This is a genomic window from Pseudobdellovibrionaceae bacterium (assembly GCA_020635075.1).
Lineage (GTDB): Bacteria > Bdellovibrionota > Bdellovibrionia > Bdellovibrionales > UBA1609 > JADZEO01.
Genome location: JACKAM010000003.1, coordinates 57,672 through 173,014, shown reverse-complemented (window position 1 = coordinate 173,014; position 115,343 = coordinate 57,672). Strand labels below are relative to the sequence as shown.

Here is a 115,343-nt window from a genome sequence, read left to right as displayed (position 1 = left end):
CATACTGGTGGGCAGTGGCGATAAAGGAGAAGAAGTCTTTGTGAAGAGTGGGCTCGCCACCAACCATCGCTAGGATCGTCGGTCTCGGCAGTCTTTTACATAGCTCGGTAAACTGACTAATTTCCAAATCGGGCGGAAGCGTTGCGGCCGATCCGCCCGAGTCTGAGTAGCACATGAGGCAATTCATATTGCAACGGAAGGTGAGGTCAATAAAGAGCTCGGGAAAGGGGTTTTCCTCGATCATCCACTGGCGAAAAGGCAGGCTGTCAATTTTTTGTATTTCTACTGCCATTGGGTACTCACACTCTCAGTCACGTCCAAGTGCAACTTGCTGGGAAAAGTAGTTCATATTCTCGAAAAAGGGTTGGACGGTAAAATCTCTCATCAGCTTGCCCCGCCTCCAGCACATCGAAGCCCTTTGAGATCCAAATTCAATGAGCCCAATCTGGAGATGCCCATCCAACCAGAATTCATAGCAACAGGAGCGACAGACTCTTTCCGGAAAGCCCTCTTCGTGACGAGGAAGGGGACTCCCATGGCCATCTGTGGCCTGACTGCCGTCGCGGATCAAACGCTGGGGTTTAAGAACTGGTTGCTCGCCAATATAGGAAGTGAGTAGATTTTTGAGTTCAGGGGCTGTGTAGGGTAAGCCATACTTTTTATTCCAGCGGCCCAGTGGCGCTGCTGTACGAAAATGAAGATAGCGAACGACCCCCTTGTATTCTCGACACAGGGAAATCAAATCGGGAATTACGTCCTCGTTGAGGTTGCGGACAATAATAGCCGAAAGGCAAAGTCGTTTGAATCCGACTTGAGCGAGGTTTTCCAGAGCAGCCAATTTGAATTTGCCACAGGCTTCGTTGTTGATTTCCTGATACCAATCTTCACGGTGACGGCCGCCGTCCAAGCTCATCCCTATCACCATGGGAATCTTCTGATCACGGAGCTTCTGGGCGAAACTTGGGCGGCTCAGGGTTTTGCCATTAGTCACAATACTGACAAGGTGACGGTGCTCCCGAGCGATTTGCAGAAACTCAAAAAAACGGGGGTGGAGAGTGGGCTCTCCTCCTAACAGGCGAATCAGAGTTGTTCGTGGCAATTGTTCGACGACCTGACGAAAATACTCGACGTCCAGATCGGGCAGTGTGCGCACTGGATTGTAACAGTATTGGCAAGTCATGTTGCATTTGTAGGTTAGATCCACGTAAAGAGTTTCAAAGGGGTTGTGTTTAACGGAGTACACAGCTGGCCCTTGCTCAGGATAGGAAGAGGACTTAAGTAGTTCCATCGGTGTTTTACTCACTTCACTGTCAATAGCATCGGGCCCTTGGCAAAGGGCTCTTCGTGGAGCTCGACTCATTATTCTCGCAATATTGGTAGAGGGTTTTCAACTTAGCACTTCGTTTAAGAATAAGGCGAAACAATATGGGATAAAAGGATGGATTGCTTGACGCCTCATAATTTGCCAAGATCCCGCCCCCGGGTGAGAGTATAGATTAGGTCCAGTTTTCGATTTAGCATAGGGAGAAAGGAATTAATTCGCAGTGAAGATGATTGACGGGAAACCTATTCTACAGGGTGATGGAGGATTCTCCGAGCCAACTCGCTTTCAGGTGATTGATTTGATTCGTCACCCAAGCGGAGAGTGGGAGAAACAATTCAATGTCTTTCTCCGCCAGGCTCTTGAAAGTGATCAGCATCCGTTGATGCGCAACTATGTGAACATGGGGGAAGACTATAAGAAGTTTCTGTCTTTCTGCCTGTTGGTGGATCGACAACAACAAAATCGCATCGTGATGTTTACTGGACTTCATTGCCCCCCTCATTATCCGCAAACAACTGCTCGAGCATTTACCCGGCATTACTTGGATCCTGCATATCGTATGAGTCGTGGTGGAGTTTGGCTTTTGGGTAGTCGTTGGATTTTGCCCTACATGGTGGAGGTAGCGCGCGAGGCAAAACTCGAATCCGTATTTTGGTCGATGGAAAACCCAACCAGACGAAAGAAGTTGGCTCAGTTGATCAAAGCTCAAAATCGAATTGGTCAGGGGTTGTGGACCTTTGAGCTTCTGGAAGACCTCTATAACACTTGTCCTCCGATCAAGGGCAGCGGCCTGGTGAATAGCTCTGCCTGCTGTTGGCAGAGCATCGCCTTTTGCCCCCTGGCTTTTGGTGCCAGGCTGGAGCTACCCACCCTATCTGTTTCCCAGTGGTTTGACCAATTTAGTTAAAATCCCCATATTTCCCGAATTTGCTGTCTTCTCCAGTTCCCCTTTGGTAGGTATAGGGACTATGCATTAAGGAGGCCTGGGGATGAATACTGAAGTCGCTGGCGGAACAGTAAAAGAGAGATTGGCCGGTCACCCATCTGATCGATTATTTTCATATAATTACGAACAACTCATTGCTTGTGGCGAAGGCCGTATGCACGGGCCCCATTTTCCGCCCCTGCCTGTACCTCCCATGCTGATGTTTGATGAAATCACCAAAATTGACCCCGTCGGCGGGGCCCACGAAAAAGGCTATCTTGAAGCTCGGCTGACAGTACGCCCTGACCTGTGGTTTTTTGGTTGTCACTTTAAATTTGATCCGGTGATGCCTGGCTGCCTTGGTTTAGATGCCCTTTGGCAGTTGTTGGGATTTTATCTGGGATGGCGTGGTGCTCAAGGACGTGGACGTGCCCTCGGAGCGAAAGAGGTCAAGTTCACCGGTCAGATCCTTCCTGAAAATAAGGAAGTCATCTACAAGGTGGAGATGCAGCGGGTGAAGACCGCGCCCCTCTATATGGGAATCGGTGACGGTGAAGTCATTGCTGATGGCAAGAAGCTTTATGATGTCAAAGGTCTCAAGGTTGGCGTCATGCCGGTCGAAAGCTAGTTCTACACTAAGATTTTCGCAGATAATCCAAAGTCAGATCAAAAGTGCGGGTGAGATAGGATCTCACCCATGGTGCTACATCGTCTTTTTTGAGTTGATCCAACACCATGGCCAACATTTCCTCTTCCCTTTTGGCATCATAGAGTGAAAGGCCCTGTTGTTTTTTGATCTCGCCAATCTTTCCCGCCAAATTCAGACGAGAAACAAACAACTCAGCCATCTGCAGATTGATCCGATCCATTTTTTGCCGCAGACGTTGAAGTTCGGGATTTGTCGAAGATTCGCTCACTCAGGACTCCTATTGGGGACTGTCAATGTTCACACTTAGAATGGAACAATCCCTAGGAGCCTGGTCAACCGGAATATGGAAAACGCCAATACCGGGGTTCGCCTTGCTCACTTCTTGACCTTTAGCCGTGCGAATGGCGGTCACATCAAACCATTCTGATGAACCGTCAGTATGAATCAATTCACAGCGATCACCAATGGAAACAGGTCCTTTTATCTCAACTGGCATCCAGCCCTCGTAGGTCTGCTCGTCCGGTCGAACCAGGCCTCCAAATCGCTGTCGGGAACTCCGACTGGCGCCCAAAGTGTAATTGTGGTCTTGGGTCTCCGGGTCGCCCATCATAAAGCCTTTGTGGTAGCCTCGATTAGCGATCTTTTCCAACTCTTCGACCCACTTACTGTCAAAGGCCCGTCCGGCGGCAATATCGTTGAGTGCTTGTCGATAGGCTCTGACAACCATGGAAACATAATAGACCGATTTGGTGCGCCCTTCGATCTTAAGGGAGCAGACACCTGCTTCCATGATTTCTTTTAAGTGTTCGATGAGGCGCAGATCTTTGGCATTCATAATAAAGGTGCCGTTTTCGTCTTCGTCCAGGCGGTAAAACTCACCTTTATTGCGTAGATCTTCAACAAAGAAGTTCTCTTCTGACTTTTCAGTTTTATAGACGTGAAACTTCTCGCGGCAGGAGTTGTCGCAAACACCCTGGTTGGCATCTCGATAGCTCATGTAGGAAGAAAGCAGGCAGCGTCCTGAATAGGCAATGCAGATCGCTCCATGGACAAAGGCTTCCAACTCGACTTCAGGAACTTTCTCTTTAATGGTGCGAATTTCACCTAGGCTTAGCTCGCGGCTAAGGATGATTCTCTCAACACCTTGTTGGTGCCAAAAACGCACAGCCTGCCAGTTCATGCAGTTGGCCTGAACCGAAAGGTGAATGGGGATTTCCGGATAGCGTTCGCGAACAATCAGCATCAGTCCGGGATCACTCATGATCAAAGCGTCGGGCTTCAGCTCCGCCCACTGATCTAAGTGAGAGTAAAATGATTGGATCTTTCTGTTGCGGCTAAAAATGTTGGCCGTGAGATAAAGCTTTTTTCCCAAGCTTCGGGCGAGATCCAGGCCTTTGCTCAGCTCCTCCAAAGAGAACTCATTTTCTCGGGCTCTTAGTGAGAAAAAAGGGATGCCCGCATATGCGGCATCGGCGCCAAAGGCATAGGCATAGCGCAGTTTTTCAAAGGATCCAGCTGGGGCCAAGAGTTCAGGCATTTGAGGTATTTGCATGGCCCTATCTACCCCGAGGGGATGGCAGGGGACAAGTGCTTCTGACAGACCGGGTAAAAGCCACCAGAGGTGACCAGATTTCTGACAGGCAGGTCCTGAAACGGGCCACTGGTAAGGAAAATCGCCATAGACGCATGGCAGTATGCCGCCATTAATTTGAAAAGCTCCGCAGAGAGCGACTATTGTGCCCCCATGCTTTTAGATCAAGAAACCCTTAAGTACATTTTCGGAATGAAGATGCGCGGACTGCGCTTGGACAAGGGGCTGTCGTTAAAGGCCCTTTCGGAAAAGACGGGGATGTCGCCCTCTTATCTGAACGAAATTGAAAAGGGTAAGAAGTACCCGAAGAGCGACAAGATCATGATTTTGGCCAAGGCTCTGGGTGAATCCTATGAGGACATGATTTCCGTCAAGCTTAAGCGCGAGCTAAGTCTGGTGAGTCAGCTTTTGGAAAAGAACATTCTCACCGGTGTTCCCTTTGATCTGTTTGGCATTCCAGCACAGGTAGTCTATGAGCTGCTTTCCGAGCGACCCCGAAAGATGGGGGCTCTGATCGGAACTCTTTTGGAGTTGGCCCGAGCCCACAATATATCCATCGATGAGTTTTACTACGCCACTTTGCGCGCCTACTTGGATCTGCACCAGAACTTCTTTCCCTCATTAGAGGAGAAAGTTGAAGTTTGCCGGAGGGACAAAGGACTGGATGTGACCCGTGGCCCGGCGGAAGTGGCGGTTCAGCTCAGGGCAATTCTCAAGAAGGATTACAATATTGAAGTGGTGAGATCTGACTTCACCCAAGTCAGCACCAGCCTGGAGAACTTGTTTTATTACCTCAAGAGCAATGGCAAAGACTCCACTCTTTACCTTCATCAGGGACTGGGGTCTCGTGAAGAGGCTCTGATTTTGGCTCGGGAATTGGGCTATGTTTACCTGAAGCTCAATGAAAGGCCCATGAGCAGCATCATCCAGTCATTGGATTCCTTTCAGCAGTTGCTCAATCACTTTTCGGCCTCCTATTTTGCCAGTGGACTTCTAATTCCTGAACGGGAGTTTGTGACAGGCCTAAAGAAGTTGTTTAAGGCCAAGGCCTTCGATGGCCCAGCGATGAAGGAGTGGGCACTTTCCTATGCTAGCCCGGTGGAGAGTGTTTTTCATCGCATGACTCAGCTCTTACCCAGGGAGTTGGGCATTGATCACCTGTTCTTTTTGCGGCTCGACTATGAGGCCATGGAGAACCGCTTTCAGGTGGTGCGTGAGCTACACCTGGCGGAAAGACACAATCCTCACAAGATTTCAGGTAACGAGCACTATTGCCGCCGTTGGCTGACCACTCGACTTCTGGAGAAGATGCAGGCGGGTGGTGGCGACGATTTTTCTCTCGGCTGCCAAAAATCTCACTTTCGCGGCTCTGATACCGACTATTTGGCCTGGTCCATGGCCTTCAAAAAAGATGTGCCCAACGGGGATTTGGCGGCAATCACCGTAGGTGTTTTGATCAACAAAAAGGTGGAAGAAACCATTTCCTATCTGAGTGATCCAAACATTCCGGCCAAGGAGACAGCCGAAAGCTGTGAGCGCTGTGAACTCACCGACTGCGCTGAGCGGGCCGCCCCCTTTAACCCAAAAATGGACCCCCTCCGACCCGAAAAAATCCGCCAAGCCCTCAGTCAAATCTGAACCCGGCCTTTCCTTAATCTTGCCTAAAATAGGCGAAGCATCAGCGCCTTGAGTGGGTGAAGCCCTTAATCGAAGCGGTTACCGAATTTTGAGTTGAGAAGACGGACTCCGGAGGATCAATATGGTTAAAACCGAGTTCGGCTTGGTGCTGCGCTCTGAGCGAGAGCGCTGCTGCCGGACGTATGGTTGAGGTTTTAAGCCTATTGATCGCAGGAGGACGTATACCCAACTTGGAATTCGTACTGCGGAGATGAATCATCAAAGGGGCCAGAGACAATCATATCCCATTGAGTGGGTGGGCCATCATGTACACGTTGCTGACTGTGCCGTTTTGGAAGGCGCAATAATCGGCACCCGTGATCTCCCCATGCCCTTGGTAAGCGCCGACGTTGGGCGTGTAGACGCAACCTTCGTTGCTTTCACAGAGACCATCTTCATCGCCCACGAAGTCGCCAATAATCTCGACAGCATTGGTGAGATAGGTGTTGGGTGTGGGCTTCTGATCAGTGGTGGTCACCGAACCGCCCACTTCAACCGGGCAGGTGCCACCTTTGACGAAGGCACTGTTAATACCATTTAGGGCACCACTACGATTAAGCAGCCAAGTGTCTGAGCTGGTCAGTTGCCAATCCCAAATCCGGCAAGATCCCGAGTTACATCGGCCTTGGGCAGGGCCTGTCATGGCGGGCGAGTTTCTGCCCCAGCCGCGAAAGTTGTTGTCAAATCCCCACCAGTCGAGAGTGGTGGCGTAGTTGGCCGACCCTGATGAGTCCGAACCATTAGTAAAGTCATCGGTCAGCAGGTTGCCCACAAAGGAAGTGCTTAGGTTGAGGCCAGTCCAGAGAACAGCCGAGGAGTTGTTGCCCGTGTAAGTACTGGATCCATCGGTTCCCGTGGTCGTGCATGTGAGATCGATCACACCACCCGCAACAACTGCGCCGCCGGCAAGCTGACACAGCTGGGTGTTGTTGCCTAGGCCCACGTAGCCTTGCAGTCGATTGTCCGCTGAGCCAGCATTTTGTACGACATAGCCGGCGCCGGTCGTGTGGGTTGAGACGGTGTTGATAAGAAAATTGGTCGAGCCGGTGCTTATGGCAAATCCTTGTGCAGCGATATTGCCGACGAGAACATTATGGAGAGTATTGTTGTTGCCGTTAATATAGACGCCTTGATTGGACATGTTGCCAATGGTAACCAGGCCAATGGTGTTTTGATGGGCGGTACTGAGACTCAGGCCCTTGTTGGAGCCGCTGATGACTGCGGCGGTCAGGTAATTCTCGCCGGCAGAAACAAAGCTAACACCATCAGATCCATTGTTATGGATGCTCAGGTGCTGCATGACATTGCGGCTTGAAGTCACCAGTTGGATTCCAGATTGGGTTTCGTTAGAGGAGCGGAAATATTCAACATGATTGTCATTGGCGCTGTTGCTAAACTTCAGCCCCATAAATCCAGAGTTTGAAGTGGCCGAATGGCGTACCTGGTTATTCTGACTGTTGTAGAAGTACATTCCAGTATAGAACTGGTTAAAACTCGATTGTCTAATCGTATTGTGGTTGCTGTTTTTAAAGAGAAGGCCAGACGAGTTGGCCACAGGTGAGGGGTCATTGAAGTCCCCTTCGATCCAGGTGAAGTTTCGGGTATCTCCCTGGATGAGGCAGAAGTTACTGCCGGACCCAACGGTAATGGCTGCCGTATCACAGTTGCCCATTTGCACCAAGTTCATGCCGCCCTTTACAACCAGACCAATACGGTCCGCCCCAAAGATGTAGCCCTTGGAGGCCCGCGGTCCATCGGCAACATAAATGGTCCCAGATGTGCCGAGGGTTTGGGGCGCCGTCGCTGAATTGTCGATCAAGGACGTAACTGTGTTGGTCCACCAAGCTGCCGGCGGACTTTGATAAATGGCGGTCGGAGTATTGACTGTAATCCGATTGGGGATCCATCCTGATTCTGTGACCAGGTTGCGCAGCCCCCTCTCCGATTTCAATTGGGAATACAACTTCACATTGCCCGAACCATCAAGACATTCCCATTTGAAAGAGTCCAAGTCATCGTAAGCGGTGACACCAGCACAGCTGGCCACATCGGGAACATTGACGTAACGAAGGTCCCCGCCATGGATACAGCTGTAGTAGCCAGGACTGCCCACGGTACATACAGACCCAGAGGCATCCAGCCGACCGGTTCCATCAGCCATCACCCAATCATTCCAATTGGAGCCATTTGTGCCGTAGAGCGGGACGACAGCGAGATTCACAATAGTTGGGAGTGGCCCGCCAGGTTGAGTTGCGCAGTTAGTGGCTAAGTTGAGTTGGGATTTCACATCATTCCCGGCACCGGGATAGGACGCGGTGATTTCCACCACTTTGTCACCGCCCGAAAGTTCCAGGGGCTGGTCCGACTGACCAGCCAAGTAGACCTTGCTGTAGTCCATCGATTCGTTCCATGGGGGGCAAGGGGAGTTGTCGCCTGAGTCAGCCACGTAGGCGTAGAGTTCCACTTTACGATCCACCCCATTAGGGACGGGCAGCACGATATCCATTCCTGAATCAATAAAACCGTGCCATACACCCCGCTGCGGATGACAGCTGCTGGGTGGCGGGCCGTAAATCCCTGGTCCTTTGACGTTGACGCCGAAGCAGAGTTTTTGGTCGGCGGGAAATGTACTTTGTGCTCCCACCTGCTGCAGGGGACTGGTGTCGAGAATTAATTTGGTGTTGGGATCTTTGGAGCGGGTGCAGGAAGAGGTCAAGCCAAGCGTCAAACCAATAAGGAGTAAACTTCTCATACGGACCACGGAATTCCCCTTTTGTTGATACTCAATATTATCGGTCAAAAGGAGGGCTATGTTTCGGGGAATTCAGGATTAAGAGAGGATTCTCATGAATTTGATTCGTACTAGAAATGGGCTCATCTCATAGTGAGATCTAGGATGGATTCAGGTGTCTGGTCTACAAATGAAACGGGCTGGTGAGCCGCTCCCAATGTGAAAGCGGCTCGACAAAGCATTCTAAAACGCTGTCTGTAGACCTGCGGTGACTATGTATTTGGTGTCAACCTGAAGATTGACGATATTTTTGAGTCGTTGAAACACCGGGATGCCGGCGGCGTAGGAGAAGCTCGTGTTCCCCAGTGTCTTGATCGGAACACTGCCTTTGAGGGTAAAACCCAAATCCCAGTTATTTTGTGGCGCGTGGTAGTACTCGGTGTAGAGATTGCGCCCCAGAGACTGGTCAACGCCGGCCAATTTGCCAATGTGTTTGTAGTTCAACTTCACTCCTGGTGTGAAGTAGGAGCTCAATGTCCAGTCGGTCCACATGGCGGCCGAATACTCACTGCCGCGCCGGTAATCTTCCTCGTTGCGGCCTGTGCGCACCAAGGCAGAGGCCATGGCTCCGGAGCGCAGTGGCTGGTTCCATGACTTCATGTAAACCATGCTGCCGTAGACATCATAGGTCCCTGAACCGGTTTGCAGGTAGTAGGCCTGGTTCACATTCACTTTGCGTGGATTTTTGATTGTCACCGATCCCGTGGGCACTTGGACTCCCACCGTGCTAATCAATGTTTGTTGGGCATCAATGGGTTCTACGTAGGTCGAAGACAACATGGTGTCGCCCCAGCCTTCGGTTTGACTCTTAAATAACTTTCCACCTGCACGCAGTTCCGAGTAGTTCTGCAGATATTTTCCATTGGCTGCGAAGGACAACTGATTGGTTTGTTTGTAGGTCACGCCCACACTTTGGCTTTCAACTAGAATACGATCAAAACTGTAACTGTTACTGCGCGCGGCCTCGGTGCCGACAAAATCAAATCTACCGCTGGTGAGGTTCATGGCCCAGCGATTGGCTGGAGCCGGCTGCACCGCTTGACTGCTTTGGCGGAGTTCAGTCCCAGCCTTTTCCGTTTGATTATTGGCCTTGGCTACGGCTCCGGAAAAACCTAAGCCCAATGCGATAAACAAAGATCCCCATTTAGAAGCTAAACACATGATTTCCCCCAGTTTTTCAACACCCTCTCGTGCTGCGAATTTTCGCTGATCATTAGAAGTCCCACATCCGCGGATGGGATTCAAGAAATTGCGCTGCCTACTACAGCGCATGATGACTTTGGGGTGAAAGACCCAGGTATAGACAAATTTCAAGCCTGTCTAGATCGGGCAGCAAGGGGCGAAGTTTCCAGACTTTGAAGCAATTACTCGAGGAGTGCCGATAAAAAGCTCCTGGTCTTTCACTTTGGAATCTTCTACCTGGTATTGTAGTAAAGTTCATAAAATTTGCAAAAGACGAGTCATAACAAGTACTTATATCTTCACAAAAATCAAATGTTTTGTCCCTAATGGCCCCTCTTTGTTAGATTCGCCACGTTAATTAATCCATAGAAGATTTAGTCGGCCCGCTGTGGCGTGGTCCGGCAAAAAGTTCTCTGTTGGGTAAGTGGAGCAACAACCTTTTCCAGTGAGGGGAAGAACAATGGAATTCTTTTCTAAGATCAACGCCGCTTTCAGTCAGGGCGGAATTTTTATGTGGGCCATTCTTGTCCTGCAGGTTTTCTCAATTGCCATCATCGTCGAGCGCGGCTTTGAGCTGTTTATGCGCCGAAGGGTGGACCAAGAAGACATCGCCGACGGTTTTGAAGAAGTCATTCGTCGCGGTGAGATCGAAGCTGTGTATAAGCAGGGTAAAGATGGGGAAGAAAAGAATCCCGTTTCTCGCGCCATTGCTGCTGGAGCCAAAGCTGCCATGAACTTAGGCGGCCGTAATGAAATCCAAGGCAAGATGGATGAGGTTTTATACAAAGAATCTGGACGCTTGGAAAAGCGCGCTGGCTTTTTGGCAGTGATCGGAAACGTGGCCACACTGACCGGTCTGTTGGGAACAATCACAGGAATGATCAAGGCCTTCGCGGCCGTTGCTTATGCCAATCCGGCCGAGAAGGCGACATTGCTCTCCACTGGTATTGCCGAAGCGATGAACACGACAGCCTACGGACTGATTGTGGCAATTCCGGCTCTGCTTCTTCACGCGGCTATTCAAAATCGTGTCACCATTTTGATTGAAGACCTCAATCAGGGTGCCATGAAGGCCTTTCACTGGTTGTGCTACAGCTACAGCCCAGTGGCTCAGGCCAAGCGTGCCAGCCAGGAAATCAAAGAGTTCCAAGCAAAGAGTCAGCAAAACGCTCAGTAACCTATCTATATAGATATTTGGGGAGTTAGCCGTGAGTCGGTCACGAAGAGACAAAAACCTGGATTCAGAAATCGATCTGGTGGCTTTTATTTCGCTGCTGTCTGTTTGCATCTGCTTCCTGCTTTTAACCGTTGTTTGGGTTCAAGTGGGGTCTCTGCAGGTCAAGCAGGCCGTCGGTGGACAGGCTGCTGAAGATACCAAGAAAGAGCCTGCACTTTGGACTCTGATCAAGCCGGACGGAAATCTTGAGTTGAGACTTGAGAATGCGCCCAGCAAGGTGGCCAGAAAGTTTGGCAGCCAGGTGATTAAAAATCAGGACGGTAAACCCAACCTGGAATCACTGAAGGAGTCTGCCAGTCTTCTAAAATCAGAGCTGCCTGAGATCAATATGGCTTTGGTCCGTCCGGAAAGCAAAAGTGCTTACGGAGATGTGATCCAGCTGATGGATGCTCTTAAGGGTGTTGGCTATAACAACTTGGGAGTGGCTCCCCTATAAGGCGGAGTGACGAGGAGGGAATCATGATTTCGACACTTTCAAGCCTGGAAAACAACAACAGCTTCGTGAGTTCAGTGGACAGTTGCTCGTCTCTGAATCCTAAGGCTGGAAAGCGGCGCAATATGCAGGCGGCAGCACTGATGCTGACCTCTCTGGTCGACGCATTCTCCATTTTGGTGATTTATCTTCTCGTCAGTATGTCGAACTCCGGTGAGGTTCTCTATATCGATAAGGGAACCGAGTTGCCGACGGCTGTGAACACCCACCTGCTTGAGCGCAATACGGTGGTGAAGCTGAAGGACGATAAGTACTTCATCGAAGAAAAGGAAGTTGGTGCCAACGATCTGGTGGCTCGATTAGTGGAGCTGCGCAAGGAGTGGGCAGAGAAAAACCAAGACCCCAAGGCGGAAGCCGCTCTAACGGTTCAGGCGGACAAAGATACTTCTTATGAGCACATCAATCGAATTGTCGCCTCGGGCAATCACGCGGGATTTGGTGAGATTAATTTTGCGGTACTTCAGAACTGACGAAGGGTCAGGATGATGGTGAAAACAATGGGCAGATTCAAAAACACAATAAAAATAGGAGCAGCGGCGCTGGTTGTGCTGACCGCTCTACCTGCCTTTGCGGTGGATCTGACGGCTGAGACTGTTTTGATTAAGAAGCTGCGGAATGTTTTGGCTCGCCTGCCAGAAAATGATCCTTCACGCAAGGACATGGTTCTCCGTTTGGCTGATCTCCATGCCGAACGGGCCCGTTTGCTGTCCGTTAACGAGTTGGAAAAGGGATGCACTGAGTGCACTGCGGGTACCGAAGATCGGCAGCAGGCCATCGACCTCTACGAAAAAATCTTGGCGGGTAAGGATGGGGCCGACAAGGGTGCCATCTACACCCAGCTGGGCCATCTCTATGAGATGGTAGGCGAAAAGAAAAAGGCCATCGGTGCCTATGGACACATTTTGAAGAACAGTCAGGATCAGGCAGCGATTGGTGAAGCAAATCTCTCTATGGGCGAAATCTATTTTCGGCAAGGGGAATTTCGCAACGCGATTCCTCATTACGAAAATGTCATGGCCAACGACAAATCGGGTGGCAGAGGATTGGCTGCCTATCGTCGCGGTTGGAGCTTGTTCAACCTAGGTGATGACAGAAGAGCTTCCGAAGCCATGATCGAGATATTGCAGTCCCCGGTCTTGTTGACCCGTGGTCTGGAGCCCGGAGTGGTGAAACCAGATGCTGAATTTCAAGCTGAAGTTTCCCGTGATTTGGCCACCTTTTTTGGTCGTCAGTCCATTACTCTAGATCAGGCTAAGCAGCTCTTTGAGTTGAGTCCTAAAACTGCCGCTCGTGCCAATGCCGCATATCTGGCCAAAGAGTTGGAGAGAATGGGCAAGATTGGACCGGCGATTGAGGTTTGGCGGTTTGTTCTTTCCAAGGAGACCAGTCCGAAGGAAAGACTCACCGGTCTCACTCTGTTGGCTCAACTGGAAATGACCTCCAAGCTGCGTGAGCCGGCCATTGCTGACTTTCATGCAGCACTCAAGACTTGGCCACAAACTAATGACTGTAGGGACCAGAATGATCCCGTGTGTGCTGAAATTCGCACGCGTCTGAAAAACTTCCTGGTGAATTGGAATAAGGAAGAAAGACAGAAGCCCAGTCAGGAACTTCTTGAAGGCTACTTGGCCTTTTTGCCTCTTTTTCCAACGGATATGGATATGTCTCTTTACGCCGGTCTTGTGGCAAAGGAGCTTAAGCAGTATCCCAAGTCCTTTGAATTATTTGATTCGACAATTGGCCTTATGGCTCAGGATCTGGCTTCCAACCAGAAGCTCGACAAAAAAGCCCGTAAGGAATTGCAGGACAAGTTGGAAGGAACCCTTCTCAATCAAATTGAAGTGGCTGAGATGTCTAAGAACAAGGGTCTTCTCCAAAAGGCTTACGCCAACTTCCTGAGTAAGTCTGAAGACAGCGAGCACAAATTTAAGGTTCAGTACCAGCTTGCCTACATGGTCTACGAAAGTGGTGATTACTCAACGGCTGCTAATGAGCTCTATGCCCTGGCAATGATGCCGGGTAAGGGTGACCAAAAGATTAAGAAACAAGCGGCAGATTTGGCTCTTGATACCCTCGTGATCCTCAAAGACGACTTGCGCATCGAAAAGTGGGCGGGTGAATTTGCTCGCGTGTTCAAAGATGGTAGTCAGGACTTCCTAAAGGCCGCTCGCGCTTCGTTAATGAATCAGGCCGCCGCGGCGGTGAAAACCGGAGACCAGCTAGATCAGTTGGAGCAGTCCTGGGCTCTGTTGGCCAAGGTTTCTTTGGATGGAGCCTCTGAACCAGAAAAAATCAATTATTATCGAAACCGCACCATCTTGGCTGAAAAACTGAGCAAGTGGGATGAGCTGGAGTCCTCTGCGAAGACCCTCCTGACCATTGCGAGTTTGTCGGCTGAAGATAAAGAGTTTGCCATGGGCAAATTGGTTTGGGCGTCAGAGCTCAGGCTGAACTTTACCACGGCACTTCATTACTCTGAAAAGATGAAGTTGGCCTCTCTGTCTCCAGAGGACCGCCAATTGCGATTGGCCATGTTGGCCGATTTGGCGGAGAAGGACTCTGGACCTTACTTGCGTGAGTACCTAAAGGTCTCCAACAACAGCGAAAAAAATGTTGCCATAGCTACTCGATTGGTAAACGAGTCCAAACAGCCGGAAAAGGAACTGGGGTTCCACGAAAAGATCCTCTCCAAGAACTCAGAAGTTTTGGCTCGCTTGTACCTGGAGCAGTATGCTGAGAGTAGAAGCTCTAAGATTTTCAACAAAATGGTGAACGATAAGGAATTGGCAGCCACATCCAGTGGCAAGGTCTTCCAGCGCCAGGTGTTGCTGAACAAGATCGGCAAGGCCCAGAAAGAGTTGATGGGTCATCAGATCGACACTCGCAGCCAGAGTCGCCTCGGTCGCACTCTGAAGGCTCGCATTAGATTGCTTGAGAACTTTGAGAAAATGACGGCTGAGGCCCTTAATTCCAAAGATTGGATTGCTCAGGCAACCACTCTTCAGGTTTTGGCCAGTGAATCACAGCGCCTTTATGAGAACATCCTTGCTCTGCCCATGCCTCAGGGCCTGACTCCGGAGGAGCAGCAGCAATACCTGGGACTTCTCTCTGAACAGGCGAATCCGCATCTATTGAAGTCGCAGGAAGTAGGGCAAAAGGCTCAGGAGTTTTGGGGTAACCAACAGGCCACTACTCAGTTGAGTGGAATGGTTCAGGCGGAAAAAGGCAAAGTGCGTGAGTTGCTTAAGAGTCAGCTTGATGTCGCGGCAGCCGTCGCTCCTGAAAGTCTTAAAACCCAGTGGCAAACGGCTTTGGGTGAGGCGCCCTCCCAGGAGTTTTCAGGTAAGAGTGAGTTGACGCCTCAAGTGGCACAGGCACGAAGCGCTGTTCAGGCTGATCCGCTCAACCTGGAAAAGCTTCGATTTTTGATGGATCTGGAAAAGCAGCGCAACAATGCGGTGATGGTGACCTATCTAGAAGGCCGCCTGGCAAAGGGCATGGCGAACGCTGGATCTTCGCAAGAGGGGGGTAAGCAGTGATGAACCGTTTGATTTTGGTAACACTGTTAGTTGGATTAAGCAGCGGAGCCTTGGCCGCAGAAAAGAAAGCGAAGGCCTCGGGAACTGATTTGAGCTTTGAGGACCTATTGATCCAGGGACGCTACCACTTCTCCAACGAGTCCGTGGTGACAGTTGAAGAAGAAAAAGTGTTCAGCAAGCTTTTGAAGATTCGCAAAGACTTTGATGACCGGGTGGAAGACTCGGCGGACCAGAACTAGGAGAATGGCTGTGACAAAGCCCTTAGTGATCGAAAACAATTTTGGCGAAGTGGTTCGCACCATTCCTTGGGATGGCGGAGTTCAATTGTCGGTGATCAGGCATATCGAGTCCGGTCGTATCGAGGTGACTTCCAGTCCCGAGCAGTTCGGGGATGAGGGCACGGATTATCAATTCCTGGGACCCCTCAACAGTGAGACCCTCAAAGCCGGTGATTTTGAATTTGGCAATGGCAGTCGGGTGAAGTTGGCTCCGGATATTCAGAAGCTGGACCACAACGAGCCCGAACAGCATGAGTCCAACCGTGTTTTCTACTGGTGTTTGTCTATTGTTTTTATGCTGCAGATAGCATTTGTCATCGGTCTCAATTTTGTTCCTGAAATGAGCCCTGAATTAGAAGAGGAACTTAAAGAGCACGTATTAAAGGTGGTCAAGCGAGCTCCTCCGCCGCCTCAGACGGTTCGTATTCAGGCGGGCAGCTTTGATCTTCGCCGTGCTGAAACCAAGCCGACGAAGACAGCCTCGACAAAGAGAAGTGTGAGCCGCATGGGTGCTCTGGGTGTTCTTGGAAGTTTGAAGAACTCCAAGCAGCGTGGCGGTCTTGACTTAGGAGCGGCCCAAACCTCTGCCGGCGTTGGCCTCGGTGGCGGTACACAAGGGAGCGGTGGTGTTCAGACCAGCCTTTACGGAAAAGGTTTGGTTGCGGCCCCTCTCGGTGAGGGTGGCAATATTCGCGGTGGCGGTGGCTACGGAACCAAAGGTAAGGGTGGCGGTCGCGCCGGGTATGGAAAGTTGACCATGATTGGCTCGGCCGGCAACAACTCCATCCCACTGGGCACAGAAGCCATCATTGATGGTGGTTTGGACAGAGATGCCGTGGCTCGTGTGATGGAGGCCAACAAAGGCCAGGTTCTCTTCTGCTATGAACAAGGCCTACAGAGTGATCCGGGCCTGAATGGACGGATTGCCCTGCGCTTTTCCATCGGTTCCGATGGATTGGTGAGTCAGGCAGCGGTTGCCAGCTCGACCTTGAACTCGAAGATTGTCGAAAGTTGTGTCCTGCAAAGATTGAAAACGTGGCAATTTCCAATTCCTAAGGGCGGAATGGAAGTGAAGATTTCCTATCCCTACATGCTTAAGCGGAAGGGTCATGGGTGAGGAATATGAAGGAGTCAGTAATGGGCCGTCAGATGTTTGTCCTGCTAGCAATGATCACGGCACTGGTCGTGGGATGTGATTCGGGTTTTAAAAACCAAAATCCCATGGACGGTCAGCCGGACAATATTAAACGGGCGATTCCGCCAGAAAAGCTAACTGAGTCCCCAGCTGCCGATGTGTTGCCTGAGGATTCGCTGCAGATCGATACCGATTTATTCTATGAGTTTGTTGAGGGTGAAGAAAAGGAAGTGGTGATTTCCAGTCGCGCACTTCTTCCTGACACCGATTACACTTTGGAAATCGAAGGACTTGAGCGGCGGATGGATGCGGCAAAAGCTACGGCCTCTGCTGACAACCATCAGCAGACTATTCTGTGGACTCCCCCTCAGGGTTGGGTGGGCGACCAGGCCGTGCGCCGGACCCGCATCACCGTGGCGCTGAACGCAAAACGGGGAAAGACCCATTTGTCCCGTCGTAAGGACGTGGAGATTATTGTTTTCCGTGCAGACATGGGTCCCGAGATCATTCAGGTGGGTGAGATGCCGCCTAAGGGGATTCGTGAAGGCGATAGTTTTAACTTTGAAGTAAAAGTGCGCGATCCTGAGTCGGTTTCGACAACTTCTCCCTTGACTGGCAAACCTCCGGTCCTGCGTTTAGTGGAAACTCACGAAAGCAGCAGTCTGACGTCGATGATGTCCATCGACGATGATCCTAAGAGGGACGAAACTGACCCACAGGTGTGGACATTTAAGGTGTCTATTTCTCTGAGCGGGGAGCACAATTTGACTGACGACTCGGACACCCACTACTTTGGTCTCCAGGCCGTCAATCGTCACTTAGTACCTTCCGAGACCTCCAAGCAGACAGTGGTCATTCGCACCTCTCTGAAGGAGCCTGTGGTCACCTGGAACGAGAAAGACTCTGTGATCTTCTATGAAGGCAAAGAGAACTACTTCTCCTTTTCCATCATCGATCGGCGCGGCGAAGGTAAGACCTCAATTGAATGGGTCACAGACTGGAAGAAATTCCCAGGCCTGATGATTGCCTGTATGGACGGAGACAGCAGCAAAGATACGGACTGCCACGTGGCTTGGACACCCAAGTCCACTCCTGAGCTGGATTTGCCCAAAATTATTGAATTTGAATTTAAAGTATTCAGCAGAACAACGGTAACGGGCGACGACCTGGTAAAGGAAGTCACCGAAAAACGTCGGATATTGATGCAGAAGATTGGCCAGCCCCCAATCGAAAGTGAGTTGATGGAACTGTTGGGCGCCAGGTTGGATGAGGAGCGTATTAAGGCCGACAATGCTCCGGATTATAGTAACTACGGGCCGGGCGGGCACTAGGAGATGATGATGAAGAATCTAATATTTACCCTAATTGTAGGTCTCTTAGGATTGTCAGCTTCGGCTGGCGACATCATGGAGGGTTTTGACTCCCTTGGTGGCAACAAGGATCTTTACAACAAAGCCAAGGCTTTGCATCCTGAGACCGAAATAAAGATTGTTCAGGGTCGGACGGTGTCGAGGAAGTTCCGCCATGAGTTTTCCCCGCAGGTGGCCAGCTTTGTGGGTGGCGATGCCTACTTGTCGACGGACACCTTGGGATTGACCTATCACTTTCACATCAATCATCGCTGGTCGGTTGGTCTCAATTACTTCTATGCTTTTAACTCCCTGACCAGCGAAGCCAAGGCCTTGATCTCCAATGGGCTTCAACCCAAGTTGACCGAGCCTTTAGTTCCGGACCTGGATGAGCCCCGCCAGGGTTACTTGGCAACGGTGAATTGGTATCCTATCTACGGAAAAATGAGTCTCTATGATTTAGGAATCACCCAGTTTGATCTCTACCTGACTGCAGGTACTGGAGTGATGGAGCTCTCCTCAAAGGGAACAGGCACTTACACCTATGGTGGTGGATTGGGTGTGTGGTTCTCTCAGCATTTGACGGGCCGTATGGAATTGCGCCGTCAGGTCTATGATACGGAGAGATTTACGGGCAAACACACCATGAACCTGACCGTTCTTGGTTTGTCGTTGGGGTATATGCTTTAAGGAGTAATGGCCATGTTAAGGCAAGCCAGCAAAATTTTAATAGCTCTGGGTCTCAGCCTTTCCTTTACCTCTTATGGAGAGGATTTGGGTCAGATCCTTGGAGCGGCGAGTACGCAGGAGCTGGCGGCAATTCAGGAAGGCCGCCGAGCCATGTTGAGTTCCCTGACTGGAAAATCAACTGGCCCCTTTGTTGAAGCCTATGTGCAAGGCAAGTGGTCTGACGCCCTCAAACATTGGGGCGCCGAAGTGGCTGGTACTGGCTTTTCCAGCTCAGCCAACGGTAAGGCTCTTCTGGGCTTGATTCTGTTTGCTAACGGGTTGGAAACCACAGGCATTGAACAGCTTTTTCAGGTGAATCAACCTGCCAGCATTTCCCAGTCTTTGATGAACGAGTGGAAAAAGGCCGCTCCTGGATCGGCTCCTGTATGGAAGCAAGTTCAGATTAAATGGGACCCCGAGTGGACAAAAACCTTCGGTGTGGCGGCTCGGGTGAGAGCTACGGCTCAACAGTTGCGCAGTAAAGAGGATCTGAAGACCATTGAGCAGATGATCACTGAAACCGTTCCCGATACGGCTGAACGGGCTTGGCTCCAGTGGCAGTTAGTGACGGCTTTGGCCATCAAAGGCGAAGTCGGCGAGGCCGCCAAAATGTTGGGTCCTTTGATGAAGTATAAGGTCAACCCAGTATCTGATGGCCTGATGAACATCACCGCTGCCCGATTGCTTTACAAGCGCGGCTATCTGGACGTGGCAGCCAACTATTATAGTCAGGTTCCTAAGAGCTCTTACTACTGGTTTGAGGCTCAGGAAGAGATGGGTTGGATTTTCATTCGTCAGAACAAGCCTGAGGATGTGTTGGCTCAAACAAATACCTTTATGGTCACTGATTTTGGTTTCTTAGTGGGTCCTGAGACCTATTATCTGCGCGGATTGGCTCAGTTGAGTATCTGTGACTATCCCAACTCAGTGAAGACCCTGATGTACTTTAAGGACAAGTTCAAAGGACGGGCTCAGCAGTTGATCGAAGTGCAAAACAAAGGGCCAAAGTCGGTTGATCAGCTGATTCAGGCCATGAATCACCCAGATCTAAAAGTTGAGACCGCAGGTCGAGTGGTGAGCAATCTCCCTCGTCGCGTGTTGCGTGACGAGAAAATCCGCCAACTCTCCCAGGGTTTTGCTGCTCTGGAGAGAGAGGCCGCTGTTGTGAGCAAGAACTTTGCAACGCCTGGAGAGAAGTGGCTTGGTGAGATGATGGCCAGCAAGCAGGCCAATATTAAGTCGATGGTGGGTACGCGGGTTCAAGCTCTGGCCACCAAGGAGCTGAAGGAAATTGATGATACTCTGACCCGCATGCAGGTTCTGGAAGTGGAAGTGATCCAACAGGTGGACAGCGCGGCCAAGCGATTGGCAAAGGCTGGTCCAGGTGAGGATCTCAAGCCGACAAGCAAAAAGGGTCACACTGGCAGCCGCAATAAGGATTCTTTGACCTTTAAGACCAAAGCCGGTGAGGTTTGGTTTGATGAGTTGGCCAACTATCGTGTGAACGTGAAACAGTTTTGCGCCAACGGGGGGAGTGACAATGAAAAAGCCAACTAAATTCCCCATAGAGAGAGTGCTCAGTGGAGTTTTAAGTTTGTCCTTGGCCGCGGGAATTCTCGTTGGTTGCGGAGACAATGAGCCGACTCCCATGCTGCGCCCTCTGCCTGATCAGGGCCTGGAGCGCGTGATTCAGAAAAAGAAGGACGCCCAGGAGATTCGCCGTCCGATGGTGGAGATTCTCTTTGTCATTGATGATTCTGGAAGTATGCAGACTCATCAGGAGAACTTAAAGCGCAATGCGGTACTGTTTGTCTCCGCACTGAATCAGAGCGTAATTCTCGACTACCGTATTGGCGTAACCACGACCAGCGATAAAGACAAAGGCAATCTAAAGGGCCCCTTGGGCTCTTATGTGACCCCGCGAACGGTCAATGGTATGGATATTTTGGCCCAGTCTATGATTGTTGGCACTAACGGTGATGCCACAGAGAGAGTTTTGTCTCAGATCCTACCGGTTCTGCAGAATCCAGTGGCGAATTTTTCCCGGAAGGGTTCCTATTTAGCCGTAGTTTTTGTAACTGATGCCGAGGACCAGAGTAAATTGGATCCGACCAGTGTCTACAATGAGATGGTGAACTTTAAGGGTGGTGATCCTGAAAAAGTCCTGGTCTATGGTGCCTATGTTCCTCCGGGCGTGGACGGCTGTTCTCGTGACGGTGGTGAGCAACCCAAAAAGCTGGAGACCTTTTTGAGTTTGGCTAGTGCTGGAGCCAACGACAACTACTTTAATCTTTGTTCGCCCACATTTGGTAATGACCTAGCTCAGATTGCTGAGGACATTGTGGAGAAAGTGGGAAGCCGTATCACCCTGGACAAGGCTCCGGATCCGGCGACCATTGTTGTTAAGTATGGAAACATGACTATTCCCAATCATCCTCACAAGGGGTGGACCTACGACCCTGCAACCAAATCCATCTACTTGGGTCGTGAAATCGAGTGGCCGGAAGAGGATCAGGACAGGGAATTGACCATTGATTTCCGTCGAGCGATTTTTCCTGAGGAGAGAGAACATGCAAAAAAGTAAGCTACGGGCCTTAGCCGGCTTCATTCTGGGCATTTCTCTGATTACAGGAGTTTCCACTTCCCTGGCGAACACACCAGTTCCGCCAACAGGTGAGGACTTTTACTTTCCCATCGAAAATCTGGAGTTTGTTGGAATCTCTTTTGGACATGACGGATCGCCCTTGTATGTGGAGGATGAAGCCGATCCGCGCTTTGAGGCTCCTCGCTGTGGCTTTGGCATCAACAAGATGGAGGGTGGACTCACCGAGTGGATGTTCTCTCTCTATGAAGTCCGACGGCAAAGTAAGTTCAATGTTCGATTGGCCGCGCTGCCCAATATGTTTACCAAGGGAATCCTCAGTAATGCTGAAGAGCGCGAAGAGGGAAGCTTTGAGTACTTTGACAAGCGGCAGGAGCCCTACCGGCCGGTGCGCGTGACCTACGGTCCGATCAAAGAGAAGTTAACGGTTGATGAACTCAAGGCCATGGGTGCTTCAGCGCCAAATCCAACCAAGTTCATGGAAAAGGGTGCCGATTATTTCATCACTTTCAAACTTCCCCACCTGGAGAACAGCAACGGGATTCGTGATGTGGCTTTTGTGATCTATATCGCCAAGGGCAATATCGTCGGATATGAACACCGCCTGATCACCAAGAGCACGACCTCGGCCGACACTAAAAAGGTGCCCTTTATCCGAGTGGCCCTGCCGGAAAAACAGTCCGGACTGGAAAAATACTATACTTATGTCGTTTGCCGGTAATCCCTTACCGGCCTTCTCTCAAGCTAGTTCCTAAAAACTGGCTCTCATAATCGTTAAACCACAAAACTCTGGGCTGCCTTTGTCCGGGAGTAGGTCCGATTGCCGAGCCATTTCCGTGAATCCGAATCCTCACCGTCGCGCAGGGCGGGAGGCTGAGTGACCGAAGGGAATAGGCTCGGCCGAACGAGGCGCGGCAGGTAACTGACGCGACCCGAAGACGAGCCTGCGGCCGAAAAGGTGCGTGAGGATTTGCGGAGAATGGTCGGCAAAGGACCGACCTCACTGATAAAGGACTTTGTGGTTTAACGATTATGGGAGCCAGTTTTTAGTTTTTGAGCCTGTCTTTCACTTTGCCAATGATCCACGACAGGACGGGAACCTGCTCATATATAAACTCGCCCATATCAAAGTAGTCTCGGTGATAGCTAACAAGGTCCTGGTCGTTGAAATGGATGACGGAGTTTCCGTCTAGTGTAACGGTTTCCCCACCTTTGAGACCCTTGGCCTTCAGGTGCATCTTCCACACCAGCAAATGTTTGTTGCCAACGGAGAGATCGTCAATGAATTCAAAGTGGATCTCGGTGACGTTTTTATAGAGATTTGAGTAGTAAGCCTTCACCGATTCCCGGCCCTGGTGATCTCCTAGAGGATCAATAAATCGGGCGTCCGGATGATAAAACTGATCGAGAATCTCCATATTGTCGGCTCTCAAGCGATTAAACACATCTTTAATACGATCCATTTGGCTCATGGTTTCTCCAAAAGTGGGGATGGTGAGTAATAGGGCGGTAGCAATGGTAAGGGCCTTCATATCAAATCTCCTTGGGTGGCCAGGGAATGAGTTCGTTGGTGGTCTTCATATACTGTCGATAGGCTTCGCCTCGTGACTCCAATGACTGTTGACGAGAGGGCGGGACGCCCGTCACCTTCCAAATCAGGAGATGCATAACGATGGCAGGAAGAAAGCTCAGCAGGTTTCGACTGAGACCAAAATTATAGAGAGCAAATGTGTACCAAATAAGGATCTCAAAAAAATAATTGGGGTGCCGTGAGTACTTCCAGAGTCCAGAGCGACAGACCTTCTTTTGGCCAGAGTGGGTCTTTGCAAATCGATTTCTCTGCCAGTCAGCCAGGGATTCGCCCATAAGAAAGATCATAAATAGGATGGCGGCAAGTAAATTCCAGAAATCCAGTTCTATGTGTAAGGACTGACTGACGAGGTAGATGGGAATGAGGAGAAGGAGAACCAGGACCCCCTCAGCAATAAAGAGAAAGTAAAAGTAGAGGGAGGCTTTGTTGCCCCAATGATTGCGGAGTCTCACGTAGCGGGAGTCCTCACCCTTTCCATAAACACGAGCTAAAAGGAGCAGGCTCAGGCGGCAAGACCAGGCCAGGTACATAATGTGAAGGATCACCTGGGGCCATGTCCCTACGGAAAAAAAGCTGTGAATAACAAGCGGAACGAAACTCGAAACCCAGAATACATCAATCCAAGCAAACTTGTCCGTTTTGATAGATAGCCACCAGCCAAAGGAGAAATAGACAAGAACAAAGGCCAAGTGGGCCCAAAGGGTGTTATCCATGGGGCTTGCCCTTGCGCACAGCAATCGTCTGAGCCCGTTGGTTCCAGAGAGGAGCCGTGACAAACTGAAACCACAAGAAGAAGCCAATAAAGAGAAGAAAATAGTCCTGGCCCAGGCCCGGATATGGGGAGGAGCCAAAGGCCAGAGACTTAAGAATTAAAACCAAAAGACCATAGGACGAGAAGCAAATGGTCATCAGCCATACGCGAGGCTGAGAGATGGTGACCTCTGGTCTCGGTCGCAGTACCGTAAAGGGAAACCAGATAAAATCTTTGTCACTCAGTCTATTGTGGAAGTTAATTAGGGATTTGATCATTCTTAATCCTCTTGGCAGCGATTCGAGAAGCCTGTGAGTAGTCGTATTCAATCAGGACTTTTTGTTTGTCTCCTGTGTCCGTATAAATGTTGGAGTTGCCGTAATAGCTGATCAAATTCTGCGACTTCTGATCGTAGACCAATTCAAGGGTTGGCGCAAATAGCCGCAAGAATGGGTTCTGCAATTTGAGTTCAACCTTTGCCAGGCCATCCTCGCCCTTTTTGCCGATCAGGATCATATCGACTGTGGTTTGGCGGGCGGGTAGGATGAAGGTGGTAACAGGACGATCTCCCATCACAGCCTTTTCCAGGTTTGACACAATAAACTGATTGAGACCCTGACTGCCGCTCAGCTTTTTGTCGATGTCCATGGTGAGTTCCTCAATCTCGGCCTGGCGGTTGTCCCGGTACTGGATGTTTACTTTGTCACCCGTGACCACGACCTTTTCCCAGTTGCCGCTACGCAGATCTTCGAAGGTGAAATCAGGAAGGTAGGTGTTTTTACCGTAGTCACAACTGAGCACAGCAATGATATCACCCTGGGAGTTTCGGTAGGTGGTTTTGGATTTCACAATCCGGCCGGAAACCTCTGTCACCTCGTGCGTTTCGTTGTAGGCGATCGACTGCTTTTTTTTGGATTTATAGGCCGTGCCCGAAAACACGACTGTGTCCGTTGCCAAGGAGGGGGAGCAGAGGAGAAGGGCCGCGCCGGCGAGGAGGAACTTTCTCATTGTGCCAGCCTTTCGTTTCGTTGGTAGTGGACTTGCGCATGATGGAAGTCAGAGGGTTCAAAAAAGAACACGCGATGGGTGTCATCGTGACCGCGAGGGAGTGGCACATTGCTGAGTGGGGGAGCGAGGGCCGACTCCAGAAAAAACCGGGACATGGGCCGCACCAGCGGAGAGTGGATGGCCTCCTTCACTGGCCAAAAGCGTACATCCAAAAGCTCGGAAGTAAGAACTGAGATGGGGGTATTGAGTGTGAGTTCAACCTGAAATACCCAATAGATGTCAGTGGGGGCCTGCCGGTAGCGAATGCACAAGGGGGGGATGACTTTTCCGACCTGCCCGGTTTCCTCCCACAACTCTCTCAGGGCAGCGTCCTCTGGGGACTCATTGTCGTTGATGAAGCCCCCGGGGAACATCCACTGTCCTTTGGCGGGCCCATAGTTTGGCTGAACCAGCAGGACCTGGTCGCTTTCAATGACCAGGCATCCTGCTCCGACGGTTGAAAGCATTTTCATAATGTCTCCTTTTGAGGAGTGATGATCAGCTCTTGAGGGTCATAACCCTTAGGTGTAAGGCGAGAAATAATTCCTTCGTAGTCGTTTTTGTCCATTTGTGGTGTGCGACTGAGAATCCACAAATACTGACGATCAGGTTCTCCCACAACAGCCCATTGATAATTAGGATCGAGATCGATAATCCAGTAATTGCCAGCGAAGGGCCAAAAAAACTGCACCTTCAATTTAGCGTTAGTACTAGGATCGACAACCCAGGCCTTGCCCACGGCCTCATCGATGGGTCCATCGAAGGACCCTTCGTTGCAGCGATTGATCACCTTAATGTTGCCATCACCCCGAAGAGAATAGGTAGCTGTCGAAGCGAAACAGTCTCCTTGGAATGAATTGGGATAGCGGGCGATTTCGAACCAGGTGCCCAGATATCTATTGATGTCGACCGAGGGAACCACCTCCAGCTGAGATTGGTTGAGAGCCCCATGTGCGCAGGAAGTCCCCCAAAAAAATGCCATCAAAGTTGCTGCTAGATTTGTCATTGTTTCTCCCTCCTGAGTTTCTCTAATAGTAGCAAAATGGCCCCACTTTGTCTAGTTAAAGATAGTTTTAACTAGACAAAATATGAGACAGAGGCTTGTAAATTACTGAAAATGAGTATATTTTGAGGTTATGAAGCTTGATATCAATCATGTATCTCAGATAACCGGATTGACCGTCCACATCATTAGGGCCTGGGAAAAGCGCTATGGAGTGGTCAGTCCCGAGCGCCAGGGTAAAAACAGGGCTTTCACCTATGAGGACGTTGAGCGTCTAAAAGCGCTTAAAGCCTTGGTTGAGCTTGGTTACCCGATTCGCAAAGCAGCGAAAATGTCGGCTGCAGAAATTGAAGTTTTGCTTCCAGAGACCTATGGGCCATTGATTCAACACCGCCAGGAGCTCCTTCAACTGTTGAGCGACTACCAATTGGATCGGCTGCTGGAAGAGCTTCACCGCCACCGTGTTCGGCGTGGAGTGGAGGAGTTTCTCATCGACCTCGTCGTTCCGCTGATGGCAGAGGTGGGTCGAATGGTAGCCACTGGTGAGTTAAGTGTGTCTCAGGAGCACGCAGTCTCAGCTCTGGTTCGCGATCAAATCATTAAAACCAGATCGGCGGAAACTCAGGTAGATAAGCCACTGATAGCCTTTTGCACTCCAGAGGGGGACTATCATGAGTTGGGGATTCTTATAGCCAGCAAACTGGCCCAATCTAAAGGCTATCCAACCCTGAATTTTGGAGCCAACCTCCCGATCGAAGCCCTCGTGGACATTATCAAAGGGGTGAAGCCCAAGATTCTAGTTTTGAGCGCCGCACCGATTGAGAGTAACTTTGATGGCCTTCCTGACTATTTAAGTCAGCTGCGGAGTGAAACCAAAAAAGGACTCGATGTCTGGGTGTCTGGAGCCTTGGCCCGTCAGTTCGCCGAAGATTTTAGATCAGTGGCGACAATGAAAGAGTTCTTTCAGTTGCTTGATTAGGCGGCAACCAGCTGTGCCAGGTCCTCCGGCACGGTCGACCAAATGGCCTTATCCTGGTTAAGGGGAGTGTACTTCCCTGTTTTGACGGCGCAACCGCCGACCATGATCTTGACCGATGGGAATTTCTGGTGAACTTGATCTACAATCTTTAGAGTCTCTGTCGCCTGATTTTCCATGGAAATCGAGATCCCCAATGCCTTGGGTTTGGTTTTGGCGATAAGCTCGGTCACTTCCTCGGCAGGGAGGCCAGGGTAAATGGCCATGACACTTATGCCTCGATCCTCTAGCCACATTTCCAAGAATCGTACGGCAAGAGTGTGATGATTGTTTGGAGCATTGATTAATAGCACATCAGGTTGAGATTTATTGTTCCTAGGTGGCACATCTAGCTCAGAGCTGGTTTTTACTTGGTGATAGACCTGCTCAAAAAAACGTGTGATTCTATGTTCATCGGCAACACTCAGCTTCTTCTTTTCCCAGTGTAATCCGACTTTGTAGAGCAAGGGGGAAATCATGCCCAAGAGGAGATCGCTGTTGCGCACTCGAATGGCCTGGGCAATTCCAAGAAGCCTCTGGATTTCAGAATAATTGGCGCCCTTAGCAGCCTCCCAAAGCTGTCCTTGGAGTTCCGAGATCGCGCGTCCGGTATCGACCTGTTGATCTAGTCCCGTGGGTCCCAAGGCGGCACATTCGGAGCAAGCGCCATGGGAGACGGCGAGGTCTTCGTAAGGTGGAGCTTCAGAGAGGAATCTTTGACAATAAGAACACCAGCGAATCATAGCTATTTATCGCCAGGCAAGATCTGTCACTTAAGTCTGTTACTGATCTCTCCGCCAATTTGCCATCATATTGGGATATCTTTAACAAACCATAATGTTTGCGTCCTGCATCCAAAATGTACGATTGATTGGCGCTTTAGATGGGCATCTACTATTATGAGACACTATGAAGATACTGGTGACGGGAGCGACAGGATTTGTGGGGCGGGAGCTGTGCCGCGAGCTTCATCAGGCGGGGCACAGTTTGGTGATCTTTTCCCGCCAGGCGCCGCAAGCGGGTGCTCCCTTTGTTGTTCCCTGTGAATTGTTTCAATGGACCGACTACCGGTCCCAACCTCCCCTAGAGGCCTTTGAGGGTGTCGAGGCTGTGATCCATTTGATGGGAGAATCCATCGATGGTCGGAGGTGGAGCAAGAAACAAAAGGAAGTTTTGCGCGAGTCACGAATCCTTAGCGCCATGAATCTCATTGAAGGTGGCAAAAACGCCGGATGCCGCTTAAAGGTGTGGATTGGCGGATCGGCCATGGGGATTTACGGTGACAGAGGTGACGAGCACCTGACGGAGCAGTCGTCGTTGGGGAATGACTTTTTGGCCGAACTCTGTAAGGAGTGGGAAAACTCCGCTAAGATTGCTGAGGACCTTTTGGGCTGTCGTTCACTGCAGGTTCGTATCGGTCTGGTTCTGGGAGAAGGGGGCCTGCTCGCCAAATTAAGGCCTCTCTTCCGTTTAGGTTTGGGTGGCCGATTGGGAAATGGCAAGCAGTGGATGAGTTGGATTCATGTTGTCGATTTGGCCCGCCTCATCCGTTGGGCTCTGGAAAATCCAGGATTGACGGGACCCATCAACGGTGTGAGCTTGAACCCCGCTCGTAACAAGGATTTCACCAAGGCCTTGGCTGAGGCCATGAAGGTTCGTGTCGGTCCGCCAGTACCACGAATTGCGCTTAGGATCACTCAAGGGGAGATTGCTGACGCCATCTTGTCCAGTCAAAGAGTGGTGCCCGAGGTGGCCGTCAAAAACGGCTTTCGCTTCCAGTATCCATCGCTCGCCGGAGCTCTCCGCTAAACCTGAAAATTAGCTCCCTCAAACCTAGGCCACGGCTTTTTTCACTGTGGCAACAATACTCCGAACAGCACTGAGTTCATTACTCAAGACCTGCACCTGTTGCCGTAACTGCTGGTTCTCGTGGCGGAGTTTGGCCACTTCCATTCCCAGTTCCTGGTCGCTTCCCTTGACGGCAGCAAGTGGCTTACTGGGAGGCTGAATGGTAGGAGTTGCCGCGGCAGAATGGTGAGTGATTCCCGTAGTCGGACTCTTAGAGAGCCTATCCTCGATGTCCTCTTCGATAATGAGTCCCGGATCTACGCTTGGCAAATGGACGTAGCCTTGGTTGATCATGTCACGGACTTCGGCAATGATTTTCATATAGGATGAGGTGATCTCACCTGGTGTGGGATCTTTGGTTTTGGATAGGTCGTCAATACGTCGTTTTTGCCCGTGCGAAAGAGTCTTAGTCGCTTTCTCCCACAGGGTTTTGTCAATGCCATGAACGGCCACAGAAAGCGTGAGTTCCTGAAGGCGGGAGACAATTTCAGCCAAGGGCTGTTCGTCCCAGCCAAAGATTCGATCAATGGATAATATCTTTGCCCGAACCTCATTGGCCCAGGCCACACTTTCCTTCTCCACACTTCCAAGTAGCTGCGCCTGCTTTTGTGGGGCACAAGTTTCGATCAATTGAACCAACTGAAGAAAACCACCTGCTTTTTGGTAACGACGTAGTAAATCCATAGCACCTGTCCGTTTGCGTGGAATTGACTGATAATAATCTTTTATTTCATCGGTTTAAGGCAAAAATGGATTTAGTTTTTCTCAATAAAAGGCGGGTCAGATTGAAACAGATGGAATGAGACTAAAATGGCGGGGTTTCAAGGAGAGGACCGGTGGCCGGCAGTGGGCATCCTTTCCCGCGCCGGTCCCAATCCAGATAACAACAACTTGTCTAATCGTTAAAAAACATGGGTCAAAAGAAGCTGAAATCCTTCAGCCCAGAGTGCCCCTTTCATCAAGGTTGACCCAAGTGCCCCCATATAGCCGACCAAGAAAGATAAACAAGCTGCGACAAGCGCAGCACTGATGTTAAAGCGATTCGGCGAAGTCACATCCTTGTGATCTTCCATATGCAATAAATCGAGATCAATATGCAGACTAGGATTGTCGACCAGCAGATCCTCTGTCAGCCCCAGCTTGTACCAGAGCTTCGCCACATCCTTGTGGGGATCGACAAACTCAAGTCCCAGAACATACATGTTCATGCTAAATGGACATTCCTTTTTCCACCGTACCAAGCTAGGGATGGTGAGAAGCAACTTGCCTTTGAAGTTGACCTCGAGCGGGATCACTTCCCCCACCTCATAGCACTGGTACTTACGATAGCGGATTTGGATGCCGTGTGGACTCAAGTTGTGGATCCATTTGATGGGAATGCCTTTGCCAGTCAGCTTGAATTTCCAGACCCTTCGGTCTTTGAAGAAGTATCGACCTTCTGTCCGGCGATTGACTTCAGTTCCTAACCCGCTCATAGAGATAGCCCTTTCAACCTTAATGTATTACAAAGGTTGGGCCAGGTCAGACCGGGCTCATTTCATTGTGAGCTGGGCCGAATTGAGCAAAAGTTCGACATCATTTTTGAAATTTAGGTGTCAAATAACCGAAATGCCTTGCTAAATGCTCATAAGCTCAGGTTTTTTACAGCGTCGTGTGAGTACCACCCCCGTGGCTGCTGCGCTGTGACCGGCAAAGTGTTTCCGGAAGCCGAGGAACCTGTTAGATTTGGGGGAAATGGGGAGGATTGACTATGAGGGGATTCACGCACTGGTTGCTGGGGTCTACGGTCTTAATTGCCTTGGCTTTGACCGGATGCCAGAGTGGTTCATCCAAGCAGGATTCGGCGACCAGTTGGAAACGGGGTTACCCAAAGCACTGGTGGGCTGAGCAGAACGTTGATCCGGGAAAATCCTGGGAAATCCTTCCCCATCAGGCAGCGACAGGTGAAGTGATTCTGTCCAAGCGTCACGAGCTGGGGCTGTTATCGAATTTTGCTGCCACTCCATTTGCATTTAGAGGAAAGACCTACGCCAGTATGGAGGGCTTTTGGCAAGCCATGAAGTTTCCCGAAGGAGAAGAAGATCCAAGAAATAAGGATAAGCGGGTGACTTGGCCCTGGACCCGAGCCCAGGTTGAGCAAATGACAGCCTTTGAAGCCAAGAGGGCTGGAGACGTGGCCTCGAAAAATATGAAAACGATGGATATCAACTGGGTGAGTTTCGAGGGCAAGCGAATGACCTACCGAACTTCCGAAAAGGGCGACCACTACGCACTGATTCTTGAGGCCACCCGGGAAAAGCTCCGCCAGAATCCGCCAGTCAAAGATGCTCTTATGGCGACGGGCCATTTGCGTTTGCGGCCGGACCACCATCAAGGGCCAAATCCTCCGCCTGCTTGGCGCTATTATGAGATTTGGGAACAGTTGCGAAGTGAATTGCGCTTCAACGCCGAACAAACAGGGGAAATGTGAAAATGAAATCTTTGCTTCTTTGTGTTTCATCCGTGTTGTTGATTGGATTCTGTTTGCCTGGTCAGGCCTTTGCCCGAGGAGGGGCGGCCAACACCAATATTCCCATTGGCCCTGGTATCTCCCACCCCAGTTCCACCTCGGTTTTTTTTCGTGAAAATCCCGCCGGGCACTCCCTTTACAAGGGCTTCAATCTTCAGTTGATGGGGGCAGCAGCTGACGATGACAGTGACACCAAAACGGCGGGTGCTGCGATTTTATACGGCATGAGTGATTTTGGATTTTCACTGGGTGCCACGGCCTCTGATGACGGCGATTCGGCGACTGATGAGGATCCGGTTGCCTACTGGGGATTTGGCTTTCACTTAAGTTCCATTAAAACTTCGATTGGGTTTTCCGGCTATGTGACAAAAGATGCCAACGACGACACGGTCAATGGTGAAAACCTGGGGGTATTAATTAACCCTGGTGGGGGTTTTTCCTTGGGGCTTGTGGCCTATAATGCATTTGATGATGTTTCAGCCTGGGGAATAGGCTTTAACTTTGGCCTGAATAATGACTGGTCCCTGTCCATTGATGCCATCGATTACGATGGATCTGACCGCACCGAGATCTGGCCGGGAGTGAAGTACGCGAGCGCCAAGTTCGAATTTGCCGGTGGCCTGCAGATCAATGAAGGGGGCAGTGGAGACGATGAGGACTTTTTTATCAGCCTGGGCATTAAACCCTGGTCCTTGATGTCTCTTCAGCTCCACTACCAGTTAATTCAAAAGTACTACGCGGGCTTACAGATTAGCTTTTGAAAACCGGCCCCCTTAATTGTTGAGCCACAAAATACTTTATCAGTGAAGTCGGTCCTTTGCCGACCATCCTCCGCAAATCCTCACGCACCTTTTCGGCCGCAGGCTCGTCTTCGGGTCGCGTCAGGTATCCTGCCGCGCCTCGTTCGGCCGAGCCTATTCCCTTCGGTCACTCAGCCTCCCGCCCTGCGCGACGGTGAGGATTCGGATTTACGGGAATGGCTCGGCAATCGGACCTATTCCCGGACAAAGGCGGCACATAGTTTTGTGGCTCAACAATTAAGGGGGCAGGTTTTACGCTCTTAGCCTTTTAGCGGCGGTAGCAGTCGATGACGCAGCTTTTGAGTAGAGGGCCGGGCTGAAAGAGGGCCTGGCAAGCCTCCACACACTGTTTGACTTGATCATCTGGATCGTTGGTTGTGGTTAGAGGTTGCATGGAGCGTCTGGAAGTTAGGCCGCTGATTTGGCCAACACGGCAATCCAAGGGAACCGTCGCTCCGAAATGGTCCTCAATGGCAGTCATCACCAGGTAAGCTGCCACATTTTCTTTGCCTTTGACCAGCTCAAGCTTGGGAAAGATCAGATCGGTTTCGCCAAAGCTCATGCCGAAGTCAGAAAAGGGAATCTCCAACTTGATATGGTCTTTGTACTTGCGGGGTCGGTAGTGGGCCACTGGAGAAATTGCGTCCCCGCGGCCTGAGGCGAAAGCCCAGGTGTAGGGCGTGTTCACGCTGGAGTCCGTGTCCACTAAATGGTAATAGCCTTCCCAGTTCTTTAGCGTGTACTGGTCGTCCTTCAGATTCATCTGGCCCTTGATCAGGGTGTTGACCACCATCCACTCATAATCTGCGGCCCGGTATTGGTAGCGTCCGCATTCAAAATCAAAGGAAACCGCAGCAGAGCCGGAAGTGGCCCACAAAACAGACATTAGAACCAACAATTGCCTCATCCCCAAATCCTCCCCTTGGCCATCCATTTTGACCTCTCACCATCGCGGACGGGCGAGGTGATGTCTAGAACCAGGGTCTATAGGGAAAACTTTGTGTAGTCACGCTCTCGGGAGAAGCCCGAGGAATGACAAAAACACATAGACAATTGGCAAAAGAAGCGCCGTGCCAATTGGCGTCGAGCCGGGGACTGGCTCGAAGTGCTGGACCTACCTGGGTGCCTGGTTCACAATGATGAGCAATATGAATCAACGTGATCAAGCTTTGGAGTATAGAGGCGCATTCAAGCGGCTTTATAAGGTGGCCCTCATTGGGTCCGTTGTCGCCATCGCCATTATTATCCGCCTGCATATTGGTCGTTTTCCCGACGACACCAATCTGGTGATGGGCTTTCGCATCCTGGTGGCCTGCTCACTGCCCCTTTCGATCATCATTCGTCTGTGGTTCTTTGTGCGACCTCGTCTGTTTTCCAAGTATTGGCTGGAAGAGCATCGGCTTTTGATTGAGCAGGGAAGAAAGAAATTTGAGATGAAGTTCACTGAGATCAAGCGGATCGTGATTTCCCGGATTTCACCCCGCTTTCTTGGGGGCTTCCGCGTGGAAATGAATTCGGGAATGAAGATCCGTTTCCCATCAGCTCTTGCCGGCAATTACATGGTTCTTGAGGCCATAGCCAATGCCCGACCTGATATGGTCCCCGATAAGATCATGGACCGCTACCGTCAGATGTCCAGGCAGGTCGATGCATCCTGGAAACGCATGGGCCGAAAGCTGCGCAATTTACCAATGATGGCGGTGAAGTACTTTGTCTTTCCGGGATTGCTTATTATGGCCTGGTACAAGAAATATCCATCCCCATCCGGAGCACCAGTCTTTGATCGGGCCCTGCTGGTGGTCGGTGGTCATGTACTGGGTCTTTACATCCTGGCTTTTGTCATCAATCACCTGGAAGAAAGGATGTTTCATTTCCTCTATGAGTTGACCCTGCGCAAGCGGGATTCTTTTTTGCGCAATGTGAAGTGGGAAAAGTATTTGGAGTGGGGCGCCCAAGTGGTGTTTTACTTTCTTGCCGTGTTCTTTTATCGGCTAGTCTACTAAGTCGCGTCACCAAAAGGTTCCAGGTCCTCAACGTGGATGCACAATGGCAATTCCGCCTTCTTTAGGAAGGCGGAATTGCCATTGTGCATCCACGTTGAGGACCTGGAACCTTTTTGAGAAACGCCCCTTCCTGGCGGAAGGGGCACGGTAGGTATTTGGTGAGGATTTGAAAACGTTAGATGGGATGTTGTTGAACAATTTTAGTGTTTGCCCTCTTCTTTTTTGCCCATGATTTTAGAGAACAACCCTTCCTTGGATTGTTTGACTTCAATCTTCTGGGGGAGAACTTTTTCGCTTTTTGGAATGAGTACTTCCAATACACCATCTTCAAAACAAGCTTCAATTTTGTCGGCGTTGACACTGTCCGGGATGCGAAAGCTGCGGACAAACTTTCCGTAGCGCTTTTCGTATCTGCGGTAGTGTTGATCGCTGGATTTCTTTTCGTCCATTCGTTCACCGCTAATTGTCAGCACGCCTTCATTCACATCCAAGTGGATATTTTCATTCTTCATCCCTGGCAGGTCGGCACTGATCAGGTAGCTGTCTTCATGTTCCACGATATCGACAGCGGGATAGAAGGAAGTGCTCTCAGTTAGCTGACGGTCATTGAAGAATCCGTTGCCAAAAGCTTGATCCACCTCATTCATAAAATCCCAAAGTGAATTTCGGTTACGACGAGTTGTTAGTTGGCTTTTCATCTGACTTCCCCTTTCCTTTACAGGATTTTTTCTTTTACAAGCTCAATCTGTGGTGAAATCGAAAACTGTCAAGAAAGGGAAGTGGATTTTTTTTAGGTGAGTTCGGCCGGACAGCTGGCCATTTAACTAATATGTGTACGATATCGAATTTGTCAAAAAGGTTCCAGGTCCTAAACGTGGATGCACGATGCCAAGTCCACTTTCCAAAGAAGGTGGACTTGGCATCGTGCATCCACGTTTAGGACCTGGAACCTTTTTGAAGGTGGGAAACTAGTCCAGTTCGTCTTCAGGTGGAGGTTCTGGTTTTTTCTCGGCGGGCGCCCGATCGTCGGTGAGTTCAGTCGTCGCGGTATCAAAACTCTTGACGAGGTACTGAAGGATTCGTTGTTCCATTGGAGTAATGGCGTTGGCGGTTTTGAGCTTTTGAATGCGGTAAGCGGCCAAGTCTCCAGAACCCGCCGCTTGGCCCGTGCAGTTCATCCACCCTTGGGGTGATTCGAATTTCATAATTTCATCGAGAAAAAGTCCTCCTGGATTTTCCAGAGCCACAGCTTGTAAAAAGGTCTCCGGTTGACGGCAAATGAGGATGGTCGAAAGCCAGGGCTTAGGTCCATCAATTTCATCCACTTCTTTCCAGCACCTTTCATCAGCAACAATGATGAGAGCTCTTGCGACTTGTAGGTCCCCTTCCTTGAGTAGCTGCACAATTCTTTTGGACGTCATCTCGCCCAAGTCATTGATCGTCGGTTTTTCCGCCGAAGGATCGGATTTGTAGTAGCAGGCGTCTTTGAGTTCCTTGAGTCGATTGTCGTTGGGCTCAAACAGAAGGCGCCGGATTTGGAGGACTGGAGGTGCGGTTGCCCGCGCCAGTTGTGTGCGGTGAAACCACTGCTGAATTTTAATCTCGGCCTGGTCACTGACGGCCGCTTTGATCAACTTTTGGTACTTGGCCTCAAAGAAGGTAACGGGTTGACTGGGGCACTTGGGGCAAAGAGGTCGGAACTTTTCGTCTTCAAGGCCGAAGTTAGCCACACCGTAAAGGTATTCCTTTCTCTGTTTTTCATTCGCATCCTTGAATTCCTCAGCCATGGCTTTAAACAACAGCTCCGGATAGTTGTGCGGAATATGAACACCAAGAAGATAAGAGGCCGACTTGACAGTTCTGGCGTGGCGTCCGGCCTCAACATTCATGATTTCTGAGGATATGGATCGGGACTCGGCTGCCAGGCTCGGAGTGTCTAAATCAAAGGCCAGGTAGAAAAGAGAACGGACAGTGTAGACATCGCCCTTGTCGATGTTGGCCACAATCTTGGAAAAGTACTTGGAGGCAAACTTTCGTTGCGAGCGATAGCTCAAAAGGTATTTGTCACCGGCACCATCGGGGCCATTGATGTACTTTTTCACTTCGGACAGGCTGCCAGCTGATGGACGCTCCAGAAAGCGGGAGTAGACTTTGAGAAATTCGTGTTTGGATGGTTTAAAAACGGATTTGGGATCGCGCCTTGGAGCTGATGGTGGCAGTCCCACACATCCAACCACGACGGCAAGAAGTAGACCTGTCAGAGCAGACTTTTTTAAAAAAACGGGCTCCATATCATTAGAATATCACGTTCGGAGTGAATGGGCGGAGCCCGGAAATTTGACGTTTTCGATCTAGCCAAACAACCCGGTCATTTTTTCCCGGCTTCTGGCCCAGCTGTAATGAGCGGCTTCGTTGTCGGTTTGAAATTGAACTCGGCCGTATGTGGTGAGCTCTTAAATATCAACAGTGCGAAAAAGCTCAACATCAACAGGTGGGTTAGGGCAAATAGTATGACTTCTTGTTTCGAATAATGCATAGGGATTCCTCCGTCAATCTATCGGAATCCCTCCCCTTGGCGACTAAATGTTCCCTCTCACCAATAAAGATAGCGCGAACCCACCGACTTTTGCCACCGAAGCCGTTGACACTTTGACCAGTCTTTTGTCTACGGCGGGGGCGGTTTTGACAAAAGAGCCGGGTTTTTGTCAAATGGAGTGGGGGAACTATGGGGACTGAGGAGTCAGATCAAAACAGCAAGCCTTCCAAGGACGAAACCTTCTGGAAGGTTCTGAATGCGGCCATTGAGTTGGACTACAAAAAGGGCCATGGCAAATGGACCATTTCAGATCTGGCGCGCAAGAGTGAGATCACCCGCTCTCTCATCTATTATTATTTTGGGCGCTCCAAGGAAAACATCATCAATGAGGCCGTTAAAATCATTGGTGAGGAGATGATCGGCATGAGTCCCGAACGTCAAGCCCTGTGGCAGCGTGGAGAGCTGGTGGAGTCTATGCTCCAGGCGCGAAGGATCTACGAGAAGTGCCCGGCCCTTGCCCCCTTTGTGTTGGAACACTACCACCGTCCCACGGAGCTTGGAGAGACGATCCGCCATTTGGAGGGTGAGTTCTGTCAGAAGCTTCACAAGACTTTTCCCGAACTCGATCAGAGCCAGGTCCACTCCCTGTACAGTGTTTATTGGGGTCTCAGTTTCGCCCCCCGAGTTGATGGGACTGTCATTCATCATGTTCTCACAGCTGTTAAAGAATACCTGCAGATCATGAAGGATCACGAAGTCACATAGCCGGACGCTCTCATTAAGGTTGTGCCAGGAGCCTGATGAGTTGAGGGAGAATTTTGCCCGAGGGTCCGCGCAGGGATTCACTCATGTAGGGCGTGAGCTCAGTTTCGTCCGGATTAATCTCCACCACATAGGCACCGGATTGGATCGCAGCCAGGGGAAGACCAGCTGCAGGGAATACGACTCCCATGGTGCCAATGGAGAGAAAAAGCTGGCAGCGGCGGGCAGCCTGATCAGAGGCGTGGAGGATGTCGCCAGGAAGCATCTCTCCAAACCAAACCACATCAGGTCGCAACAAGTCCTGACATTGGGGGCACTTGGGGAGATCCTCTTTGGCGGGTGCGCCCCCTTCCTTCAATAATTCTAACTCGATTTCATCCACCACATGGTGGCAAGACACACAAAAGCTGCGGTTGATGTTGCCGTGGAGTTCGAGAACATTTTCACTGCCCGCGCGCTGGTGAAGTCCATCCACATTTTGCGTGAGCAGGGTAAAATCAGGCACCAGCCTTTGCCACTGGGCCAGGGCTTTATGACCTGGGTTGGGCTGAACTTCGCGAATGACTTTGAGACGATGTTGATACCATTCCCACACGCGAAGAGGGTTACCCATAAAGGCATCCATGCTGGCCAATTCTTCAGGTTTAAACTTGGCCCATAGACCATCTTTTTCGCGAAACGTGGGGACGCCACTTTCGGCCGAGACGCCGGCGCCGGTGAGAACACAAACCGAGGCTTTGTTGGCAATGAGGTCGCGAAGGGTTTTGCTAAAGGGCCAGTCCCGACTCATGAGCCCGAGCTCGTGCCCAAGGCTGGAGGTTTTTCTTCAGCCATTTTCTCGCCGTCTATTTGCTTGCTGCGGATTCGTTTTGTCAGGTCCAGCAGACTGCGCGAGAACTCGTTCACATAGGTGAGGTGAATAGGGCTGCATCTGCCCCAATCGTAGCGAGGGCCCTGATTGACCTTTAGCCACTGCTGCTCCGAGAGCATCGTGCCGCGTAGCTCTTTACCCAGAGAACTGGATTGGAAAAAGAAATTGTAATCGGCCAAAGGTAGGCCACAGTCCTGAAACTGAATCACATCCCTGGGGGCTAAATCCAATTGGGTGAGATCAAAGGTGGTGCGGCTGGATTGGACTTTGTAATCCAGTTGCACGACTTGGGCAGCAAAAGGTCTTTGTCCCTTGTCGCCAGGAGCGCCCATGACTCCCTGGAGCTTCAAATACCAGGAATGGAACAGGTCAGTGGTTTTAACCGGATCTCTGACCTTTTCCAGATTCATTTGGAAATCCACATTCAGCTTGTCTCCTTCGCCGGGAGTCCAGGAGCTGTTGAGATCAACCGGCCAGCGGATGATCTGGCGATTACGACCGAGGTAATAAAAAGCAAAGTCATCGCTAGCGGAGAGGGTGATCTTTAGTGGGCGGGCTTTGCCAAGGCCCTTGTCTGCATCTTCCACGCTCTGAAACTCAAAGTTGTAGTGCAGATCCCCTTCCGCCCCGCTGGTGTGTAGGTCTCTGGGATAGCAGCGCCAAGTGTAGGTCACAGCAATTGTCTTGTCCTGTTTGTGAGTGATTGGGCCCGTGACACAGTTTCGCGGGTTGAGTTTGTCAGGAGCCTTCATCATCTGTTGAGTGAAATCCTGGAGAGTCGAAAAGGAAGACAAGAGAACCACGCCATGAATTCCCGTCAGCTCCAGTGCCATTTGGTCGGGAGTGGGCTTTGACGGAGGGGGAGGAGTTTTTCCTCCCGGCGGACCAATTTTGGCGGGGCCACTGTCATTACACGCCACCAGGCCAAGGAGGAGACCACTGAGGAGAGTTGTCCTCAACACGCATTTTGCTTGGATTATCAGGCTCTTGGCCATGGCTTGTCCTTTGCCCTGGAAATTCAAGGGACTTGGCTAGCTCACTAAATCAGTGGTCATTTCAACATGTTACAAACTATGTGCCACTGCTGTGGATTATAGGCCAGAGGTGGCGAGGACAAAAGGCCAGTTTCATTGTGAGAATTGAAACTCATTTTCATTGTGCTCCCTGTTAGCCCTGAGGGGGGATGACAAAGCTGTGACAAAGCCGGGTCAAGTTTGCGATAAAAAGGAGTTAATCATGTTGTCTGGTCTACTTGTTTTTCATCAGAGGCGTCCGGCTCCGGACTGGGGATCTTTGCCCCAATCATGGGCGGTGTGGTCCACTTGCTTACGGCAGGTGGCCTTCTCTCATCGATCTCTTGCTGACGAAGGTCATCCTGAGCTTGAGGGGGCGGAAGTCTATCGCGAGGAAAAAGCCTATCAATTTCTTTTGGAAATCGTCAGCGGCCTGCAGTCGCCCTTAGTGGCTGAAACTGAGGTCTTTGGTCAGTTCAAAAAGTTTGTGGATGAGGCCCTTGCGACCCATGGCAAGGAATGGATCCTCCGGCCGGTGATGGAAAAACTGATCACGGACGGAAAGTCGATTCGGCAAAAGCATCTAATTGGTCTGGGCGGACAGAGCTACGGCAGTCTGGCCCGAAAACACTTGGCCGATTGTGGCCGGATGGGGATTGTGGGATCAGGACGGCTGACACGGGAGATTCTTCCCTGGTTTGCCAAAAAAGAATCCGGAGTGCGTGTCTATTGCCGCAACGTGGGGAAAGCAGCTCCTCTGAAAGAGGAGTTTCCCTTTGTGGAGTTGGTTTCTCTTGAGGCGATGGGACCCATGGAGGAAGAGGCTTTAATCGTTGCGGCACCAGTCACGGGAGAGTGGTTCGAAGGCTGGTCGGAGACAAGTATCGAAGGCCTAAAGACGGTCTTGGACTTGCGTGGGGAGTGTGATGAAGATCCCCTGACCGTGACAGCATCGGTGATGAACTTGAAGGAGTTCTTTGCCCAGATTGAGGAAAACCGTCAGCAGATCGAAGCGGCCGTTCAGGCCGCCCATGCAGAAATTCGTTCCATTCTCTCACAACATCAAAAATCCGTTCGCAATCGTCCCTTTGGTTGGGATGATTTATGCGCCTAAAAATAGCCTCGCGGCAGAGTGATCTGGCGAGGATTCAGTCTTACATGGTGGCACGGGCCCTCCGTGCGGTAGACCCCCAGTTGCAAATCGAGTTTGAGTTTCGCACCAGTTTTGGTGATCGCAACCTCGATATTGCTATGGACGGGGCTCAGGAAAAGGGTCTGTTCACTCAGGATTTTTATGAGGGGCTCAAGTCGGGCGAGTTCGACATGGTCGTTCACTCCTGGAAGGACCTTCCGGTTGAGGAAAGAGAAGGCACAAAAGTGGTGGCCACCTTGCCCCGTGCTGATGTGAGAGACCTTTTGTTAGTTAAAAAATCATCTATTGGTCGGAGCTCCTGGAAGGTTTTGTCCTCCTCTCCACGACGCAGCTACAATTTGCAGCGAACACTTTCCTCTTTGGTGCCAGGAAATCCCGGCATTGAGTTTACTCCCATTCGTGGCAATATTCCCACTCGCCTGCGAAAACTCATGGAAGGCGAAGAGGACGCTCTGATTTTGGCAAAAGCGGCTGTCGATCGACTTTTGGAGGCCCCGGAAGCAGAGCTTGCCGAGTGTCAGTCCTATGTCCGCCAGGTCCTCAATGAATGCAAATGGTCTTTGCTGCCATTGACTCTCAACCCAGCCGCTGCGGCTCAAGGCGCACTGGCCATTGAGATCGCCCAGGATCGTCCTGATTTGGAAAATCTGTTGGCACAAATCAATTGCCAGAACACCTTTGTCGAAGCGCAACGGGAGAGAAAAATCTTGGCCAGCTATGGCGGTGGATGCCACCAGAAAATTGGCGTCAGTTATCTCCATAGGGATTATGGCAAGATTCTCTTTTTGCGTGGCAAGACAGATGGTGGCGAAGAACTTCGTGTCATGAGTCTTGAGCGGGAAGAGATGGCCCCTGAGTGGTGTAGTCACAAAGAAAACATGTTTCCCGTTCCCCCTGGGACATCCAAGTGGTATGGACGGGACAGCCTTGATGTTGGGGGCTTTCCCGGTGGACGCAGCCTTTGGGTGGCAAGAGCTGAGGCCTTTCCCGAAGATTGGGAAAAAGCTGAGATCCCTCTTGTATGGACCAGCGGTTTAAAGTCCTGGCGAGGTCTGGCCGCTCGTGGAGTGTGGGTGAACGGTTGTGCCGAGTCTTTGGGTGAGCAGGAAGAAACCAGAGTGACGACCTTGCTTGGGCAAGAGCCCCAGTGGCTGAAGCTCACCCATGAAGGCGGTTACGACGAAGGAGCCATGGAAATCATGGCCACTTATCGACTGCAACCGGTGGAAGATGCTCCCAACCTCAATGGTAAAACACATTTTTATTGGATGAGTGGTTCCAGTTTTGCCCGTGCTCAGGAGTTGTTTCCTGAAATCATAGCTGGGGCCTTTCATGCTTGTGGTCCCGGCAATACCTACAAGCTTTTGCAGAAGGAACTATCTGACGACCGACTTAAGCTGTTTCTCAATTATGAAGACTGGTGTCGGACGTCGACCGAAGGAGACAAATAATGGCGGACTCCCTAACTTCCAAAAACCTTTTCGAACGCTCTTTAAAAGTGGCTCCAGGCGGAGTGCACAGTCCGGTTCGGGCGAGCAAAAGTGTGGGTGGCGAACCCATCTTTTTTAGATTCGCGGAAGGGGCCTACCTGGAGTCGGTTGAGGGCAAACGATATGTCGATTTCTGCCAGAGCTTTGGACCAAATGTTTTGGGACACCGAGACCCTGATGTCTCCCAAGAGGTGGAAAAAATCTTTCACCGCGCCTGGACCTTGGGGGCTTGTGAGCCCTACTCCCTGGAGTTGGCCGAATGGATGATCAACAAAATTCCCTTTGTGGAAAAATTGAGATTTGTTTGTTCCGGTACTGAAGCCGTCATGAGTGCCTTGCGTGTCGCTCGTGCGGCCACAGGCAGAGCCAAAATTCTCAAGTTTGATGGCTGTTACCATGGTCATGTGGACAGTATGTTGGTAAAGGCCGGAAGTGGCCTGGCAGGGGAGACAGCCAGCGACAGCGCTGGAGTTCCTGAGGAGATTGCGGGTACCACCTTGATTGCCCCTCTTGATGACGAAAATGCCGTTGAGGCAATCTTCAAGCGATCAGGAAAAGAAATCGCTGCTGTGATCATCGAACCTCTGCCGGCGAACTTTGGACTGCTCATTCAGAGACAAGAATTCATCAATAAAGTGGTCGAAGTCGCCCGTCACCACGGCGCCCTGGTGATTTTTGACGAAGTCATTTCCGGATTCCGCGTCGGCATGGCGGGAATGGCGGAGAGATTGGGCATTCGCCCTGACTTGGTGACCTATGGCAAGGTGATTGGTGGTGGTTTTCCAGTGGGGTGTTACGCTGGGCGTGCTGACCTTCTGGATCTAGTTGCTCCTAATGGGCCCGTCTACCAAGCCGGCACCTTGAGTGCCAACCCGGTGGGCATGGTGGCAGGTCTTGCGACTCTCAAAAAGATGGAACAAAACCAGGTTCTCGATAAAATGAGCGATCGTACTGCTCAGTTTTGCCATCGATTGAATCAGAGATTTGAAAGCATGGATCGTCCTTGGGCGGTGACTGACTATGCCTCTTTGTTTTGGTTTCATCCGCGCACCGACCAACCCATTCGCTCGGTGAAGGACTTTGTGCCGGGGCAGGCGGATCTTTATCGCAAATTCTATCATGCCTGTTTAAATCGCGGAGTCTATTTGGCTCCCAGCGCCTTTGAAGTGGCCTTCATGTCCTGGGCCCACCAGGGTGCGGCGTTGGATAAGGCCGAAGAGGTCTTTATCGAAGCTGTGCAGGAGATTTATGGCTAAGAAGGCTGGGCAGGGATTCAGTTGGAAGACCGCCGGAGCGATGATCTGGTTGGTGTTTACCCTGTCCATGGCCGGGTGGTGGCTGTATTTGGGCTTAGGTCTTTTAACCCGTCTTGAAAGCCAGCAGTCCGTTCTTCACGAAGAAATCCTCAGGCAAAAAAATATGCTCCTGTGGGAGGGCCTGGCCTGGATGGTCCTTCTGGTTGGAGGGGGGCTTACCCTCATCTACTTGATCAATCGTGAGAGAAAGTCAGCAAAGGCCTTGCGCGGATTTTTGGCCTCCTTCAGTCATGACATCAAAACTGCCCTCACCAGTTTACAGATGCAGACTGAGATCATTCGTGAAGAGGCCGGTGACCTCCCGGCCCTCCGTCGCTTGGAAGCGGATGTGGTGCGCCTGCAGCTACAGTTAGAAAACTCCTTGTTTTTGGCCAGCGAGGAAAACCTCCAGTTTTTTATTGAAAGTGTGTCGCTTAAGAAAACTATTGAGGGCATCAGGCATCGCTGGCCGAACTTGCAAATTATTTGCGAAGGTGAGGCCTTGCTTCGCGTGGACAAAAGAGCTTTCGAAAGCATTCTCTCAAATTTCATGCAAAACTCCCAGGTTCATGGCAAAGCCAAAACCGTGACCTTTATGACTAAACGTAAGGGAGCTCACCAGATTGAAATTCAAATTCAGGACGACGGCACGGGCTTCAAAGGATCTACCGCGGATTTGGGTCGGCTCTTTGAACGGCACAATCCCTCCAGCGGGAGCGGTGTGGGCTTGTACACGGTGGTGCAGCTGACACGGAGAATGGGTGGCCAGGTGACATTTGAATCTCCTGTTTCAGGTGGCTTTCAGGGCAACTTCCAACTTGAGGGGAGTACGCCATGAAGAAGCTGCTTCTTGTGGAGGACGACCAGAATTTAGGCCAGACTCTATCTGAAAGGCTTGAGAAGGAAGGCTACAAGGTGTGTTGGGCGACAAACCAGGCAGAGGCCCAACATGCCATCAACTCTCAAACCTTTGATTTGGTCATTTTGGATGTAGGGCTTCCTGACGGGTCAGGTTTCGACTTTGCGCAGGAGATTCGGAGTCAATATCCGATTCCCTTCATTTTTGTCACCGCCGAGTCCTCGGCGGAATCTCGCCTACAGGGATATGAACTTGGCGCTGAAGAGTACATTCCTAAGCCCTTTCATTTTAAAGAGCTTCTCATGCGGATCAGTCATGTTTTACGAGACCATAGCCCGCTCAAGAGCTTGGAGTTTGCAGGGGTGAGAATTGATTTCGATCAGATGTCAGTTTCCCTTCCTGATGGGCAGCAGGAGCGACTGGCCCATAAGGACTTTCAGGTGTTGCGCCTGCTGATTGAAAGATCTCCGGCGGTCGTGAGTCGGGATGAGATCATGGACAAGGTGTGGGGCGAGGAGAAATTCCCCAGCAATCGCACTGTGGATAACGTCATTTTGCGATTAAGACAAATTCTCGGAGACCAACACAGCCACTGGATTCAGTCGGTTCGTGGTGTGGGTTACCAGTGGAAAAGCAGCGAGGTGAAGAATGGCTAATGAGAGATTTTCCAATGCCCTAAGTGGAATTGCCCAAAAGGTTCCACCCATTTGGATGATGAGGCAGGCGGGTCGTTACCATAAGCACTACCAGGCCTTGAAAGAGAAATATAGCTTTATGGAATTGTGTAAGGAACCTGAGTTGGCTGCTGAAGTGGCCATGGGTCCCATTGATGATTTTGATTTTGACGTCGCCATCTTGTTCAGTGATTTGTTGTTCCCCCTCGAAGCCTTGGGTATGGGTTTGGAATATTCCCCCGGGCCTCAGCTGGGTTGGACATTGACCCCCGAGACGATCAATCAGTTGTTGCCGGTCGATGAGGCGATAGGCGATATGGAATTTCAAAGATTGGCTGTGCAGGCCACCCGCGGTCTTTTGCCCCAGCGCAAAAGTCTGATTGGCTTTGTCGGTGGCCCGTGGACATTGTTTGCCTATGCAGTGGAAGGCAGTCACAAAGGTGGGCTTAAAGAGGCCAAAGCCATGTGGTCACTGTTTCCGGCTTTTACAAACATCATTGAGCCATTTTTGCAAAAGAACATTGCTCTTCAATTAGAAGCGGGAGCAGAGGTGGTGATGGTCTTTGATACGGCTGCCGGTGAATTATCGCCACAGATGTATCGAGACCTTGTCGCCCCGACCGTTAAAAAAATTGCCAAAAGTTTTCCCGGCAAGATTGGCTATTACAGTCAGAACACTCAGCTGGCTCATTTGTTCCCCTTCTTTAATGAACCGAGTGAGTTGGCGGGAATGGGTTTTGATCACCGTTGGGAGCTTCCGACTTTGTTTGAGTTGGTTCCGGGCGGTTTTGTCCAGGGGAACTTTGATCAAACCCTGATGTTTACCGATGAAGCCGACTTTGCTCGTAAGCTCGAGTTTTATCTCCAGCCATTTCAAGAGTTGAGCCCGGAGGAACGTAAAGGCTGGGTGTGTGGTCTGGGCCATGGCGTACTACCGGCCACTCCGGAGGCAAATGTGCGCACTTTTGTAGATACTGTTAGGGAGACCTTTGCATGAAGTATTCTGATCTGTTGGAAAAATATGATGTCCCGGCTCCGCGCTATACGAGCTACCCAACTGTCCCTTATTGGTCGGACTCGCCCACCACAGACCAGTGGATCGAGGCTTTGCGGCAGGGATTTCAGCAAGGTGAGCAAGTTCCTTGGTCGCTGTATATTCACACGCCTTTTTGCGAGTCCTTGTGTACATTTTGTGGCTGCAACACCTCCATTACCAAGAACCATGACAAAGAAATGCCCTATGTGGCTCACATCCTCCGCGAGTTCGAACTGTATATGGAGAAGGTGCCTGAGTTTGCCAATCACCCTTTAAAGGAAATTCACCTTGGGGGTGGATCTCCCACTTGGTTTTCAGCGGAAAGCCTCAAACAGATGGTTGGGCCGATATTAAAGCGAGTGAAAATCAGTGCTGATGAGTTTGACGGGGCGATTGAGGTTGACCCCCGACGGGCCACACCTGAGCAGTTGCGAACTTTGTTTGACCTTGGCTTTCGCCGCATTAGCTTGGGCATTCAGGATTTCAACCCGGAAACTCAGCGACTGGTGAATCGCATTCAGCCCTACGAGTTGACCAAGTCGGTGAACGACATGGCTCGGGAGTTAGGCTACACCTCAGTTAATTTTGATTTGATCTATGGGCTTCCCATGCAGACGCCGGATTCGGTCAGAGATATGGCCAATAAAACGCTGGAGCTGCGTCCAGATCGTATTGCCCTTTATAGTTTTGCTAAAGTGCCTTGGATCAAACCAGCTCAGCGTCTGTTTAAGGATGAGGATTTGCCGGAAGGTCCAGCCAAGAGGGATCTCTATGAAACGGCACGCGAAGTTTTGATATCGGGTGGTTATATTGAAATTGGCATGGATCACTTTGCTCTAGAAACTGACGGCCTGGCCGTTGCCCAGGCGAAAGGGGAGTTGCACCGCAACTTTATGGGATACACCGACAAGCGGACGAAAATTCTGCTGGGTTTGGGTGTTAGTTCCATTTCTGAGGCCCCGACGTGCTTTCATCAAAATGAAAAAGTTCTTCCCGTTTACGAGCGCCAAGTGGATGGGGGAGAGATTCCCACCTTTCGTGGGCATCTGTTGAGCTCGGAGGATCAGAAACAGCGCGAGCAGATTCTTGAATTTATGACCAAGGGCAAAGTGCGCCTCCACGATGTGGACCAGGAGAAGGATGTGAGAGATTTCCTAGCTCCCCTGATCGAAGATCAGATCGTCGCAGTGACCAGTGGCATGATGGAGTTGACGCCTAAGGGTTTTCCCTTTTTGCGCAATGTCTGCATGGCTCTTGATTTGCGCCTCCGCCGTGAGAAGCCTGAGACCAAAGTTTTTTCCCAAGCGCTTTAGTGGGTGAGAATGAAGAAGCAAGTTGTCGTTGTTGGAGGCGGGATTTCTGGTTTGACCAGCGCCCTTTCTTTGGCGGAGGCTGGCTATCAAGTTGATCTCTATGAAAGTAAGGACCATTTGGGTGGGCTGATCAGCACTCATCAGGGCCCTTATGGCAAGTCCGAATCGGCGGCCAATGGAATTCTCAATTCTTTAGCCGTGGAAAATTTGTTTCGGCGTCTCAATGTGCCATTGACTGGTGTTCTGCCCACGGCTCGTGCCCGCTATGTGTTGGTCGACGGTCGGCCGCAAAGATGGCCGTTTAGTTTTGCTGAGTCTATGGTTCTTTTCTTTAGGCTTTCTGGCTACATGCTTCGCGGGAAGTCCTCGATGGCTCCCAGGCCGGGAGAGACGGTGGCCGTTTGGTTGGAGCGCACATTGGGCAAGAATGTGAATGACAAGTTTTTGGCTCCTGCCCTCTTGGGCATCTACGCTTCCCGGAGCAGTGAACTCAGCGCCTCTTTGGTGATGGCTCCATTTTTTGCGAAAAGTAAAAAGAAATCCAAACCTGAAATTCGCGGTACAGTCGCGCCGGTCGGTGGCATGGGAGCACTCGTCGATGCCCTAGTCAAATCTTGTGCTGAGCTGGGGGTACACGTTCATCTGAATGAGCAATACAATTGGGATAGATGGGATGGTGGAAAGACTCCTCATGTTTTTGCTGGGGCGGCCCACCAGGCAGCCGAGGCACTTCGCCAGCTAGCTCCGGAGGCAGCTGTGCTATTGGGCAAGGTCCGTATGCTTCCCGTGGTGTCGGCCACACTTTTTTACCCCAAAGAGAGTTCCTTTTTGACCGGCTTTGGTTGTTTGTTTTCAGAAGAGGAAAAAATGAATGGCTTGGGCGTTTTGTTTCCCGGCTGTATATTTCCCGAGCGCACCACTGTCCATGCAGAGACCTGGATAATGGGGGGAGCTGTTCACCCCGAGATGGCTCAGTGGTCACCTGAACAAGTCGTGGATGGAATCAGCTCGGATCGCCGTCGCTTGGCCGGCCAGGATGTAGAGCCCTTGGATCGGCAGTTGTTTCGTTGGCCTAAGGCCTTGCCCTACTACGATCTTTATCTTGAGAAAGCCCTCGATGAATTGAAGTTACCAAAAGGACTCTATCTTAACGGAAATTTTCTCGGTAAGATTGGATTGGCCGGCCTCATTGAGCGCGGTCTTGAACTTCCGGATCAAATCCAAGCAGCAGGTGTATGAGAAGAGGGGTTTTGTTCATTAACTTGGGTACGACGGCGGCGCCTACGGCCCAAGCCACAGGCGAGTATTTGCGGGAGTTCCTCACCGATCCCTACGTTATTGACGTCCCCAATCCCATGCGCTGGATGCTGGTCAATCTTTTGATTGTGCCAAGGCGTCAGCATCAGAGTGCAGAAGCCTATAACTCCATTTGGACCAAACAAGGCTCGCCGCTGTTAGTTTACAGCCTTCAGTTTATGGAGGAGATGAGGCGCTTGGTGTCTTCCGAATGGGAAGTGGCTTTGGGTATGAGGTATGGGGAGCCCTCCATTCGCTCAGGACTTGAGCAGCTTCGCAAGGCCGACGTAGACGAGTTGTTGCTCTTTCCCCTTTATCCCCAGTTTGCCGACTCATCGACGACAACGGCCCTCCTCAAGGCGGTCAACGAACTCAAAGACATGAGCTGGCGGCCAGAGAGCACTCAGTACCTGGGTTACTTTTTCCGTCATCCCGCTTTCATTAGATCTTTGGCGCAAAGAGTGAGAACGGCTATGAATCAGTTTTCGGCCGATCATTTACTTCTCAGTTATCACGGATTACCGGAACGTCATTTGAGCAAAAGGTCTGATCTTCATGAAAGTTGTCATTTTGATCAGAAGTGTTGTACGGCTTGGAGCAAGCGCAACGAACTCTGTTACCGAGCCCAGTGTTTTGCCACCAGTCGCGCTCTTTTGGAGGAACTCAATTGGCCCTCTACCAAGGCATCCACGGCTTTTCAGTCACGGCTGGGAAGGGCTAAATGGATTGGTCCCTCGCTTAAGGAGGAAATCACCCGGTTGGCTGAGTCAGGGGTCAAACGCCTTTTGGTCAGTTGTCCTTCATTTGTGACCGACTGTCTGGAGACGTTGGAAGAGGTGGGAATGAGAGCCCGCTACACCTTTCGCGAGCTGGGCGGCGAAGAATTGCACCTGGTCCAAGGTCTCAACGCCCATTCAGATTGGGTGGGGGCGGCTGCTTCAATACTGGAGTCGGAAAGCTGGAAGCCCGTTCATTTTGATACTGGGCCAAGGTCTGAAGCTCTGAGTGCAAGTCCTGAATCTGCCTCTTAATTTCCTGGTCAGAGGGGATCACCTTCGCTAACATCAAATTGATGGCTCATCATGTCAAATAACTTTTATTGAGCATGGGGGACGGGTTGAGCTTTGATCGCGAAAGCTTTATGAGTCTCATTGAGGGCGACAAGGAGTTGTTCTTGAGTCTACTGACTCTATTTGAAGACGACTGGCCCCAACTGGTGGAAAAGATCCGTTCGGCTCTGCAAAAGGGTGACAAGCAGACCGTTGAAGCCATGTCCCACCGGCTAAAAGGAAATTTGCGAAATTTCTATGCGAATCAGGCGGCTGGATTGGCCCAGATTCTTGAAGATGCGGGAAAGCAGGGCGAGTTAGATGGCAAGGAGCCGGTTCTTGATGATCTGGTCACTCAGCTGAATCAGGTCCAGGCCGACCTGCGTTTATTCCTCAAAGAAATGAACTGACAATCTGGCACAGCCAAGTAGAGTGCACACATGTCCTATCCCCACTACACAAACAAGTGGCAGCTTCCTGGTTGGGTAAATCCTGAAAAGATGATCTCTTATATGAAAGAGCGGGGGCACTTGCTTTACGAAGCGCCCGAATCCGTGATTCTTCTTTATTCACCGGCACTGGCAAAAAAAATTCAGGAACAAGAAGAGGTGGATCTTCGCCCCTTTATGGGGGGGCGCCTGGGTTTTCTCGAAGGGCACAACCGTCGCTTGGCCTTTTTGAGTGGTTTCGGTATTGGTGGCCCGGCCGTGGCGGCGAAAATTGAAGAGCTGGTGGCCTTCGGAGTGAAGCGCATTCTTTCGGTCGGAACTTGCGGAGGGTTGGCCCAAGGATTACAGGTGGGTTCACTTATACTCTGTGATGAGGCCGTTCGTGATGAAGGGACATCCTATCACTACATGGACCCAGCAGAGCCAGCCTGTGCGGACCCCTTGTTGTTGCGCCGGTTGGAGAGTGAGTTAAAGAAACAAGGCCTCAACGTCGCCAAAGGAAAGTCCTGGACCATCGATTCTCCCTACCGGGAAACCAAAGAAGAGGTGGAGTATTTTCGTCAGCAAGGAATATCAGCTGTGGACATGGAAGCGGCAGCGGTGTTTGCGGCTGCTCGCTTTCGCCAGATTCCTGCCGCCAGTTTGCTGGTTGTGAGTGATCTGCTAAACACCGAAGAATGGGAGCCCCGTTTTCATGTCGGGCCAGTTAAAGTCGGTCTTGAACTGGCCTGGCAAGTGGCCATTGATACTCTAAAATAAAAAGTCGGTGGCACAACAAACCACCGACTCAGTTCTATCAGAAAACAGACAAGGATTCCTTAGAACTTAAATTCAAAATCCAACTGGCCCACATCATAGCCAGAGTCTGTGCTGGTGCTGGCGTTCTGCTTAGTGGTCAAGTAAGACAGTCTGACCTTGGAGTTTTCAGCCAGCATGTAGTTGAAGGTCACGCGGGTGGCTTCAACATCATTGTGGTTGATGTCTCCATCGGCAATGGACTTAATATTGGCATTGGGCTCAAGCTTAGTCATGAAGACATCAGCGTCCCAGCTGCCGGCTTCCTTGGCCTTATTGACTTTGACGCCTACAAGATAACCGGACTTGTCGTCATCCGCTTCACTATTTGTGACATAATCAGCGTAAATTTTAATCGGCATTTCTCCCGCTTCCAAATTGACTTCAAGAAAAGCGTTGGTCAGCTTGTAGCCTTCGGTCGAAGGAAGAGTGCCGAGAGCGGTGGTGTTGTCGAGGTTGTTGTAGTCATACTTAGAAGCTCCAATGGTCCATTTGACACCGCCCATATTGGCATTAACTCCGGCCTGGAAGCCGCCTAAGGTTGCGTCGGCATAAGCTTCTGATCCAGGCGTTGTGGAGTGGACTTCATCCACCCACTGGCCGCTGGCGGTGGCCCACCAGTTAAAGTCGTCACTGCATTTGCAGGTATAGTGTAGGTTTACACCTTCAGGAGTGAGGTCGTTGTCAAAGAGAAGCTCACTCTTTCCAGCTTTGAAAAAGGGCTGGTCAAATTTTCCACCAGTCACTGTCAGGTTTTCGTTGGCTGCCCAGGCGAAGTAGAACTTGTCGACCCAAACGGTGTGTTCCTTAAAACCGGCACTGTCGCTTCCCCCTAAATCTGTATTAGTGGACGTAGCTTTATTGCCCTGACTGGTCGCCAGGCGGGCACCGATTTTGACCTTTTCATTGGCCTGTCCCTCAATTGCAATGCGGCCGCGCAATCTTTGGTGAAAACGGTCCTTTTGATCTTCCACCTTCACCAACTGATTACGCAGGCGCACATCAGTTTTTAAAACGGCGGAATCGCCAATTTCTAAGGCGACGGCCTGACCAACTGTCAGGAGATTGCTTACCAGCAGGCTGCTCAATAGGTATTTGTTCATTCTATTCTCCTTAATTCTTAGGAATTGTTGTTTATTCACCCTTGATATACTCCCATTGTGGCTTCCAGATTGTTGGATTTGTGTTAGAAAAAGGGTGATCTGTGTCGAGACTTTGTTAGGATCAGTTCAGGCAGTCAACTTCAAGGCTTTTTTATTTTAGGCGTCAAGATGGGGGTGGGATGAAGCCACAAATCATAATTCCACAATTGTTACTTTCCTTTCTATTTGCCGCGTTAACTTCTGGGCTGGCTGGCATTGGCACAAGCGCCCTGGCAGATGATCCACCCCCTCCGCCATCCGCGCAGGATAAGACTGTCCAAGATCTCAAAGACTCCCTGGATAAGGGATTCCAGCAGGTCGAAGAGATGAAGAAAAAGTTAGAAGAGATGGCTAAGCCGATTCAGAACATCCTTAAAGGCGTGGCCGATCAGGATGTTCTCCAGGCCATCAATGACTTGTTTCATAAGTCCAATTGGCCCCTGTTTTGGTGGTCTCAATTGGGTGCTTTTCTACTGGTGATTCTCTTGCGGTCTTGGCTACAGAGTCGAACCACTAAATACTTCCGTCGACTCTGGGCGGATTTGTGGACCACGGGTCTGTATTTGTTTCTTCTTTTTGTAGCAGTACCCATGGTGACAATTGGTGAACCTTACCGAAAGATTGCCAAGGCGGCCTGGGACATCTATCGAGCCATGTAGCGGCGTGGCGCTGGGAAAATGGTGCGGACATACTTGTGAAGCTTAGTGTGTCGATTTGGGGTTTAATGGCCAACACAATTGACGAGGTTGGAAAGACCGATGATCTCTGAATTTCTCTCTGTACTTGTGGATTATGCCTGGGGCCTTCCTCTGGTGGTTCTTTTGATGGGAGGAGGATTTGTTCTTCTCGCCTATTCGCGATTTTTACCGTTAACAGGAATGAAGCGCGCATTTGCCTTGGTGGGTGGGCAGTTTCACCATGAAGGCGAAAAGAGAGCTGAGGGTCAAATTTCTCACTTTCAAGCCTTGATGAATGCACTGGCTGCGACAATTGGTTTGGGAAATATCGCCGGAGTGGCGGTGGCCATTAGCCAGGGTGGACCCGGCGCCGTTTTTTGGATGTGGGTGGCGGCTCTGATCGGTATGAACACCAAGTTTTTTGAGTGCACACTTTCTGTGATGTATCGGGGCAAGGACTACGCAGGAGAAGTCCAAGGTGGGCCCATGTATGTCATTGAAAAGGCTCTGCCCAAGAAGGTGGGGTTTCTAGCCATCTTTTTCGCCGTCTGCGGATTGATCGGAACCCAAGCCTTGTTTCAGGTCAATCAGCTATCGGCTTATATGAAGGACCAATACGAAGTGAGCACTTTAGTCGTGGGCATAGCAAGTGCCGCCTTTGTCTATGTGGTCATTAGTGGCGGGGTTCGCCGACTGGCCATGGTTTCCGCCTCTCTCGTTCCCTTTATGTGCTTCTTTTACGTGGTGATTTCCATGTACGTCCTCCTGTCCAATAGCCCAAAGATTTTGCCACTGTTGGGCTCGATTTTTTATGAAGCCTTTAGTGGGCAGGCGGTGGCCGGTGGGGTGATGGGGGCGGGGATTATTCACGTACTCAAGATTGGGGTCAAACGGGCCGCATTTTCCAATGAAGCTGGAGTTGGAACCGCTCCTATGGCTCATGGAAATGTCAAAACCAATGAGCCGGTCAGCGAAGGCCTTGTGGCCATGCTTGGTCCCTTCTTTGACACCATTGTTGTTTGCACAATGACGGCCTTGGTGCTGTTGATTTCAATGCCCGAGGGCGGTTGGGGAGATGCTTCAGGGATTGTCCTCACGACTCAAGCATTTGAATCCTTATTGCCTGGTTTTGGCACTCACTTTTTGGGATTGGCTGTGTTGTTGTTCTCCGTGACCACCATGATTGGTATGGCGAACTACAATCAAAAGTGTTGGGACTTTTTATTTCGTGGTCGCTGGGGAATGGGCAAGCGGGCATTTAGTATTGTGTTTTGCTCTTGTTTGGTGATGGGGGCGGTGAGTGAAATGAATGACGTGGTCAATCTTCTGGACATTGGTTACGCTTTTATGGCTATCCCCAATATGATTGCCACCATTTGGCTGGCGCCGAAAGTGGTTCCCGCCCTCCGCGACTACTTCAAACGATATCCCTAACCGAAGAATCCCTCCTCGCTCCTTCTCACCTTATTACGGATTCATAAAACTCTGTCGGCCTTTTTTGAGATGATGGTCCGTTGGGAGAGCATTCCCGGAAATCCGAATCCTCTGCCGTCGCGCATGGGCGTATCCGAAGGGCGGCAGCTAGCTGACGCGCTCCGTTCGGCTGAGCCTATTCCCTTCGGTCACTCAGCCTCCTGCGCCTGCGGCCGAAAGGCGCGTGAGGATTTGCGGAGAATGGTCGACGACGGACCAGCATCTCGAAAAAGGATTTTATGGATCAACAATTAGAAAAAAATAACAAAGGGCTGTTTCCGTACCTCCGTGCCCGGTCCCTTCAGCCCCTTTGCGTCCACGTCCCAAATCCATGGGGCGTTTTGTTCAGACATTGACCTTGAAGTGTGCGTGTATGTAAGCCGGTTTAACCGTGTACTCTTTGCCTCCTCTCACAATTCCTGTCCGTGAAGACAAGTCCTTCCTTAGGCAATTCTAAGAAAGAGTTGGGGTACGGTTCCAGCCCCCATTGGCTGGCGCCGTGGAGTTCACGTTCAGAGAACTCTTTCCTCACTGTCAAAAGCCAACCCTGGCCTTTGTGTTTCGCTATTCATTAGAGCAAGCCTTGTGCCGCAAAACGTTGTGTAACCGTTTTGGGGATCAAGCTGAGAATTCATTGTCAGCCAGAAGATTTAGAGATAGATCGCGACATCCATGACCAATAGACTTTTTGTTAAATCCGTTGTGCGACATGGTCGTGACTAGTCCTTAAATAGTTTCCAGGCAATCACCGCTTCGCGTGCGCGTTAGTGAGTTTAATTGAATTTGAGTGCGCCATTCTGGGACGTCACGACTGGATGTCTGTCCAAGTATTTTGAAGTGACGAGGGTGACTACAAATTCTCGAACTTTGTACCCCTTAGTTTGCAAAAGAGCATTTCGGTTAACAAGGGTTTGGCTTGTTTCACTATGATTCGAAATAACTTTGATATCTGGCGATAAATTAGACAGGGAATAAAACCTGATCGCTGAAAATCAATTTATCACCATGCCGGGTGGCACCTGGGCTGCACTAACCTACCATGGGGTACGGATTCGGCTTAATGTTTCTGCGTTGCGTCCGATCTATATATACAGCCCTTTGGCTAGGGTAGACGGCGTATCAAATTAAAACGTTAGGTAATCCGAAAACAGAATCTGATGCGATTGAGATGGTAGGCATTTGCCGGGGAAGAACACCATCGGGGGGCAGTCGTGGTGAAGAAGAAGTGGGCAAAGCGTTTAAAAATCAAGCTGGCAAGAATGCGCAAGCGTCCTGCCAACTGGAAGCGGTCAGCGATTATTGGCTCTACCGCCTTTATGCTGGCGTTTTTCCAGAACTGCGGTCCTGTCGGTGATAGTAACTCTGCTTCATCTAATGGTGACTTGAATGGTAGTGTCGGTGGCGTTGGCGGAACCGGTGGCGTCGGTGGTGGTGGCACAACACCCCCTCCAGGTGGCGGCGGTACCACACCACCTCCTCCTGGCGGTGGTGGGGGAACAACGCCCCCTCCGGTGACCAACAGTCCACCAGCTCCGAATCCTACAAATTTGGCATCGCCTGCAAATGGCAACAACAACATCACATTAACATGGGTCTCTGGTGGAGGTTCCACCACGGCCTATCGCGTAGTTTGGCAAGAGGGAGCCAGCGCTCCAGCCAATTGTAGTGGCGGCGGAGCCATGACGGTTGCCTCAACCACGGCATCCGTTACGGGCCTCACGCGCGGACGTCAATATTCCTTTCGCGTATGTGCTTTGAATGGCAACACAGTTCCCGATGCTTCAAGTGGTGCGACCTATACATGGGGAACACGCTGTTATCAAAATCAAGCACCTAACATTGTGACGAGCACATTTAACAACTTCGGGTTTCCAATGGGAATGGGGCCCTTGTCAGGTACTGCCGGCAATATCGCTAACGTGGCGGTTCAGGGCTCCAACGCCGGTGGCCCCTACGACACCAACCAAACCTACTCTCTTCGCTGTTCAACCAGTCCGGCCAATATCGTCGACATGAACTGTGATGGTAACAACGGAACTGACTTCAATAATAATAATGTCAATATGACCTTCCAGCAGGGCGATACTGAGTGTCCTACAAGTGGACCAGTGACGGTCACCATCCGTGCCCGGGACGAGTGTGGAAGTGAGTCTGCGGCTAGAACCTTTACTATCAATGTGACTAACGAGTGCCTTGCTGAGTCTAAAGTATCAGCTGCTGCAAAAGAGCAAAATGACCAATTTGGCAGCCAGGTGGCCATCGATGGCAACTACGCCGTGGTGATTGAAACCGGGGACAATGAAGGTGGCTCCAACGCTGGTGCCGCCAGTGTTTACTTCTATAATGGCAGCAGCTGGTCCCTTCAGCAAAAACTCATCCCGACCGAGGCCGTTGCTCAAGACAATATGAAGAGTGTGTCCATCAGTGGTAACCGCATTGCCGTCGGAAGTCCTTATCATCCGACTGCTGGCGTGGGGGCGGTCTTTATCTTTGAAAGATCTGGATCAACTTGGAGCCAAACCGCAAGGATCACTCCTTCTGAGGCAAATGTTCAAGATGTGGGTGACCTGTTTGGCTACTCGGTTTCGCTGAGTGGTAGCACGCTGGTCGTAGGTGCGCCTTGGGACAACAACTTTGAAACTACTGGCTCTAAGTTGGCCTATGCTGGTGCTGTTTATGTCTACCAACTAAGCGGCTCCAACTGGGTACAAGATGGGGCCAAAGTGGTGGTCAACGGCAATACCGGGCGCAATGAGTTCGGTGCTAGCGTAGCTTACGGTGGTACCTTTATTGCCGTAGGAGCACCTCATAATGAAACCTTCCGCAGCAACGGTCCTGGCCGTGTCTATATATTGACCAAATCCGGTTCCAACTGGGTAGCGGGATCAGCCATTGAGAGCTCTAACAAAAAGAACGGCGATATGTTCGGTGCCTGGGTAGCAACAGATGGAACCCGCGTGGCCGTTGGTGCTCCATTCGCCGCTGGTCGTAATGGACAAAACAGTGCGGGCTCAGCCTACATCCTGGAAAACAGCAGCGGTTGGTCTGAGGCCCGGCGGGTTTTCGCCAGCGACGGAGCTAATGGTGACCGCTTTGGAGCCTCCGTGGCTCTGGCTGGTGACAACTTGATCGTCGGTTCCCCCTGGGACGACACCAAAACCGGTGCAGCTTATCACTTCAAGAGAAGTGGCACCAATTGGAATCAGTTTTTTAAGATGATGGCTCGTGACCGAGCGGTTGAAGATCGCTTTGCAGAATCAGTGGCCATCTCTGGTGGGCGCGCCATTTGTGGTAGTCGATTGGATGATGGTGGAGTCAATGCTCAGAATGTAGGGGCAAGTTACATTCTGACATTGAAGTAAGGGAGTCGTCGCAGGAATGCGGGGACAAGTAGATACGTTGATGAATTGAGCGCTTAAAGCGCTGGAGACGAGGGGCAAGACAATGAGACACAAGGATCTGAGTCCAAAATGTGCAGTGGGGCGGCTAGCTGCCAGCATTTTGGCCCTTTTGGCAACAGGGCCAGCGACAGGTCTCACACTTAACGGTCAGGAAGAAACTCCGGGCCAAAGAAACGGCATCGTGGCTCTCTATGAGTTCAACGAGACCACGGGGCCAGTACTGGATACTTCCGGTAACGGTACTCCATTGAATCTGACAATTGACAATCCCGGTGCGGTCATCCGTTCCGGTGGTGCCCTTGATATTGAAAGTCCCACCCTGATTCACTCTGGTGGTCCAGCAACTAAGATTATAAGCCAGTGTAAGGCTTCTAATGAAATGACTTTGGAGTTGTGGTTGGAGAACAATCACAATAGACCTGCACGGCCCAAGCCTGTGCGAATTGTAACCTTATCCAATAAACAGTCCGATCAGGCAGATCAGTTGTCCTCGACCAACCGCAACTTTTTCCTTGGTCAGGACTATGATGACAACAACAAATTTCGTGCCTTGGTGCGGACATCAAATAGCCGCGATGGTGCAGACGTACTGACAGAAGCTGGTGTTTCTCAGTTTAAGAAGCTTCAGCATATCTACCTCACCCGCAGTCGGGATGGGGTCATTCGCCTCTATGTGAGCGACGAATACGGAACCAGCATCTTGCGCAACACATTTTTGGAAAACGAATCTCGCGGAACATTCGCCAACTGGTCGGATAGTATGATTTTGGGCATCGGTAATGAAATCTCTTACCAACATCCAGCTGCTCGTCAGGATCCTGATGAAACTCAGTTCACGACTGAAGAGCGTGCGTGGATGGGCAAGATCCATTTGATGGCCGTTTACTGTCGCGCTCTTTCGCCTAAAGACATCAACGGCGATGCGGCTCCTGGAAACAAAGTCTATCCGGCTTACAAGCCAATTCCTGGTGATCCCATCACAGAGGGTCGCAAGAAAGCGATGCTGCTTTACAAGCGCTTAGTAGGCGTTTCGACTTCAATCGACAACCCAACGGTTAGGGAAATGGGCCAAAGAATTGACGCAAATGACTGGCTGGGCGCTGCAGATCTGGCCACTCAGCAGTCGGATTTTTACAACATCACTGTGCGTGACTTTGCCGGACGTATGTCCACCCGAGACGAGACGGTGAACGCACCGCTAAGTGACTTTGTGGCCACGATCATTGGGGTTACCCGCGATGATCTCAATGCAAAGCAACTGATGACAGGAAACTTTACTTATCAGGGAGATCCCACCAAAGCGGCCGTGGTTCGCGATGTGCTCAACGACATGGTGACTTCCAACAATCACTACAATGCCCTTGAGGATGGAAACTTTGATCTTAAAGTGGCGCTGCGCAAGGTTGATGGACAGAAGATCTACAATGGCGCCGGCGGGGTGGTGGATAACCCTGATCCTGCAGGCATCCTGACAAGTCGGGCCTTTCTTGAGGCTCACGCCACAGCAGGTACTAACCGACGCATCATTCAGTACTCTTTTAAGATCTTCCTCTGTAACGATATTGATGGATGGGCGGACGGCAAAATGTCGGACAACTGGGTCGGTCGAGATGTGGACCGATTTCCAGGTGGTGATCATGCTCAATATGCCACTAAGTGTGCGGCCTGTCACAGTGTGATGGATTCGATCCGCAATGCCTTTGCTCGCTATGATTTCTCTAACGGTGTGATCAAGTATGGTCCGATCATGCCAGATGGTGACGGTGACGACATTAATTCCATGGACGAGAACCCCTCTGGGATTTCCGCCAAAATGAATCGTAACGAAGACACCTTTCCTGGTGGAAAGGTGTCAACCGATGATAAGTGGGTGAACTATATCAATAACGGCTCCAATAAAGTTTACTTCGGATGGGGAAGTAAAATGTCTGGGGCTGGAGCTTCTGAACTTGGTCAAATGTTATCAGAATCTAAGGCTTTTCCTCTCTGCATGGCTCGCCGGATCTTCCGGTCCGTATGCAAACGCGAACCGGTGATCTATGAAGAGGATATGTTGAAAAACGCAGCGAATGACTTCGAGACGGCTAATTTCAGCCTACGAGAGTTATTTAAGCGCATCGCCGTAAGTAAAGAATGCTTAGGGCAATAAGAAGGGGCGAAAGAGAGGGGTATGACAATGAAAGCGACAGTCGTAAAAAAGGTTAAATTGCTTTCAGTTATAGCGGTTTTAAGTGCGGTAACCGCATTTATTGGCCATGGCTGTAGCGACTTTAACAGCAAAAGCTCATCGAATGGTTCATCAGGGGGACTGCTCGGTGGGGATAATCAGGATTTTGAGATCATACCGGGTGAAAGAACTGTTTCAACTGTCTACGCCAAGCAGGTGCTGGACAATATGACTTCTTGCTCGGGGATTGGAACTCCCAGTGTGGCCACCGTTCAGGAGTGGTCAGATCGTCTGGGTACCATTTCTGAGTACGGCTATGCCACAACTGTATCGGGACCCATGATGATGGGTATTGTGGCCATTGCCGGCGAGATTTGTAACGACCTGCTAGCGGTGGAAACGCCAAAGCCGGACATGGAGCGAATCATCTTTGACGGAGTGGACTTTACACGTGGTCCTTCGTCGGTTTCGCCATCCACTGTTCGTCTGGTGGTGACCCGCCTGGCCCGTTCCTGCTGGCAAAGGGAGGACGATCCTCTTCCCGGACCTAGTGGCGAGTTGAGCGAGACGGATATTATTGTAAATGCTTATAACGATATTGCTTCAGCCGGCGGTGCTGATTCACCGGCTCAAACCCGCAACGCGATGTTGGGACTGTGCACTGGCATGATGGCCAGCCTCAGTGCCATCGAGTTTTAAGCGTACGGGATAACAGAGTCGGAGGTGTAAAATGACTAAAAAAGAACTATTAAAGATTAAAGAACTTGAAGAAAAAAATCCGGAATTGAGAGTTCGTAACGATGTGGTCAGGAACTACCTGGAACAACATGGGAAACCTATTTCACGTCGTGAACTCTTGGCGTCGGGGATTAAATCCTTTAGTGCGGCGATGACTTTGCCATCGATATATAATGTGATGGCCAATGCGGGAGTGGCAGAAGCCCAGGAACTTGTTTGTTCCAAGGGTGGAAACACAGACTTAGTTCCTCTGGTGACATTGAGCCTCTCAGGTGGAGCTGGTCTTTCCGGAAACTGGATTCCTCATGATGCTGGCAGACAGCTATTGCCGTCCTATAATCGCTTGGGCATGGGGGCCACAGGTCAGATGGTCGTGGACCGCACGGAGTTTGGCGGAGCGCCTTTTATTGCATCCAGCCAGATTTTAGCTGGAATTCGCGCTAATTCCACGACTTCAACCAGAAACGGAACGGCTTTCTTGGGAATCTGCGTGGTCTCTCAGGATGATTCAAGCAACAACAAATTTGACATCACTGGAATGGCGGCAAAGGCCGGACTTGAGGGTGGCTTGTTAAAGAATCTGGGGACCCGGCAAACGGAAACTGGTACTAAGCACCAGTATGCATTTGTTCAGCCTCCCACTCCTCTTGTGGTCGGTCGCTATGACGATATCGTTGGTGCCCTTGGCGTGGCTGGTAGCTTGAATGCACTTAATACCAATCAAAAGAGCCGATTGTTTAAAATGGTCGAGGATTTAAGCACCAGTCAGGCCCGTCGGATCGCCAGTTTGACTGGAGGACCGACTCTGGGAAATCTGATTCGTTGTGCGACGAATTCCAATAAGGAATTGATGTCGGCCGCAGATCCTGGAACCAGTCCTCTGGGCGATGCCAATTTCTCGGCGGTGTGGGGAATTAACGCCAACACCAACCAGGGAAGCCAGGACTTCGTATTCGCCTCCATGGTGTACAACGCTCTGAAGCGCAACTGTGGATCTGTGAATCTTGAAGTGGGCGGCTATGACTACCACGGAAATGCACGGGCCACGACTGATCAAAGAGATCTTAACGCCGGACAAATCGTTGGGCGTATTCTGGAGTCCTTCGCTGTCATGGGCACACCTGGGATGGTCTATGTGTGTTCGGACGGAGCAGTAGGATCAGTCATTTCTGATGCATCCAGTTCCCAATTCTCCAGTGACCGTGGAGGGGGAGGAAGTGCCATGCTGTTTGCTTATCATCCGGCCGGAAGACCTGTGACCAATGACTTCCAGCTCGGCCACTTTGTTGCCGGTCAGGCAGCTGATGCTCAGCACTTCGTCGGAGGTAGTGTTCAGGTAGCAGCGGCATCGGTGTTTGCCAACTATCTGTCATTGAGTGGTCGTACGGACTTGTTCGATTCGCGAATTCTTAGCAACGACCAGTTGAGTGAAGCAGTAAAAATCTTCAAGCCGGCCTAATGGGTCGGCTTGATGGTGCGAATGTGGGGATGACACTTTTATTGAGATAGTGATTCAAAGGTGGACGTTATGACAAAAAGGGGTATGGCCATTTTAGTGATAGTACTCGGGACTCTCCCGATGTTCTATAACAGCTGTTCCTCAAATCACGACGGAGATGGGACATACAGCCTATTGGGAAAAAACGGCTGTGGAGATATGTCTGAGCTTTTTGCGCGGACTTATCACCCATTCCTGAAGCAGCACTGTGCGACCTGCCATGTGCCTGGTGGACTGGGAAAGGGAACATTTTCTGACTCTAATCTCACAGTGGCCTGGAGATCATTTGAGGTCACTGGATTTTCCAAGATTTCAGAGTATGCCGTAAACCCCAGTCACCAGACTCCCTATACTGGTAGTCACCATACTGACACTATCGACAACCTTCGCGAGGTATGGGTGAAGGGTCTCGAAGAAGCCCAAACTATTTGCGAGGGCGGGGATTTTGTTGAGATTGAAGCCGAGGGACCACGCATTCGCACGCGCAGTCAAGGTATTAACGCCAACTTCAATTCCGGTCAGGCCGTGACTCTTACATGGAATCTACAAAATGACCTGATCGATGATCCTGAGGTGAATTTGCCAAATCTGCCTGGTGCTATCTTTGAGGCTCGGGTTTCAGTGATGGATATTGAAGGCAATAAAGCCTATGTGATTTCCCAACCTCGGATTCGCAATGGCTCAACCGACATTCATGTCAAGAGTGTTCGCTTCTTAATGAATGGACAGGAATTGAAAGGCAACTCTACATTCAACCTGGTTGATGTGGGAGTACGTGCCGGAGTCAACACCTTGCTCTCTTCTGGAGCCAATGTGGTGGCAGCTACGGCCGGATACTCGGATGTTCTTGCGGTCTCCTTCCTGGAGTTGGAACAGCCGGCAGAGCCCATTCCGCCTCCAGCCACGGGTCCAACTGTGTCCTTTTCTTCAATATCAAGTACGACTCCTGAGTCTGGTACGGCGAATGTAACGGTCACCCTTTCTGAACCCAGTACCCGTTATGTGACTGTCACTCTAAGGGTTAATCAGCAGACCACGGCAACTCCAGTTTGTTGTATTGATAACTTTACCAATGAGGCTCAGACCCAGATCAGTATCAACCACTTTGATTGGGACTATAAAATGGGTAACTTGTCAGTGGTATTTGATCCCGGTCAGACATCTAAGACCTTTCAGATCCAAATTGCCAATGACCAGAGAGATGAGGGAAATAGCGAGACTCTTGTCTTGGATCTGGACGCCGGAGGCACCATTAATGCCACGATTGGCTCTCAGTCTCGGCACACCTTGGTGATTCAGGATGACGACGATCCGTACTTAGGTGCTGCACTCACTTACACTCAATTGATGCGACCTCAAGGGATCCTCTACGTGAACTGTCTTGGCTGTCATAACTCCGTCGACAACGAGGGTGGTTACGACATCACTAACTGGCAGCTGATGATCGATAACAATATTTTGATTCCTTACAACATCAACAGTAAGGCTTTTGTGCGCATGAACAGTGAAATTCCCGGCCTGCCGCCCATGCCCTTTACCGGGCTATTGGAGACGGAAAAGCGTCGGTCCGTTCAAGATTGGATTATGACGGGAGCCCAGAATAACTAGGATTATTTTGGCTCTCTGTGTTTCCCCAAGAAACATTCGTATTGCAAGGCCCGTTAGGACATCCTAACGGGTTTTTTGTTATCCTAATGGTGTCCACAAAATCCTTTGTTCAGACCCTTCGGTTCCTCGCCGACCATCCTCCGCAAATCCTCACGCGCCTTTCGGCCGCGGGCGTGTCTTCGGAGTGCGTCAGCATCGCTGCCGCACTTCGTTCGGCTGAGCCTATTCCCTTCGGTCACTCAGCCTCCCACCCATGCGCGACGGCGGAGGATTCGGATTTACGGGGATGGCTCGGCATAGGACCCTTGGTTCTGAACAAAGGCGGGCAGAGTTTTGTGCCCACAAAATTAAGTTGACGACCGAAAAGAGGGCAAAGCCCTTGATCGAAGACGGTCGTGGTTTTAAGCACACTGATCCTCCGGAGGTCATCCGCCAAATACACTGCAAATGATCCCTTTCGGCAAGGGCTTCGCCCCCAGTAGGCGATTTGTCACAGGTTTGGGAGGAGTGGTTTCCAACCTATTTCTCCTCGAAGGAGCGGATGAGGAAAGTGAGGAGGGCGTCTTTGGCCATTTCCAGTTCGAGGCCGTAGTGGGTGGTCATCATGGTGGCAATTTCATTGAGGCTGCGCTGGCCATCGACGGCTGTGAGAACCTCAAATTGGAAGCGACTTTGGGCCGAGACTGCGGCGAGAAAATCCTCTTGTGGGATGGGCTTGTCCAGATCTTCAAGCCAATCAGGAAGGTAGTGGTAGCGCGAGGGTTCTTTGGAATTCTTCACCTTTTCTGCACGGAAGGTCCAAACGGTCTCCGTTCGCCAGTGGCCGCTTCCTGGACTCTGTAGGTAGGGTATCTGCTCTTGTTCCCAGGATTTCACTTCGAACCCCGAGTCCTTCAGGATTTCTTGTACTTCTTCAGGCGAGTAATGGTTGAGTTCAGAACCATAAGAAAAGCCCAGTGGGCCAAAGTTGATCCAGCTACCACCGTTTTTGAGTGATCGGTTCATGCGCAGTGCAAACTGACGCAAATCTTGGGGAATCACGTCAATGAGCCAGGGTGTAAGTATGGCTTCGATGGAGTTCTTTTTAACCGGAAAGTTCAGTGCATCGGCATACAAAAACTGCAGTTGCCCCTTTGTCTGAGCTTTAGCTCTCAGCTTTCTCATTGTTGCAGAGTTCTTTGCAGAGGTTGGGGAGACGGGGATCTCATAGAGGTCAAGCTGGCCACCGGCGATCACCTTTTGTCCCGCCAGGACCAATAAAGGGTTGATATCGACAGCGACGACCTGAGTGTTTGGTAATTCATTGCTCAAGTCCCAGGAAAGCCGACCGGCCCCACAGCCAAGAACGAACAAGTGCTTGAGATTGCATCCAGGGGGCAGGGCTTCTTTGATCATGGAAAATGCCTGGGAGTTCTCCTGATTGTCCCAAGCCCAGTCACGAAAGATCAAATCCAAATAAGTCCTCGGACCTTGCTTGCTAGGGACCTTGTTTTGGATCACGGCACTGGGAAGGTCTTGCCATTCACCGCATTCATCGTCTAGGAGAGGCAGGAGAAGGTGACGGAGCTGTTCTGCATTTTTGGTGCATGCCTCGCTGAGGATCTCCAATCGTTCTTTGCTTGTTTTTAGCAACTTAGCTTGCCGCAGGTAACCCTGAAGGGAATCGTGTTGCCGATTGAGCAGGCTGATAAAAGCCCTGCACCGACTGCGCCATTGGGTCTTTACCGAGTCTCCGTGAATAAAGACCCACGGGACGCCATTGATCGACTCGTAGGTGGTGTGACAAGACGGACAGCTAATTTGCCCCTCATAGGACAAATCACCGCCACAACTTGCGCAAACGAGAGTGTCCTTAAGGACCGGGCTGACAGCCGATTTAGTCTCCATTTGGTTCAATTCTAAAATCACGAGGCCTCGGTAGCAAGCCGATTTGTCTCAGGGTGGAACAGTTTTTCCAACAGTTCAGAAACAATTAATGTCTCATTTCTGGAAATTCCACCTTTGTCCGCCTGTTACCGCCCTAATCGTCTATAATAATAGTTGGGTCATAACGCGTGTTTGTGGGCAAGAAGCCAACATTGCTGGAGATCCGGCGTTCACAGCGCAAGGGGCGAATTTGCGCTGTCGAACCGACTGGGGCTGGAACAAGAAATTTGAATAGCGATCAACGATGATCGCGACCGCGTATTGAAAAATGGATTGTAGATGGATTCAGGAGCGGACATGAAGAGACGAAACTATTTCTTGGGCGGCCTTCTCTTACTTTCTCTTTCAATTACATCTTTGTTGACAGTTTTCCAAAACTGTTCACAAGTGGATTTTGATACCACGGATGAGCTTGTTAAGGCAGGTGTAGATGGAGAGTTGAGATTTCTGTCGTTTAATCCAGAAGAAAAAGAAAATCGCCCATCCATTGAAGTTTCAACGATTCTTGATAACTCTAATTCCATGAAACCTATCCAGGACCAGGTGGCATCATCCTTTCAATCCGTGACCAACCGCCTGCGTGGATTCTCAGGCGAAATGACCCTTTACACGACAACTCAAAGTCTCACCGGTGACCGCAGCTCGGTTGAGCTCCATGACTTGATTCGCTATCAGGGTCCCGACGGACTTTTGGAGATTCCCCTTTCTCAACTGGGAACTCTGTCGCCCTCAACATCCTATTGGAATGTGAAAAAGTACGCCATTTCCAGGTCTCACTCCATTTCTGGTTACCCCCTTCCCTTTTGGTCCCATATGAACGACCAGGAGTTCGAGGAGTTCACCAATGAGTATGCTTCAAGTATTTCGGACGTTGGCGTCGCCGGAGACGACAAAGAGCAGGGGCTCTGCACTCTCATGCGTGCTATCGAAGCCAATCGCAGCTCTCAGTCTTTTCAAGCATTCGTTATGGCAACTAACGAGGACGATGCATCAGACGCTCTGGGGTGTATGGACGAAAAGACCCAAGAAATCAAAAAGGTTCTAAAGGACCCGGTCTCCTCGGCCTGCCAGCCGGGTGATGAGAATTGTACCTTCTCCTATGAGATGAATTACCTGCCAAACAAAAAGCATCAGATTACCTATTCCTATCGAAAAGTCACGGAGACATTAAAGTATCAATCGAAGACGCCAAATGAGTCCTGGAAGATTGAGTACCGGTGGAAGCGGTTCCGGCGCTATTTCTATTACAAGGTCAAACAGCGTCGTGAATGGGTGAGTTTTAAGCGTTATGCTCTAGTGGATAATCTCCCTGAGCCTGAAGACGTAGTACGAATATTTAATTACAACAATAATGCGGCTGTTGAAGGCTATTGTTCAGCTGAAAACATCAATGGTGCCTCGGTGAGCTGCGACGATGTATTGGCCTCTATTCCTGCCAGTCAACGACCTTATGGCCTGGTCCCTGGCTCGTGTAAAGTTCACTGTAAGAACGAGTTAAGCGGCGAGCAGAATAAGGCCATTACCAACTACGATGGTGGAAGCTGTAGTGAAAACGGACAGACCGAAGGCTACCGCGACTGTACTTCTGCTGAATATCAAAGTGCCGGGCAGTTGGCAGGTGTTGGACCGGGCAACGTGGGTAGCTGTCGCCATCGCTGTTACACTGATGGCACGAGCCTGCGGACTGAGACTCTGGCTGAAAAGCCAGGGAACTGTAATCAGTCCTGTTCTGGAAACCAGCGCAATCTGGTGGCAAGCAAATCGCCGTCCTACATCAGTTCTGGCGATGTCTATGAGTGTAATGTGAAGTGTAGCGAGAGCTACCCTTGGAAGACTCTCACTTTGAGCGATCGCAATATCTATCAATGTAGTGGATTGGGCGCTGACCAAAATGGCGGCACCGGCGAGATCAGTTGTATGGGGGATAACTCGCTCAAAACGATTGCGGCCAATCACCTAGGATCGGGAAATGTCAACGACATCAAAGAGTGCTCCTACTCTTGCTCTCACTCTATACGCACCAACACAAAGGTGACGGCAGAACCCGCATCCTGCTCGATTGGCAAGGTCAATTGCTCGGTTGATGAATGGAATTTGGCGGTGAATGACTTCCTTTCGGGCAGTGGAACCAGTGAGTTGTTCATGATCAACAACAAGTGTAATAGTGAGTGTCTGGAGCTTTCGCCACGAACCAAATGCTCAGACAAGAAATACAGTGACGGCGATATGTGCTCAGGTGAAGGTCTGAATCAGCTGGTCACAGCGTGTGGAGTTGAAGGTCATCAGTTGGATGTCAACTCTTGCAAACATGATGGTGGTCACAAGTTGACGCCTTCGACTGAGTACAAGGCGGACTCAGGAAACTGGGAATCAAAGAGTATGGTGGGGGAAAGTGGGGATGTGGTTCAGGCAGTTGCCAACCGGCTACACTCGGCCTTCTCGGATCGCTACTTTGTAGCCTCATTTATTGTGCCCCCTGGAGACCCGGACTGTATTCCCGAAAATCAATATATCGACCCAGGTCATCGCTATAGCCAGTTGCACAACGTACTGGGAGATGGAAACTCAAAAATTTTCCCTGTGTGCATGGAATCCTACGACAGTGCTTTGAGTTTTGTGCTGGATCTTGTTACTCGCTGGATTAGCCGCAGTTATCAGCTCAATATCGATACTGAAAAAGAATGGGTTTGGCGAGTGATGCTGGCCTATGGCACTGGTCACGTGAAAGAGGTTCCGAAGGATCTATACCAAGTCGAGAAAGGTGTTCTCAAGTTCCACGAGGATTTGAGCCTTGAGGGCGTGATAAGGGTCGACGTTCAGGTCGTGACTCCGCGCAAGCGCTAGTCCGTGCAGGCGAGATGAGCCCTCTCTATTTAATTAAGCACTGGTCGAGCTCGTAATAGAGCTGGCCCTTGTATTCTTCCACAGTGAATTTCAAGTTTTTATCGAGCTTATAGACCTTCTCGGGTTCAAGGCGATTAAATTGAGCCTTGTCGAGGCGGCATTTGAACTTAGTCGCCTTTTTTTGAACATCCGGGTTCTGGCCCGATTCGATCTCCGGAATCATTCGCTGGACATCCTCGACGAGAAGTTCCTCAGTTGCCCAAGGTTGAGCATCCAGAGATTCCAGGCGAAAACCGTTGCCCACGTCGACGCCACCGCCGGCAAGAGCTTGGGAGGCGGCAAACAAGATGGTTGTGAGGAGAACCCTGATTCGCGCAATCATTGATGATCTCCTAATATGGGAAAAAACTGAATATTGAGCTGATAAACGGAATCTGATTGTTCCACTGAGCTGGCGTATTGATTCATTTCTTTACGGAACTTGCGAATCATCTCTTTGAATTTTTCAACTGAGGCGGCATCAACGGGAAGGGTGACACCGTTGAACTCGCGAATCTCTGGTGGGTCGTTTCTCAGGCTAACAAGACCAAGGCGAATCATCTCCGAGTGATATTTGCGGATGGCCACGTCTTTGACTTCATCGGGAGTGCTGAGAGCACCTTTGGTTTGGTGCCAGCGGCCGACCTCGTCCTCCTCAATCAAGTCCAACTTATCCAGCAGCTGCAGGGAGTGTTGGGCCTCTGCGGGAGAAAGCTTTTTGGACAATTGGCGCTGGACCCACTCAACAGTAGCCCCCTCGCTTTGGAGTCCCACCAGAACGTAGATCACTACGTGTTGCCAATTGGAGAGAAACTCATACTGGTACTTTTCCAGCGGCGTTAGCCCGCGCTTCTGTCTACTGGCCAGGAGCTTTTCAAACAGGCTCTGCCTGCGCTCCATATCTGAGGCCTGATTGAATTGCACCAGGGTCTCAAAATACTCACGGTCAGGCTTCGTCAGCCCAAGAGCTCGTAAGTAGCCGGGGATTGTTCGGTGGCTCAAGTTGCGTTGACCATCGATGACCATTTTTAGATGGGAGGGTGAGCCCAGTGAGGCCATGCGAGCGAACACTCGATAGCTGTAATCAGGATTGCCCCCTTTTTTAGCACGATAGAAGTCACTCAGATATTGGCGGTAATCATAGTACCGAGTGATCTCCGGCAAGTCAGCGCCCTTGTTGTACACAGTTTTATCCCTCTCCATAGATTGGAGTGAATAGAAGAATCCATCACCTTAGTCAAGAGTCCTGTAATTATTGGCATTTAAGCTAAGTAAGTTTTGGATTGAAGGATAACCTGTACACAATTGTGGACAGAAATAGCACTCCCTCTTTGACAAAGAGCGGACACGGCCATTAGGTTGCGAGGCAATCAATGAGTATTTCGGGGCCGATCATAGGCCAAGGGAGAGGGTGAAAATGAAGACCATACTAACTATTTTTGTAATGGCGGCTTCTCTAAATGCGTTTGCCCAAAAGCGCAGTGTGAAGGATGCCGTTCTTGTACCAGTTCAGTCGACAGAGGCTGAAGCAGTTGCCGCGGCTGAAGCCATGATTCCGAGCATTTTAGATGGAACCCAGTTTGATGTGAACCTAACGGCTCATCTTAACAACTGCTGGGTGCGCAAAGGGACTGTGGTCATTCGGGAGTTGGCGATCAAGAAGAACTACGTCGTCGGTAACGAAGGAACTTTAGTTCCCAGCTACCGTGGCGTGATTCGCTACGAGCTCACTGACTGCAACTAATCATTTGAGTCGATCCATCAGGTAGCCCAGGCAGTCCTGCTTGGCTACCGCCACATCGCGGGTGAACATAGAGGGAATCGTCGGCTGTTTTAGGCGCACCTCACATCCGGAAAATTCCAAATAATCATCTTGGACGTGATCGCCATTTTCATTCTGAACAATCAGAAAACCATGAGGATTGTTTCGCCTCATTATGAGGGCGTCGGACTTAAGCTCACTGAAATTCCACTGATCAAACTCTTTAGGCAAAACAAAATCCGCTTGGGCAGAGTCGGGAGATTCCTCTCGGGCTAGGGAAAAACTGTCGGGAATCATTAGGCGATTGCGACTATGATAGACGTTTACACCTTGTGACCCGGGGTGAATTTCCTGCATGGTTTCCAGATGTAAGAGGGTGAGAAGGTAATCGTAGACCTGGTCAATGCCCTCAGGAACGCCAGGTAGGCCACACTCAATAGTGATTCCCGTGGCAAATTGGGCCATGGCCTTAGAAAGAACTCCATCTGGCTTTTGGAAGTACACAATGTGGGGACTAAAAAGAGAGGCCATGTAGATGAGTTTTTCATTGAGGAAGTTCACACATCCATACATCGGATTGCGCCCTGTATTGTTGTGAATGTCCAGGCCAGCGAATATTTGGCGATTCTTAATATAGTGAAGAATTTCCTGGGCCCATTGGTGTTCTGGGCTGGTGCCGCCGGCCCAGACACGATTGTAATCTAGTTGATCATCACGACGACGCAGTCCTTTGGATGCAGCCTCCACATTCCCGAACAGAACAATCAGCGGCCGATGAAAGCGTTCTGGGTGATGGCGGTACTCGGCAAACAATCTTTGAAGAGCAAAAAAACCGGTGGTTTCATTGCCATGAAGTAAGGTGGACACAAAAAGTGGAGGGCAATCCTGGTGGCCAATCTCCAACAGAATGGGTCCGCCAAATTCACCAAAGAGTTCATCGGGTCTACAGGTGAGAAGAACATCGGGCAGGTCCCGCAATATATTCAATTCCAAATCACACACTCCATTCGTGAACCGGCCGTCCCGATTCCTGATTTTGAAAGTAGGCCTCAGTCATTCCCTGAAAATCCGGGCCATGGGTTGCGATGTAGGCCTTTTGCCAGGCAGCACCGTTTTGCCCACTGAGGACACGAGGTTTCAAAGTTTGCTCAAAGTACACCTGGAGTTCCTGAGAAGAAACTCCTTTTTTGCTCAGAGCTTCCGCCGCCTTGGGTAGGAGCCATTCGTGAAACAGCTTTTGTACGTTCCACCTTTGGCCGTCAATCCAGGTGATTTCAGCCTGGAGTCCCATTTTGCAGCAATCATAAAAGTTCTCGCGGGCAGTTTGAAAATCAAGTTTCAGCTCCGGTGGTTCTTCCATCTCCACCATGTAGTCGGAAAGTCCTTTAAAAAGGGCCACATGGGCGACTTCGTCGCGCAAACTGGGGCCTGCCGCCGTCACCCGGTGTTCGATGCGCAAGTGATATTCCCCTTGGTCACTGATGCCGATCAGAGGGCGGTTCCAGCGCCAAAGTGTGCCATTGTGAAGTCGCAAATGACCCAACCTCTCTGGTTCAGACGTGAGAACCATCGGCAGTAGAGGTGGATAGCCGTCCAGATTCTCAAGAAATAGTTCGAACAAAGATTCTCTTACATATCCAGTCCCCAAGGTCACCCGACTGATGTTTTCGCCATGGACGTCCTGAAAGCTGTTAATAAAAATGGATTGTTCAAACAGTGGGATGCGAGTTTCGTCCCACAGCTCGCGGCCAAAAAGGTAGGGAGAGTTGGCAGCGAGTGCCACCATAGGGGCTGCGCAAATCACACCAGCATTGTAGTAGCGTCCGGCAAGGTTTTGGGGAATCTGCAAATGAATTTGCAGAGAGGTGGCCGCGGCTTCCAGCATCACATCGTGGTGAACGCTTTGTACTTCGTCATAGCCCTCGATCCGTAAGTGAATGGGCCTGCCGCCTCGCGCGGCCAGAACCTGCTCATTTAATGCTTTGTAGCGCTCCAGTTTGGAGGCGTACTCCATCTTCAGCATTTCATCCCGCAGGGTAGGGAGGATACCGACCCTGAGGGCACGCCCATTCATCCATTGAGCCTGGTTTCGGCACTGATTCCAGGTTTGATCCAAACTTTGCTCCATTTTGGAAAAGGGCGCACCGTCTAACTTTTGGGGGTAGCCATTCAACTCAAAATTGAACTGGGAGAGTTCATGAACCACCAAAGGATTATTAAGTTGGTCGAGGAACTTCTGGTTCTCCGGCATGGGGATAAAGTTTTCGTTGGTGAGCCAGGCTTCAATCTCAAAACCGACAATATCATTTTCATCTGAAAAAGCGTGGTTTTGGAAAAGCCCCATGAGGAGCTTGGTTTCTTCTCTGAGTCTCTTTTGGAATTCGCTCCGCTCGTCCTCAGAAAACTGGGAATGGCTGATTTCCTCGCCCACGGTAAAGCCCCCTCACGCTGTAGGTCAAAACTTAGGTCCAATGCCAGGAGTGTGCCACAAGCTCTGTTAGACATTGGCACTCTCCTCGCAATAGACTCATTATCCAGGCCAAATCGAGAGACTGGAAGATAAATTCGGGACATTCAGGTGTGGCTACGGGTCGGATTGTCTCAAAAACAGAGGAGTTGATATGTTGAAGGAAGTGACAGGGGATATATTGCTGTCGAAGGCGGACGTCATTGCCCATGGAGTTGCGCCAAATGATGATTTTCACCAAGGACTTGCCCTCTCGCTTCGCGAACGCTGGCCCGCCATGTATAAGGACTTCCGCCACTTTTGCAAAGTCAAGCACCCGGAGGCCGGAGATGTGTGGGTGTGGCAGGGCGCAGAAGGTGCAGCGATCGCCAACCTTTTGACTCAAGAAGGTGCCTACGATCATGGCGCCAAGCCCGGGAAGGCCAATCACAAGTTTGTGGACCACGCCCTCAAAAATTTTCATCAGGAAATTGAGAAAAACGGTTGGAAAAGTGTGGCCATCACCAGGCTCGCCACCGGAGTTGGAGGAATGGATTGGAATGAGGTTCAGCCCTTGCTTGAAAAGCACTTGGGAGCCACTCTCAAGATTCCAGTGTATGTCTACACCACCTATCAAGCTGGTGAGGCGGCCAACGAAGGCTAACTTACCATAAGCCGCCGACGAGGAGGGATGCCGTACTGGAATCACCCTCGTCGGTACTGTTTTTGCCTAACAAGAATGTGATTAAGACTCGGCTTTCGCCACTAACGGGAATGCCGTATCCCCCGCCGATGCGAATACCGATCCCTGATTCGGTGGCGCCAGTCAGAGAAATATTTTGGTCATTGGTGACAGTGATACCCACTCGTCCCAAGCCAATGTCTCCTCGCAGGAAGAAGTTATCTCCCGGCTCTTCGCCAAAAAAGTACATCGTGCTGAAGGACAATTGGCTGGTGGTGAGGCTGGCATCAGCGGCGAGACTGGAGCTGCGATAGGTCTCGGTCACTCCATTTAGGACCACGCCCATAATGGTGTTTTGTTCAAACACCGGCCAATAAAATCCAAAAAGATCCACTGCCGTGGTGGAAGAATGGTCAAATCCCGTGGAATTTTCCAATTCACTAATTCCCGCCTTTATGTCACCCGTGTAGTTGACGCTGCCAAAACCAAAGGCCCAGTAGGTGTACCAGGACTCCACCTCTGCTTGGGCGGTGGAAAGGGTAGACAACAACAAATAACAAATCAGGGCCTTTGTGATTTTCACCATGGGTGCTCCTTCGATTTCGGTGTCCATCTAGTTTTGACCCTCTCGGTTTCCAGGTCAAATGTAAGCCTTTTACTTAGTGAAAAGATTTGACCGGCAGATTTTGTAATTCCCGCAAAAACTTTCCCATATTCCCTGAGCGCGTCGCAGCAAAGAGGTTTAAATGATACCCAAATCCATCTATTGAGAGGGAACCAAGGGGCATGAATCGTTTTCCAAATCTAGTCATCCAGTCCTGGTTGATACTGACCATCTGCTTTGGCTTTGCAGCTGAGTCTACTGCCGGAAGTTGTCGTCCCACCAATGTCTCCGAGGGCCAGGTGACTTCCTTGCTTAATGGCAAGGCGGACCTGGCGGTGATGCCTGATCGAGCCCACGCTGAATCCCTTTTGGAGCGGTTGTTGGTGAGAACTCGGGGGATGGAGTTGTCGGAGTCTCGAGGAGAACCTCGTTCTCATGAAGTCGAGGCCGCCAATCAATGGATCAAAAAAATCACTGAGTCTCGGGGCATGGATGGACGAGACCCCCTCTCGCAGGAACCCTCCTTTGTTTGGCTGCCCTCGATGAAGTCATCGGAAGGCTGGGCTCAAAAGGTGAGAACATCTTCAGTCGTTGGAGTGAAGGCCCTTGGGGGTGGAACCAACGGTGTTTACCGGGTGACTCAGGTGGATAATTCTGGCCGGGAATTCCACTCGGTGTTTAAGCCAGTTGGGGAGTCCCGTCCGGTCCGCAGCGGCTATGCAAAGACAAACCCCCGCGATTTTTTGCGCTTTTTGTTTCATGTCCGGGAGATTCGCGCAGAGTCCCTGTATGGCTGGATTTTGCAGGCCTATTGGCGAAATGGAGGGATCGCACCCGTTCATGTGCCCGAAACACTGGAAGTCGTCTTGGTTCATAAGGGAAAATCCTATGGCGTTGGATCATTGCAGAAGTGGGCGATGGGTATGGAAGTCGAAGGAGTACGGCAGTCCGATCCTACCCGATTTGCTTTCTGGCGAGGAACCCGTGAGTGGCAGGAAATGGAATCTGTGGTTCGGGTTTTGGATTATATCTTTGGCAACTCAGATCGATTTCCCAAAAAGGATGGTGAAGAAGCGGTTAAAAACCTATTTGTCGAAATGGACTGGGTGGATGGCCGCGAGATTCTTCGTAGGGCCAATCTCATTGACAATGGTCTCGGGGTCCCCGGCCACCGTGATTACACAATTGATCAGATTCCCCTAGCCGACCACGTGCCCTGGGCTCTTAAAAAAGCTCTCCATGAGGTCATTGGGCAAGAGGCCACTATCCGCCAGGAACAAAAGGATTACTTCCCGCGCGAGGGTTTGGATGATGTCTTCCAGCGCTGGCAGCAGGTTCTGCAGCGCTATCCTCTCTAATCAGCTCTTGTGTCTGAGGACAAAGATCATTTGATTGGCCTCGTTGTCCATCGGCCCTTTATCGTAGGTGCCGTACTCTTCGTGGATCTTTAGGCCAGCCAATTCAAACAGCGCCCGAAGGTGGGGGTAGGTGTAAAAGGACATTTTGAGGTCCCACATTTCCTCGGCAATCTGCTTCTCTCCCTGGTAAGTGCGATAGATGAACTTGCCACCAAAATTCTGGTTGATCTTGTCAAAGAAGTCTTTGCGGAAGTACCGCCGAATTTTTTGTTGCTCATTTTCCGGATTGGTCCATTCCAGTTCAAAGTTTTCCGTGCCGACCCCACTTGAGATAACATCCAGTCGGGGGAAAAAGACATCAAAGGCAAAAACACCTTGGGGCGACAGGTGGCGGGCCGCTGACTTGAGGGCCGCCACCTGATCCTCAACTGTGTACAAGTGCTGGATAGGGCGAAAGGGAATGATGATCAGGGGAAATTCTTTGCCAAGATCAAAGTCTCTCATGTCTCCAGTCGTGAGATCCACACGGGCTTGAATTTCGGACGGCTCATGAGCAAGGCTCTTTTTGAACACGTCGAGCATCGCCGTGGATCGATCCAATCCTGTGATCTGGTGGCCGTCTCGGGCCAAAGGAATGGAGATTCGTCCGGTGCCACAGGCAATCTCCAAAATTGGACCACTATATCGCTTGGCCAGATCTCGGTAAAACGGAAGGTCCTGAAGATCCAGTTTCACACTATAGGCGCCATCATAAAACTTCGCAGAGGAGGCGTACTCGTCTTGCATGGTGTTTCCCCATTGTTTTCAGGTCCGGGTAGAGTAGACTTTCCCTCTCTGTGCTTCAATTTAGTAATTTTTATTGGCATACTAGCTCAGTACTTATGGCAGACGAATCAGTTATCTTTAAAGAAATGGCCAAAGATGATCTCCCTCATGTGTTGAGATGGAGGCGGGAGCCTCATGTGGAAGCCGCATGGAATCGTGGTGAAACTGACCTGGAGATTCTCAAAAAATATGAAGAGAAAATAACCTCGTCGGTTGTTAGACCCTACATTTTTCATCTCGACGGCAAGCGTGGCGGTTACATTCAATACTATTGGGCCGCCCGCTGTGGTGAAGGTTGGTGGGAGGGTTACGATAGCAAGACGGTGGGGATTGACCTGTTTATTGGTGAGCCTGAGTTTTTGCGCAAAGGCTGGGCCAAGCACGTGATCAGTCAGTTTTGCCAGAAGCTGTTTTTGGAATTAAAAATTGAACGAATCATCGCCGATCCTGCCCCCGCCAATCAGGGGATTCGTCGCTGTTTGGAATCCTGTGGTTTTACCGATCAGGGCGTCATTGAGACACCTGATGGTCCTGCTCGTCTGATGATCCTGGAAAAATAAAAGCCGCTAGACCAAGGTCCTGAAGCGTCTGAATTGTGGTGCTGACTTCCTGTTTCCCATACGATGCTGGACCAAAGTAGGAGGGATTTGGGATGTCTAAGATCATCATGTTTGTAGTGGCCACTATATTGTCTCTGTCGGCTTGGGGGCAGTCTCGTCTGACCGCTTACCCGGTGGAAGAAGTGTTGAACGATACCCTGGCGACGTCGGTTGAGTTCAAGGATCAGGCCATGGTCTTTGGTTACTATTCCATCCAAAGTTGCCTCTATGCCAACAAAGATGTGACCGTCATCCGTCATTATTGTTACCCGGCCAAGAGTTATCCGGCCCGCTCCTATACTATGTTTTCAAAAAAATGGGGTGTGATTCACTTTTATGAAGAGGACCTGGGCAATGTGATTAAGCGCGAGGTCCTGATCGAGGTGTTCCCAGAGGATTTCAATCAGTATGTGACGGGTGATTTTTCAAGCTGGCGAATAGAAGATTGGAACAAAGTCTACGAATACTTTTATAAGGCCCCCAATGCCGCTTGTTGGTCGACCAACTACAGCCAATACACCCAGCAGCCGGAATCCCGCTGCTACCGGGATGACATCGACAACTATCGCCACTGGTCGGTTGAGTCCATGGATCTGGTTAGTGATCCCGCCCAATGGGACCTGATTCTGGGTGAATTGCGCAAACTCACTCCCTAAGGGGGGCCGAGCTCTAGGCGATAATACTCCGTAGCTTCGAGTCTGTTTTTCCTGGGATTTTAGGCATTGGCCTTGCTTCCTGTTGTCTAAGAATCGAGGGAGAGCTTTTATTATTATCTTAAGACTAATAATTTTATTAGTAATTTCAATTACTTATAGTACTTCCGAAGCTTGGGCGCAGTGCCGGGAAGATGTAAGGAAATTGGAGGAACTTCAATCTGATTCACCTTTTTGGAAAGGTGAAGCGCCTTTGTACGTGCGTTCACCAGAGGGCAAGGACTATCAGATCGGCTTATCCTTTGATGTGGAAATTGGTTTTCAGAACATCAAGGAGCTTGTTGCTGGCGACCCAAGGCTTCGGCGTGAGCTAAAGCGTGCTCTTGCTGAGAATCCGGATGACGTGAACCGAGATGGGAGTCTGAGGTTCATTGGAGATTCTCTCCATCGTGTTCGACAAAATCCACTGGCCGAGAGGTTGGTTGAGCTTGGTGCGAAATGGTTTGCCCACCTTTTCGGAATGCGACCGAGAACGGAAATCGATGGCGACCCCACCGGTAATGTGGAACTCAAGCATCCCACTTACGAAATTGTTCCCAAGCAGTTTTACGATTTGTACAGTCGACTGTTGTTGCAGCTGCGTGACTATAGCGCCGAGTCTCATTTGAGTTTTCCGTCTTTTATTCCTAAGGAAAAGGCCGTCACTATTGCACGAATTCTGGAGACTCATCTTCATCTCGCCCGCTTGGTGAAGAAGTGGTACAAGCCAAGAGCCATTCACTATGGGAACTTCACGACCCTGGCACCAATGAGTGAGGCATTGAGGGGCGGCAGCTCCGCCCATGGGACTGCAGGGCTAATTCGCTTTCAACCTGAAAGGTTTCGAACCCAATCAAGGGAAAATCCTGAAGACAAAATCCCTGCCTACAATCTGGAGTTTAAAAAGTCCAATGGGGCCCGCCATGAATTCCAGATGCTGCAGTTGGGAGTGGAATTGGCCCAGTCCTATGGGTCAATTAAAACATATCCGGATCTTCCTCATCGAAGTCAGCTCGACGGTCACTTTGGTTTCATGGAGGGGGCATTGACTTTTGCCGCCAGTATTTTCCGCCACGAGCCAATCATAGCCGAGGGGCTTCTTACATTGGCAGCTCGCTGGGCGGTGGAATCAAAACGCGGAGGCCAGCAGCAGCCGGGGGAAGTGGTGCCGGAACTTTGGGAGCGCACAGCTCGATTTATTCAGGACAACAAGATCCTAGATCGAATGTTGGACCCACAACTCTACCGGTAGAGAAGCCCTCAGTGAGTTTGTTGAATACCCGAAGGGCCTCCTACGGCAAGGTGTTGTGGACAAAGTGACCTGGGTCTCCATCCAAAGGGAACCAGGCTTGATTGAAAAGGAATGCATCCTTCTGCTGTCGGCTCCGACTCCCTAGTCAAAGCCAGCATTTGCCTGGTCCCGATATCAAATGCGGTCTACTATTGAGCCCCGTTTGTCTGCACAAAGGGAAGGATTCCCACTGGCCGAAATGGATTCACCCGAATCACGGGCAATCGAGCGACAGGGCCCTCAACAATCTCACCCTGTACGGGCTTCACGGGAATCAACTCACCATTAGGGCCAATAATTCTTCCTTGAATGGGCTTGAGCCCACTGTGAGGTTCCACAGGCTCCAAATAGCCCGGAGGCGCGGGGGCAATCCCCACGATCGGCCGTCTGATCCGCACCACCTCTCCATTCCCGGGCGCTGGCAGGATGCGGACTGGATGAGCGTATTTCTTGGCATATTTGCTAATGGCGCGCTTTTCGCTTACCGCATGCTCCTCAATGACCACGCCGTGATTGGTGCCGTACCAGTTCCCGGATTTCTTTTTGCCGTACCACTTTCCGGATTTTTGTTTGGAAGCTTTCACTGAACCGTGGCTTTCGAGGGTGATACTCTCGGCCAAAGCTGGCGGGGGTGATTGCAGGGCTAATCCTAATCCAGCCGCAATCAAAAAGACCTTAAACCTTGTACTCATACTCTGTCCTCCATGTTGGAATTCCTCATCTCCAATGGAGTGACCTCATCCCTCTACGTTAACTATTATAGCACCGATGGTAGACGATCCCCTATGGGGATTATGGAAATCTGAGGGGTGGGATTATTGGCAGGTGACTGGTTAGGCGACAGTTGGAGATCCAAGACTGATACTTCCAAATGCAAATGGCCTCAAACTAGACAGATTGCTCAGTTTCTTTACGGTCTGTCATCGCATTAGCCTCGGTTTTGGGTAGGCTCGATCTAGAGGCCGCGAATGAAGTCAGCAATGGGTTGGCCAATCGACTCAATCCTGTCGCCTCGTTTTGCTTCTAGGATTCGGGTGTAGGCTTTGAGTTCCCCAAGTCGTTTCAGCCGCTGGTCTTCATCCAGGGGTTTCCATAGGGCCTTTTGGATACACTGAATTTCCCAACTTAGATCATCCTCCTCAGGAAAATCAGCGAGGATGTTAGACAGATACTTATCGGCCATCTCCTTAATGTCATTTGGTAGAATATTGATGTTAAGGAAAGGCGGGCCAACAAGAATCTGCTGTAGAGTAATAAGATAACCTCGGTTCCGCGACCATTTAATAAGCTCTCCAATATCAAATAAGCTATAAATCTGAATTGTCGGCGACACAACGACTCGTGAGAAGTTTGGCAATTGAGAAAGCAAGTCCATATTGCGAGCCACGGCATCCAGTGTGTAAGTATCGGGCCCGCTTCGGGCATAGGCGTTGACCTTTTCAGTCCCCTCAATACTGAGTAGTACTTTAACCGTGGAAAACTGCTTAAGGTCGTCCAGGTATTTACCTGGGTCAATGGAGCCATTGGTTGTGATGTAAAGGTTAGTGTTTTTAGATAAACCGAGCGAATTCATCTCGCGCAGAAACTGGTGAAACATTTTGCTGAGAAAGGGCTCGCCACCTTCAATCATCAGCTTAAAGGGAGAGCCAGCACTTTTGAGGATGTCGGTCGTCTGCTGAAGGGCTGGCTCTGTTTGTTTGAACCACTTGGGATCTATTCGTCTGCCATCGAACTCTTCATCTAACAAGGTCTTATCATCTTTGAACCACGCCGTACTGAACTCTGAGGAGCACATTCTGCATGTCAGGTTGCAAACATTTGAGAAACCAATTTTTATCTGAAAGACTTTTTGTTCCGAACTGGTGAAGTCGATGCCTTGCTGTTCGAGATAGTCACCAAAGGAGTCCTGAAATCTGGTTCTCGTTGATTGGATTCCCAGATCTTCCTTGCGGCGGCATGCTTCGCAACCTTTTGGCCACTCTCCACTAAGCACTTTGCGGCGGATTTCCGCCAAGCCCTCACTCATCCAGTAGCTTCCGAGAGAATCTCCCTTATTAGTGTTGCCGGCATTCTCTGGCGACAAATAGCTGCAGCAAGGGGAAATATGCCCAGATGGACTCATGAATAGTGCTGTGAAGGGCATTAGACACAGTGGCTTCAGCGCAAAATTCCTTTTTTACCTCTAAGTCCCAAACTACTAACCTGAGCTTAGTTGGTCGTTGCATAAAAGAACGTTTCCCGTGCAGGAATCATTCGGGTAACCCGTTAAGGGTAGAACGAGTTGTGGCCTCGGCGCAAGCAAGTGGTCAACTATACCCTTTTATGCCATGTGTGCGAATCCTGAGAGGAACGCTCACGAATTGGTCATTCCAGATATAGGCGGTAAGAACTAGTAGTGGCCGAGGCTGTTGGCAATTTACTGCTGCAGGGCCTAAGGACTGGACCTAGGCTCCGTCTAGTTAAGCTATTGAAATCCCGATGAGAAAGAGTGGTACACCGTATTTTGATCGTCATCACTATTCTCTTCCTGTTTGAAGCCGTTGGGGTTGCAAGAGAGGAAGAAGACCTCGACCAGCGGGCTTTTTTAGCCCCAAGTCCTCGCATTGTTGCTCTCCTTCGTGAGCTCAAGAATGAAATCAAAACTCTTGGGCAGAGATACAAAGTTGACCCGAGAGCCATTGCGGGCGCTGTCTTGGCGGAGAATACCATGAACTCTGGCTTGGACGAACAGATCCAAACCTGGCTGGCCAGCCGAGGGACCTACGAAGTGGCCGGAAGGAAGTTCTCTTTCGGTTTAGGTCAGCTCTATGATTTTTCGGCCATGAAAAGCGAACGTGTTTTGGCGGGACTTGATGGGCGCGAGGAAAGATCTCTCAGTCTTGTTCGTCGTGACGTCCTTACGGCGGAAGGGTCCCTTTACTACGTGGCCGGAGCCATGCGAGACGTTCAAGATGTGTATGAGACTGAGGGCTTTAGCGTGAAGGACAAGCCGGAACTTCTGGCCACCCTTTACAACATTGGCAAACCCGAGGAGAGGGCTAAGCGTCGAAGGAAGCATAAGGGTGTGCCGCAACCAAACTACTTTGGGCGCTTTGTTTTGCGAAATATGTCGGTGATCGAAGAAGCAATTGAATTTGGCCTTCCTCCGGAAGGGAAATCAAGGGCTTTGCCCCCGGAGAGTTTTGAGGAGCAGGTTGTACAAGTCAGATACCCACTGCTCAATGACAAAGTCACTCTTCCCAAGAGAATGACCACTCGTTTTTATCATCGCTGGTACGATCAGCTGACGAATCAGCCGTCGGCCTTTGATTTGACTGGGGCCTACAGGGTCGTCGGCCGCAACGTCAATGGCGAACTAAAACCCTATGTCCTTTTGGAAGATCAGTTTGGAGCCCGAGGCTGGATCGGCGAGGAGGAGTTGCGCGAAAAAACCCATCCAAGCCTCAAGGTCAAGGCCTTTGATTGTCGAACCAGACAAGATGTTTGCATCGACAGCATTTCCAAAGTTGCCGATGGCAAGGCCCTGGAGCAGGATGGGGAAAGTGTATTGGTGGACTTTGGCCGGACCACAGGCAACCTTCAAACTTATTACCCCTTTCATCATCCCCTTTGTCTGTTGGACCGTGAGGATCAAAAGCAGTATTTTAAACAACATGGAGTCAATCGCGAACTTCCTATCGACACCGACAAGTGGACTTGGAAACAAAGAATAAAGGGAGCATTCAATACTCTTGGCTCCCTTTCTTCAGCAAGCAAAGCAAGGGGGCTCGACCGCCAAGCATCGGGGGAGGTGAGCACGAGATTTCGTGATCGTTGGCTGGAAGAGAATAGGACTGATGTTGTCCTGGAAAAGGAAAAAGCACAAAGAAAGCAGAGGGCTCAAGCCTATCTGAGGAGTTTGAGTCTTGTAGTCGAGACTTGTTCGGCTTCAAGGATGAATCTAGAAATGCAATGGGTGATTCAGTACGACGCCCAAGTTCGTCAATCCAGAGATCTAGACATCGAGATGAATTCAGAAAAACTTGAGAGTTTGCTGGCAAAGTGTCGGCAGCTGGGGGAGGCCAATGACTCTTCAAATTGCGAGACCATCGGGTCGGAACTGTCAGTGCCGAATCAAGCGAAAAAAGTAGTAGCTTTGACCGAAGCTGACTTGGAGAAAACCATCATGTTTGAATACATGGACCTGTTTGCCAAGGATGTGAGCCTGAAGGATGTGGATTGCATCTATGATCCTTTGCAAACAGCGGATTTGGTGGGAAGATTGTCTCAGCTGGAATGTGTGGATCTGGTCACCGTCCCAGATGAGTTCTTGGCGACCCAGTCACGGGCTCCGGCACAACGTCTGAAAGTGGAGCCAGCATCACGAAATGGCATTCGTGTGCGCATGAACCTAAGCTGTAAGGGGGACAGGTAGTGAGAGCATTTTTTTTATTGGCGATAATTCTACTGGCAACCAAATCCGTCGAGGCACTTGAGTGCAAAGTGGCGGAGTACAAGCTTTCCCGGGATCTCACTGTTGGCCAGATCAAAAGCAGTTTTAGTCAGATCGATCGAGATCTTCTAGTTCAGATGGCTTGGGGGGAGATGTTGAAACCCCAAAAGAAATCGATGGTCACCCCATTACTCCATTACCTAGCGGGCACGGAAGACAATGCCGACCGCCATGGTTACTTTCGGACTATGCTCCACTTGGTCACCGGAGACAATCAGCCGATGTCGCGAATCAAGATTTGGCCCCAGCGAGGTGAGATCCGCAAGTCCCCGTTCAACCTCCAGCGTCTCTGCGAACTTTACCGCTAGGAGCGCGCGGAGGCGTACACAGATGTACGCAGGATAGGGGAGTGACGAAGGCAACGCAGAAGATTCCCCGAGAAGCTCATAGCACCAGACGAATAAAAAGGGGTCAGATTCGAGGCGGCAAGGAGCGAGTGCGGAGGCGTACATAGATGTACGCCGCACAAGGGAGAGACGCTGCCAACGAAGAAGATGACCCCTTTTTATTCGTCTGGGAGGCGATAGGCGAGACCGGTGGACAGAGTAAACCCCTGATACACCGACTTCCCATCTGCCTTAGTCGCATCGACCTGACCCCGATAAAAAGTGGTGTCCAAAATCCAATCCCAGGATTGAGAAAGATAAAATCGTCCACCAAACCCAGCGGTCAATAGCCAGTCGTAGTTGTTGGCTTTGTTGCGCACATCTTCGGTGGCCGACCGGCCGAGAGCGGCGACTTCAAAATCTGATTGAGCGAGATAGGCGGCAGTAAAGCCGAGTTTTAAAAAAGCACTGGAGAAGGTATCGGAGAAGAAATGAATCTTAGCGAGAAGGGGCAGAGTGATAAAGTTGGAGCGCAATTGAAAATTAAAGGGCAAAATTCCAGCTTTGCCGTTACCGGCAGTTCCGGACTGGAGAACTCCGAGCCCAGATTCAAAGCGAACCCTGCCTTTGCCCACTTCGATGCCAATTCCACCCATTCCCCGTTGATTGAGAGATGCTTTGGATGTGCCAATGTCTCCTTTGAGTTCAAAAAGGGAGGCACCGAGATAGGGGAAAATGGTGATGCGGCTGGGAGGCCTAAGGGGCTCAGATGCCCCGAGAGTACCCTGAGAGGACCCCACCTCTTCAGCGTGAAGACCCGGGATGAAAACCAAAGCAACCAAAGCCAGGGCCGAGAATCGAGCTGAAAGGTAAGAGACTGAAATCATGAACATTCAGCATAAGTGGTTTCCTCAGAGGGTGCCAGGATTGAGCTTCTTTTTTTGAAACAGAGAGTCCCGTCCCTTCGTCTGTATGGGTGAAGTGTGCTTCAATTTCTTGGTTATATTCCATTGGAGGGAATGACAATGAACCAGGGTTCTCAGTATTTTCATAAAAATATCAACTATCTATGTGCATTGACTGTGGCCTTGCTGGGCTGGAGCAGTCAGGCCGTGGGCCTGGAAGTCTTCACCAAATCAAAGGACGCCCAGGAGATGTCGGCTTTGATTGAAAAGTATGAAAAGGACAGCAACATTGTTGCAGAAGAGGATGGTGAAGAACTGGAGGAGGTGGCGAGGGACTTAGTGGCTCCTGAGCCGACCCGGCCCCAGCCATCAAGCGGTCGCGATGAGCCCTTTGACGACATTGATTTTAGCAGAGGCAATCCTTCATCAGAGGCCAGCAAGCAAGCCACAGAGATTTCAGACGATGAAATTCGCATTGAAGTGGAATCGGTTGAAAGAGCCGAGACAGCGGCCTGGAATTAAAAAAAGCCGGGCTTTCGCCCGGCGGCTCGCATGGGGAACGCAGTAATGGGGTAGTTGCACCATGCAAAACTCAATCGAAATTCAAAATTTAAGAAAGGCTTCTAGTCCTCTTCGCGCTGCTGGTGACTGCGCCAGCGAACTTTTGCAGCTCGTGGTCCCGTCATCAGTACAAAAGACGACAGAACAGTGATGGCGTATAGGACACAGAAGATGGTGATCAGTAGAGAGTCACTCATGATCACTTGCCTCCATAATCTGGCGAAGCAAATAAAAGGCTCGCCGGTGAATCCAAGCTCGGGTTTCAGCGTGCGTCTCGTCCTTGAGGCGCTCCGCTAGAAGACTGAGCTCATCTGTTATCTGAACCAATTCGCTCAAAGCCATTTGGTCCCCCTCTTCCTCGACCCGTCCTTGGGCGAGGCCCACAGGAAGCGTCCGTGCTTCCCGATTTTTACCGCCGCATCCGTGCAGCTCTCATTCATTGGGACAAGCAGGATCCATCGATGGGTTAATGACTCGGTGCAAATGCAAAAAGGCCTTCCCGTACAGGAAGGCCTTCACAGCTCTAACATATTTGAATAACTGGATTTACTCGGAATACCCCATATAGAATCCCCAGGCCTGGTGGTGCTCATCGACCACTATCAATATATTGCGGCTCCAGGGAAAGGGATCTTCTTCTCCGCCAGCGAAATAGAAACGCTTGAGAATGGCGGTCTCCTTGAGAGCGGTGGCTAGGGGTGCAAATTCCTTGTCTCCTTCGGGGCCCTCATGGGAGTTCCAGAAGTCCTCGATGGCTGTGAAGCCGGCGGAGACATAAGAGATGCGGCGAAGATCAAAGGCTTTGCGCAAGTGACTAAAGAGTTGGTCGCTTTCAATGACAGCAGGGTCTAATTGAACAGGATTGAAAAAGCCCTGATCAAGAGTGGTGCCGGAACCCACTTTGTTCCAGGTGGTGCGCAGGAATTTGTAGTTCATGGAGCCGGGAACTTTAAAAGTCTTCTCTACTTTTTGGTTCTCAGCGCGGTTGATTGAGCCGTAGAAAAGCAGACTGTAGGGAGCCTTTTTATTGATGAAGCCATTGCTATCAATGTGATTAGCCAGATCTTCAAGAGCCATTTCTTTAAACCAACGAACCATGGTGCGAGTGTGGACCGAGGTTTTTCCTCGTCTCTTGAGCATGGCTATTACAGCGTCACCAAGATCATAGGCGTCCTGACAGTGAGGGAGTCTTGATGAACCGCCATTTGGATATCCACTGTTGCGAAACTGAGAGACGATTTCCTTTGTGATGAGATTTTGTCCGACCTTGTTGTTTTCTTTTTCCCAGCGGGCCAAACAACCTTTGAGGGAAGAGGACATGGACTTCTGAAATTCCACGGCCACTTCGGCGGGCGTGACCTGCCCGAGCGGAACGGGATCGCTCATGCCTGCAGCAGTTTGCAGAATTAAAATGGATGCACACAGACCCATAAGAAGCTTAATGGATGACATATTTCCCCCTCAATTTTTCTGGTCCCCGATACAGGGTCTGTTTATTAGATTGATGGGGGGATGGCCATTGCCCGGTGGCAGTTGTAAATTTTGCTCTTGGCCAAATAAAACAGGCGAGACCCTATGCCTCGCCTGGTGGGTTGTCGTCAAAATTTCCCCGGTTACCCGAGGGAGGGGTGGTGCGAGCGAATTTAATCACCACCTCTCAATGGGTATGACGCAATTGGCCTATGGATCGTTTCAGGAAAAATGGCTCGTCTCATTTTGAGTCAGGCTTGGGTGGTTTTGGCTGATTGAAAGGGAAAGAGCTGTGATTGACAGGGGATATGGGCCCGATTATCTTAGCTGCTCAATTTTAGGGCCCTCAGATGCGCCGGTGGCGGAATTGGTAGACGCACCAGCTTGAGGGGCTGGCGGTCGCAAGATCGTGCTGGTTCAAGTCCAGTCCGGCGCACCAAATTTTCGCAGAGCCCGCAGGGCGAACGAAAATTTGGTGGAGGAGATGAGCGTAGTTGACGAGCCCATCCCAATTGGATGGGGCGGCAACAAGCGAAAGTCTACACCGAGCGCACAGAAGCGCGAGGTCCAATACCCAAAAGTAGATAATGATTTTCCAAACTGGCCCCCTTAATTGTTAATTCACAAAACCGCGTGTCGCTCACTTGGTGCGACGGATGGACTTGAAGCGCGAGGTCCAATCCCCAAGACATTCCTCTGATAAAGGATTTCGTGAATTAACAATTAAGGGGGCCAGTTTATGCGCCGATCAAATCTCCTTGATCAACAGCTCCCAAATCTCGTTGTCACGCACCCCGAAGGAGCCACACAGGCCGAAGGCGACCCGTTTGTTGTCGTTAGCGACTGAGTAGGCTGAAGCTGAATTGTAGATGCCGGTGAGGGGAGAAAAGTCCGCGGCCTCCATGGGGACCGATTTGCTTTCGCTCTTTGCGAGGCTCAATGGTTGGGATAGATCCTGGTCAAATCGGTACACTTTTGCCTCGGTGATGCCGCCAACTGCTAAGTACAAATAGCCAGTCACTGCGGAAAACTGAAAACGTGCACGAAAACTGTCGGCGAGAGCGAACTGAGCTTGGGGTAAGTCTTCAGGCTTTGCCTGATAGTAGTACACGTTTTTCCAGCCGTTTCGTACCAAACTGTGAACGGCACCTGAGGTAGGGTCGACCCAAACATCGGTGTTTCTCTCGGGCTTAAAGTCCTCGAAGTCCGGGTAGTTTTGAATTTGAATAGTTTGTCCTAAGGTCACACTTCCCCAGGCGGCGCGCACAACAAAGTTGTCCGGGTCAGCATAGTCACCTTGGGAATACTGGCCGTGAATGATCATGCGGTCGTCGGCGACAAAAGTGGGGTGAATGAAACCCAAATCATTGTAGGTGCCGAGTTCAGTGGTGATTGGTCCCAGCCACTGCTGATTGGTATCGGTATAGATGTAGGAGAATTGGCCACCGGTGCGGTTGGGGCCAAAGGTCATCCACCAAACCACGCGCACACCCTTGGGATTTATGGCCGTCCCGAGGTAAGTGGTGGTGGAATCCAATGCCAATTGGCCGCTTTCCACTTGGACAGGAGCGCAGGTTTTGTCATTGAGATCATTGGTATTGAGCACACATTCCTGCAGCGGGAAGGGGGTGGCGCTGACCAGTGCGTAGGAAAAGATCTTGGTTCCATCCGAGAGGCTCGATGGTCGCTGTTGAACAGCGGGCAGGTTTTCCTGCTCAGACATGAGTGTCCATTCCCCGGCCGTTGACTTCTTGTAGTATTGATTGGTTTCAAACACACAGTAGTTGTTCACATAGTGACAGACTTCCGACTGCTTGTTGCCCACAAACCACTGGGAGCCATCCGCCAAGGTCATCAGTCCTCGTGACTGGGGATTTCCTCCACCCATAAAACCAACCTGGGTTTCCACTTCCGGGCGACCACGCATGTTGTCTGCAGTGATTTGGGACAGGGACAGGTCAAACTTTGGCTTTAAAACCTGACAGTCGGCAAAGCCAGCGGTTCCCGATAGGCTGCCGTCATCGCAGCTGCGGACTTCGCTGGTGCAGGTTTTGCCCCAGTCCACGTCGCTGCTGAAGAAGGCCTCCACCTGCTGGCCATGGGCCACCTCCTTGCCGGCAAATTGGCAGGAGAGCTTTTTGACTTCCACCTGACAGCCGGGAGCGGAGGGATTCTCCTCACAGAGGCTCGACTGGTGTCGCACATACCGGCTCTCATAGGCACCGCAGCCAGTAAAAGAAAACACCACCACCACGAGAGCCCACAGGCCCACATTATTTTGCATCTTAGATTTCATGAAAACACCCAACCAGAGTCTTTATTGTAGCTGGATTGTCTCGATTTGCGATGTTTCTCGGAGGTTTGTCTCAAAATGAGACGGAATATTTGGGAGCCCTATCGGTGAGGGCTCCCAGAATTAGGCGAGGATCACTCGCCAGCAGGCGTGCGAAAATCAATGGGCATATTGGGGTAATGCTTCTTAGCCAGCTCAGTTCCGATAAGAATCAGCTTGGCGTCCATTTCCTCGCAGGTAGCGGAAGACTGCATCGCCGCAATCAGGCTTTCACCAAAGGCCTGGTACTCATTCATGTCGATCTTTCTTTGGACCATGGCAAATGAACCAAGCTCGGACACGTTTTGCATCACTGTGTAGTCACACTTTTGCACTTCGGTTTGGGTCATCGCTGCTGCTGAAAAGCCAAATAGGCTCAATGCCGCAATCAGGGCGTATTTCATGGGGGCTCCTTCGATCAAGGGGTTATGATTGGATAAATTGTAGATAAGTATCTATCAGATCGAATGGAAGGACCGAGAGTTGAGATTTTCCAATCCGCCGATGAGAATTTTCATCCCAAACTCTTTGCCACTCGAAGGGTCTACAGCTATATCGATGCAGACATGAAAACATCCGAATTATCCTATTCTTACCCCGAAGAGTTGGTGGCGCAGAAGCCAGTGACCGACAGTCGTGTCTTGTGGGTGGATAATAATGACAAGTGGCGCGAAGCATCTTTAGAAGAGGTGAAGAAGTCCCTCCAGCCAGGGGACACTTTGATTCTCAATGACAGCGGAGTGATTCCCTGCCGGGTTTTTACTGATGAGGGTTTGGAAATTCTCTTTATTCGCCAGGAAGAACCCTTGGTTTGGCAGGTGCTGTTTCCGGCTCGTAATTACAAGCGGGGTGCCGAGATTGCTTTACCGGGAAACTTGCGGGCTAAACTGATCGCCAAAGGATTGCCGCAAAAGTTGCAGTTGAGCGAGCCCTTGCAGGATGAGTATTTTGACCGCTTTGGCGAGTTGGCCCTGCCCCCGTACATTCAAAAGGCCAGAGGTGAGCGTCACAATCGTGAGACCGAAGAGGCCTGGTACCAAACTGATTGGTGGAAGGTGAGAGGGAGTTGTGCGGCGCCGACGGCGAGTCTCCATTTTTCCAAACAAGACGTGGAATCCTGGCAGGAAAAGGGTGTGCAAATTGGTTGGGTCACCCTTCATGTGGGGCTTGGCACATTCTTGCCGGTAAAGTCTGAAAATCTTGATGAGCACCCCATGCACAGCGAATGGTGTTTCATCCCGCGAGCGACGGTTGAGGCGATCGAATACACAAAACGCCGCGGGGGAAAGGTGTGGGCTCTGGGGACAACCGCCACACGAACTATCGAATCCTGGGCTCGGGGCAAACTCCAAGAAGGGCCTGAGGGCTGGGCGGGAGAGACCGACCTTTTTATTCGCCCGGGCTTTGAGTTTAAGGTGGTAGATGTGTTAATGACCAACTTTCACCAACCTCAGAGCACCTTGTTGGCCTTGGTCTGCGCCTTTGCCGGCAAAGAAAAGACACTCAGTGCCTATGAATGGGCGGTGGAAAACAAGTTTCGATTATTCAGTTATGGGGATTTAAGTCTATGGCAGCGGAATTAGGCCAGTTTGAGTTGCTTCATCAGCAGGAGGAAGCCCGTGTCGGGCGGCTGCAGACCTTTCATGGCGCCATCGAAACTCCCGTTTTTATGCCTGTGGGAACCAAGGCCAGTGTCAAAGCCATGCTCCCTGAGGAGTTGGTGGAAATCGGCGCCCAGGTCATCTTAGGTAACACCTACCACCTGCATTTGCGACCAGGTGAGGAGACCATTGAACGTCTGGGTGGTCTTCATAAGTTCATGAACTGGCACAAGCCCATTTTGACGGATAGTGGGGGCTTTCAGGTGTTTTCACTCTCTGGTTTGCGCAAGATCACTGAAGAAGGCGTGGAGTTCCGCAGTCATTTGGATGGCGCCAAGCACTTCATCAGCCCAGAAAAATCCATGCAGATCCAAATGGCCCTGGGATCCGACATCATCATGGCCTTTGATGAATGTCCGGCCCATCCATCGACACCCGAAAAACTTAAGGAGTCCATGGATCTTACCCATCGCTGGCTTCTGCGCTGTAAAGAGGCCATGACCCGCAAGGAAAGTCTCTTGTTTGGAATTGTACAAGGGGGATTGGACGCAAAACTACGCATGGAGAGTCTTGAGCAGATCACCAGTGTGGAGTTACCGGGTTATGCCCTTGGTGGCTTCAGTGTGGGTGAACCCATTCATTTGATGCACGAACTGGTGCGAGTGGTGGGCCCGAGGATGCCGAAGCACAAGCCGCGCTATTTAATGGGTGTTGGAACACCGGTTGACTTGGTTTTGTCCGTAGACTCAGGCATCGACATGTTTGATTGCGTGATGCCCACGCGCACGGCGCGCAATGGAACACTTTTCACCTGGCAGGGTAAAGTTCACATTAAACGCCAGCAGTACAAAGAGGACCCAGGGCCCCTGGATCCGGAATGCGATTGTTACACCTGCCAGAATTACTCCAAGGCCTATCTTCGCCATATGTTCATGAGTGGGGAGATCGTCGCCTCCAGGCTCAATACAATCCATAATCTTCACTTCTATTGCCAGGTTATGGACAAGGCTCGGGCGGCCATTCGCGAAGGCCGTTGGCCTGCCTACCGGGACGACTGCTTAACGCGATTCGTCAGGGACGATGCCAAGGCCTAGGCGGGATTTTTCCCCAGTCATTTTCCGCACTTCGTCGTTGATTTTTGCCCCCTCAAATGGTCATTTGTGGACCCGAAAGACGCGGAGGTAAATATGTTCAGTCAGTTGGCTATGGCTCAAGCGGCTGCCGGCAAAGCGGCGCCTGGATTCCTTGAGCAAATGATGCCCTTTCTTTTTATTTTCATCATTTTCTTCTTTTTGATTATTCGTCCTCAACAGAAGCGCGCCAAAAAGCAGCAAGAGTTCCTGGGAGCTCTAAAGCGTGGCGATTCCGTTTTGACATCCGGTGGGATCTTCGGAACCATAGAGGGCCTAACCGACAAGTTCGTCACACTTGAAGTCTCTGATGGTGTGCGCTTGCGGATTCTGCGGACGCAAATTTCAGGCCCCGTGAGTGAGGAAGCAAAATGATTGAAAGTATCAAAGCCCGTGTGGGTATTTTTATCCTGTCCATCCTGATTGGGTTGGCCTGGGTTATGCCTAACTTTATCAACTTTGGCGATGAAGACTGGTGGTTTTCCAAAAAGAAGATCGTCTACGGTCTGGATATTCAGGGTGGACTCCATCTAGTGATGGGTGTGGACACCAAAGGCGTCATTGTCGAAAAGACCAACCGTTTGGCCAAAAGCCTTCAGGGTGAGCTGGCGGACAAGAAAGTGGGCTTTGAGAGTGTGAAATCTCAGGACGAGGACAAGACTCGTCTAGATGTGATGTTAAAGACCGATGCCGATGTGGCCAGTTTGGAGAAGTACATCGAGGAGTTTTATCCTGCGACTTTACAGATCCTTGAGACTGATGGCACCAAGGTCACCCTTCGTTATTATGACAATGTCGTTCGTGAGTACAAAAAGCAGGTGATTGATCAGGCCATTGAAGTGATCCGCAACCGGATTGACGAATTTGGTGTGGCAGAGCCCAGCATTTCGGCCCAAGGGGACAATCGGATTTTGGTTCAGCTTCCCGGTATCAAGGATGCGCAAAGGGCCAAGGAACTCATCAATCGTACCGCTCGCTTGGACTTCCGTATTGTCAGTACGGAAGTTGATCCTGAGAAGTTGGGGCAAATGATTTCGGACGCGGAGGCTGCTGGTAACTATGGCTTGGGCAAAGAGAACATGGGTTACTCAGCCTACGTCAAGCGTCTCAACGAAGATCTGGCAGGCAAGCTTCCAGAAGGCACAGTGGTGGTCTTCCAAAAGCCTGAGAGTGCCGCCAATCTTGAAGCAGGTAAAATTCCCTACGTGGTTTCCAAAGACACCGATCTGGGTGGTAACGAGCTGGAAGATGCCCATGTGCGGCCGGGTGAATACGGTGAGCCCGAAGTTATTTTCTCCTTCAATCCTGATGGTCGTCGCAAGTTTAGTGAGATCACCGAGAAGAATGTGAATAAGCAAATGGCCATTGTCTTGGATGAAGTGGTGCAAAGTGCACCTGTGATCCAGGGTAAGATTTCAACCTCCACGGCGAGGATCACTCTCGGTGGCCGGAACTACCAAGAGACCATGAATGAGGCCAACTTCATCGCTACGGCCTTGAGAGCTGGTGCTCTTCCTGCGGCGCTTGAGCAGCTGGAAGAGAGAACTGTTGGTCCCACCTTAGGTGCTGACGCCATTAATGCCGGCAAAAAGGCGGGCATGGTGGGTGCCATCCTGGTTTTGATTTTTATGATTATCTACTATCGCGGTCTTGGGGTCGTGGCTAACATCGCCCTGTGTTTGAACGTTATGTTCCTGTTGGCAATTCTCACCTCTCTCGGAGCCACTCTCACGCTTCCGGGTGTGGCCGGTATTGCTCTGACTATTGGTATGGCGGTGGATGCCAATATCATTATTTTTGAGAGGATCAAAGAGGAGCTGCGCAAAGGTGCCGGGATCCAGGCGGCCATCAAAGATGGCTTTGGCAACGCTCTCAGCGCGATTATGGATGCGAACATCACCACCATCGCCACCAGCGTGGTTCTGATGTATTACGGAACAGGTCCTGTTCGTGGATTTGCCGTAAGTTTGATTATCGGTGTATTGACCTCTATGTTCACCGCCATTTTTGTCTGTAAGCTAATTATGGACATTATGGTGAATTGGATGAAGGTCAAAAAGATTACGGCTGTTTAAGGGATAAGAGGAAAGAAATGGGAAAAAGACATCAACAACAAAACAATCCCAAGACAGGTCGTAAAAATGACCCCGGGAAGTTTGATTTTTTGAAGTTGGGAACCCCTTTTGCGGTTCTTTCAACAATAGTCGTACTTGCATCCCTCGTGTTGATTGCCACCAAGGGTTTTAACTACGGAATTGATTTCGCCGGTGGAACAGAAGTACAGGTTCAATTCAACCAGGCAGTCGAGGCCGGCCAGGTCCGCAGCTTTACCGATGAGATGGGTTTTAACAAAGCCTCGGTACAGTCTTTTGGTGAACACAATGAATACTTGATTCGCCTTGAGACCATAGAAGGCGAGACCGACAAAGAGACCAATGAATTGCTCAAGACTTTGATTGCCAAGATAACTGAGGGACTGACAAATTCTTTTGCCTCTCAGGGCGCGACCATCCGCCGCGTGGACTCGGTTGGCCCTCAGGTTGGGGCGGAGCTTAAGCGCAATGGTGTTTTGGCAGCATTCTATTGTCTGCTTTTGATTCTGGTTTATATCGGACTGCGATTTGACTACAAATACGCCCCAGGTGCTGTGTTCTGTTTGTTCCATGACTCCATCGTGACTTTGGGGATTTTCTCCCTTTTTGGGCGGGAAGTGAATGTTCAGACGATGGCGGCGATTTTGACCATTATTGGTTACTCTCTCAACGATACGATCATTAACTTCGACCGTATTCGCGAAAATGAGGGGCTGTTTAGAGACGAGAAATTCCCGTGGATTGTCAATCGGGCGGTCAATGATGTTCTAAGCCGAACGATTCTAACTTCCCTTACAACTATGTTAGCCGTGGGAGCCATGTATTTCATCGGCGAGGGCGTGATTCAGGATTTTGCCTTTACCATGGGTATCGGTATTATTGTTGGAACCTACTCGTCCATATACGTTGCCAACCCGTTGGTGATCTTTATGGATGGCATTCTCAATAAGAAGGCAACGGCCTAATCGGATCGTGATTTCCACCCGCTGGCAGCCCCGCTCAGATCTTAAATCTCTTGAAGCCCCGGTTTCCATGCCGGGGTTGATGTGGAAGATCCTGCAGGCCAGGGGGCTCACCTCCAAAGAGGAGGTGAACTCTCATCTCGCGCCGACTCTGCAAAATTTGACCAATCCCTATGAACTGGATGGAATGGATCGGGCGGTTAGTCGCTTGGTTCAAGCCTTTCAAGATAAGGAAAAGATCGTTCTCTACGGTGATTTTGATTTGGACGGGACCTCTGGTGTGGCCTTGCTCCTAAAGGGGATGTCCCTTCTCGGTTTTGAAAGCCTGGTGACTTACCAGCCAAAACGACTGACAGAAGGCTATGGACTTCACACCCACGCGATTGAGCAGTTTCACCGCGATGAAGTCTCTCTGGTGGTAACCATTGATGTGGGTATCACTGCCAATGAGGCCGTATCACGAGCCAATGAGTTGGGGGTGGATGTGATCATCACCGATCATCATCTGCCTGCGGAGACTCTTCCCGAGGCCGTGGCCATTGTGAACCCCAATAAGGGACATTGCCCCTCTCAATTGGGGCACCTATGTGGCACGGGCGTGGCCTTTTATCTGGTTCTGGCTTTGCGCATGAAGTTTCGCGAACTAAAGCTGATGGATCTGGATTTTGATCCCAAAAGTCTCCTCGATTGCTTTGTTATTGGCACCTTGACTGATCTGGTGCCTCTGGTCGGGGAAAACCGGATTTTGGTGAAACATGGTTTAAAGGAGCTGGCTCAAACCCAGCGCCCCGGTCTGCGGGTGTTGATGGAAGAGTTGGGGTTGGCGGGCCGTGAGCTGACGTCTCAGGAAGTGGCCATCCGTTTTGCACCTAAACTCAATGCCCTGTCCCGAATGGAAACCGGAATTTTTCCCCTGGATATCTATTTGGAGGAAAGCACTGAAGAAGCCATTCGTTTGGTTTCAGAGGTCATGGCCAACAATGAAATGCGCCTCAGACTTCAGGCCGAGGCCGAAGAAGATGCGGCCGCACAGGCGAAAGAGCTTGGGCAGCAAGGTTATGTGTGGGTGTGGTCAGACAAATACCACAAAGGTGTGGTGGGTCTTGTGGCCACCAAACTATCGCAAAACCTTGGTGTCCCGGCTTTTGTGGGTTCGTTAAATCCCGAAACTGGAAAGATCACCGGCAGTGCGCGCATTCCTGGTCCTGAAGCGGGTAGTGTCCTCCAGGCCTTAGAATTTGCTTCTCCAGCTCTCAACAAGTTTGGTGGTCATGCGCCGGCGGCGGGGTTTGAAGTTTCTCCTGACAAGGCGGAAGAATTGGACAGGCTCTTTTCCGAGTACTACTCCGATTTGAATGAAGCCCCTTTGGAAACTTCAACACTGCTTTACGATGCCACAGGTTCCCTGTCTGAGGTGACGCCTCAGTTTATGAACTGGTTCCAGCATCTTGGCCCCTTTGGCAGCGGCTGGGAACCGGTGACCCTGTGCCTGGAAAACCTAGAGGTTAAAGGAGTTCGGGAGTTAAGAGGTGGCCATCTCCGTCTAGATGTGGCGGACCGACTGAACCCTCATCGCTTAGAGGCCCTGTGGTTTTCACCACCACGGGATCATCAGTTTTCTGGCCTTTCTCAGCCCATTGGTGAGGTGGTGGATCTCCTCTGTGAGCCCCAGTGGAACTACTTTGCCGGCCGTCAGAAGCTCCAGCTTCTTATTCGCGACCTGCGATTGAGGGTTTGAAACTTTTTCTTGAGACCCTTGCCAGCCTGTGTTAGCTGTGTGCCCTGACACGAGGGATGGGAATTGGACGAGTTACGCAACAAGCTAACAGAGAGAGCCACAAAAGCCCGTGATAAGGCGGCTCAGGCCAAGAAGGAATTGGACCGGAAGATTCTGGATCTGACTTCGACCCGTTTTGAAAAGGTCCGTCGCATTTTGGCGGAAAAGCGCCAGAAGTGGGAAGAAGATGGTGATGTCGCCTACAAACTTGCTGAAAAGGTACTGGCCAAAGCCAAATCCATTCGCGAGAACCTAGTTCCCGGCGGCAAGAAAGAAGATCCCTCTTCCGAAACTGAATCGTAAGACGAGTCGGAAATGAAAATAAAATCCCTGGTCCTTCTTTCCGGAGGGCTGGATTCATCAGTCAATTTGTATCAAGCCCATCGGGATACCGAAGTGATCATGGCCCTGACCTTTGATTATGGTCAACGGGCGGCTCGCAAAGAGATTGAATCAGCGCGAGCTCTATGTGCCGGCCTTGGCATTACTCATCAGGTGGTGGAGCTCCCTTGGTTCAAAGTGTTTTCCCGCTCTTCGCTAACGGACGCGAATCAGCCGGTGCCGCAAGGGTCTGAAGTGTCTATTGATGATTTGAAGACTTCGGAACAGACGGCAGAAAAAGTTTGGGTCCCCAATCGCAATGGCATTTTGCTTAACATTGCTGCCGGCTTTGCTGAAGGTTTGGGAGCTGAGGTGGTGATTCCTGGATTTAATTCCGAAGAGGCCGCAACTTTCCCTGACAACACTCGTGAATTCCTGCAGGCTTTGGATCACAGTTTTTCCTTTTCCACGGCACGTGGGGTAAAGACCAAGTGTTTTACTGTTGATTTGAGCAAAACCGAAATTGTGCGATTGGGGAAGGATCTAAAAGTGCCATTTGATCGGCTGTGGCCCTGCTACCATGCGGGGGACAGTTGGTGTGGTGAGTGTGAGTCCTGTCAGCGCTTTCAGCGCGCGATGAAGGAGGCCTAAGTGCGGACCAAATGGCTCGATAAAAACATTTGTTATGACGGCAGCCAGCTTCGATCCCTTTACGCCTATATGAACGAGGGAATCCTCGGTGATTCGATTATTGCCTGGCGAGGGCCCTGTGATGTGGCCTGGGAACATATGGTGGACGGCGAAGACCTGAGGGCGCGAAGTCCCATTGCTGGGTCGGATATGGTTCATTTTGTGGTAGAGAAGTTTGACTGCAGCCTGTTGGCCGCAGTGGCTCTGCAGCGATTAATGTCCTCGATCGCCTTAGATCTCATTCGCCAAAAGGCAGGCAGCCGATCCTTGGCTCAAGAACTGTTTCGCTCCGGTGACGACCTATTTGCCGGCGAAAGAAAACTCAGCATTAGTGTGGCCACCGTGAGCCCTGTTTCCGCCATGATTCACTTTGCCGTCAATGTGAGCAACACAGGAACACCTGTACCGACTCTCTCACTTGAGGATTTGCAGTACCCCGCAACGGTCTTTGCTCAAGACCTATTGCTGGCTATGCAAAAAGAAGTGGTTTCAACAGTAGAGGCCACTCGCAAAGTCAGCTGGATCAAATAGTCTAAAGAGCAATGACTTCGATGATTTCAGGGAGGGCGGCTTTGAGCCGAGCTTCCACTCCGTCTTTCAGAGTCATCATCGAGCTGGGGCAGCCACTGCAGGCTCCGCGCATGTAGACGTAGACCACGCCTTCTTCGTAGCGGTGAAAGACAATATCTCCTCCATCCATGGCCACAGCTGGGCGGATTTCCTCGTTGAGAATGCGCTTAATAAGAATCACCTGTTCGCTGTCTTCGCTTGCGGCAACTGAGGTCTCGGGGAGAAGGACGGCTTCGCCGCGCTCAATGTGTTCTTGCAGGAGACTTGCCAATGGCTCAGCAATGACATCCCATTCCACCCAGTCCTGTTTGGTGATGGTGACAAAGTCATGCCCGATCATGATCCCTGCCGCCCAGGGGAAGCCAAAGATCTTGGTTGCCAAAGGTGAGCGTCGGCAGTTGCCGGCGTCGTTGAACTCAGCCATCTCTTCCGCGATAGGTGCAGAAAAGTTGAATTTCATCGATTGGGGATTGGGTGTGGTTTCAAAGCTCACAGTGATTTGCGCCATCGTCTACCTCGCGATTAAGGGCCTACCATAGCGGATTTTATTGCCAATGGAAACCTCAGGTTTTTTCCTTATATTGGGCTCTGCGCCCCAGGGCACGGAAGTGGAGGTAAGCGAAAAGGGCGCTGAGTAAACCAAATGCCCATGTCAGGCTCCAGACGGCCGGCGTAAATCCAATGCGATCAGCCAGTCCGCCAACGGGAAAGGACATCATGGGGCCGATGGCGAGAAATCCCAGGCCGATCACTGAGCCGATGCGCCCCCGGAAATCCTCCTCCACTTCCAGATGCATGGTGATCGTGAGTGAAGCAAAGGTCAAATAGGAGAAAAAGCCAGTGATCATCATCGTCCCGGCAGTGGCGGTCACCGTGGGCATGAGGGGGACCAGGGTGTATCCCACCAACAAACAGGGGATGCTCAGGCGCAGAGTGTGAATGGGGGTCTTGGGTTTCCACAGAGCAAATACAAGGGTGCCGGCGAGGGCTCCCATTGCGGGAAGGCTAAATACGTAGCCAAACTCGCCCGACGACAACTGGAATTTTTCTCTCACATAAGTGCGAAAGATGACCACGATCTGGGGAAAGATCAGGCAGATGGTGAGAAGCAGCTGAAACATGGGGTAGCGCAACTTGGGAGTGCGAATCAGATACTTTAAGCCCTCAATCAGGGCAGCACTATGGGACTGGCTGGGTTCGGGAGGCCGCCGCAAGATGGGTTGAAGCTGAAGCTGGGACAGGATGAGAAGTACTCCCACATAGGAAATGCCATCGACCAAAAACACCAGGGATGGGCCGTGTTGGATCATGAGAAAGCCAGCCACCAAAGGCCCCATCATTCTCGCCAAGTGGAAATTGGAGGACATAAGGGCAATGGCCTGCTGGAAGTCATCTCGAGGGACCAACCGCACCCGCATGGCCTGCTCAGCAGGAGAATCAAAGGCCATGACACTCCCCTCAAGAAAGCCAAACACCAGCAGATGCCACAGTTGAATCTCGCCAAACTCAGTCAGAGCCGCCAGGGTCACAGCGGAAACGGCCAAAGTGGCTCGGGTCGCCATCATCAGTCGGCGGACTTCAAGTTTGTCGACCAAAACTCCGCCTTGGAGAATCAAAATCAGAGTGGGCAGAGCAACGGAGAGCATGAGAAGCCCCAGGGCAGCGGCTTTCCCCATCATCTCCACCACGATCCAGGCCCGAGCTAGATCGTGGGACCAGGTGCCAATCATCGACAGAGTCTGCACCAGGAAGTAGCGACGGAAGCTCGCATGTTTAAAGGGGGCCAGGCGGCTGTGAATGAAGGCTCTCATGAGGAGAAGGATTATGGTGGAAACAGAGTGTAAAATCCAGCTCTAGAAGGGCCTTTCTGAATTGGACTTTTGCTTGATTTAGGTACTGACAATGACTAGGTTTGTAGCGTTTAAAAAAACCAGTTCAACAGGGCCTTTTGCGCCCTCGAAGGGAAGCGATATGACACCAAGAGTTAGGGAGATTTTGAGTTGGTACGGAAGTGAAAACCCCGGCGTCTTGACCAATATGGCAAGAATGCTCAACCACGGCCGTCTGGGTGGATCAGGTAAGTTGGTTATCCTTCCCGTGGATCAAGGTTTTGAACATGGTCCGGCTCGTAGTTTTGCTAAAAACCCTGATGGTTATGATCCTTCCTATCACTTCAATCTGGCGATTGAATCGGGATGTAATGCCTATGCCGCTCCACTGGGCTTCATTGAAGCCTGTGCCCGGGAATATGCTGGTGAGATTCCTTTGATTTTGAAAATTAACAACTCAGACACATTGTTCGGCACCAAAGGGGCGCCCCACTCGGCCTTAACTTCCTCGGTGGACGATGCTCTTCGCCTTGGCTGCTGTGCCATTGGCTTTACCATTTACCCCGGCTCTGAGGCGCGCAAGGAAATGTACGAAGAGATTGCCTATGCTTCACGCATGGCCAAGGACGCAGGTTTGGCCGTGGTGATGTGGTCTTACCCTCGTGGAACAGATCTTTCCACTGATGGAGAGACCGCCATTGATGTGGTTGCTTATGCGGCACAGATTGCCGCCCAGCTCGGCGCCAACTTCATTAAAGTGAAGCCGCCAACCTCTCACATTGAACAAGATGCGGCCCGCAAGGTCTATCAGGAAATGAACATCAAGATTGAGCACTTGGCAGATCGCACTCGCCACGTGTTGGATTCTGCCTTTAATGGCAAGCGCGTGGTGATTTTTAGCGGTGGAGCCGCAAAAGGTACAGAGGCGGTTCTTGAAGAGGTCAAGGGCTTGGCTCAGGGAGGGTCCTTCGGTAGCATCATGGGGCGCAATGCTTTCCAAAGACCAAAGGCTGAAGCAGTTCAACTTCTTCATCAGGTCATGGACATCTACGCGGGCGCTGCTGAGTAAACCACTTGACGGAAAGAGATAGAATGGAAAAGGAGACGAACTCCCAGATTGGTGTTGAGGAAAGAGACAATCCCTTGAGAGCTGAAAAGCGCCGTAAGCTTCATGCTCTCAAAGAAAAAGGTATTGACCCATTTCCTCACAACTTTAAACCAACGCACGAAAGTGGCGGTTTAAAGGAGAAGTTTGGTCACTTGGAAGCCGGGCAGAAGCTAGAGGACCAGGTTGTGGTGGTGGCCGGTCGCCTGATGACCAAGAGGGACATGGGAAAGGCCTCCTTTTTCAATATTCAGGACGAGACAGGTCGTATGCAGGTCTATGTTCGGGTGGAAGATCTGTCCGAGCAAATGGCCACAGCCTTTGAGCTGATTGATATTGGCGATATCGTCGGTGTTAAGGGCTTCATCTTTAAAACGAAAAAGGGTGAACTTTCTGTTCACGCTCAGGAGTTCTCCATCTTGTGCAAAACACTGGAGCCACTGCCGGAGAAGTACCACGGTTTGACGGATGTTGAACTCAAGTATCGCTATCGGCATTTGGACCTGATCATGAATCCCGAAACCCGCAAGATTTTTGAAATGCGTTCAGCGATCATCCGTGAGATCCGCAGCTTCCTTGACGGGCGGGGTTTTTTGGAAGTGGAAACGCCTGTGCTCCAGCCCATTTATGGGGGAGCGGCGGCTTATCCCTTTTCAACCCATCACCGTGCATTGGATATGAAGCTGTTTTTGAAAATTTCGCCGGAACTCTACTTGAAGCGTCTGGTGGTCGGTGGTTTTAACAAGGTTTACGAGATCTCAAAAAATTTTCGCAATGAGGGTATCGACAGGTCTCATAACCCTGAGTTCACCATGATGGAGTACTACGAGGCCTATACGGATTACGAAGACCAGATGAGGCAATTTGAAGAGCTGGTCTCAACGGTTTGTCAAAAAATCACCGGTTCCATGAAGGTGGTCTATACAGAAAAGGAGATTGATTTCACTCCTCCCTGGAAGCGCTTGAGCGTCAATGACGGAATCAAAGAGTATGGCGGATTTGATCCTGAATCCATGAGTGACGATGAGTTGTTCAATAAGATCAAGTCTCTGGGATCGGACCGTAAAAAGATTGGTCGTCGCGGGGAGATGATCATGGAGGCCTTTGAGTTGACGGCTGAAAAGCATCTTTGGCAGCCGACCTTTGTGATCGATTTTCCGGTTGAGGTGTCTCCCTTGACCAAGAAGCACCGGACAAAGTCGGGTTTGGTAGAGCGCTTTGAGCCCATCGTGGCAGGAATGGAATTGGGCAATGCCTACACAGAACTCAATGATCCAGAAGACCAGCTGGAGCGTCTCAAAGAACAAGAAGCCCTGCGGGTCATCGACGAAGAGGCTCAGCCCATGGACCACGACTTTGCACACGCTATTGATGTGGGGATGCCACCCACAGGAGGCGTGGGTTTGGGAGTTGAACGCTTGGTGATGATGCTCACCAACCAGCCTAGTATTCGCGATATTTTGTTTTTCCCAACCATGAAACACAAATAAGGGTGGTGGCCGAATGGTCTCGGTCTCAAAGCATTTGAGATATCTTTGTGGCGCGGCAGCTGGTGCGGTTATTCTAGCTCTTTTTGGCTGCCAGACTCCCGATCCAACTCGGGTTGTGGAAACCCGGATCATTAACTTTGAGGAACTTTCTCAACAAATGAAGGCTCCCGTTGAGATCAAAGATGACACCGTGGTCGTCGATGTGCGCTCCAATTTTGATTACACCATGGCTCATATTCCCAATTCCATTCATCTTCAGTGGGAGGATTTTGCTCAGGTGAGAGGAGCTGTACCGGGCCTCATTCAGGCGGATGTGGGTCGGGTGACCAAGCGCTTGGCCCTTAAGGGGATCGGTCCTACGAGCGAAGTGGTGATCGTGGGGAAGGGTTTGGATGGCCAGGGAGAGGAGGGGCGCATGGCCTGGACCCTGTTTTACCTGGGTGTCTCCAAGGTCCAAATCTCTGACATTAAAATTTTTGACAAAATGATGACCAATATCCAGTCCTCACCCCTCAAAAATCATGAAGACTGGAAGCCTCAAGTGGTACGATCAGTTCTGGCCGACCGGCAGGAGGTTCTTAAGTCTGCGGTTTCTCGCAAGGATCCAATGGACAAAGTCCACATCCTAGATGTGAGATCTAAGAAAGAGTATTTCTCCAAAACAGGTTTTGGGCTTGGCTATCAAAACCCGGACATTCAGGCAATGCACATCGAATGGAAAGAATTTTTCACCGCTGGGGGACAGATCAAAGAGTCCATGCGTAATCAGTTACGAGGGGTTGGAGTCGGTCTCAAGGACCGCATTCTGGTTATCAGTAATCGCGGAGTCCGGTCAGCGGCGGTGACCATGGCGTTACTTGCGATGGGTTTTCAAAACGCAGGCAATTATGCTGGTGGCTACGCCGAGCTGCTAATGAGAAAAAGATAAGCGTTTTAGAATTAATCGTGAGAGCCGATTCCAGATCTAAAGAATCTTTGAATCCTGTTGGCTCGTTTATGTTTTGCTTTCTTGCCAGATCCTGGCTGATCCTCCGAGGCCGGCCCGCGACCTTCGTACTTGTTTTTTAGATAGCTGACACACTCCGGAGCGGAGGGGTCGCACACTTCTGAAGTCTTGGAGATTGTTTTCAATTTCAGACCACCGGCGATACCGACCATAATGGACAACACAAATATGGCCAGGTTCTCGCGAATGAACTCAGATATCCCACTTAAGAGTTCCATAGCAAGCTCCCAATCTTTTCCTTACACACCTCAAGTCAGCCCAATAATGAGACTGACAGTATCAGTTTAAGATTTAAAGGGATTGAAGCAAACTTATGTATTTGGCGAGAGATCTGTTTCAAATTGAGTCACTTCGGCAAGTGTGGATCGCAGACGCAATCAGGCAGCGTTCTTTATAAGTCGGTAATGAGTGGCAGAACTTTGTCCTCTCTTCTCCAGGACGCCCTCGTCAATCGCCCATTTGGCAAATCTATTGAAGGAGCTGCGAGAAAGGCCGAGGCTGTCACAGGCTTGTTTGGCTGAGAACTCCTCGATCCTCTGTTCCTGAAGGCGGTTGATCAGAGTTTGATTGGGAGAAACCTCTGAGGCCAGGGTCTTCTCTTCACGTACAAGAACGCCCAGTCCGGCCAGCACCCGAGCCCAATAGTAGCCGTTGTCCTCTTTGATACTTAGAGGGACATTGGTGCCCTCGGCCCACTGTCTCAGGCGCGAGATCACCTGGTAGATGCGGTTGGGAGAAGAGACCGGGTTGAAGTAGCTGTCTGGAAACAGTTCAGAATGTAAGGTTCCCACCCGTTTTGGGTGGTAAAAGTCTTCAATCAACAACACCAGGGCTCGATGGAGAAGTTGACCCGGCTTGAGTTCAAATCGTCCGTGAGTTTCTTTGCCAAGTTTGAGATCAAGAACGAGCTGGGGATTGGCGGCCGAGGTCGAAGCGAGTAGATACTCATCAGGGATCTTCCATTGTCGGGGGATCTTATCCCGCATGGTCTGTCGATAGGCGGGATAGGGTGTGCCAAAATACACTCGACCAAACAAGTCCTGATTCTTGGTTTCTACCGCCAGGTGGAATTCGCAGTCCCTAACTGTTTCCCAGTTTTGGTACTTGGCCCCTTCAGCTTTGATTTTTTGCACCTGTTTGGCGGCCTCCTTCGAATCCGGATCTTGATGTAAACTCAAAATAGCCCGCCACTTTCGCACAAACAGATCGTTGAGAGATTGAGATTTCTCAAGAACTACGGCGGCTTCGTTGAGAAACTTTTTGGTATCACGATATTGTTTGTTAGAAAGAGTCATCAGTGCCGACAATTCCAGACTATTACCGTGGAGCAGCCAGTACTCCCGATCGCGGGTTTTGGTGCGCAGACTCTCCAACAACGACTCAACATCTTCATGACCAAGAAAGACCTTTGCCGCGGCAAGGTTGATCTCCCCTACGGTATTCAAATATGGATCGGGTTCGCGCTCAATGTATTCCATCAACAGCGGAATGGCCCGCTCGTATTCCCAGCGGCCAAAGCATGAGAACGAGCGATAAAGTAAAACGCGTGGAATCTGCGAGGGATCGAGGCTACTCAAGAGCTCCTCGGCCTCCTTTCCGGCGCCAATGTAAAGCAAAGAAGAGGCATACTCAGCCAACTCCTGGTAAGAGGCCGGGACATCCAACGCCCGCTCTGAACGAACTATGGGGTTGAGCAGCCTGATGGACATGAGTGGGAGGTTGTTCCTTCGAGCTAAGTTCGCCAATGGTAAGCGATATTGCCTGGGCACTTTGACCACCACCAGGTTCTGCATTTGCTTGCGAACCTCGGCCCCCAGTCCATTTCGGCTCAACTCCTCAAGACGCTCTACTACTTTTAGGTACTTATCATCCATCTCTCCCCAAATATATCAGTGTCTATCGAAGCTCGCGAAACAATATAATGTAAGTGTCTCAAGGTGATGAAGCGAATGTAATCTGTACGATTTTGAGACATAGAGGCGGGAGACAAAATGGCAAATGGGGATCTATCTAAGGGATTAGGGCAAGTCTTTAAGGAAGAGCTTGCAAAGAATTGGATTCTTATAGTGGGGTGTTTCCTGATCATTGCAGTGGCATCGTCCTGCACGGAGTTGCGGGTCGTGGGTTCAGAAGGATCTGAAGACAAAGAAACGACTCTGGAGAGCCGTGGCACAGGAAATGGCAACGGCACCGGGTACGGTGGAAAGCCCACCTACTATTGGATTGACCCGAACCAGGACTGTGTTGCCAAGGACGGCAGTCAATCCAATGTTAAAGGCATTATCACGGTTGGTAATGACAAGGCGATCACCTATTACGACGGGTGTAAAGAGGAAAACGGGGAACAGATTCCCTCTCAGGAAGTGGTTTTCTCTGAGCACAATCCGGAAGTGCTTTACTTCCGTCGTAAGGGTTCGATCTTTGAAGAGCGTTCAACATTTCCGAAACAGGAAGAAGGCAAAAGGCAGGTGGTGGCCAGTTGTGATTTCACACCATTTCCTGAAGTCCTTTCCGGAACCAACAGTTATTTTTCACGAATCAATGTGACCGTTCATCGCTGGAATGATCTCACACCTTATTACACCATGAATGTGAAGTACGAACAGGTGGATGTGAATGGTATGAGGCAACCTATTCGCGTGTTTCAGGGATCAGAAATGGTCATTGAAGTCGGACGTTGGTTCGAGGACAGTGGTCGCACCAAAGAATATCAAGAACTATCAGGTCCACATCGCGAGCTCAAGTCGACATTTGATGAATTTAAGGAATTTGAGATGGGTCGATTTGAGTGGTACATTCTTGGTCGCGAACGCACTTTCTACAATGGGAAGTGCTTTCACGAGAGGCCCGTGCCTCGGTAGGGAATGTCCACAAGTTCGACGGCAAAAAGTTTAACAGCGTCCTGCTCTGAGACAGGCTCTGTTTAATATTCTAGGTGATTTACTCTTTATTTTTAGCTGATAATTCGAGGCCATTTTCCCGCCCTACCGGGGGGGAAGTCCCCTATAATATTCCTACCCTCTGGAAGGGCAATGGGGTGGCGCTAGGTTATGAATAAACGGTCTCCATATATTGCACCGATGGCCGTCGTTGCAATCATCTTTGGACTGATCCTGCAAATTCATTTTCAGGCCTGTTCTCCTATTGGCGTGAGCTATCGCTCTAAAGGCCTTCAGGACATCACCAAAATTGGCGAGTTTGATTCCATTGGCGGGATGGTCGGCAACGGTAACGGAACCGGATATGGTGGCAAGCCCCGCAACTACTACTCTGTGGACCCTGAGACCGAGTGTACACCAGAGGGCTCCAACGAGGTCACAAACATCAAGGGCATCATTCGTGTGGCCGGTGAGTCTAACATCAAATATTTTGACGGTTGTGAGGAGAAGGGAGCGGGCCAGGATGTGAGCCCCACCGAATTAGCTTATTCTTCGGTTAACCCTGACATCCTCGTTTATCAGAAGATTGGAGTAGGAGGAATTTTCTCCTTTTACGAGAGTCGGCCAGCCACAGTTGAGTCTTATGACTGGGCGGTTTGCCATTTCTATCCCATGCCGATTCCTATGATGGGTACGGACTTTTACTATAGTGTCATTCAGGCGGTGGTTAAGTACCGTTCAGTGGACGACTCTTATACATTGGGATTGAACTACGAAAAGATCACCTTCGTTCCGATGGCCAAGCCATTGGTGGAAAAGGGCAGTGTTCCATTTGTGAATGCGGGGCTTGATACGGATGATGACCGTGTCCAATATCGACCGACCGAGGGGCTCGTGAGCCGCCTCGATGTCTACGAGCCCGTGCTCAGTCTGCCGCCTGAAGGCGTTCTCCGCTGGAATGTGGGCGGCATGTTCCGCGAGTTCCGCGACGGTATCTGCCGCCACCGCGGGTTCTAGCCGATCGGCCCCAAAAGGTTCCAGGTCCTCAATTGATATGCATAGTGACAAAAGGTACTCCCACAGGAGTTCCATTTGTCACTATGCATATCAATTGAGGACCTGGAACCTTTTGGGACCTAGTGGCTTTCTCTAACCATTTTTATAAGTTCGCTTCTCGCCCCCTTTCACCGATACTTTGTATGTAGGGTAAGTTTCTTGGGGAAGGATAAAAAGGGAGACTTGGCGATGTTAAAAAGTAGAAGCTGTTCAAAACTCAAATTGGTAGCGAGTATTCTTCCTTTCCTCCTCCTTGCCTGTTCCGACACCACCGAGCCGATCTCAAACGGACTGTCAGCGGCACTCCGGACTGGGCGGCCTCCGATGCTCAGGAATGGCTACTATTACACAGATGGTGACGGTCGGGGCTGCGGGCACGGTGCCCAAGCCCTGGCGGTCTTTGACAGTCGGGCAATCTTATTGCCTCAATGTCAGTGGGAAGATAGCCGTGAGATTAGTTGGATTGATTTGGAATTTAATCCCGGCGATCGGGAGTTGTTGAGCATCAAAGGGCATAGAGGCCTTTTTGAATGGGCCGATTGGTCCAAGCCAGGTGAAGAGGTTAAGCAGACCCAGGTCCTGATGGTCTGTCGCTTTGAATCGCCTGAAGGTCTTCGTAACTCGTCGAGTGAATTCACCAGAGTCCAGGCCACTGTTCGCCTGCACAGGGATTCAGTGGGTAAGCATCTGGAGCTGACACTCGCTCATGAACGACGCGAGGTGAGTTCTGGAAGGGTCGTCTACCATCAGACACTGGGGCAGGAAGCTACCAGATCTGGCTCAAAGGATCAGGAAGTTTCCTTTTGGACAGAGAACTATGGAAAGGTCTTGCGGATGGCGATCCAGCAAGATGGAACTTGGAAGGGTTCCCTGGTTTGGGCCCTTCGTGGAACGGACGCTGCTGGACTCATCTTTAGGAACGGTACTTGTCGTTCTTCAAGCTGACCCTAATATACCCAACCCTGAGGCCAGCTGATTTCGTGACTTGATACAAAAAAGAGGCCGGATCTTAAGATCCGGCCTCTAAATTTTTGAGCTTACAAAATCAATTTTAGTTGAGAACCCGGGGGCCGCCTTTTTCCACAATCTCCTGAGTGAAAGAGGACTTCTTGGTTTCGGCGTTGGCAATAAAGCGCTGGGCCAATTCCATCACCTGAGGACCTTCAGGGAAGCACAGCCACTCGGTGTCCACACCCGGAACTTCAACCGGAACCTCAAACCCGAACACCGGGTGCTTCTTCATTTCCGCATTGTTCAGTTCACCACTTTGTATGGCCTTCAGTAGGCGACGGCTGACCGGAATGGGGAAGCGCTCGCCCTTGCCATAGCCACCTTTGGTCCAACCTGTGTTGAGAAGCCAGACGGTAACGTCATACTTTTTGGACATCTCAGCCAGCATGTTGGCGTAGACGTTTGCCGGGCGGGGCATAAATGGGGCACCAAAGCAGGCGCTAAAAGTGGCCTGGGGCTCAGTCACACCGATCTCAGTTCCAGCCAATTTAGCTGTGTAGCCAGAAATAAAATGATACTGAGCCTGCCACTCATCCAAGCGGGCCACGGCGGGCAGGGCACCAAAGGCGTCAGCAGTCAAAAAGATCACCGACTTGGGTGGCTTGGCCTCCTGGGATTGGTCATAGACCCGACTCAAAACATCCAGGCTGTAGCTACCGCGGGTGTTTTCGGTGATGGTGTCATCACAGAAGTCGATTTCACGAGTGGTTTCATTAAAGCAGACGTTTTCAAGAATAGAGCCAAACTTGTTAGCCGCCTGGAAGATGTCCGGCTCGTGAGATTCCTGGAGATTGATCAATTTGGCGTAACAGCCGCCTTCCAGATTGGAAATACCGCTTTCCGACCAAACGATTTCGTCATCACCAATGAGAAAGCGCTCGGGATCGGCACTCAGTGTGGTCTTGCCAGTTCCAGAAAGACCAAAGAGTACCGAAGAGTTGTCGCCATCCTCCAGGCAGTTGGCCGAAGAGTGCATGGGGAAGATGCCGTACTTGGGCATCAGGTAGTTGCAGACAGAGAAGGCCGACTTTTTGATTTCTCCGGCATAGGCCGTGCCGATAATGCCCACCTTGAGTTGGGCCAAGTCGACAATGATGGCCTTTTCAAAGGGGAAGTCCATGCCCAGGTTCAGGTCAGAAACCTTGCCGTGGGGATCGTGCCACACTTCGATCTTCACATCGTCAGGAATATGTTTTTTTAGTTCAGGAATAAAATGGCGGCGGAACATGTTTTTGGCAAAAACCACGTGCCAGGGGCTGGTGGAGATGACCTCAATATCAAAGCTTCCTACATAACCATTCATGCAAAAGTGATCGGCAGTGACCACGCGCTTTTTTAAAGCGGCAAAGTAGGCATCGGCAAACTCAGGGCTGACCGCTTGATTCACAGTGCCCCAGTCGATGTCTTCGCTGATCTCTGGACGTTGAACAACAAAACGTTCTTTGGTGGATCGCCCGGTGCTAGCGCCGGTCTTAACGATGAGAGCTCCATCCTTAGAGAGGGTGGCATGACGTTGATGTAGTGAAACTTCGATATACCTGGTCTTGTCCATCGAGCTTTCCTTTGTAAGGTTCCCAATAAAAAATGGGCGAAAATCCGCTCCGCCCTGTTAGCCCCTTTATAAAGACTTCTAATGCTGCCCATCAAGTTTTTTTTGCAAGGAATGAGGTGCGAAATTTCAGCGAAAAATTCGCTACTTAGCCAAATTTTTCCGGACCTCTAAGAGGTTGAAATCAAATGGTAAAACGAGCCCCCTAAAAAAGGCAACCCAGCGATTCATCGTGAATTCACTGGGGTCTGAGATCGGCGGAGTCAAACCCTGATCAATATCAGGGCCTTGGGAATTGTGAGGAAATCTCCATCAAATTACTGGCTAATCATGAGTCATTCCAAAGGCTTAAAGTCGATTTGGGGGTGTGATTGGGCTATCCTCATATATATCGAGATCAACCTTTGTCGGGAAAGCGGAACGTTTGTGGATCGACCAATAAGGGAACTTCAATTTTTTCTGGCCAGAGCCTGGGTGCTCCTGTTGGTCTTGCCTTCCCTTTTTTCCTGTACTGAAGGTGAACCGGATTTTAAAGAGCTCAACAGTGTGGTGGTTGAAGGTCCTCAGTTTTCTGGCAAATCCGATATCACTTTAACCATTAGCAGTCCCACCCAAGCTCTGACCATTGCCGGTGAGTGCGACACCCGCATTTACGATATGCAAATGAGCACCAGCCAGAGTGGATGGGAGGCGGTCAGTAGTAACGCCGCCATGGCGTCCTCCAGTGATTTGGATTGTCGTGACGGATATTTTTCAATCGCCATTGCCGATGTGTCCACCATTTACAGTTTTGATTCGGTCAACAACAAGACCCAGGTTTATTTGCGCGGAATCACCAGGGGCGGCAAGTCCTCCTTGAGCACAGTCACCATTGTGTATTTGGCTCCGACCGTACCGACTCAACTGTCTTTAAGTGGCAATAATCCCATCCGTTCCGGAGACTGTGAACTCTACACCGTCAACACTTTGGATGCCCTCAGTACGCCGACCAATGTGTCTGGGGCTGTACTGGTGGATCTCAGTGATGGCGCTGCTCCCGGCGTGTTTTACGCTGCGGCCGATGTGGCCTGTGCCGGGGCGGCTATCAGCCAAATCACTGTTGTCAGCGGCACAAATTCTGCGGCCTTTCGCTACAAAGAAACTGGTGTGGGAAGCCCCACTCTGAGTGTCAGCGACAACGGGCTGGTGTTGACCGGAGCCTCGCAAGTGGTTGGGGTTGGTCCATTAAATTTGACTCTATCGACAGCGACGGACCCAATTCGCTCTGGCGACTGTAACCAGTACACTGTGGTTTCTCGCGATTCCACAGGTATTCCGGCCAGTGTGTTGGCCAACACCACAGTGAATCTTTCGGACGGCACACCGACGGGTGAGTTCTATGCTGATGCCGATGTGACCTGTTCTGGGGGAGCCATCAGTTCGGTGATGATTCCCTCTGGGAACTCCAATGTCAGCTTTCGTTGGAAGGACACCTCGGCCGAGGTGGCTATTCTGACAATAAATGATGCCGGGGCCTGGCTGAACGGCGGAACTTTGGCCGCGACCGTAGGGCCCAATCACTTGGACCTGTTTGGGCCTATTACTGGTACGACTGGGGCCTGTTTGCTCTACACCGTGGATGCCAAGGATGTAGACTTGAATCCCGCTAACGTATTGTCTCCGGTCACAGTGAATTTGGGAGGAGCCGGCAGTGGTCAGTTTTATGCGGCGGCCGATTCCGGATGTAGTGGTTCAACCATTAGCAATGTGTCACTCACCGGCAGCACAGTGCAATTTCGCTACAAGAATTTAGTTAGCCAAGGAGTTTCCCTGACGGTTGCCGATGGGGCCGCCTATTTGACCGGAGACGCTCTCGCTGTCACGATTTCGAGCAATCCAATAGTGACCAATGTCTCCTCGCCGATGGGGGACGGCTTCTACGCAGTGGGAGCTCCGATCACGGTATCCATCACCTTTGATCAAGTGGTCAACGTCACCGGCAATCCGCGCATCCAAATTGAGTCTGGAGCTTCGGACCCTTGGGCGGTTTATTCAGGAGGGTCTGGTTCCAACACTCTTCAATTTATGTATTCGGTTTCTGCCGGTGAAATGTCACTTGATTTGGACTATGTTTCGACCGGATCTTTGGAACTCAATGGCGGCACCATACGCAATGGAACATTAGACAACGCCGTCCTCACTTTGCCCACTCCGGGCGGTGCAGGCTCTCTGGGGGCCAATAAAGCCATTATTATTGATACGGCAAATCCGGCCAATCCAGTGCCGGCCAACTGGTCCCTGTCTTCACCAGCTGATGGCTCTACAAGTAATGATAATACTCCGGTGTTTACTGGAGTGTCCTTGGCCGCAGAAAACGGCTCAACTGTTTATGTCCATGACAATGGCACTTGTACCAATCTTGTGGGCTCAAACGTCATCGCCGGCGGCACAGCCACCGTGAATGCGACCATTGCTGGCGATGGGGTTCATAACTTTTACGCTGTGATCACAGACTTGGCCGGTAACAGCTCGGCCTGTACCGATCTGACTCTGAGCTATACTTTGGATACTTCCAACCCGGCTAATCCCGTGCCGGCCAACTGGTCCCTGTCTTCACCAGCTGATGGCTCTACAAGTAATGATAATACTCCTGTGTTTACTGGAGTGTCCTTGGCCGCTGAAAACGGCTCAACTGTTTATGTCCATGACAATGGCACTTGCACCAACCTTGTGGGCTCCAACGTCATTGCCGGCGGCACGGCCACAGTGAATGCGACCATTGCTGGCGACGGGGTTCATAACTTTTATGCCATAATCACTGATTTGGCCGGCAATAGTTCGGCCTGTACGGATCTGACTCTGAGCTATACTTTGGATACTTCCAACCCGGCCAATCCAGTGCCAGCCAACTGGTCCCTGTCTTCGCCAGCTGATGGTTCAACAAGTAATGACAACACACCGGTGTTTACTGGCGTGTCCTTGGCTGCAGAAAACGGCTCGACTGTTTATGTCCATGACAATGGCACTTGCACCAACCTTGTGGGCTCCAACGTCATTGCCGGCGGCACGGCCACGGTGAATGCGACCATTGCTGGTGACGGCGTTCATAACTTCTATGCCGTGATCACAGACTTGGCCGGCAATAGCTCGGCTTGTACGGATCTGACTCTGAGTTATACTTTGGATACTTCCAACCCGGCCAATCCAGTGCCGGCCAACTGGTCCCTGTCTTCGCCGGCCAATGGTTCAACTAGCAACGATAATACTCCAGTATTTACCGGCGTCTCACTGGCCGCTGAAAACGGCTCCACCGTTTATGTCCACGACAACGGCACTTGTACCAACCTTGTGGGCTCAAATGTCATTGCCGGCGGCACAGCCACAGTGAATGCGACCATTGCTGGCGACGGGGTTCATAACTTCTACGCCATAATCACTGACTTGGCCGGCAATAGTTCAGCCTGTACCGATCTGACTTTGGGCTACACTTTGGATACTTCTAACCCGGCTAACCCTGTGCCAGCCAACTGGTCCATGTCTTCGCCGGCCGATGGTTCAACTAGCAGCGATAACACTCCGATGTTTAGTGGCGTCTCACTGGCAGCTGAAAACGGCTCAACTGTTTATGTCCACGACAACGGCACCTGTACCAACCTTGTGGGCTCTACCATCATTGCCGGCGGCACAGCCACCGTGAATGCGACCATTGCTGGTGACGGGGTTCACAACTTCTACGCCGTGATCACCGATATGGCCGGCAATAGTTCAGCCTGTACGGATCTAACGCTGGGATACACTCTTGCCACAGGAGCCAGTCTGTCTGTGGTTCACTATTATCCGGGCACGGGCGCCAAATATAACTCCTACGTGGCCGGTGATGGCGGCGACATTTTTACTCACTCGGGTACGCCCTGTAGCGGAGCTGAAAACAAACGTGACGAGTGTATCGACGTGGGTGATCTGCTGAAAGTCGACACATTACTGTCGTCAGCCTCCTGTGCCACTCACAAGCTGCGGGACGAGTTGGGTGTTTTCAATTGGCAGTGCCGGGACTCTGCCGGTAATGCTCAGTTCTATACCGCTGGCTACAGCATGGGCCGCTCCATTCAGGACATGATTGATTTTGCGGCACCGGCCTGGAAGCAAAACCGCGTCTACCTCAACGACGGGGTGACTGACGTCAACAACAGCCCCTTGGCCACCTGGTTCACCAATCCCATGGCCGATTTGCCGCCCAATAACCTGGCGGGCGTCACTGTTCTCCCCAACAGTGATTGGGTTTATGTGCTGGAGGCGAGCGCTCCCTCAGACGGCTATAAGATCTTTGTTGATAGCGTGACAGTGGTGTTTAAACCTGGGGCCGAACTCCAGTACTCGGGAGCCGCCCCCTTTAACTGCAACTGGACGAATCAAATCACTGCCGATGACAAGCGCTGTTTGTTCCATGTGGATGCGGTTAAGCACTTCCGTCTGGAAGGGGCCCAGCTCAACGGTAATAATGGCACCATGGCCGACAACGGGGTGGTGATCACCAGTGCTCGCTTTAGCACCATCCATAATCTGAAGGCCCAGCATTTGGTCAATTATGCCGTCTACGGGAAATCGAATTCCTACTCATTAATCGATGGCGTTGAGGCAGCCAATTTAGGAGGCGGGGTCCTTTACTCTTCGGCATTTGATAGTGTGATTTCACATATCAAGGTTTTCAATTATTCCATTAATGGCGTACAGCTCAATAACGGTTCCGCCTGTACCCTCAGTCATCTCGTTTTGGTCAATGGCTACACCGGTATCCAGATTGGCGGGGCTGAGCGAGCCACGTTCTCTCATGTCACTATTGCCAATATGTCCTTTAGAGGCATCTCCTGGAACGGCGGAGGTGGGATAAACAACACATTCGTGCAGACGGTGATCTCCAATGCAGTGACGGGAATTTCTATAGGCAATAACAATGGCAACCAAAAATTTTCCAATCTGGCGGTGACCAACTCCGATACGGGAATCTACATGACTGGCGCCGGAACCGCGCAAAATGCCTTTGTCGACAACTTTATTGTCGGTGGCAACTCGATCATTGATTGTGAGGTTTCTGGTGCAGCCGCAGATTCAGGCTTGGTGCAAACGACCTGTACGGACTCAGGAACGGACGGCAGCTCCAGCTATACGGGAAGCCCCCAGTCTTCGGCCATTTTGCGCACGGGCCGCAATTTGACTGCCGACTTTGTGGGTAAGGCCATCTCTGATGCAGTCAACACCACACCCGGTGCAGCCACCACTGGGCAAGCCAGTTACTCGGATGGCAATGATTGGCTGAATTTGGAAAACCCTTTTCGCGCCTGGGGAATGTTTCATGCCAATCCCTTCTTAGATCCTGGTATGCGCGGTCAGTGCACGGCGGGGACTTGTCAGATCTATGATGTGAGGCTCCAGACCACGGCAGCTATTTTTAACCGCAGTCTTGACGGCAATAACCCCAATACAGCCTTTGTGCCACTGGCAGCCTGTCCCGCCGCCATCAACGGCAACAAGACGATCATCGATGAAAACCGCCGCGAAGTTCCCGGAATTGACGGAGATGAAGACGGAATTTGTGAATCGGGTGAGACCTGCTCGGGTTCCAATGAGTTTTTGGTCAACGCCAGTGAAGTGATCTCCGACCGCATTGGCGATAATGATGGACTTTGCGAAAGTGGTGAGGCCTGTGTTTATTCTCCAAATTTTGGAGCTTATCAGGGTGAGGGTATTCCTAACCCGGCTGGAGCTTGTAACTTTGCTGAT

104 protein-coding genes and 1 tRNA gene (2 of these 105 cut by a window edge) are annotated in these 115,343 nt (G+C 50.7%); 65 read left to right on the top strand and 40 right to left on the bottom strand.

Annotated features, from left to right (window positions below):
• Together H6624_15260 and H6624_15255 are read right to left on the bottom strand one after the other, a co-directional pair.
• A protein-coding gene (locus H6624_15260) for a radical SAM protein (GenBank protein MCB9085704.1) crosses the window boundary here: on the bottom strand, positions 1 to 292 show its beginning. 662 nt of this gene lie to the left of the window's left edge; the window shows 292 of its 954 coding nt (coding positions 1-292); the start codon lies at positions 290 to 292; its stop codon lies off the left edge, out of view.
• Positions 293 to 307: 15 nt separating this feature from the next.
• A complete protein-coding gene (locus H6624_15255) occupies positions 308 to 1,360 on the bottom strand; it encodes a radical SAM protein (GenBank protein ID MCB9085703.1) in 1,053 nt (350 codons plus the stop codon).
• Positions 1,361 to 1,544: 184 nt separating this feature from the next.
• Here H6624_15255 and H6624_15250 point away from each other — a divergent pair, with 184 nt between their 5' ends.
• Both H6624_15250 and fabA read left to right on the top strand, forming a co-directional pair.
• On the top strand, positions 1,545 to 2,231 hold the full coding sequence (locus tag H6624_15250) for a hypothetical protein (protein ID MCB9085702.1): 687 nt from the start codon (positions 1,545 to 1,547) through the stop codon (positions 2,229 to 2,231).
• A gap of 82 nt (positions 2,232 to 2,313) precedes the next feature.
• The gene (gene fabA, locus H6624_15245; GenBank protein MCB9085701.1) at positions 2,314 to 2,877 is read left to right on the top strand and encodes a bifunctional 3-hydroxydecanoyl-ACP dehydratase/trans-2-decenoyl-ACP isomerase; all 564 of its coding nucleotides are present in this window, start codon (positions 2,314 to 2,316) and stop codon (positions 2,875 to 2,877) included.
• A 7-nt stretch (positions 2,878 to 2,884) separates the two neighbouring features.
• Here fabA and H6624_15240 read toward each other — a convergent pair whose 3' ends face one another.
• Both H6624_15240 and H6624_15235 read right to left on the bottom strand, forming a co-directional pair.
• Entirely contained in the window at positions 2,885 to 3,166 is a 282-nt protein-coding gene (locus H6624_15240; GenBank protein MCB9085700.1) for a chorismate mutase, read from the bottom strand.
• A gap of 9 nt (positions 3,167 to 3,175) precedes the next feature.
• The gene (locus tag H6624_15235; protein ID MCB9085699.1) at positions 3,176 to 4,450 is read right to left on the bottom strand and encodes a U32 family peptidase; all 1,275 of its coding nucleotides are present in this window, start codon (positions 4,448 to 4,450) and stop codon (positions 3,176 to 3,178) included.
• 192 nt (positions 4,451 to 4,642) lie between these two features.
• On the opposite strand from H6624_15235, the gene H6624_15230 reads away from it, so the two are divergent.
• Positions 4,643 to 6,127: a helix-turn-helix domain-containing protein gene (locus H6624_15230; protein MCB9085698.1), complete on the top strand. Its 1,485-nt coding sequence runs from the start codon at positions 4,643 to 4,645 to the stop codon at positions 6,125 to 6,127.
• A gap of 277 nt (positions 6,128 to 6,404) precedes the next feature.
• On the opposite strand, the gene H6624_15225 is transcribed toward H6624_15230, so the two are convergent.
• Positions 6,405 to 8,918 (bottom strand): right-handed parallel beta-helix repeat-containing protein, encoded by a 2,514-nt coding sequence (locus H6624_15225; GenBank protein ID MCB9085697.1) that lies wholly within the window; start codon positions 8,916 to 8,918, stop codon positions 6,405 to 6,407.
• A gap of 222 nt (positions 8,919 to 9,140) precedes the next feature.
• Complete coding sequence (locus H6624_15220) at positions 9,141 to 10,118, bottom strand: hypothetical protein (protein ID MCB9085696.1); 978 nt, start codon at positions 10,116 to 10,118, stop codon at positions 9,141 to 9,143.
• Between the two features lie 481 nt (positions 10,119 to 10,599).
• Here H6624_15220 and H6624_15215 point away from each other — a divergent pair, with 481 nt between their 5' ends.
• Genes H6624_15215 through H6624_15165 form a run of 11 tightly spaced genes read left to right on the top strand, consistent with a single transcriptional unit; the run spans position 10,600 to position 22,222 of the window.
• Positions 10,600 to 11,316, top strand: a complete 717-nt coding sequence (locus H6624_15215) for a MotA/TolQ/ExbB proton channel family protein (GenBank protein MCB9085695.1) — start codon at positions 10,600 to 10,602, stop codon at positions 11,314 to 11,316.
• Between the two features lie 31 nt (positions 11,317 to 11,347).
• Positions 11,348 to 11,812 (top strand): biopolymer transporter ExbD, encoded by a 465-nt coding sequence (locus tag H6624_15210; GenBank protein MCB9085694.1) that lies wholly within the window; start codon positions 11,348 to 11,350, stop codon positions 11,810 to 11,812.
• A 23-nt stretch (positions 11,813 to 11,835) separates the two neighbouring features.
• On the top strand, positions 11,836 to 12,339 hold the full coding sequence (locus H6624_15205) for a biopolymer transporter ExbD (protein MCB9085693.1): 504 nt from the start codon (positions 11,836 to 11,838) through the stop codon (positions 12,337 to 12,339).
• A gap of 27 nt (positions 12,340 to 12,366) precedes the next feature.
• Positions 12,367 to 15,408 (top strand): tetratricopeptide repeat protein, encoded by a 3,042-nt coding sequence (locus H6624_15200; protein MCB9085692.1) that lies wholly within the window; start codon positions 12,367 to 12,369, stop codon positions 15,406 to 15,408.
• A complete protein-coding gene (locus H6624_15195) occupies positions 15,408 to 15,647 on the top strand; it encodes a hypothetical protein (protein ID MCB9085691.1) in 240 nt (79 codons plus the stop codon). The genes H6624_15200 and H6624_15195 overlap by 1 nt, the downstream gene beginning before the upstream one ends.
• 10 nt (positions 15,648 to 15,657) lie before the next feature.
• Positions 15,658 to 16,803 (top strand): AgmX/PglI C-terminal domain-containing protein, encoded by a 1,146-nt coding sequence (locus H6624_15190; protein ID MCB9085690.1) that lies wholly within the window; start codon positions 15,658 to 15,660, stop codon positions 16,801 to 16,803.
• Between the two features lie 5 nt (positions 16,804 to 16,808).
• On the top strand, positions 16,809 to 18,152 hold the full coding sequence (locus H6624_15185) for a hypothetical protein (GenBank protein ID MCB9085689.1): 1,344 nt from the start codon (positions 16,809 to 16,811) through the stop codon (positions 18,150 to 18,152).
• 9 nt (positions 18,153 to 18,161) lie between these two features.
• Complete coding sequence (locus H6624_15180; protein MCB9085688.1) at positions 18,162 to 18,860, top strand: outer membrane beta-barrel domain-containing protein; 699 nt, start codon at positions 18,162 to 18,164, stop codon at positions 18,858 to 18,860.
• A gap of 12 nt (positions 18,861 to 18,872) precedes the next feature.
• Entirely contained in the window at positions 18,873 to 20,456 is a 1,584-nt protein-coding gene (locus H6624_15175; protein ID MCB9085687.1) for a hypothetical protein, read from the top strand.
• A complete protein-coding gene (locus H6624_15170) occupies positions 20,440 to 21,483 on the top strand; it encodes a VWA domain-containing protein (GenBank protein ID MCB9085686.1) in 1,044 nt (347 codons plus the stop codon). Before H6624_15175 ends, H6624_15170 begins: the two co-directional genes overlap by 17 nt.
• Positions 21,470 to 22,222 carry a hypothetical protein gene (locus H6624_15165; GenBank protein ID MCB9085685.1) on the top strand — a complete coding sequence of 251 codons (753 nt, stop codon included), beginning with the start codon at positions 21,470 to 21,472 and terminating at the stop codon, positions 22,220 to 22,222. The genes H6624_15170 and H6624_15165 overlap by 14 nt, the downstream gene beginning before the upstream one ends.
• A 325-nt stretch (positions 22,223 to 22,547) precedes the next feature.
• Here H6624_15165 and H6624_15160 read toward each other — a convergent pair whose 3' ends face one another.
• Genes H6624_15160 through H6624_15135 form a run of 6 tightly spaced genes read right to left on the bottom strand, consistent with a single transcriptional unit; the run spans position 22,548 to position 25,896 of the window.
• On the bottom strand, positions 22,548 to 23,033 hold the full coding sequence (locus tag H6624_15160) for a nuclear transport factor 2 family protein (GenBank protein MCB9085684.1): 486 nt from the start codon (positions 23,031 to 23,033) through the stop codon (positions 22,548 to 22,550).
• Position 23,034: 1 nt separating this feature from the next.
• On the bottom strand, positions 23,035 to 23,805 hold the full coding sequence (locus H6624_15155) for a DUF1295 domain-containing protein (protein ID MCB9085683.1): 771 nt from the start codon (positions 23,803 to 23,805) through the stop codon (positions 23,035 to 23,037).
• Positions 23,798 to 24,121, bottom strand: a complete 324-nt coding sequence (locus H6624_15150; GenBank protein ID MCB9085682.1) for a hypothetical protein — start codon at positions 24,119 to 24,121, stop codon at positions 23,798 to 23,800. Before H6624_15150 ends, H6624_15155 begins: the two co-directional genes overlap by 8 nt.
• On the bottom strand, positions 24,102 to 24,851 hold the full coding sequence (locus H6624_15145; GenBank protein ID MCB9085681.1) for a hypothetical protein: 750 nt from the start codon (positions 24,849 to 24,851) through the stop codon (positions 24,102 to 24,104). The genes H6624_15150 and H6624_15145 overlap by 20 nt, the downstream gene beginning before the upstream one ends.
• A complete protein-coding gene (locus H6624_15140; protein MCB9085680.1) occupies positions 24,848 to 25,363 on the bottom strand; it encodes an NUDIX hydrolase in 516 nt (171 codons plus the stop codon). Before H6624_15140 ends, H6624_15145 begins: the two co-directional genes overlap by 4 nt.
• Positions 25,360 to 25,896 (bottom strand): lipocalin family protein, encoded by a 537-nt coding sequence (locus H6624_15135; protein MCB9085679.1) that lies wholly within the window; start codon positions 25,894 to 25,896, stop codon positions 25,360 to 25,362. Before H6624_15135 ends, H6624_15140 begins: the two co-directional genes overlap by 4 nt.
• Before the next feature lie 130 nt (positions 25,897 to 26,026).
• On the opposite strand from H6624_15135, the gene H6624_15130 reads away from it, so the two are divergent.
• Positions 26,027 to 26,872, top strand: coding sequence for a MerR family transcriptional regulator (locus H6624_15130; GenBank protein ID MCB9085678.1), 846 nt, complete (start codon positions 26,027 to 26,029; stop codon positions 26,870 to 26,872).
• On the opposite strand, the gene H6624_15125 is transcribed toward H6624_15130, so the two are convergent.
• A complete protein-coding gene (locus H6624_15125) occupies positions 26,869 to 27,651 on the bottom strand; it encodes a cobalamin B12-binding domain-containing protein (protein MCB9085677.1) in 783 nt (260 codons plus the stop codon). The two genes, H6624_15130 and H6624_15125, sit on opposite strands and share 4 nt — an antisense overlap.
• A gap of 166 nt (positions 27,652 to 27,817) precedes the next feature.
• On the opposite strand from H6624_15125, the gene H6624_15120 reads away from it, so the two are divergent.
• The gene (locus tag H6624_15120; GenBank protein MCB9085676.1) at positions 27,818 to 28,717 is read left to right on the top strand and encodes a TIGR01777 family protein; all 900 of its coding nucleotides are present in this window, start codon (positions 27,818 to 27,820) and stop codon (positions 28,715 to 28,717) included.
• A 24-nt stretch (positions 28,718 to 28,741) separates the two neighbouring features.
• On the opposite strand, the gene H6624_15115 is transcribed toward H6624_15120, so the two are convergent.
• Together H6624_15115 and H6624_15110 are read right to left on the bottom strand one after the other, a co-directional pair.
• Positions 28,742 to 29,440 carry a hypothetical protein gene (locus tag H6624_15115; GenBank protein ID MCB9085675.1) on the bottom strand — a complete coding sequence of 233 codons (699 nt, stop codon included), beginning with the start codon at positions 29,438 to 29,440 and terminating at the stop codon, positions 28,742 to 28,744.
• A gap of 218 nt (positions 29,441 to 29,658) precedes the next feature.
• Entirely contained in the window at positions 29,659 to 30,231 is a 573-nt protein-coding gene (locus H6624_15110; GenBank protein MCB9085674.1) for a PilZ domain-containing protein, read from the bottom strand.
• A gap of 275 nt (positions 30,232 to 30,506) precedes the next feature.
• Between H6624_15110 and H6624_15105 the strand changes: the two genes are divergently transcribed.
• Both H6624_15105 and H6624_15100 read left to right on the top strand, forming a co-directional pair.
• Positions 30,507 to 31,226, top strand: coding sequence for an NADAR family protein (locus tag H6624_15105; protein ID MCB9085673.1), 720 nt, complete (start codon positions 30,507 to 30,509; stop codon positions 31,224 to 31,226).
• 2 nt (positions 31,227 to 31,228) lie between these two features.
• A complete protein-coding gene (locus H6624_15100) occupies positions 31,229 to 32,026 on the top strand; it encodes a hypothetical protein (GenBank protein MCB9085672.1) in 798 nt (265 codons plus the stop codon).
• Positions 32,027 to 32,333: 307 nt separating this feature from the next.
• On the opposite strand, the gene H6624_15095 is transcribed toward H6624_15100, so the two are convergent.
• The gene (locus H6624_15095; protein ID MCB9085671.1) at positions 32,334 to 32,972 is read right to left on the bottom strand and encodes a hypothetical protein; all 639 of its coding nucleotides are present in this window, start codon (positions 32,970 to 32,972) and stop codon (positions 32,334 to 32,336) included.
• A gap of 241 nt (positions 32,973 to 33,213) precedes the next feature.
• Between H6624_15095 and H6624_15090 the strand changes: the two genes are divergently transcribed.
• On the top strand, positions 33,214 to 34,068 hold the full coding sequence (locus tag H6624_15090) for a hypothetical protein (GenBank protein MCB9085670.1): 855 nt from the start codon (positions 33,214 to 33,216) through the stop codon (positions 34,066 to 34,068).
• A gap of 200 nt (positions 34,069 to 34,268) precedes the next feature.
• On the opposite strand, the gene H6624_15085 is transcribed toward H6624_15090, so the two are convergent.
• On the bottom strand, positions 34,269 to 34,766 hold the full coding sequence (locus H6624_15085) for an Hsp20/alpha crystallin family protein (GenBank protein ID MCB9085669.1): 498 nt from the start codon (positions 34,764 to 34,766) through the stop codon (positions 34,269 to 34,271).
• 270 nt (positions 34,767 to 35,036) lie between these two features.
• Positions 35,037 to 36,359, bottom strand: coding sequence for a hypothetical protein (locus H6624_15080; protein ID MCB9085668.1), 1,323 nt, complete (start codon positions 36,357 to 36,359; stop codon positions 35,037 to 35,039).
• 434 nt (positions 36,360 to 36,793) lie between these two features.
• On the opposite strand from H6624_15080, the gene H6624_15075 reads away from it, so the two are divergent.
• Entirely contained in the window at positions 36,794 to 37,369 is a 576-nt protein-coding gene (locus H6624_15075; protein ID MCB9085667.1) for a TetR/AcrR family transcriptional regulator, read from the top strand.
• A 13-nt stretch (positions 37,370 to 37,382) separates the two neighbouring features.
• Here the strand turns inward: H6624_15075 and H6624_15070 are convergent, their stop codons facing one another.
• The gene (locus tag H6624_15070) at positions 37,383 to 38,156 is read right to left on the bottom strand and encodes an NAD-dependent deacylase (GenBank protein ID MCB9085666.1); all 774 of its coding nucleotides are present in this window, start codon (positions 38,154 to 38,156) and stop codon (positions 37,383 to 37,385) included.
• A complete protein-coding gene (locus tag H6624_15065; protein MCB9085665.1) occupies positions 38,153 to 39,232 on the bottom strand; it encodes a hypothetical protein in 1,080 nt (359 codons plus the stop codon). Before H6624_15065 ends, H6624_15070 begins: the two co-directional genes overlap by 4 nt.
• A 241-nt stretch (positions 39,233 to 39,473) precedes the next feature.
• On the opposite strand from H6624_15065, the gene H6624_15060 reads away from it, so the two are divergent.
• From H6624_15060 to H6624_15010, 11 genes are all read left to right on the top strand, one after another.
• Complete coding sequence (locus H6624_15060; protein MCB9085664.1) at positions 39,474 to 40,364, top strand: hypothetical protein; 891 nt, start codon at positions 39,474 to 39,476, stop codon at positions 40,362 to 40,364.
• A complete protein-coding gene (gene hemC / locus H6624_15055; GenBank protein MCB9085663.1) occupies positions 40,355 to 41,854 on the top strand; it encodes a hydroxymethylbilane synthase in 1,500 nt (499 codons plus the stop codon). The genes H6624_15060 and hemC overlap by 10 nt, the downstream gene beginning before the upstream one ends.
• Positions 41,854 to 43,149, top strand: coding sequence for a glutamate-1-semialdehyde 2,1-aminomutase (locus tag H6624_15050; GenBank protein ID MCB9085662.1), 1,296 nt, complete (start codon positions 41,854 to 41,856; stop codon positions 43,147 to 43,149). The genes hemC and H6624_15050 overlap by 1 nt, the downstream gene beginning before the upstream one ends.
• Positions 43,142 to 44,026 carry a HAMP domain-containing histidine kinase gene (locus tag H6624_15045; GenBank protein MCB9085661.1) on the top strand — a complete coding sequence of 295 codons (885 nt, stop codon included), beginning with the start codon at positions 43,142 to 43,144 and terminating at the stop codon, positions 44,024 to 44,026. Before H6624_15050 ends, H6624_15045 begins: the two co-directional genes overlap by 8 nt.
• Positions 44,023 to 44,703: a response regulator transcription factor gene (locus H6624_15040; GenBank protein ID MCB9085660.1), complete on the top strand. Its 681-nt coding sequence runs from the start codon at positions 44,023 to 44,025 to the stop codon at positions 44,701 to 44,703. The genes H6624_15045 and H6624_15040 overlap by 4 nt, the downstream gene beginning before the upstream one ends.
• A complete protein-coding gene (locus tag H6624_15035) occupies positions 44,696 to 45,718 on the top strand; it encodes a uroporphyrinogen decarboxylase (protein ID MCB9085659.1) in 1,023 nt (340 codons plus the stop codon). Before H6624_15040 ends, H6624_15035 begins: the two co-directional genes overlap by 8 nt.
• Positions 45,715 to 47,070 (top strand): oxygen-independent coproporphyrinogen III oxidase, encoded by a 1,356-nt coding sequence (gene hemN / locus H6624_15030; GenBank protein ID MCB9085658.1) that lies wholly within the window; start codon positions 45,715 to 45,717, stop codon positions 47,068 to 47,070. Before H6624_15035 ends, hemN begins: the two co-directional genes overlap by 4 nt.
• A 9-nt stretch (positions 47,071 to 47,079) precedes the next feature.
• Positions 47,080 to 48,309, top strand: coding sequence for an FAD-dependent oxidoreductase (locus tag H6624_15025; protein ID MCB9085657.1), 1,230 nt, complete (start codon positions 47,080 to 47,082; stop codon positions 48,307 to 48,309).
• Entirely contained in the window at positions 48,306 to 49,397 is a 1,092-nt protein-coding gene (hemH, locus tag H6624_15020) for a ferrochelatase (GenBank protein MCB9085656.1), read from the top strand. The genes H6624_15025 and hemH overlap by 4 nt, the downstream gene beginning before the upstream one ends.
• An 86-nt stretch (positions 49,398 to 49,483) precedes the next feature.
• Complete coding sequence (locus tag H6624_15015) at positions 49,484 to 49,825, top strand: Hpt domain-containing protein (protein ID MCB9085655.1); 342 nt, start codon at positions 49,484 to 49,486, stop codon at positions 49,823 to 49,825.
• Between the two features lie 30 nt (positions 49,826 to 49,855).
• Positions 49,856 to 50,623: a nucleoside phosphorylase gene (locus tag H6624_15010; protein ID MCB9085654.1), complete on the top strand. Its 768-nt coding sequence runs from the start codon at positions 49,856 to 49,858 to the stop codon at positions 50,621 to 50,623.
• 59 nt (positions 50,624 to 50,682) lie between these two features.
• Here H6624_15010 and H6624_15005 read toward each other — a convergent pair whose 3' ends face one another.
• The gene (locus H6624_15005) at positions 50,683 to 51,762 is read right to left on the bottom strand and encodes a putative porin (GenBank protein ID MCB9085653.1); all 1,080 of its coding nucleotides are present in this window, start codon (positions 51,760 to 51,762) and stop codon (positions 50,683 to 50,685) included.
• Between the two features lie 179 nt (positions 51,763 to 51,941).
• Between H6624_15005 and H6624_15000 the strand changes: the two genes are divergently transcribed.
• The 7 genes from H6624_15000 (at position 51,942) to H6624_14970 (ending at position 63,363) form a co-directional block, all read left to right on the top strand.
• A complete protein-coding gene (locus H6624_15000; protein ID MCB9085652.1) occupies positions 51,942 to 52,460 on the top strand; it encodes a hypothetical protein in 519 nt (172 codons plus the stop codon).
• A 99-nt stretch (positions 52,461 to 52,559) separates the two neighbouring features.
• Entirely contained in the window at positions 52,560 to 53,912 is a 1,353-nt protein-coding gene (locus H6624_14995; protein ID MCB9085651.1) for an alanine:cation symporter family protein, read from the top strand.
• 1,253 nt (positions 53,913 to 55,165) lie between these two features.
• Positions 55,166 to 57,313 (top strand): fibronectin type III domain-containing protein, encoded by a 2,148-nt coding sequence (locus H6624_14990; GenBank protein MCB9085650.1) that lies wholly within the window; start codon positions 55,166 to 55,168, stop codon positions 57,311 to 57,313.
• Positions 57,314 to 57,395: 82 nt separating this feature from the next.
• Positions 57,396 to 59,501: a hypothetical protein gene (locus tag H6624_14985; protein ID MCB9085649.1), complete on the top strand. Its 2,106-nt coding sequence runs from the start codon at positions 57,396 to 57,398 to the stop codon at positions 59,499 to 59,501.
• A 27-nt stretch (positions 59,502 to 59,528) separates the two neighbouring features.
• On the top strand, positions 59,529 to 60,218 hold the full coding sequence (locus tag H6624_14980) for a hypothetical protein (GenBank protein ID MCB9085648.1): 690 nt from the start codon (positions 59,529 to 59,531) through the stop codon (positions 60,216 to 60,218).
• 31 nt (positions 60,219 to 60,249) lie between these two features.
• Positions 60,250 to 61,716: a hypothetical protein gene (locus H6624_14975; protein MCB9085647.1), complete on the top strand. Its 1,467-nt coding sequence runs from the start codon at positions 60,250 to 60,252 to the stop codon at positions 61,714 to 61,716.
• Positions 61,717 to 61,785: 69 nt separating this feature from the next.
• On the top strand, positions 61,786 to 63,363 hold the full coding sequence (locus tag H6624_14970) for a hypothetical protein (GenBank protein MCB9085646.1): 1,578 nt from the start codon (positions 61,786 to 61,788) through the stop codon (positions 63,361 to 63,363).
• A gap of 519 nt (positions 63,364 to 63,882) precedes the next feature.
• On the opposite strand, the gene H6624_14965 is transcribed toward H6624_14970, so the two are convergent.
• Complete coding sequence (locus H6624_14965; GenBank protein MCB9085645.1) at positions 63,883 to 65,250, bottom strand: class I SAM-dependent methyltransferase; 1,368 nt, start codon at positions 65,248 to 65,250, stop codon at positions 63,883 to 63,885.
• A gap of 336 nt (positions 65,251 to 65,586) precedes the next feature.
• Between H6624_14965 and H6624_14960 the strand changes: the two genes are divergently transcribed.
• Entirely contained in the window at positions 65,587 to 68,133 is a 2,547-nt protein-coding gene (locus H6624_14960; GenBank protein MCB9085644.1) for a hypothetical protein, read from the top strand.
• Between the two features lie 25 nt (positions 68,134 to 68,158).
• Here the strand turns inward: H6624_14960 and H6624_14955 are convergent, their stop codons facing one another.
• Positions 68,159 to 68,515, bottom strand: a complete 357-nt coding sequence (locus tag H6624_14955) for a hypothetical protein (GenBank protein ID MCB9085643.1) — start codon at positions 68,513 to 68,515, stop codon at positions 68,159 to 68,161.
• Entirely contained in the window at positions 68,512 to 69,357 is an 846-nt protein-coding gene (locus tag H6624_14950) for a TIGR02147 family protein (GenBank protein MCB9085642.1), read from the bottom strand. Before H6624_14950 ends, H6624_14955 begins: the two co-directional genes overlap by 4 nt.
• A 232-nt stretch (positions 69,358 to 69,589) precedes the next feature.
• Between H6624_14950 and H6624_14945 the strand changes: the two genes are divergently transcribed.
• Entirely contained in the window at positions 69,590 to 69,916 is a 327-nt protein-coding gene (locus H6624_14945) for a hypothetical protein (protein MCB9085641.1), read from the top strand.
• Here the strand turns inward: H6624_14945 and H6624_14940 are convergent, their stop codons facing one another.
• Positions 69,917 to 70,927, bottom strand: a complete 1,011-nt coding sequence (locus tag H6624_14940; GenBank protein MCB9085640.1) for a succinylglutamate desuccinylase/aspartoacylase family protein — start codon at positions 70,925 to 70,927, stop codon at positions 69,917 to 69,919.
• A gap of 1 nt (position 70,928) precedes the next feature.
• Positions 70,929 to 72,365 (bottom strand): hypothetical protein, encoded by a 1,437-nt coding sequence (locus H6624_14935; GenBank protein ID MCB9085639.1) that lies wholly within the window; start codon positions 72,363 to 72,365, stop codon positions 70,929 to 70,931.
• Positions 72,366 to 72,555: 190 nt separating this feature from the next.
• Between H6624_14935 and H6624_14930 the strand changes: the two genes are divergently transcribed.
• Positions 72,556 to 73,044 carry a macro domain-containing protein gene (locus H6624_14930; GenBank protein ID MCB9085638.1) on the top strand — a complete coding sequence of 163 codons (489 nt, stop codon included), beginning with the start codon at positions 72,556 to 72,558 and terminating at the stop codon, positions 73,042 to 73,044.
• Between the two features lies 1 nt (position 73,045).
• Here the strand turns inward: H6624_14930 and H6624_14925 are convergent, their stop codons facing one another.
• Positions 73,046 to 73,648: a hypothetical protein gene (locus H6624_14925; protein ID MCB9085637.1), complete on the bottom strand. Its 603-nt coding sequence runs from the start codon at positions 73,646 to 73,648 to the stop codon at positions 73,046 to 73,048.
• Positions 73,649 to 73,848: 200 nt separating this feature from the next.
• Here H6624_14925 and H6624_14920 point away from each other — a divergent pair, with 200 nt between their 5' ends.
• The gene (locus H6624_14920) at positions 73,849 to 75,024 is read left to right on the top strand and encodes a hypothetical protein (protein ID MCB9085636.1); all 1,176 of its coding nucleotides are present in this window, start codon (positions 73,849 to 73,851) and stop codon (positions 75,022 to 75,024) included.
• Here the strand turns inward: H6624_14920 and H6624_14915 are convergent, their stop codons facing one another.
• On the bottom strand, positions 75,025 to 75,810 hold the full coding sequence (locus H6624_14915) for a class I SAM-dependent methyltransferase (GenBank protein MCB9085635.1): 786 nt from the start codon (positions 75,808 to 75,810) through the stop codon (positions 75,025 to 75,027).
• Between the two features lie 95 nt (positions 75,811 to 75,905).
• On the opposite strand from H6624_14915, the gene H6624_14910 reads away from it, so the two are divergent.
• The 3 genes from H6624_14910 (at position 75,906) to H6624_14900 (ending at position 78,392) form a co-directional block, all read left to right on the top strand.
• On the top strand, positions 75,906 to 76,409 hold the full coding sequence (locus H6624_14910; GenBank protein MCB9085634.1) for a GNAT family N-acetyltransferase: 504 nt from the start codon (positions 75,906 to 75,908) through the stop codon (positions 76,407 to 76,409).
• 92 nt (positions 76,410 to 76,501) lie between these two features.
• Positions 76,502 to 77,104: a hypothetical protein gene (locus H6624_14905; protein ID MCB9085633.1), complete on the top strand. Its 603-nt coding sequence runs from the start codon at positions 76,502 to 76,504 to the stop codon at positions 77,102 to 77,104.
• Between the two features lie 250 nt (positions 77,105 to 77,354).
• On the top strand, positions 77,355 to 78,392 hold the full coding sequence (locus H6624_14900; protein ID MCB9085632.1) for a hypothetical protein: 1,038 nt from the start codon (positions 77,355 to 77,357) through the stop codon (positions 78,390 to 78,392).
• Positions 78,393 to 78,580: 188 nt separating this feature from the next.
• Here the strand turns inward: H6624_14900 and H6624_14895 are convergent, their stop codons facing one another.
• Both H6624_14895 and H6624_14890 read right to left on the bottom strand, forming a co-directional pair.
• Positions 78,581 to 79,123: a hypothetical protein gene (locus tag H6624_14895; protein MCB9085631.1), complete on the bottom strand. Its 543-nt coding sequence runs from the start codon at positions 79,121 to 79,123 to the stop codon at positions 78,581 to 78,583.
• Positions 79,124 to 79,386: 263 nt separating this feature from the next.
• Positions 79,387 to 80,553: a radical SAM protein gene (locus H6624_14890; protein ID MCB9085630.1), complete on the bottom strand. Its 1,167-nt coding sequence runs from the start codon at positions 80,551 to 80,553 to the stop codon at positions 79,387 to 79,389.
• Between the two features lie 366 nt (positions 80,554 to 80,919).
• Here H6624_14890 and H6624_14885 point away from each other — a divergent pair, with 366 nt between their 5' ends.
• Both H6624_14885 and H6624_14880 read left to right on the top strand, forming a co-directional pair.
• Positions 80,920 to 82,845: a DUF1402 family protein gene (locus H6624_14885; protein ID MCB9085629.1), complete on the top strand. Its 1,926-nt coding sequence runs from the start codon at positions 80,920 to 80,922 to the stop codon at positions 82,843 to 82,845.
• The gene (locus tag H6624_14880; protein MCB9085628.1) at positions 82,845 to 83,231 is read left to right on the top strand and encodes a hypothetical protein; all 387 of its coding nucleotides are present in this window, start codon (positions 82,845 to 82,847) and stop codon (positions 83,229 to 83,231) included. The genes H6624_14885 and H6624_14880 overlap by 1 nt, the downstream gene beginning before the upstream one ends.
• A 197-nt stretch (positions 83,232 to 83,428) precedes the next feature.
• On the opposite strand, the gene H6624_14875 is transcribed toward H6624_14880, so the two are convergent.
• Positions 83,429 to 84,136: an outer membrane beta-barrel protein gene (locus H6624_14875; GenBank protein MCB9085627.1), complete on the bottom strand. Its 708-nt coding sequence runs from the start codon at positions 84,134 to 84,136 to the stop codon at positions 83,429 to 83,431.
• A 138-nt stretch (positions 84,137 to 84,274) separates the two neighbouring features.
• Between H6624_14875 and H6624_14870 the strand changes: the two genes are divergently transcribed.
• Positions 84,275 to 84,676, top strand: a complete 402-nt coding sequence (locus H6624_14870; protein MCB9085626.1) for a hypothetical protein — start codon at positions 84,275 to 84,277, stop codon at positions 84,674 to 84,676.
• 228 nt (positions 84,677 to 84,904) lie between these two features.
• On the opposite strand, the gene H6624_14865 is transcribed toward H6624_14870, so the two are convergent.
• Positions 84,905 to 85,057, bottom strand: coding sequence for a hypothetical protein (locus H6624_14865; protein ID MCB9085625.1), 153 nt, complete (start codon positions 85,055 to 85,057; stop codon positions 84,905 to 84,907).
• 204 nt (positions 85,058 to 85,261) lie between these two features.
• Positions 85,262 to 86,167, bottom strand: a complete 906-nt coding sequence (locus H6624_14860) for a hypothetical protein (protein ID MCB9085624.1) — start codon at positions 86,165 to 86,167, stop codon at positions 85,262 to 85,264.
• A 370-nt stretch (positions 86,168 to 86,537) separates the two neighbouring features.
• Between H6624_14860 and H6624_14855 the strand changes: the two genes are divergently transcribed.
• Positions 86,538 to 86,624: transfer RNA gene (locus H6624_14855), tRNA-Leu, on the top strand.
• 309 nt (positions 86,625 to 86,933) lie between these two features.
• On the opposite strand, the gene H6624_14850 is transcribed toward H6624_14855, so the two are convergent.
• Complete coding sequence (locus tag H6624_14850; protein ID MCB9085623.1) at positions 86,934 to 88,481, bottom strand: hypothetical protein; 1,548 nt, start codon at positions 88,479 to 88,481, stop codon at positions 86,934 to 86,936.
• 131 nt (positions 88,482 to 88,612) lie between these two features.
• A complete protein-coding gene (locus H6624_14845) occupies positions 88,613 to 88,921 on the bottom strand; it encodes a hypothetical protein (GenBank protein MCB9085622.1) in 309 nt (102 codons plus the stop codon).
• Positions 88,922 to 88,984: 63 nt separating this feature from the next.
• Between H6624_14845 and queA the strand changes: the two genes are divergently transcribed.
• From queA to H6624_14800, 9 genes are all read left to right on the top strand, one after another.
• Positions 88,985 to 90,100: a tRNA preQ1(34) S-adenosylmethionine ribosyltransferase-isomerase QueA gene (gene queA, locus H6624_14840; protein MCB9085621.1), complete on the top strand. Its 1,116-nt coding sequence runs from the start codon at positions 88,985 to 88,987 to the stop codon at positions 90,098 to 90,100.
• Entirely contained in the window at positions 90,085 to 91,212 is a 1,128-nt protein-coding gene (gene tgt, locus H6624_14835; protein MCB9085620.1) for a tRNA guanosine(34) transglycosylase Tgt, read from the top strand. The genes queA and tgt overlap by 16 nt, the downstream gene beginning before the upstream one ends.
• 93 nt (positions 91,213 to 91,305) lie before the next feature.
• On the top strand, positions 91,306 to 91,623 hold the full coding sequence (gene yajC, locus H6624_14830; GenBank protein ID MCB9085619.1) for a preprotein translocase subunit YajC: 318 nt from the start codon (positions 91,306 to 91,308) through the stop codon (positions 91,621 to 91,623).
• Complete coding sequence (secD, locus tag H6624_14825) at positions 91,623 to 93,323, top strand: protein translocase subunit SecD (protein ID MCB9085618.1); 1,701 nt, start codon at positions 91,623 to 91,625, stop codon at positions 93,321 to 93,323. The genes yajC and secD overlap by 1 nt, the downstream gene beginning before the upstream one ends.
• A gap of 17 nt (positions 93,324 to 93,340) precedes the next feature.
• Positions 93,341 to 94,306 carry a protein translocase subunit SecF gene (gene secF / locus H6624_14820; protein ID MCB9085617.1) on the top strand — a complete coding sequence of 322 codons (966 nt, stop codon included), beginning with the start codon at positions 93,341 to 93,343 and terminating at the stop codon, positions 94,304 to 94,306.
• Positions 94,275 to 96,041: a single-stranded-DNA-specific exonuclease RecJ gene (gene recJ / locus H6624_14815; protein ID MCB9085616.1), complete on the top strand. Its 1,767-nt coding sequence runs from the start codon at positions 94,275 to 94,277 to the stop codon at positions 96,039 to 96,041. Before secF ends, recJ begins: the two co-directional genes overlap by 32 nt.
• Positions 96,042 to 96,104: 63 nt before the next feature.
• Positions 96,105 to 96,383: a hypothetical protein gene (locus H6624_14810; protein ID MCB9085615.1), complete on the top strand. Its 279-nt coding sequence runs from the start codon at positions 96,105 to 96,107 to the stop codon at positions 96,381 to 96,383.
• An 18-nt stretch (positions 96,384 to 96,401) separates the two neighbouring features.
• A complete protein-coding gene (gene queC / locus H6624_14805) occupies positions 96,402 to 97,052 on the top strand; it encodes a 7-cyano-7-deazaguanine synthase QueC (GenBank protein MCB9085614.1) in 651 nt (216 codons plus the stop codon).
• On the top strand, positions 97,053 to 97,622 hold the full coding sequence (locus H6624_14800) for a DUF366 family protein (protein MCB9085613.1): 570 nt from the start codon (positions 97,053 to 97,055) through the stop codon (positions 97,620 to 97,622).
• A gap of 1 nt (position 97,623) precedes the next feature.
• On the opposite strand, the gene H6624_14795 is transcribed toward H6624_14800, so the two are convergent.
• Together H6624_14795 and H6624_14790 are read right to left on the bottom strand one after the other, a co-directional pair.
• Positions 97,624 to 98,169 (bottom strand): NifU family protein, encoded by a 546-nt coding sequence (locus H6624_14795; protein ID MCB9085612.1) that lies wholly within the window; start codon positions 98,167 to 98,169, stop codon positions 97,624 to 97,626.
• 55 nt (positions 98,170 to 98,224) lie between these two features.
• Positions 98,225 to 99,472 carry an MFS transporter gene (locus H6624_14790; GenBank protein MCB9085611.1) on the bottom strand — a complete coding sequence of 416 codons (1,248 nt, stop codon included), beginning with the start codon at positions 99,470 to 99,472 and terminating at the stop codon, positions 98,225 to 98,227.
• A 160-nt stretch (positions 99,473 to 99,632) separates the two neighbouring features.
• Here H6624_14790 and H6624_14785 point away from each other — a divergent pair, with 160 nt between their 5' ends.
• The 3 genes from H6624_14785 to H6624_14775 are packed head-to-tail and all read left to right on the top strand — an operon-like array spanning position 99,633 to position 103,013.
• Entirely contained in the window at positions 99,633 to 100,559 is a 927-nt protein-coding gene (locus H6624_14785) for a class I fructose-bisphosphate aldolase (protein MCB9085610.1), read from the top strand.
• A 47-nt stretch (positions 100,560 to 100,606) separates the two neighbouring features.
• A complete protein-coding gene (gene lysS / locus H6624_14780; protein ID MCB9085609.1) occupies positions 100,607 to 102,085 on the top strand; it encodes a lysine--tRNA ligase in 1,479 nt (492 codons plus the stop codon).
• Positions 102,086 to 102,098: 13 nt separating this feature from the next.
• Entirely contained in the window at positions 102,099 to 103,013 is a 915-nt protein-coding gene (locus H6624_14775) for a hypothetical protein (protein MCB9085608.1), read from the top strand.
• Between the two features lie 11 nt (positions 103,014 to 103,024).
• Here H6624_14775 and H6624_14770 read toward each other — a convergent pair whose 3' ends face one another.
• Entirely contained in the window at positions 103,025 to 103,309 is a 285-nt protein-coding gene (locus tag H6624_14770) for a hypothetical protein (GenBank protein ID MCB9085607.1), read from the bottom strand.
• A 159-nt stretch (positions 103,310 to 103,468) separates the two neighbouring features.
• Positions 103,469 to 104,965, bottom strand: coding sequence for a hypothetical protein (locus tag H6624_14765; GenBank protein ID MCB9085606.1), 1,497 nt, complete (start codon positions 104,963 to 104,965; stop codon positions 103,469 to 103,471).
• Positions 104,966 to 105,082: 117 nt separating this feature from the next.
• Here H6624_14765 and H6624_14760 point away from each other — a divergent pair, with 117 nt between their 5' ends.
• From H6624_14760 to H6624_14750, 3 genes are all read left to right on the top strand, one after another.
• Positions 105,083 to 105,952: a hypothetical protein gene (locus tag H6624_14760; protein MCB9085605.1), complete on the top strand. Its 870-nt coding sequence runs from the start codon at positions 105,083 to 105,085 to the stop codon at positions 105,950 to 105,952.
• A gap of 189 nt (positions 105,953 to 106,141) precedes the next feature.
• The gene (locus H6624_14755) at positions 106,142 to 106,987 is read left to right on the top strand and encodes a hypothetical protein (protein MCB9085604.1); all 846 of its coding nucleotides are present in this window, start codon (positions 106,142 to 106,144) and stop codon (positions 106,985 to 106,987) included.
• 363 nt (positions 106,988 to 107,350) lie between these two features.
• Entirely contained in the window at positions 107,351 to 107,971 is a 621-nt protein-coding gene (locus tag H6624_14750) for a hypothetical protein (GenBank protein ID MCB9085603.1), read from the top strand.
• A 106-nt stretch (positions 107,972 to 108,077) separates the two neighbouring features.
• On the opposite strand, the gene H6624_14745 is transcribed toward H6624_14750, so the two are convergent.
• Positions 108,078 to 109,589 carry a phosphoenolpyruvate carboxykinase (ATP) gene (locus H6624_14745; GenBank protein ID MCB9085602.1) on the bottom strand — a complete coding sequence of 504 codons (1,512 nt, stop codon included), beginning with the start codon at positions 109,587 to 109,589 and terminating at the stop codon, positions 108,078 to 108,080.
• Positions 109,590 to 110,012: 423 nt separating this feature from the next.
• Here H6624_14745 and H6624_14740 point away from each other — a divergent pair, with 423 nt between their 5' ends.
• On the top strand, positions 110,013 to 115,343 hold the 5' portion of the coding sequence (locus tag H6624_14740; protein MCB9085601.1) for a DUF1554 domain-containing protein. Its footprint extends 558 nt past the window's final position; the window shows 5,331 of its 5,889 coding nt (coding positions 1-5,331); it begins with the start codon at positions 110,013 to 110,015; the stop codon falls past the right edge of the window.

What these genes read in the sequence shown, in the direction of transcription:
- H6624_15200 (MCB9085692.1), top strand. Translation starts at nt 12,367, where the DNA reads ATGGGCAGATTCAAAAACACAATAAAAATAGGAGCAGCGGCGCTGGTT.
- H6624_14895 (MCB9085631.1), bottom strand. Translation starts at nt 79,123, where the DNA reads ATGAGTACAAGGTTTAAGGTCTTTTTGATTGCGGCTGGATTAGGATTA.
- H6624_15235 (MCB9085699.1), bottom strand. Translation starts at nt 4,450, where the DNA reads ATGCAAATACCTCAAATGCCTGAACTCTTGGCCCCAGCTGGATCCTTT.
- H6624_15125 (MCB9085677.1), bottom strand. Translation starts at nt 27,651, where the DNA reads ATGATTCGCTGGTGTTCTTATTGTCAAAGATTCCTCTCTGAAGCTCCA.
- H6624_15175 (MCB9085687.1), top strand. Translation starts at nt 18,873, where the DNA reads ATGTTAAGGCAAGCCAGCAAAATTTTAATAGCTCTGGGTCTCAGCCTT.
- H6624_15000 (MCB9085652.1), top strand. Translation starts at nt 51,942, where the DNA reads ATGAAGCCACAAATCATAATTCCACAATTGTTACTTTCCTTTCTATTT.
- H6624_14905 (MCB9085633.1), top strand. Translation starts at nt 76,502, where the DNA reads ATGTCTAAGATCATCATGTTTGTAGTGGCCACTATATTGTCTCTGTCG.
- H6624_14850 (MCB9085623.1), bottom strand. Translation starts at nt 88,481, where the DNA reads ATGAAATCTAAGATGCAAAATAATGTGGGCCTGTGGGCTCTCGTGGTG.
- H6624_15145 (MCB9085681.1), bottom strand. Translation starts at nt 24,851, where the DNA reads ATGAGAAAGTTCCTCCTCGCCGGCGCGGCCCTTCTCCTCTGCTCCCCC.
- recJ (MCB9085616.1), top strand. Translation starts at nt 94,275, where the DNA reads ATGGCATTCTCAATAAGAAGGCAACGGCCTAATCGGATCGTGATTTCC.
- hemC (MCB9085663.1), top strand. Translation starts at nt 40,355, where the DNA reads ATGCGCCTAAAAATAGCCTCGCGGCAGAGTGATCTGGCGAGGATTCAG.
- secF (MCB9085617.1), top strand. Translation starts at nt 93,341, where the DNA reads ATGGGAAAAAGACATCAACAACAAAACAATCCCAAGACAGGTCGTAAA.
- H6624_15110 (MCB9085674.1), bottom strand. Translation starts at nt 30,231, where the DNA reads ATGAGCGGGTTAGGAACTGAAGTCAATCGCCGGACAGAAGGTCGATAC.
- H6624_15090 (MCB9085670.1), top strand. Translation starts at nt 33,214, where the DNA reads ATGAATCAACGTGATCAAGCTTTGGAGTATAGAGGCGCATTCAAGCGG.
- H6624_15215 (MCB9085695.1), top strand. Translation starts at nt 10,600, where the DNA reads ATGGAATTCTTTTCTAAGATCAACGCCGCTTTCAGTCAGGGCGGAATT.
- H6624_15170 (MCB9085686.1), top strand. Translation starts at nt 20,440, where the DNA reads ATGAAAAAGCCAACTAAATTCCCCATAGAGAGAGTGCTCAGTGGAGTT.
- H6624_14785 (MCB9085610.1), top strand. Translation starts at nt 99,633, where the DNA reads ATGACACCAAGAGTTAGGGAGATTTTGAGTTGGTACGGAAGTGAAAAC.
- queA (MCB9085621.1), top strand. Translation starts at nt 88,985, where the DNA reads ATGGAAGGACCGAGAGTTGAGATTTTCCAATCCGCCGATGAGAATTTT.
- H6624_15060 (MCB9085664.1), top strand. Translation starts at nt 39,474, where the DNA reads ATGTTGTCTGGTCTACTTGTTTTTCATCAGAGGCGTCCGGCTCCGGAC.
- H6624_15255 (MCB9085703.1), bottom strand. Translation starts at nt 1,360, where the DNA reads ATGAGTCGAGCTCCACGAAGAGCCCTTTGCCAAGGGCCCGATGCTATT.
- H6624_15205 (MCB9085693.1), top strand. Translation starts at nt 11,836, where the DNA reads ATGATTTCGACACTTTCAAGCCTGGAAAACAACAACAGCTTCGTGAGT.
- H6624_15155 (MCB9085683.1), bottom strand. Translation starts at nt 23,805, where the DNA reads ATGGATAACACCCTTTGGGCCCACTTGGCCTTTGTTCTTGTCTATTTC.
- H6624_15185 (MCB9085689.1), top strand. Translation starts at nt 16,809, where the DNA reads ATGAAGGAGTCAGTAATGGGCCGTCAGATGTTTGTCCTGCTAGCAATG.
- H6624_14975 (MCB9085647.1), top strand. Translation starts at nt 60,250, where the DNA reads ATGACTAAAAAAGAACTATTAAAGATTAAAGAACTTGAAGAAAAAAAT.
- H6624_14860 (MCB9085624.1), bottom strand. Translation starts at nt 86,167, where the DNA reads ATGTCATCCATTAAGCTTCTTATGGGTCTGTGTGCATCCATTTTAATT.
- H6624_15160 (MCB9085684.1), bottom strand. Translation starts at nt 23,033, where the DNA reads ATGAAGGCCCTTACCATTGCTACCGCCCTATTACTCACCATCCCCACT.
- H6624_15115 (MCB9085675.1), bottom strand. Translation starts at nt 29,440, where the DNA reads ATGGATTTACTACGTCGTTACCAAAAAGCAGGTGGTTTTCTTCAGTTG.
- H6624_14865 (MCB9085625.1), bottom strand. Translation starts at nt 85,057, where the DNA reads ATGGCTTTGAGCGAATTGGTTCAGATAACAGATGAGCTCAGTCTTCTA.
- H6624_15220 (MCB9085696.1), bottom strand. Translation starts at nt 10,118, where the DNA reads ATGTGTTTAGCTTCTAAATGGGGATCTTTGTTTATCGCATTGGGCTTA.
- H6624_14875 (MCB9085627.1), bottom strand. Translation starts at nt 84,136, where the DNA reads ATGATTTCAGTCTCTTACCTTTCAGCTCGATTCTCGGCCCTGGCTTTG.
- H6624_14960 (MCB9085644.1), top strand. Translation starts at nt 65,587, where the DNA reads ATGAAGAGACGAAACTATTTCTTGGGCGGCCTTCTCTTACTTTCTCTT.
- H6624_15085 (MCB9085669.1), bottom strand. Translation starts at nt 34,766, where the DNA reads ATGAAAAGCCAACTAACAACTCGTCGTAACCGAAATTCACTTTGGGAT.
- H6624_14970 (MCB9085646.1), top strand. Translation starts at nt 61,786, where the DNA reads ATGACAAAAAGGGGTATGGCCATTTTAGTGATAGTACTCGGGACTCTC.
- H6624_14965 (MCB9085645.1), bottom strand. Translation starts at nt 65,250, where the DNA reads ATGGAGACTAAATCGGCTGTCAGCCCGGTCCTTAAGGACACTCTCGTT.
- H6624_14955 (MCB9085643.1), bottom strand. Translation starts at nt 68,515, where the DNA reads ATGATTGCGCGAATCAGGGTTCTCCTCACAACCATCTTGTTTGCCGCC.
- H6624_15195 (MCB9085691.1), top strand. Translation starts at nt 15,408, where the DNA reads ATGAACCGTTTGATTTTGGTAACACTGTTAGTTGGATTAAGCAGCGGA.
- H6624_14870 (MCB9085626.1), top strand. Translation starts at nt 84,275, where the DNA reads ATGAACCAGGGTTCTCAGTATTTTCATAAAAATATCAACTATCTATGT.
- H6624_15010 (MCB9085654.1), top strand. Translation starts at nt 49,856, where the DNA reads ATGTCCTATCCCCACTACACAAACAAGTGGCAGCTTCCTGGTTGGGTA.
- H6624_15075 (MCB9085667.1), top strand. Translation starts at nt 36,794, where the DNA reads ATGGGGACTGAGGAGTCAGATCAAAACAGCAAGCCTTCCAAGGACGAA.
- H6624_15105 (MCB9085673.1), top strand. Translation starts at nt 30,507, where the DNA reads ATGAGGGGATTCACGCACTGGTTGCTGGGGTCTACGGTCTTAATTGCC.
- H6624_15095 (MCB9085671.1), bottom strand. Translation starts at nt 32,972, where the DNA reads ATGAGGCAATTGTTGGTTCTAATGTCTGTTTTGTGGGCCACTTCCGGC.
- H6624_14890 (MCB9085630.1), bottom strand. Translation starts at nt 80,553, where the DNA reads ATGAGTCCATCTGGGCATATTTCCCCTTGCTGCAGCTATTTGTCGCCA.
- H6624_15005 (MCB9085653.1), bottom strand. Translation starts at nt 51,762, where the DNA reads ATGAACAAATACCTATTGAGCAGCCTGCTGGTAAGCAATCTCCTGACA.
- H6624_15180 (MCB9085688.1), top strand. Translation starts at nt 18,162, where the DNA reads ATGAAGAATCTAATATTTACCCTAATTGTAGGTCTCTTAGGATTGTCA.
- H6624_14765 (MCB9085606.1), bottom strand. Translation starts at nt 104,965, where the DNA reads ATGGATGATAAGTACCTAAAAGTAGTAGAGCGTCTTGAGGAGTTGAGC.
- H6624_14995 (MCB9085651.1), top strand. Translation starts at nt 52,560, where the DNA reads ATGATCTCTGAATTTCTCTCTGTACTTGTGGATTATGCCTGGGGCCTT.
- H6624_14920 (MCB9085636.1), top strand. Translation starts at nt 73,849, where the DNA reads ATGAATCGTTTTCCAAATCTAGTCATCCAGTCCTGGTTGATACTGACC.
- H6624_15135 (MCB9085679.1), bottom strand. Translation starts at nt 25,896, where the DNA reads ATGACAAATCTAGCAGCAACTTTGATGGCATTTTTTTGGGGGACTTCC.
- yajC (MCB9085619.1), top strand. Translation starts at nt 91,306, where the DNA reads ATGTTCAGTCAGTTGGCTATGGCTCAAGCGGCTGCCGGCAAAGCGGCG.
- H6624_15150 (MCB9085682.1), bottom strand. Translation starts at nt 24,121, where the DNA reads ATGATCAAATCCCTAATTAACTTCCACAATAGACTGAGTGACAAAGAT.
- H6624_15050 (MCB9085662.1), top strand. Translation starts at nt 41,854, where the DNA reads ATGGCGGACTCCCTAACTTCCAAAAACCTTTTCGAACGCTCTTTAAAA.
- H6624_15065 (MCB9085665.1), bottom strand. Translation starts at nt 39,232, where the DNA reads ATGGCCAAGAGCCTGATAATCCAAGCAAAATGCGTGTTGAGGACAACT.
- fabA (MCB9085701.1), top strand. Translation starts at nt 2,314, where the DNA reads ATGAATACTGAAGTCGCTGGCGGAACAGTAAAAGAGAGATTGGCCGGT.
- H6624_14910 (MCB9085634.1), top strand. Translation starts at nt 75,906, where the DNA reads ATGGCAGACGAATCAGTTATCTTTAAAGAAATGGCCAAAGATGATCTC.
- H6624_14980 (MCB9085648.1), top strand. Translation starts at nt 59,529, where the DNA reads ATGAAAGCGACAGTCGTAAAAAAGGTTAAATTGCTTTCAGTTATAGCG.
- H6624_15100 (MCB9085672.1), top strand. Translation starts at nt 31,229, where the DNA reads ATGAAATCTTTGCTTCTTTGTGTTTCATCCGTGTTGTTGATTGGATTC.
- H6624_14790 (MCB9085611.1), bottom strand. Translation starts at nt 99,472, where the DNA reads ATGAGAGCCTTCATTCACAGCCGCCTGGCCCCCTTTAAACATGCGAGC.
- H6624_15140 (MCB9085680.1), bottom strand. Translation starts at nt 25,363, where the DNA reads ATGAAAATGCTTTCAACCGTCGGAGCAGGATGCCTGGTCATTGAAAGC.
- H6624_14985 (MCB9085649.1), top strand. Translation starts at nt 57,396, where the DNA reads ATGAGACACAAGGATCTGAGTCCAAAATGTGCAGTGGGGCGGCTAGCT.
- H6624_14845 (MCB9085622.1), bottom strand. Translation starts at nt 88,921, where the DNA reads ATGAAATACGCCCTGATTGCGGCATTGAGCCTATTTGGCTTTTCAGCA.
- H6624_14930 (MCB9085638.1), top strand. Translation starts at nt 72,556, where the DNA reads ATGTTGAAGGAAGTGACAGGGGATATATTGCTGTCGAAGGCGGACGTC.
- H6624_14915 (MCB9085635.1), bottom strand. Translation starts at nt 75,810, where the DNA reads ATGCAAGACGAGTACGCCTCCTCTGCGAAGTTTTATGATGGCGCCTAT.
- H6624_15045 (MCB9085661.1), top strand. Translation starts at nt 43,142, where the DNA reads ATGGCTAAGAAGGCTGGGCAGGGATTCAGTTGGAAGACCGCCGGAGCG.
- H6624_14760 (MCB9085605.1), top strand. Translation starts at nt 105,083, where the DNA reads ATGGCAAATGGGGATCTATCTAAGGGATTAGGGCAAGTCTTTAAGGAA.
- H6624_14795 (MCB9085612.1), bottom strand. Translation starts at nt 98,169, where the DNA reads ATGGCGCAAATCACTGTGAGCTTTGAAACCACACCCAATCCCCAATCG.
- H6624_14745 (MCB9085602.1), bottom strand. Translation starts at nt 109,589, where the DNA reads ATGGACAAGACCAGGTATATCGAAGTTTCACTACATCAACGTCATGCC.
- H6624_15130 (MCB9085678.1), top strand. Translation starts at nt 26,027, where the DNA reads ATGAAGCTTGATATCAATCATGTATCTCAGATAACCGGATTGACCGTC.
- H6624_15040 (MCB9085660.1), top strand. Translation starts at nt 44,023, where the DNA reads ATGAAGAAGCTGCTTCTTGTGGAGGACGACCAGAATTTAGGCCAGACT.
- H6624_15165 (MCB9085685.1), top strand. Translation starts at nt 21,470, where the DNA reads ATGCAAAAAAGTAAGCTACGGGCCTTAGCCGGCTTCATTCTGGGCATT.
- H6624_14750 (MCB9085603.1), top strand. Translation starts at nt 107,351, where the DNA reads ATGCTCAGGAATGGCTACTATTACACAGATGGTGACGGTCGGGGCTGC.
- H6624_14925 (MCB9085637.1), bottom strand. Translation starts at nt 73,648, where the DNA reads ATGGTGAAAATCACAAAGGCCCTGATTTGTTATTTGTTGTTGTCTACC.
- hemH (MCB9085656.1), top strand. Translation starts at nt 48,306, where the DNA reads ATGAGAAGAGGGGTTTTGTTCATTAACTTGGGTACGACGGCGGCGCCT.
- H6624_14945 (MCB9085641.1), top strand. Translation starts at nt 69,590, where the DNA reads ATGAAGACCATACTAACTATTTTTGTAATGGCGGCTTCTCTAAATGCG.
- H6624_15070 (MCB9085666.1), bottom strand. Translation starts at nt 38,156, where the DNA reads ATGAGTCGGGACTGGCCCTTTAGCAAAACCCTTCGCGACCTCATTGCC.
- H6624_15225 (MCB9085697.1), bottom strand. Translation starts at nt 8,918, where the DNA reads ATGAGAAGTTTACTCCTTATTGGTTTGACGCTTGGCTTGACCTCTTCC.
- H6624_15120 (MCB9085676.1), top strand. Translation starts at nt 27,818, where the DNA reads ATGAAGATACTGGTGACGGGAGCGACAGGATTTGTGGGGCGGGAGCTG.
- tgt (MCB9085620.1), top strand. Translation starts at nt 90,085, where the DNA reads ATGGCAGCGGAATTAGGCCAGTTTGAGTTGCTTCATCAGCAGGAGGAA.
- H6624_14770 (MCB9085607.1), bottom strand. Translation starts at nt 103,309, where the DNA reads ATGGAACTCTTAAGTGGGATATCTGAGTTCATTCGCGAGAACCTGGCC.
- H6624_15025 (MCB9085657.1), top strand. Translation starts at nt 47,080, where the DNA reads ATGAAGAAGCAAGTTGTCGTTGTTGGAGGCGGGATTTCTGGTTTGACC.
- H6624_15080 (MCB9085668.1), bottom strand. Translation starts at nt 36,359, where the DNA reads ATGGAGCCCGTTTTTTTAAAAAAGTCTGCTCTGACAGGTCTACTTCTT.
- hemN (MCB9085658.1), top strand. Translation starts at nt 45,715, where the DNA reads ATGAAGTATTCTGATCTGTTGGAAAAATATGATGTCCCGGCTCCGCGC.
- H6624_14755 (MCB9085604.1), top strand. Translation starts at nt 106,142, where the DNA reads ATGAATAAACGGTCTCCATATATTGCACCGATGGCCGTCGTTGCAATC.
- H6624_14775 (MCB9085608.1), top strand. Translation starts at nt 102,099, where the DNA reads ATGGTCTCGGTCTCAAAGCATTTGAGATATCTTTGTGGCGCGGCAGCT.
- H6624_15035 (MCB9085659.1), top strand. Translation starts at nt 44,696, where the DNA reads ATGGCTAATGAGAGATTTTCCAATGCCCTAAGTGGAATTGCCCAAAAG.
- H6624_15230 (MCB9085698.1), top strand. Translation starts at nt 4,643, where the DNA reads ATGCTTTTAGATCAAGAAACCCTTAAGTACATTTTCGGAATGAAGATG.